Consider the following 112,368-nt stretch of genomic DNA (forward strand, 5'->3'; position numbering starts at 1 on the left):
ATCGCGTCATACGCCTTGAATTCGCCACCGAAGCGCTCTGCGCCGACCTTGGTCAGTGCAGCCGTCAGCGTCGTCTTGCCGTGGTCCACGTGACCAATCGTGCCGACGTTGACGTGCGGCTTGGTGCGTTCGAATTTACCCTTTGCCATACGTCTAAAACCCCGATGGAGTCAAATGTTGAAAAGTAAGGTGATACCCGCGGACCGCGGTGAGATGGTGCTCATGACTGGAATCGAACCAGCGACCTCTTCCTTACCAAGGAAGTGCTCTACCGACTGAGCTACATGAGCACTGCAACAGCAAAAACCACGAGAGCCAATGGAGCGGAAGGCGGGAATCGAACCCGCGTAATCAGTTTGGAAAACTGATGTTCTACCATTGAACTACTCCCGCCCTGCGCGGAACTCGTCTGGTGGAGGGAGGTGGATTCGAACCACCGAAGGCGTAAGCCAGCAGATTTACAGTCTGCCCCCGTTGGCCGCTTGGGTATCCCTCCAACAAAGAACGGCTATTGTGTGGATCAGCCTCGAAGCTGTCAACACCTTTGACTGGAAAATTGACGTTTTCTGGCGATTTTTTTCACCACTTCAGACACGTCCGTCAGATGTTTTCGGCAACCTTGGAGTCCACCAACTGTTCCATCTCCTTGGAAAGATTCATCAGCCGCATGGCCTGCTCCTGCAGCTGGCGCTCGTGGTCGTCGCGCGGCTCCCAGGTAGCCACCGGCGTGGGCTTGCCTTCGGGCGCATCGAGCGCCACGAAGACCATCACGCAGCTGGTGGCCAGGCGGTGCTCGTCTTTGCGCAGGTCGCTCGCCAGCACGTCCACAGCCATATGCATGCTGGAGCGACCCGTGTGGATCAGGCGGGCACGCACCGTGACCAGGTCGCCGATGAGGATGGGCTTCACGAACTGGATGCCACTGACCGAGGCGGTGACACAGTACGCACCGCTCCACGCCACCGCGCAGGCGTAGCCGGCCTGGTCGATCCACTTCATCACCATGCCGCCGTGCACCTTGCCGCCGAAATTGACATCGGTTGGCTGGGCCAGGAAACGGAAGTTCACTTCGTGCTGCTTGCCGGGCATGGACCGGTGACTCCAGGAACGGGATAGGCGGCAATTATGCGCCGCGGCGTGCAGTCGCACACGGCCGATCTTGCTCAGGGATGGTCGTCGACGCGGTAGATCATCGGGGCGGCGATGATTTTGCTGCGCACGCGGGCCGGATCGTGATCGATCTCGAAGCCCATATGGAGATAGATCGGAACGGCGCCCGGCGCTGCATTCAGCGTGAAAGCCCGCGTGCCGCCCCGTCGCACGCAATCGCGGCGCAGGCGCTCCCACAATTTCCTGGCGATGCCCTGCCCTTGGTATCGCGTGCCGACAAACAGCTGAAACACGTGGCTGTCGTTGCGTACGGCGGCCACGCCGGCGAGCGCGCCATCGACAAAGGCCAGATGGAAACGCTGGCCCGTCGCGATTTTCTCGCGGATAACGCTTACGCGCAGCGACTCCTCCAGCGCAATCACAGCCACCGGCGGCTGCTCCGGAGCTATCCAACGGCGCACCACGCGACGCGCCAGCCGCGCGATGGCGGGTGCATCGTCCTTGCGTGCCAGTCGCATGCGCAATGCAGTCATGGGGGCATCACAGCATGCAGTTGTCGGCCCGACAAGCACACCGCAACGGAGGCGCGGTGCGCCCCGACGACGGGCCGTACAGCAGCCAACAAGCGAGTGGAAATCCGACGATTCCTACTTCTTTGCTACGGAGTTCTATCGGACTTGTCCGATGCACGACTCGGAAATGCCCCGACATCGCAATTCCCGACTCCTGCGTACCGTCCACACCACTTAACCAAAACCTAATTGGACGGGAAGATCGGATGAACTTCAGGAAGAACCAACTCTGCGCATCGGTGCGCCTGGCGCTGGGTGCTCTCGTCATCAGCGGCTTCGGCACCGCGGCTTTTGCACAGGACGCCACCGCCAACCAGGCCAAGAGCAAGACGCTGGAAACGGTCACCGTGACCGGCTCGCTGATTCGCCGCGTGGACGTCGAGACGGCCAGCCCCGTGGTCACCATCGACCGTGCCGCCATCCAGGCCACCGGCAAGCAAACGCTGGGCGACCTGGTGCAGCAGCTGCCGGCGATGACTGGCGGCAACGTCAACCCACAGGTCAACAATGGCGGCGGATCGGGCAGCTCCAGCATCAACGTGCGCGGCCTGGGAGCGAAGCGCACACTGATCCTAGTGAACGGCCAGCGCCTGCTGAGCAAGGACCCGAACGCCATCCCGGCCGATGCCATCGAGCGCATCGAGGTGCTCCCGACTGGTGCGTCGGCAACCTATGGTTCGGACGCGATCGGCGGCGTGGTCAATTTCATCCTGCGCAAGAACTATCAGGGCGCCACCTTCACTGCGAACGTCGGCCAGTCCGATCGCAATGACGGGGCACAGAGCGGTTACACGTTCACCTTTGGCCAGACGTCCGAGAAGGGCAGCATCATGGCCGGCATCAACTACAACAAGCAGGATGGCGTCGAATCGGGCAATCGTGCGTTCTCCAAGAATGCGCTGTCCTTGAAAGGGAACCAGGCCTCTATCGGAGGCTCCCCGTCGACGCCCTACGGCAATATTCAGATCCCCGCCGGCAGCGCTGCTGCCGTGGCATTCGCCAACTGCACTTCGCGTCGTGTGTCATTGAACCCGGGTGGCAACGCCCAGGCGATGACGCCGGCCAACTACCATTGCTACACCGCCGCCGATCGATATAACTATGCAGCGGTCAATCTGATCATGACGCCGCAGGAGCGCACCGGCGGATTCCTCAGCGGCGACTACCGCCTCGGCGATCACGTCACCGCTTATCTGGACGCCGTTTACGAAAAGACGTCATCGAACTTCCAACTCGCCCCGGCAGTTTTCGGCGCCAACACGGGCTATCAGGTTGACCCCAAGAACGCCTTCAACCCGGTCCCTGGAAGTGCCTGGGGGGGCACCGGCGCCTCGTTCAAATCGCGACTTGCCTCACTTGGCTACCGCATCGCAGCGTCCGGCCGCGAGGATGCCCAGATCAATACGGGATTCCGCGGCGACTTCACTGTTTTGGAGAAGAGCTGGAACTGGGATGTCGGCTACAACTACGGCCATCAGAGCATCACGACCACGACCAGTGGCCTGGTCAACCAGACTCGGCTGTATTCAGGCCCCTCCGTGCTCAATGCCAATGGCACGGCGACCTGCCCGGCAGGCACGGACCCGGTTTCCTGCCAGTTCGACCCGTTCAATCTGTACTCGCCAGGCTCCGTTGCCGCACTCAAGCAGGCCAACACGATTGCCGTCAGCAACGACTATTCCATCCAGAAGAGTTGGCATGTCGGCGTCGGCGGCGAACTGTTCAGCCTGCCCGCAGGCGCCGTGCAACTGGCAGTGGGCTATGAGTACCGGAAGGAATACGAAAATACGGTCACCAGCCCAGAGCTTTTGCTCAACCCCGCCAGTGGCTCCTGCATCCTTGGCAGCCAATGCGTTGCCAATATGTCTGGCGGTTACAGCTCCAAGGATTTGTATGCCGAAACGCTCATACCGATTCTTTCCAATCTTCCTGCCGCGCAATCTCTAGACCTCACCATCGGCGATCGCTACACCCGCGTGAATACTTTCGGCAGCACGAACAACTTCAAGTTCGCACTGGAATGGAAGCCGATCGATGATTTGCTGGTGCGCGGCACGATGCAGCAAGTCTTTCGCGCGCCGAACCTCGGAGAACTGTTCTCCTCGTCTGCCGGCGCACCCAGCATCAAGAGCGATCCTTGCACGGGCTATCGAGGCGCCCCCGCAGGCTCGCCACTGGCGCTGGCCTGCCAGTACGTGCCGACCAATGGCAGCTTTGAGAATGTTCTGCTGGATCCAACCAATGGCGGGCAAGGTGCCGCCATTGGGGAGGGCGCCATGCTCGCAGGCTTTCCGATCAAGCCCGAAACCGGCAAGTCGTTCGACCTTGGTCTCGTCTATAGCCCGTCGTATGTCCCCGGCTTATCGACCACGCTCGACTTCTGGCACGTGTATCTGAATAACACGATTACCTCGGCAGGCCTGCAGAGCGTGCTCAATCTTTGCGCAGCAGGACAGACGGTCTTTTGCCGGTACATCAGCCGAACGCCCGCTGGTGAGAATGCGGGTCAATTGACGCAGTCCTCCATCGAGCCGGTCGCGAACCTGGGCAGCATGAGCACGGGCGGCATCGACTGGTCAGCTAACTACAAGCTGCCGCAGTTCGCGGTCGGGCAATTCAACATCGGTGTCAATGCTACCTATCTAAAGTACTTCACACAGAACACCGCCCCCGGACAACCTGGCAATGTGACGTTCAAGGATGTCGGCCATCTCCTGCCGTTCGGTTCAGCACAGCAAGCAGCTTGCCCCGGCAACTCCGGCGTCTGCCTGTTTCCGCGCTGGCGCGCACAGGGCTTTGTGGACTGGCAGAGTGGGGGCTGGAATGCACAGTGGCGCATGCGCCTTATCAGCCGCTTCCAAAACGGCGGTGCCGCAGGATCCACGAATGACACGTCACCGAACGGCGTGCCTGGCACGATCCTCAAGTACGGCGCGACGGTCTACAGCGACGTTTCGGTCGGCTACAACCTGGCCATGATCAACACCCGCCTGGATTTCGGCGTCAACAACCTGTTCGACAAGCAGCCGCCCATGCTGTACGCGAACAACACGCTCAACGCCAATACCGATCCATCCGACTTTGATCTGATGGGCCGGTACTGGTGGGCACGCGTGACGGTCAAGTTCTGATCGATAGAAAGCGCCTTGCACCGAAAGACCGCGTGAGCAATCACGCGGTCTTTTTATCGGCGGATCCAAATATTCACGCACAAAAAAAGCCGCGCAATGCGCGGCTTTTCATGGATAGATCAACCGATCAGACGTTGAACAGGAAGTGCAGCACGTCGCCGTCCTTGACGATGTAATCCTTGCCTTCCTTGCGCAGACGGCCGGCCGCCGCTGCGCCGGCTTCGCCCTTGTACTGGATGAAGTCGTCGTAGGAAACGGTCTCGGCACGGATGAAGCCGCGCTCGAAGTCGGTGTGGATCACGCCTGCTGCTTGCGGTGCGGTGAAGCCGCGCTTGATCGTCCAGGCGCGCACTTCCTTTACGCCGGCGGTGAAGTAGGTCTGCAGATTGAGCAGCTTGTAGCCGGCGCGAATGACGCGGTTGAGACCCGGCTCGTCGAGGCCCAGATCCTTGAGGAACTCGTCGCGGTCGGCGTCTTCCAGCTGCGACATCTCTTCTTCGATCGCTGCGCACACCGGCACGACTTCGGCGCCTTCAATCACGGCGCGCGCACGCACGGCGTCGAGGTGCGGATTGTTTTCGAAGCCGTCTTCGCGCACGTTGGCGATGTACATCAGCGGCTTGAGCGTAAGCAGGAACAGGTCGCGCACCAGCGCCTTTTCTTCCTCGTCCAGGCCCAGGCTGCGTGCGGACTTGCCTTCGTTGAGACCGGCGGCAAGCTTCTGCAGCACCGGCTTCTTGGCCATGGCTTCCTTGTCGTTGGCCTTGGCGGCACGCTCGGCGCGGTTCAGCGCCTTCTCGACGGAATCGAGATCGGCGAGCGCCAGCTCGGTGTCGATGGTTTCGATGTCGGCGATCGGGTCGACCTTGCCGGCCACGTGGATGATGTCGCTGTGCTCAAAGCAGCGCACCACGTGGGTGATCGCGTCCACTTCGCGGATGTGGGCCAGGAACTTGTTGCCCAGGCCTTCGCCCTTCGAAGCGCCTGCCACCAGGCCCGCGATATCGACGAACTCGACGGCGGTCGGGACCACCTTCTGGGGATTGACGATGTCCGACAGCGCATTGAGGCGCAGATCGGGCACCGGCACCACGCCGACGTTCGGCTCGATGGTGCAAAACGGGAAGTTGGCCGCCGCGATGCCCGCCTTGGTCAGTGCATTGAACAGGGTGGACTTGCCGACGTTAGGCAGGCCGACGATGCCGCATTTGATGCCCATTTTGAATTCCGTGGATTCGGCGCTGACGCGCCTGTAAATGGTGAATGGTAAAGGGAAAGAACTGATGTCGCGTAACGCATGGCGCTCAGGCGCCGCGGCGGACGATCTCAGCCTGCCGGTGTGTGGAGTTTCTGCATGGCCTTGTCGAACTGGCCGTCCACCGCCAGCGGCAGCACATCAAGCGCGCGCGAGATACCGTCGACGATGGCGTTCTCGTCCTTCTCGGAAGCACGCCCCAGAACCCAGGAAGTGACCCTGTCTTTGTGACCGGGGTGACCGATGCCAACGCGCAGGCGATGAAATTTGGCGTGGCCCAGGTGCGCAACGATGTCGCGCAGGCCATTCTGGCCGCCGTGGCCACCGTCGAACTTCAAACGCACGGTGCCGGGATCGAGATCCAGCTCGTCGTGCGCGACGAGGCACTCTTCGGGCTCGATTTTGTAATAGCGCAACGCCGAAACCACGGCGATGCCGCTTTTATTCATGAAAGTGGAGGGCTTGAGCAGCCATACCGGCTCGCCGCCGATGCGGACCTTGCAGGTCTCGCCATGCAGCTTGCCGTCGAAACCGAAGCGCTCGCCCTGCCCTGACGCCAGGGCGTCAACAAACCAGAACCCGGCGTTGTGCCGGGTTCGGAGATATTCGGCACCGGGATTGCCCAGTCCGACGATGAGTCGAAGACCCGCCATAAGATCGAACGGCCCATGCCCGCGAGGACATGGGCCGCAGCGACTTACTTCTTCGGAGCTTCCGGCGCCGGGGCGGCTTCGCCCTCGGCCGGGGTCTCGTCGACTTCTTCCTTCACCGTGTTGGCGGTGACGACGGCCGTGTCGTGGTCCGCACCCAGGTGCAGGGCAACGATTTCCACGCCCTTGGGCAGCTTCAGCTGCGACAAGTGGACGATGTCGCCCGGCTTCAGGTCGGTCAGGTCGAGTTCGATGAACTCCGGCAGATCCTTCGGCAGGCAGGAGACTTCCACTTCCGTCAGGTTGTGCGAGATCACCACACCGGAGGTCTTGGAGGCGGGCGACTTGTCCTGGTTCAGGAAGTGCACCGGCACCTTGACGCGCAGGGCAGCGTTCTCGTCGACGCGCAGGAAGTCCATGTGCAGCATCTGCAGCTTGTACGGATGCTTCTGCCAGTCACGCACCAGCACCTTCTGCACCTTGCCGTCGATGTTCAGGTCGAGCACCGAGGAGAAGAACCACTCGTGCTTGGCAGCGAGCAGGATGGTGTTGTGTTCGATCTGGATGCTCTGCGGGGCCTGGCCGGCACCGTAGACAACAGCAGGAACGACGCCGGTATGACGCAGGCGGCGGCTCGCACCTTTCCCCTCGTCATTACGGGCCGAAGCCTTGATTTCATGAGTCGTAGCCATGTGGGCATTACCTATCGGAAGTGAGCTGCCTCGCGGCAGTCATGCGACTCCCCCGCGACCAGAGGAGCCGTGAAACAGCGGCGGGCGCGTGCCCACCGCGAAAAACTCAGTCGATGTACAACGAGCTCACCGACTCGCCAAAGTGGATACGGCGAATCGTTTCCGCCAGCAGCTCGGCGACCGAGAGCTGACGGATCTTGCTGCATGCGGCGATTTCCGGCCGCAGCGGCAAGGTGTTGGTGACCACCAGCTGGTCGAGCTGGGAGTTCTCGATGTTCTTCAGCGCCGCACCCGACAACACCGGATGCACGCAGTACGCCACCACCTTGCGGGCGCCGCGCTCCTTCAGAGCCGCAGCAGCCGCACACAAGGTGCCAGCGGTGTCGACGATGTCGTCGACCAGCACGCAGGTCTTGCCGTCGACTTCACCGATGATGTTCATCACGGTGGCCACGTTCGCCTTCGGGCGACGCTTGTCGATGATGGCCAGATCGGCATCGTCCAGGCGCTTGGCCATGGCACGCGCACGCACCACGCCGCCCACATCCGGACTGACCACGATCAGGTCGTCCATGCTGTAGCTGCGCCAGATGTCCGCCAACAGCACCGGCGAGGCATAGACGTTGTCCACCGGGATGTCGAAGAAGCCCTGGATCTGGTCGGCGTGCAAATCGACCGTGAGCACGCGATCCACGCCCGAGGTGCCGATCATCTTGGCCACCATCTTTGCCGTGATCGGCACACGCGCCGAGCGCGGGCGACGATCCTGGCGGGCATAGCCGAAGTACGGAATGACCGCCGTCACACTGGCGGCCGAGGCGCGCTTGAGCGCATCCACCAGCACCAGCAGCTCGAACAGGTTCTCTGCGCTCGGCGCGCCCGTGGGCTGCAGCACGAACACTTCCTGGCGGCGGACGTTCTCTTCGATCTCCACCTGCGCTTCGCCGTCACTGAAGGTGCTGACGAGCGCCTTGCCCAGCGGCACACCCAGGCGTTGAGCCACATCCTCGGCGAGGGCGCGGTGCGCGTTGCCGGTGAAGAGCATCGGGCCGGAGATGTCGACAGTCATTTCTCTAGAACCTGTGTGAGCCATATGAATGGCTGGGGCGGAAGGATTCGAACCTTCGCATGCAGGAATCAAAATCCTGTGCCTTAACCAGCTTGGCGACGCCCCAGTAACAACTGGATTTTCTACTTGTCGTTCCCGCCGACACCGCGAAAGCGCGCCAGGGCGACATGCAACGGAGAAACGTCCTCGCCCCTGGCCACGTGGGCCGTGAAATGGGCAGGACACCGCTCCGCAATGGCTTCGGCACGTTCCACGTCGCCTGTTTCCAGGAACACGCAGGCACCGCTGCCAGAAAGCCTTGCCCGGCCGAAGCCGTCGAGCCAGTCCAGCGCCGCAGCCACACGCGGATGCCGCGCGCGGACCACGGGCGCGAAAGCGTTCTCGACCGTTTCGCCCGAAGCAAAGGATGAAATTGTGGCGGGCGGAGCATTTCGTGTCAATTCAGACGCTTGAAAAAGCGCCCCAGTGGGCACGTGTTCGTGGGGGTCGAGCACCACGTACCAGCGCGGCGGCAGGCCCAGCGGCGTCAGTTTTTCGCCGATGCCCTCGGCCCAGGCCGAGCGTCCGCGCACGAACACCGGGACGTCGGCGCCGAGCTGGCGGCCCAGCTCGGCCAGCGTGTCGTCGTCCAGGCCGGCACCCCAAAGACGGTTCAGGGCCACCAGCACGGTGGCCGCATCCGAACTGCCGCCGCCGAGGCCACCGCCCATGGGAATGCGCTTCTCTACTTCGATATCGACGCCCGCCCCTGCCGGCACCAGGGGCTGCAACAGGCGGGCGGCGCGAACCACCAGGTCGGTGTCGGCCGGCACGCCGGGGACCTCGGTCAGGCGGTGTATCTCACCGTCGCGGCGGACACGCAGGTGGATCTCGTCGCCCCAGTCGAGCAGGCGGAACACGGTCTGCAGCTCGTGGTAACCATCCGGGCGGCGGCCGACGATGCGCAGGAACAGGTTCAACTTGGCGGGCGCGGGCCAGATGGTCCAGTCGGCCGGGTCCGGCGGCGCCAGCGGTCGGCTCATGAAAACGCGCAGATCATCTGGAAAGCCGTTCTCGCGATCGCGTTCGCGGGCGAAATCGAATTCCGGGAGATTCTTGTCCATCACCTGGAAGCCGTGCTTCGCATAGAACGGCGCGTTCCACGGCACGTCGGCGAGCGTGCCCAGGTCCACGCGGTGGTAGCCGGCCATGCGCGCCCAGCTACAGGCGTGTTCGAGCAAGGCAGCGCCGATACCGCGCTGGCCGTGCGAAGGAAGCACGTCCATCTCGGCCACGCCGATGGCGTCGCCGCCCTCTTCCGCGTCCAGCCAGATAAAGCCGACTGGCTGGTCGGAACCGATCACGGCAACCCAGACCAAGCCGCGCGCAATGGCTTCCCGCAGTACCTCAGGCGGCACCGACACGTTACGGTAGGACGGCCACGCGCGGTGACCGCGGAACAGTTCGACGGCCGCGCGCTCGATGGCGCATAAGGCATCGACCTGTTCGAGCTGGGCGCGTTGGATGTGGAAGGTCATGGCGACAGCAGGCTGTTGTAGGAGCGCACCCTGTGCGCGAGCAGGGAGCCCGGGGTTACGCTCCGTCGGGTCGCGCACAGGGTGCGCTCCCACAAGGGAGCGCGATGGTTATTGGATGGTCCACGACTCAATCGACAGCCGCACCGAGCTGGTCGGGTTGCTGGCGAAGACCTTGGTGGGCAAGGCCGGTTCGCGCTTGGTGTCCCAGCCTGGGTAGGCCACGGTCCAGCCATCCTGGGTCAGGGTCTTGGGCAGGCCGTCGTCGCCGAACTTAAGCTCGGCCGGACCACTGTCGGCGCGGGTACCCAGCACCCAGGCACGCAGGTCGTGGAACGGCACCTGCCAGCCCAGCGCACTCTGCACCAGCGACTCCACGTCCGGACTGCGCTGCGGACCGCCATCGAGGCCTTCCAGCACCGCACTCACCGGCGTCACCGTCAACTTGAAGCTCTTGCTGCCCACCGGGCCCCGCACGACGAATTCGTAGTTGTCGCCGGTCTGCGTCCAGGTCAGCGTGCCGCTGCCGCCCTCTTTCTTACCGTTGACCTCGCCAGACACGCCGATCTTGCCTTGCAGGACCCAATGGTCGGTCTTCTCCAGCAGGTGCTCGCGAGCGCGCTGCTCATTGAGCAACACCGCGTAATCGGCCTGGGGTTGCGGGCGGACGGCTTCCTTATGGACGCAGGCGGCCAGCAGCAGCGGCAAGGCTGCCGCGAGGAGTCGGATCGGAAGCTTCATGGATTGAGGCGCTTGAGGGTGTTGTGGAGGTTGATGCTTTGCGGGTCGATCTTACGCACTTCGTCGAAGACGCGGCGGGCGTCTTCCTGGCGCCCCTGCTTCCACAGCACTTCGCCCAGGTGTACGCCGACGTCGGCGTCCTTGTGCGCCGTCCAGGCGCCGCGCAGCGTCGTTTCGGCCTGGTCCAGATGACCCAGCCGGTACTGCAGCCAGCCCCAGGAATCGAGGATGGCCGGGTCGTCCGGGCGCGCCGCACGCGCCTGCTCGATCAGGCGCTGTGCCTCGGGAAGGTCGCGGTTGGCATCGGCTAGCGTGTAGCCGAGTGCGTTGGTGGCGTCGGTGTCGTCAGGCTTCAGCTGCAGCAGATGTCGGAAATCGTTGACTGCCTGGTCGGTCTGGCCGGCCGAGGCGTAGGCAAGGCCGCGGCCGTACAGCAGGCCCGGATCATCCGGCGTCACCTGCAGAGCCCGGCTGAAGGCCCGCTCCGCCTGGCTGTACTGCTGTTCGTCCATATACAGCTCGGCGTCCACCTCATAGGCACGGCGCAGCATGGCCGGCTGGTCGAGATAGTCGGTCTGCATCTGCGCGAGCTGCTCGTGGGCTTCGGCACTGCGACCCAGGTCCTGCAGCAGTACGGCGCTGCGCAGATCGGCATCGAAGGCGTGATCGTCATCGTCGGCGACCTGGTCGTACCACTTCAGCGCCTCGTCCTTTTTGTCGAGCATCTCGGCCATCTGGCCCAGCAGGTAGGCACTGCCCTGGCGCACGTCGTCCGGCGAATGCTGCAGTTGGGTGTACAGGCGATTGATGGTCTTGGTGTCGTGCGCCCGTGCGGCAAACGCGGCCCGCATGGCGTAGGTGTCGGCGTCCTGCGGGCCGCTGTCGAGCATGTGCGCAGCGGCAGCGTAGTCACCGCCCTGCCCTAGCAGCGTCGCGTAGGCGAGCCGCAGGTGGGTGTTCTTAGGATCCTTGGCCAGCGCCTTGTCGAATAAGGCCTTGGCACCGTTTTTGTCGCCGTCGTGATACTTCATCTGGCCCAGCCAGGCGTAGGTCTCGGCGGTGCCGAACCGCTTCACGGCTGCCTCGGCGATGGTCAGCGCGTAGGCGTGACGGCCCAGTTTGTCACCCAGTTCGCTCATCGCGAGCCAGGCCTGCGGGTCATTGGGCAGGCGCTGCGGGGTGGCCACAGCCTCCAGCAACTGGGCGGACTGGGCGGCGTCGCGGCCGCTGACCAGCACCCGTCCGAACTGCCGCCAGGCATCCGGGTCACCGGTGTTGACCAGGATTTCCAGCTGACGGCGCGCCTCTTGCGTATCGCCCTGGCTCAACGCCAATTGAGCCCGCGCCTGAGCGAGCGGCGCCGGCTTGGCGCCCAGCGCCTGCCAGCGGGCAATGGCGGCCTGGGCGGCCTCGGTATCGCGCACGGCGATCGCCAGCGCGGCCGCCTGCTCGGCCACCTTGGGATCGAGCGACAGCTGCATGGCGCGGCTGTAGGCCGCCGAAGCCGCCTTGAGATCGGTGCGGGTGAGCGCCATCTCGCCAGCAAGCAGCTGGGCCATCAGGTCGTGATCCTCATCGGGCACCGCGACCACCAGCCGACCCAGCGGCTGCTTGTCATTGGCCAGCGAACGTCCCGACGAACCTGAGACGGTGGCGCAACCGGCCAGGACCAGCGCCGCCAGACCGCCGACCGCAAAATGCCGCAGTTGCTTGAACTTGGACCACCTGCTCAGCACACTATTCTCCGCTCATCCGTCCGTGACACGGCCGTATCCACAATGTAGAACGGTCGTCGCTAACCGCTAGTTTACGCCGGATGCCCCTCGCCTCGAATTGCCCTGAACCATGAAGCTCATCGCCTTAGGGCTCAACCACCTCACCGCGCCGGTCAATTTGCGCGAACAAGTGGCATTCGATGCGGAGGCCGCCGGAGTGGCTCTGCAGGCGCTTGCCCGTGAGCCCGGCGTGGAAGAGGCGATGATCCTCTCCACCTGCAACCGTACCGAGCTTTATGTGAGCGTCTCGGCAGGAGCCGAGGACGTTCCGCAGGCATGGCTGAGCCGACACCATCATCTGACTGCGGGCAAGCTGGACGAGTTCCTCTATCGCCATGACGAAGATGAAGCCGTGCGTCACATGTTCCGTGTGGCGACCGGGCTGGACTCGATGGTGCTGGGCGAGCCGCAGATTCTTGGCCAGGTGAAGGACGCCTACCAGCAGGCGCGCGATGCGCAGGCCCTGCGGGCGCCGATGGAGCGCCTGCTGCAGCACACGTTTGCCGTAGCCAAGCGCGTGCGCACCGATACGCGCATCGGCGCACACACGGTGTCGGTGGCTTTCACAGCCGTGCGCCTGGCCGAACAGGTGTTTACCGATCTGCGGCAGGCCTGCGTGTTGCTGATCGGCGCGGGCGACACCATCGAACTGGCGGCACGCCATCTGGTGGACAAACAGGTGCGCCGGCTCATCGTGGCGAACCGCACGCTGGAAAACGCGCAGGAACTGGCTACGCGCTATGGCGGCTATGCCATCGCACTCAGCGACCTGCCGCAACACCTGGCAGAAGCGGACATCGTGATCAGCTCCACCGCCGCACGCCAGCCGATCGTGACGCGCAGCATGGTGGAGAAGGCCGTGACGGCCCGACGCCGCAAGCCGATGTTCATGGTGGACATTGCCGTGCCGCGCGACATTGAAGCGGCGGTCGGCGAACTGGACGACGTCTTCCTCTACGGCATCGACGATCTACGCCAGGTGATCGACGACAACCGCCGCTCGCGTGAAGCCGCGGCGCGCGAAGCCGATGCCATCATCGACCTGCAAGTGGAACGTTACATGGCCTGGCGCCGCGCGCTGTCGCTGCGCAACCCGGCCGTCGACCTGCGCCAGCATGCGGAAAGCTATCGCGACGAAGTGCTGGAAAAAGCACGCGCCATGATTGCGCGCGGCAAGTCGCCCGACGAAGCGCTGGCCTATCTCGCCAACACCCTCACCAACAAGTTGCTGCACCATCCCAGCGCGAAACTGCGCGAAGCGGCACTTAGCGGTGATATGGACCTGCTGCATGCAGCCGGTCGACTGTATGGCATCACCGAAAAACCAGAAGTGAGTGAAGAGTAGCGAGAGTGAGAAAACACCAGGGCTGCCCTGCCTTCTCTCACTACTCACTCCTCTGAACTTACTTCTCCCATGACCCCATCCATTCGCCGCAAACTCGAGTCCCTCGCCGAACGCCATGAGGAAATCGGACTGCTGCTCGCGCAGCCCGACGTGCAGGTCGACAACAACCGCTTCCGCGAACTGTCGCGCGAATACGCTCAGCTTGAGCCGGTGACGAACTCGCTGCGCGAACACGACGGGGCCGAGCGCGAGCTGGGCGAAACGCGCGCCATGCTGGACGATCCCGAACTGCGCGAGATGGCCAGGGATGATATCGGCCGTCTCGAACAACGCCTGGCCGAACTCGACGACGAACTGCAGATCCTGTTGTTGCCGAAAGATCCGCGCGACGAGGCCAACCTGTTCCTCGAAGTGCGCGCCGGCACCGGCGGCGACGAGGCGGCGATCTTCGCCGGCGACTTGTTTCGCATGTATACGCGCTACGCCGAGCGTCGCCGCTGGCATGTTGAAATCTTGAGCGAGAACCACGGCGAACACGGCGGCTACAAGGAAGTCGTCGCACGCATCGAGGGCAAGGGCGCCTATTCACGACTGAAATTCGAATCGGGCACGCATCGCGTGCAACGCGTGCCGGAAACCGAATCGCAGGGGCGCATCCACACCTCGGCGGCGACGGTGGCGATCCTGCCGGAGCTGGACGACATCGACGAGATCGAGATCAGCCCATCCGACATCAAGACCGATACCTTCCGCGCCTCGGGTGCCGGTGGCCAGCACGTCAACAAGACCGACTCGGCCATTCGCATCACCCACCTGCCCACCGGCATTGTGGTGGAGTGCCAGGACGAGCGCAGCCAGCACAAGAACCGTGCGCGCGCCATGAGCCTGCTGAAAGCCCGCCTGCTGGACGACGAGCGCAGCAAGCAGGCAGCGGTGCAGGCCGAGTCGCGCCGGCTCCAGGTGGGTTCCGGCGACCGCAGCCAGCGCATCCGCACCTATAACTTCCCGCAGGGCCGCATCACCGACCATCGCATCAACCTCACGCTCTACCGTCTCCCGGAAGTGCTGCAAGGCGATATGGACGAGCTCGTGGATACGCTGACCCGCGAGAACCAGGCCGACGAATTGAAGGCGCTCACCGCCGGCTGAGCGGCCAACCCGCACGTACGGATTGGCAGCCATGCCCGCCCTGCGTTAGTTTGGCGGGATGACTGACCTCTTTACCCCCTCTTCTCAGGTGCTCGCTCAGCAGATCGTCGAACTGCTAGAGCGTGGTGCGTTCCATGATGGCGAACAGGCCGCCGCCGAGGCGTGCGGCCAGTATCCCGACGACGCCGAACTGGCGCGCCTGCATGCCGTGGCCCTGCTCCAGCTGCAGCGGCCGGCCGATGCCGTGAAAATTCTCCAGCACGCAGCCCAACTGGCGCCGCAAAGCGTGGAAGTGCAGTGCAACCTTGGCAGTGCCCGGGTCGCCAACGGCGACGCTGACGGCGCCATCGAGCACCTGCGCGCCGCCCTGCGTCAGTCGCCAGGTCATCCCGCCATCCTGCTGACCCTGGGCAACGCCCTGATGGCGGCTGCCCGTTTCCAGCATGCCCGCGAGTCCTATGCCATGGGCACTCATGGCGCGCCGGCCCATCCGGGCCTGCGCCTCAACCTCGCCGCCGCCGAGCTGGAACTGGGCAATCTCGACCAGGCCAAGACTCACACCGACGAAGCCTTGCAGTTGCATCCTCGTTTCGACGCTGCCTACGCCTTGCGTGGACGCATCCTGCAGAGCCAGGGCAGCGGCGCCGAGGCGACCAAAGCGTGGCTCACGGCCGAACGCATTTCGCCGCAGAACCCGCAGTATCCGTTCGCCGCCGGCCAAGCGATGGAGGACGGCGGCCAACTTGCTGCCGCCGCGGAGGCTTACGAGCGCGCACTGCAACTCAATCCGAACGACGGCCGCACGCTCAGCCAGTTGCTGTTCCTGCGCCGCCGCCTGTGCGACTGGCATGACCTGGACGAGCTGAGCCAGCGACTGCAGCAGGCGATCGCCGAAGAAACCGCCGCGGTCAGCCCCTTTGTCACGCTGTCCGAAGACATCGATTCCGCGCTGCAGCTGAAGGCCGCCAAGGCTTTTGCTGCCGTGGTCGAGCAGCAAGTTGCCGCGCTGCGCAAGCAGCAGGACTTCAGCCACGCCAAGCCGGCGCCCGATAGCCCGGTGCGCGTCGGTTTCGTGGCCGACGGTTTCAACGATCACGCCACCGGCTTGCTGGTCGTGGCGATGTTCGAAGCGCTCGCCAACGACGACGATCTGGATCTGCATCTGTTCGCCACCACGCGCGACGATGGCGGATCGATCCGCCGCCGCCTCGCCGCCGCGACCACCATGCACGACGTCTCGGCGCTCAATCCCGCGCAGGTGGCGCAGCGCATCCACGACACGGGCGTGGAAGTACTGGTCGACCTCAATGGTTACTCGGGGCGCGACAACGCTGAACTTTTTGCCCTGCGTCCCGCGCCCATCCAGGTGAACTGGCTGGCTTATGCGGGCAGCATGGGCGCACCATGGATGGATTACCTGGTGGCCGACAAGGTCATCGTGCCGGACGATCAGCGCGCCACGGTGAGCGAAAAACTGCTGCGCCTGCCGCGCTGCTACCAGCCCAACGACAACACGCGCGAGGTGGCGCAGCCGCCCTCGCGCGCCGAGTGCGGCTTGCCCGAACAAGGCACGGTGTTTGTCTGCTTCAACAACAGCTACAAGATCAATCCGGCTTCGTTTGCGCGCATGATGCTGGTGCTGCAGCAGGTGCCCGATAGCGTGCTGTGGCTGCTCAGCGGCGTGGATGGCGCGGACGATCGCCTGCGTGCCGCCGCCAGCGCGGCCGGCATCGCGCCGGAGCGCTTGGTGTTCCTGCCGCGCATGCCGCATCAGGATTATCTCTCGCGCTACGTCCACGCCGACCTGTTCCTCGACACGCTGCCGTACAACGCGCACACCACGGCCTCCGATGCGCTGTGGGCTGGTTGTCCCGTACTCACCTGCACCGGCCGCACGTTCGCCGGACGGGTCGCCACCAGCCTGCTTCAACAGTTGGGCTTGCCCGAGCTGGTCTGCGAGGACGAGGAAGCCTTCATCGCCATGGCCACTCAGCTGGGCAATGATCGCGAGGCGCTGCGTACGCTGCGCCAGCACCTGTCCCAGCAGCGCACGCAGAGCTCGTTGTTCGACATGCAGGGCTTTGCCGGCGACTTCCGGCGTGCCGTGCAGGCCATGAGCGCGCGCTACCGCATCGGCCGCAAGCCCGCCGACCTGGATCTGTAAGCTCGGGCGGCAGCAGGGTCCGGGCGGTTTCTTCACTCCGCCCTGTCCTTGACTACGGAAAATGCCGGAAAGCGTTACCCAAGGAGGCGCACCATGGGCAAGAAGAAGCAGACCTACCGCCACGCCATGGCCGAGCTGCAGCTGGAGCTGGCCGGCCTGCATCGCTGGTTGCGGCGTAGCGGCCACCGGCTGGTGGTGATTTTCGAAGGACGCGATGCGGCCGGCAAAGGCGGCACCATCAAGGCCGTCACCGAGTCGATGGACACGCGCGGCTATCGCATCGCCGCCTTGGCCAAGCCTACCGACGCCGAATCGTCGCAATGGTATTTCCAGCGCTATGTGGAGCATCTCCCCAGCGCCGGCGAAATCGTGCTGTTCGATCGCAGCTGGTACAACCGCGCCGTGATCGAACCGGCCATGGGCTTCTGCAGCAAGGCCCAGTACAAGGCGTTCATGGCCGCCGTGCCGGCGTTCGAAAAGCTGATCACCGACGACGGCATCATCCTGCTCAAGTACTGGCTCGCAGTGGACCAGGAGGAGCAGGAAGAACGCTTCGACGAACGCGCCAAGGATCCGCTCAAGCGCTGGAAGCTCTCGTCCACCGACCTTGCCTCGCGCGACAAGTACGAGGAAATCGGCCACCTGCGCGACCTGATGATCGAACGCACCAGCCGACCGCATGCGCCGTGGTTCGTGGTCGACTTCAATGACCAGAAGCGCGGGCGCGTCAACCTGATCCGGCACCTGCTGGAACAAGTGCCGCGCAGCGAAGAAACCATTCCCGAGCCCAAGCTGCCCAAGCTCAAAGGCAAGCCCAAGGACGAGCAGGTCACGCGCAGGGCGGAATGGGTGCCCGATTCGTTCGGCGAGTGAAGGTCAGCCTGCTGCCGCGCGTCGCATCTGGTCCAGGTCCAGTTTCTTCATGCTCATGATGGCCGCATGGACGCGCGCCACGCTGGCGGCATCGCCGCTGGTCAGCAGCTGCATCATCTCCTCGGGCACGACCTGCCAGGACAGGCCGAAGCGATCCTTGAGCCAGCCGCACTGGCCGTTCTTGTCGGCCGCGCCTGCCAGCAAGGCATCCCAGTACTGATCGATCTCTTGCTGCGAAAGGCAGTGCACGACCAGCGACACCGCCTCGTTGAAGCTAAACACGGGACCGCCGTTCAAGGCAGTGATGTTCTGCCCATCGAGCTCGAAATCCACCGTCATCACCGAGCCCTCGGCACAACCGGATGCCTCGGCGCTTGCTGCCGTGTAGCGGGTGGTCATGAGGATGCGAGAGTTGGGAAAGATCGACACGTAGAACTGCGCCGCTTCTTCGGCCTGATGATCGAACCAGAGGAATGGCGTGATGCGCTGGAATCGCGTGGACATGCGACTGTCTCCTAGGTGAAGGACGGCAAGAGGTCGGCCTTATGAGTAAGACGAATGAGCTCGGCCTGTTTCGACAGGATGGCTACTTCCCTACTCGTGATGTCGCTGCCGCGTGAACGCGGGCGCCTTGCCGGTGATTCAAGCTTTGAGCGCGCAGGCCGATAAGACGACTGCCTGAAGTCCAGGCACGCGCAGCAGGAGTGCGTCTATGCCAGGAACAGGCCGGGGGGCCGAACTGGGCAAGGGAGACAGGGCGGCCGATATCGTGTGGCCGTTCGTACTGGTTGTCGTGGCGATGATCGGATTGTGCGTGGCCAGCCTGGATATCCTCTCGGCAGCGCGCGCCTTCGTGGGCGGTGAAAGCCGCTGGTCCAAAGCCCAGAAGATCGCCGTTTCCAGCCTGCAGCACTATCTGTCCAGCAATGACGAAGCGGATTACCAGCAATTCCTGGATGCCATGGCGGTGCCACTGGGTCATCGCGCGGGACGCATGGAACTCGATCGCGCGCGGCCCGACATGACCGTCGTCGCCGCCGGCTTTCGTCGCGGCGGCACGCTTGAAGACGATATTCCCGGCATGGCCCGCCTGTACCGCTATTTCCACAATGTGGGCAGCATCCGCCGCGCCGTCGATGTATGGGTGGAAGCCGATCGCTCCATCGATGAACTGGCCGCCTTGGGTACCGATGCACATCAGCGCATCAGCGCAGGCCAACGAGACCAGGCCTGGGCCGCCACGGCCAGCGCGCAATTGCGGCGCATCGACGAACGCCTCACCCCGCTGGAATACGCCTTCTCCGAGGCGCTGGGCATCGCCTCGCGCGAGACCTCCAATCTATTGCGTGTATGGCTCTGCCTCGCCGCGGCCGTGATGGTGCTGGTGGCCACGCGGCGCGCGCGCCGTCTGCTCGATGACCGCGCGCGCGTCGCCCATGACTTGCGCGCCAGCGAAGATCGCTTCCAACTGGCAGTGGCCGGCAGCAATGACGGCCTGTGGGATTGGGATCGCACCAGCGGCCACATCTACCTCTCCCCTCGCCTGCGGCAGATGCTCGGGCTCAACATCAGCGACGACGGTGCTGCCACCTCGGTGTTCGAGTGCATCCATGCGCAGGATCGTCGCCGCGTGATGCGCGCCGTGACCGCGCACGTCTGGCGCAATCACCCGCTGAATGTGGAGTTTCGCGTACCGCAACGCTTTGGCGAGCCGCGCTGGTTTCATGCGCGTGGCGCTTCTTCCCGCGACGCGAATGGCAGCTCGCGGCGCATGGCCGGCTCCGTCACCGAAATCACCGAACGCCGCAAGGCCGATGCCATGCTGTTCGCGGCAAAGGAGCGTGCAGAGGTCACCCTGCAGTCGATCGGCGACGCGGTGATCACCACCGATGCCACTGGCTGCATCGCATTTCTCAACCCCAGTGCCGAACGCCTGACGCGCTGGAGCACTGACCGGGCGCGCGGCCTGCCAGTGGGGGCCATCTGCCATCTGATGGCGGAAACCAGTGGCGTAACCATCGCCGACCCGGTCATGCAGGTGCTTGATGGACAGCCGGCCTGCAGCCAGCAAGAAAAACTCGTCCTGATGCATGCGGGCGGAACGACTACGGCGGTTGATCTGACCGCCACGCCGATCCGCGACCGCAACGGCAATATGGACGGCGTGGTGCTGGTGATGCGCGACGTGAGCAGCGATCGCGAACATGCTGCCCAGCTGAGTTACCAGGCCAGCCATGACGTGCTCACCGGGCTGATCAACCGCCGCGAATTCGAACGCCGCCTCGCGCGCGCCATGACAGCTGCCGAAAACAACGGCCGTCCATTCACGGTGCTGTATCTGGATCTGGATCAGTTCAAGGTGGTCAACGACACTTGCAGTCATGCGGCAGGCGATGAATTGCTGCGCCAGATCGGTGCGCTTTTCATCGGCCACGTGCGCGCCACCGATGCCGTGGCGCGCCTGGGCGGCGACGAGTTTGTAGTGTTGCTGGAAGATTGCGACGCGGACGCCGCACTGAGCATGGCGGAGAGCTTGCGCGTGGCGATCGGCGACCTGCATTTCGCCTTCGGTGAGCGCAGCTTTGCCACCAGCGCGAGCATCGGCCTGGTCAGCCTGAGCGCGGACCAGCGACTGGCGCGCGAAGACATTCTTGGAGCAGCCGATGCCGCCTGCCACCTGGCCAAGGAGAAAGGCCGCAACCGCGTGCAGACCTATCATCTGGACGACGACGAAGTCGCCGTGCGCCAGACCGAGATGTGTTGGGTGAGCCGCATCCAGGCCGCACTGGCGAGCCACCGCTTTCGACTCTACGCACAGGACATCGTCGATCTGCGTCGCCATAGCCCGCATCGACACGTGGAACTGCTATTGCGCATGGTGGGCGAAGACGGCGAACTGATACCGCCGCGCGCGTTCATCCCCGCAGCCGAGCGCTACGGCCTGATGCCATCCATCGATCGCTGGGTCGTGCAATCGGCGTTCGCCGCATTGCGCGATGCCACGGATCGCGGCCTGCCCGATATTCCGTCGCAATGCGCCATCAATCTTTCGGGCACCTCGCTTTGCGAGGACGGCTTTGCCGTATTCCTGCGCCAGCAATTCATCGCCTTCGATATCGCGCCCTCATCGATCTGTTTCGAGATCACCGAAACGGCCGCCATATCCAGCCTGTCGCGCGCCACCGCTTTTATCCATGAGATGCGTGCGCTGGGCTGCTATTTCGCGCTCGATGATTTTGGCGCCGGCATGTCCTCGTTCACCTATCTCAAGCACCTGCCCGTCGATTTCGTGAAGATCGAAGGCAGCTTCGTGAAGGACATGATCGACGACCCGATCGACCACGCGATGGTCGAGGCGATTAACAATATCGGCCATGTCACCGGCAAGCAGACGATTGCCGAATGCGTAGGCACGCCCGAGCTGCTCGCCGCCGTGCACCGCCTCGGCATCGATTTTGCGCAGGGTTTCGTGCTGTCCGTGCCGCGCCCGTTCCTGCTGCAAATCGAGGCCGCGCAAACCGCGTTCAACGCATGAGCGATCAACGCGTGCGAAAACCCTCGATGTCCAGGTCCTCGCACGCCTCGCGAATCACTTCATCGACCTGCGCGCTCGACGGGCCCTGCCACAACCATCGCTCCAGCTTTTCGATGCAGGCGGGCGCGCCGATGGCGACCACTTCGACGCGGCCGTCCTGCAGATTCCTGGCATAGCCGGACAGGCCGAGCGCCATCGCCTGTTCGCGGGTGCTGGCGCGATAGAACACGCCCTGTACCCGACCTTTGACGAAGAAGCGCACGGCCGCCATGGTCATTTGCCCAGATTGATGGCTTGGCCCAGCGAGGCTTCATTGACGGTGCCGACGAAGCGCTTGGCGACCTTGCCATCCGGTCCGATCAGCCACGTCGTGGGCAGGCCGCGCGGCTCATCGAAATCCTTGAGCGGCTTGTCCATGGTGACCTGCGCCACCGGGTAGCTCACCGGATGCTTGGCGATAAACGCTTTGATGTCGGCCGGGTCGCTGTCGTCGTACGCCAGGCCAATGGCACCGACCTTGTCTTTGTGCGCGCTGACGAATCTGGAAATGTCTGGCATTTCCTTGATGCACGGCACGCACCAGGTGGCCCAGTAATTGACGATCACCCACTTGCCGCGCTGCGAGGCCAGGTCGTACGGCTTGCCATCGAGTGTGGTCACTTTGATCGACGGCTGTTCCGGCATGGCGGCGTGCGCCGCGCCCGCCATGGCCAGCAGGCCACCCATGACGGCGAGCGTTTTCAACAACTTCATTGCGATGTGTCCTTGGATAAGTTCGAGGCCGGTTGGCCCAGCGGATAAGCATGGTGCAACGATGTGTGCAGCACACCTTCCAGCGATTGCGCTGCCCCATCGAGTAGCGCCAGTAAGTGCGCGGGCAGGCGCAGATCGTTCACTTTCGCTTCCTGCGCCGGATGCAGCGGCACGCGGTAGCTGCAATGAGCATATACGCGCATCAGGTCAGTGCTGTCGAGACTGTGCGTGAGCAGCCAGCCGGCGCCCACTTCACCCTGAATCAGTTTCGCGCGCTGCAGGTCGCCGAAATAATTCACGATGGACGAGCGATGCAGGCGCGGCTCACGGGCGCGCACCGTATCGGGACTGATCTTGCGCCCTTCCCGCTGCGCCTCGATGAAATGCCCCAGTACCACCAGCAGGCCCAGGAAGGCCGCCTGCTCGGGAAGAAATTGCGAAGGCGGCAGATAATCGAAAGCAGAAACGGCCGCTGCAATCGACGCGCAAAGGATCACGATCACCCACGAGAGGTAGATCCACAGCAGAAAAATCGGCAGAGCCGCCAGCACGCCATACACCTGTTGATAGGTGTGCGCGTGGTGGATGAAGCGCGCAAAGCCCCAGCGGGCCAGTTCGAACAAGATCGCGCCCATCAGGGCGCCAATGGCCGCGTTGCGCCAATGCACGCGGCGGTTGGGCACCACCATGTAGATCAGCATCAAGGTCAGGAAGGTGACCACGAAGGGCAACGCGGCCACCACACGCGCCTTCAGATTGAGCGTGTTGGCGGCATCGCTGAGCATGGGCAGCGCGGTGGCGACCGACGCCACCGCAATGCCGCCTACGATCAGGATCGGGCCCAGCGTGAGCGCGGCCCAGTAAAGCAGCAGCCGCGACACCCAGCCGCGTTGGCGCTGCACGCGCCAGATGCGGTTCATGCGGTCTTCCACGCTGACCATCATCGACAAGGCGCTGAAGAACATCACCAGCACGCTGATGCCGGTGAGCTTGCTCGCGTTGTCGGCAAAGCCGTCCAGGTATTCCTGCACGCGCACGCCGGCGGCCGGCATGAAATTGTCGAAGGCGAAACTGATCAGCGTGCTGCGCGCGTCGGCAAAGGCAGGAAAGGCCGCAAAGATCGCCAGCGATGCCACGATCAAGGGCACCAGCGACACCAGCGTGGTGTAGGACAGTGCGCCGGCGGTCTCGAAGCACTTGTCGTCGATGAACCGCTGCCACAGGAACCGGCTGAAGCTCCGCAAGCGGTCGCGATCGAAACGCAAGGCCATGGTGACTCCTTTCAACGTCGAACGCCCTATGGTGGCGCGTTCACTCATGCAGGTGCGTGAACAAGGCGGCAACAGGGGCTTGAACGCCCGTTACACTAACCGATCGAGACACTCACGCCCAACGCCATGAGCCAAGACATCCTGGTCCTCTACTACAGCCGCTCCGGCCACACCGCCCAGCTCGCGCGACTGATCGCGCGCGGCGTGGAGGAAATCCCAGGCATGCGGGCCCGGCTACGCCAGGTGCCCCCGGTGGCGCCCGTCACCGAACTGGCGCAGCCGCCGGAACCGGAGGAAGGCGCACCGTATGTGACCCGCGAGGACCTGGCCGAATGCGCCGGCCTGGCGCTGGGCAGCCCGACCCGCTTCGGCAATATGGCCGCGCCGCTGAAATACTTCCTCGACTCCACCGGGGCGGAATGGGCCAGCGGCGTGCTCGCCGGCAAGCCTGCCGCCGTGTTCACCGCCACCAGCACCATGCATGGCGGACAGGAATCCACCCTGCTCAGCATGGCCCTGCCCCTGCTCCACCACGGCATGCTGCTGGTGGGCCTGCCGTACACCGAGCCCGCACTTACCGCGACGCAGAGCGGCGGTACACCCTACGGTGCAAGCCATGTGGCGGGGGCCAAGGGCGACAACGCCATCAGCGAACACGAACGCGAACTCGCTCGCGCGCTGGGACGCCGGCTTGCCGATGTGGCGCGTCGTCTGGGTTCGGCCGCATGACGACGCCGGTGGCTGCCAACTATCGCGTGGGGCTGGTGGCCTGGGCTGCGCTCACGGTGCTTCAGCTGGTATGGCACGGCTGGCTGTTTCCGGCGCAGAGCATGCCGCCGATGCTGGTGCTGGCCCTCACGGTGATCCCCTTGCTGCTGCCCTTGCTCGCGATTCGCGACGTGCGTCGGGCGTTGCTATGGGTGGGGATTCTCAGCCTGTTCTACTTCTGCCATGGCGTGAGCGAGGCCTGGAGTGCGCCTGGGGAGCGGTGGTTGGGGTGGTTGGAGATTTTGCTTACGTTGATGTTGATTGGGGTGTTGGGGGCGGGGGTGAAGAGGCGGCGGGCGGTGTAGGTCTGGGCCCAGGTCGGGCCGTTATTTGTAGGAGCGCACTTGTGCGCGACAAGCCGGCGGAGCGGTGCACCCATGCGTGGCGGTCGCGCACAAGTGCGCTCGTACAAGGGGGCCGCACGCTTGCGGGGTGCGGGGCGGTGATGCCGAGAAAAAATGAAGCGCGCAACCATCTCGAAAGGCGCAGCCCCCCAGCTAAAAACACTCCGCCAACCTTCGCACCCCCTCATCAATCTGCGCCAGATTCGCCCCGCCATACCCCAGCAACAGCCCGCCTCGCGACGGCGGCTCCAGATAGCACGGCGTCAACGGCCGCACCGACACGCCCTTGCTCGCCGCCTTGCGCGAAACCGCCACATCGTCCACTCCATGCGGCAACAGACCGGCAAGCTGCATGCCGGCTTCCGTGCCTATCACTTCGAGCCGCTCGCCGAGATACGTCCGGATCGCGCCGTGCACGGCTTCGCGACGCTGCATGTACAGCGTGCGCATGCTGCGGATATGCCTCGCGAAATGACCCTCGCGGATGAATTCGGTCATGGCCGATTGATAGAGCATGGAAGAGAACGTGTCGATCGCATCGCGACCGGCATGGAAATCGGCGACGAGATCTTCCGGCACCACGATGTAGCCCAGGCGCAACGCGGGAAACATCACCTTGCTGAAGGTGCCCAGATAAATGACCCGTGCATGGGTATCCGCGCCCTGCAGCGATGACAGCGGCCGGCTGCCGAAACGGTATTCGCTGTCGTAGTCATCCTCGATGATCCACGCGTCGTTGCTCGCTGCCCAGTGCAAGAGCTGCATGCGTCGCGATGCGCTCATCGCCATGCCCAGCGGGAACTGGTGCGAGGGCGAGATGTAGATCGCGCGCGCGCCGGCGCCGACGCGCGCGCCATGCGCCACGTCGATGCCTTCAGCGTCCACCGGCACCGGCACCAGATCTGCGCCGGCGGTGCGCAGTGCCTGGTGTGCACCGGGATAGCCGGGGTCTTCCATCCATACACGCTCACCCGGATCCAGCAGCACATGAGCGCAGATCTGCAGGGCCTGCTGCGAACCGGTGGTGATCAGTATCTGCGAGGCATCGCAGCGCACGGCGCGTGCCGCACCCAGGTATTCGGCGATGGCCTCGCGCAGTGGCAGGTGGCCCATCGGGTCGCCATAACTCATCGCTTCCATCGATAGATGCCGCGCATGACGACTGACCAGCTTCGACCATAAGGCCGCCGGAAATGCATCCAATGCCGGCAGGCCCACGCGGAACGCACCCATGTTGGCCAGCCAGGTGGCGTCCGGCGTACGCATCTGGGCGGCGCGCAGGGATGTGCGTCGCGAGCCTCCGTGCATGGCCGCCGGCTCGGGGCGTGCCAGCTTCACGCGTGGCACCGTCAGGTCCGAGGGAATGGCGCGCGCCACGCAGGTGCCTGCGCCGGTGAAGGTTTCGAGGAAGCCTTCCGACTGCAGCTGCTCGTACGCGCCGAGCACGGGAATGCGCGAAATGCCCAGTTCATTGGCGAGGCTGCGGGTGGATGGCACGCGCTGTCCCGGCCTCAGCTGTCCGCTGCTGATGGCTCGGCGAAACCAGTCCGACAGCTGCTGGTACATGGGCGTTTCGCTGCCGGTGTCCATGGCGACGGGAGGCAGAAATCCGGCGGGAATGCGCTGCATGGGGCCGACTCCATAGTGGTCATGTCGATCCGGCACAAAGTGGATATTTAAGCCAACCACTTGCGGGCATAGCTTGCACCCGTCCGCCCTGGCCATCAACCATGAAGAGCCACCTGCCCTCATCGCTGATCAATGCACGCTTTTTCGTGTTGTGCATGGCCCTGCTGCTATGCCTGCCGGGAGCCTGCCAGCGTGCGTATGCGCAGGACGAATCCTCGGCAGCCGAAGTGCCGCAAACTCGCGACAACGCCTGGTGGACTGGCCCGATGATGGCCAACTCGGCCGAGACGTTGCCGCCCGGGCACATGCTTTTGGAGCCTTACCTGTACGACGTCACCAGTCGCGGCATGGACAGTTTCGGCTCGCGCACCTACATCAATTATGGCGTGGCCAACAAATTCACCATGGGCATCATTCCGGTGTTCGGCTACAACCGCGTCAGCGGCGCGCCCAACAGCAGCGGCATCCAGGTGGGCGACATCACCTTGCAGGCGCAATATCGGCTGCGGCAATTCCATGAGGGCAGTTGGTTGCCGACGGTGGCCATCCAATTGCAAGAGACCTTTCCGTCCGGCAAATACGATCGTCTTGGCGATCGCCCGGCCGACGGTCTCGGCAGCGGCGCATACACCACGACCATCGGCTTGAACACGCAAACGTATTTGTGGATGCCCAATGGCCGCATCCTGCGCGTGCGTTTCAATATCTCATTCTCGTTTTCATCCAGCACTGACGTGGAAGGCGTAAGCGTCTACGGTACCGACGCAAGCTTTCGCGGCCATGCGCGCCCCGGCAACAATGCCTTTGCGAACGCCTCGTTCGAGTACAGCCTTACGCGACGTTGGGTGCTGGCGCTCGATGTGCTCTATAACCACAACAGCAGTACGCATGTAGGCGGCCAGGAGTTCGCCAACAGCGACCCTTTTCCCCCTGATACGCCGCTGGGTGCACGATCGAATCGCTACATCGGCTTCGCACCGGCCGTCGAATACAATTGGTCGCCGAACATCGGCCTCTTGCTGGGCGTGCGCATCATTCCTTCGGGCAACCGTACAACGTCGTCCGTCACGCCTGCGATCGCTCTCAACTACGTGCACTGAGGATTGATGACATGAAGCGTGTTTGCCTGATCGTAGTGTCTGCGTTGCTCACTGTTACTGCTGCCGTGGCGGCTCCGCCCACGCATCCTCTGCCCAGCTTTGTCGGGCTCGCCATCGCCGACAAGAACCGTCCCGAGGAAGACCGCGCACTGGATTCGCAGCGCAAACCTGCCGTTGTGCTCGGCTATTCCGGCATCAAGCCGGGCGATATCGTGGTCGACCTGATGCCCGGCAAGGGCTATTACACACGCCTGTTCAGTCGCATGGTCGGCAGCAAGGGCAAGGTCTACGCACTGCAACCGGCCGAGATGGACAAGATCGCTCCGAAGGGCCTGGAAAGCGTGCGCAGCTTTGCCGGCAAGGAAGGCTACGCCAATGTCACCGTGCTGGTGGAGCCGGTGAATGAACTGAAGTTGCCAGAACCGGTGGACGTGATCTGGACCTCGCAGAACTATCACGACCTGCACGATCCCTTCATGGGCACGCCGGACATGGCCAAGCTCGACAAGAGCCTGTTTGACGCCCTGAAACCCGGCGGCATCCTGATCGTGCTCGATCATGCGGCGGCCGATGGCACCGGCATCACCAAGACCAACGATCTGCATCGCATCGATCCCGCAGCCGTGAAGAGCGAACTCACCGCGGTGGGTTTCCAGTTCGACAGCGAAAGCGACGCGTTGCGCAATCCTGCCGACGATCACACCAAGGGCATCCGTGACCCGTCCGTCAAAGGCAACACGGATCGCTTCATCTACAAGTTCCGCAAACCCTGATCACTTTGTCCGGCGCACTTCACCGTCCCCCTGCTGCGTGCCTTCGGTCTTGATGAAATCGACGAAGGCACGCAGTGGCGCCGGCATATGCGCCCGGCTGGGGTAATACAGCAACGGCCCGGTGAAGGACTGGCACCACTCTTCCAGCACGGGCAGCAAGGCGCCATCGGCAAGCGCAGGCTGCAGGAACTCCTCGAACGTGTGGATGATGCCGAGGCCTGCGACCGCGGCCTCCACTTCCATCTCGATAGTGGACGCGAGCAGGCGACCATCCGGTCGTATACGGACAACCTTGCCGCGCCGCTCGAACTCCCATGCAGCGATGACGCCACTGGGAAAGCGATGGCGGATGCAGGCGTGATTCACCAGGTCCTGTGGCTTGGCGGGACGACCATGTTCGGCGAGATAAGCAGGCGACGCCGCAGCCACGAAGCGTTGCGTGCGCGGCCCGATGGGCATCGCAATCATGTCGCGTTCCACGCGCTCCTCATAGCGAATACCTGCATCGCAACCCGCCGCCAGCATGTCGACGAACGCATCGTCGGTGATCACATCGAGCGTGATGCCCGGATGCGCCTTGAGGAAACGCGTGGCAATCGGCGGCAACACATGCCGCGCCACGATCGATGGCACGTTGAGGCGCAGCGTGCCCGCAGGGCTGTCGCGATAAGCGTTGATGCTGTCGAGCGCGCCACCGATCTCTCCCACCAGCGGCGCCAGGCGATCGAGCAGCCGCTGCCCGGCTTCCGTAGGCGTGACACTGCGCGTGGTTCGGTTGAGCAGGCGCACGCCAAGACGAGCTTCCAGCCTGCGCAAGGCCGCACTCAACGCCGAGGCGGAAACATTGCCCTGCAGGGCCGCGCCGCGAAAACCGCGGGCGCGCGCCACCGCAATGAAGGCTTCGATATCAGCTAGGCCAAGCTCTTCCATTGTGCGGATTCCGGCACAGGTCGTACGGATAGGACTGGATTATCGTACACCGATCGCCCCGCCATACTTCCCGCCGAGCTATCCCTACCGCCTACCGCGGCCACCTTCTGGAGAACCCACCATGGAACATCGTCAACTTGGCGCCACCGGTCCCCGCGTATCCGCTCTTGGCCTGGGCTGCATGGGCATGTCGGGCATGTACGGGCCAGCCGACCGCGCCGAAAGCATCGCCACCATCCATGCGGCGCTCGATGCCGGCATCGACCTGCTCGACACCGGCGACTTCTACGGCATGGGCCACAACGAAATGCTGATCGGCGAAGCACTGAAGAACGTGCCGCGCGAGCGGGCGCTGATCAGCGTGAAGTTCGGCGCCTTGCGCGATCCGGCCAATGGCTGGGGCGGCAACGACACCCGCCCTGCCGCAATGAAGAATTTTCTCGCCTACACCCTCCAGCGCCTGGGCGTGGATTACATCGACGTCTATCGTCCCGCGCGCCTGGACCCCAACGTACCGATCGAAGAAACCGTTGGCGCCATCGCCGACATGGTGAAGGCAGGCTACGTGCGCCACATTGGCCTGTCCGAAGTGGGTCCGGAAACCATTCGTCGCGCCGCAGCGGTGCATCCGATCGCAGATCTGCAGATCGAGTACTCGTTGATCTCGCGCGGCATCGAGGATGGCATCCTGCAGACCTGTCGCGAGCTCGGCATCGGCATCACTGCATATGGCGTGCTGTCGCGTGGCCTGATCAGTGGGCACTGGGACAAGAACAACGCGGGCAAGGGCGATTTTCGCTCAATCAGCCCGCGCTTTCAGGCGGGCAATGTCGATCACAATCTGGCGCTGGTCGAGGCACTGCGCCGGATCGCTGAAGAAAAAAACGTGTCTGTGGCGCAGCTCGCCATTGCGTGGGTAGCTGCCCAGGGCAAGGACATCGTGCCACTGGTCGGCGCGCGCCGCCGAGATCGCTTGCAGGAGGCGCTCGGATCGCTCGAGGTTTCGCTCAGCGAGCAGGATTTGACCACGATTGAGGCTGCAGTGCCGAAGAACTCGGCTGCCGGAGAGCGCTATGCCGCGGTGCAGATGGCGCATTTGGATAGTGAGCGGGCGCATTGAGTTTGCTTCCTCTCACCTTTTGAGGCGATGGTTGCCTGTAGGAGCGCACTTGTGCGCGACCGCAGCGCTGGGGTGTACCGCTCCGCCGGCTGGTCGCGCACAAGTGCGCTCCTACAAACGAGGGAAACGTCGGGCGTTGTCGGGAGAGGGGGCAGAAGCGCGACAGCGACGCCCCAGACCTATACTCGACCCCACCGCTCCGCCGAGACCCCACCATGGGATTCCTGCAAGCCCCGCCGCAGCTCGCTCACCCGTATCGCGCCGATCCCCTGCTCCACGCCACGCTGCGCCGCGCGCTGCCGCCGGCACGCCTAGCCGCCATCGAGCCCGACCTGCAGGCACTCGGTGACTACGCCGTCATGGAATGGGAACGCACCACTCGCAGCACACGCCGCAAGCCCGTGCTCACCCAATGGGACGCCTGGGGCAACCGCGTCGATCGCATCGAACTCACCCAAGCCTGGCAGGAAGGCCCGCACATCACCACCAAGCATGCGGTGCTCGCATCCGGCCATGAGGCGCACGAGCACGCGCGGCTGGAAGAATTCGCGCGCGTCTACCTCTATCACGTCGCCAGCGAGTTCTACAGCTGCCCGCTGGCGATGACCGACGGCGCCGCCACCGCGCTCAAGGCCTCAGGCAATAAGGCGCTGATCGAACGCGCGCTGCCGCACTTGCTCAGTCGCGACGCGTCCACGTTCTGGTTGAGCGGCCAGTGGATGACCGAGAACGCCGGCGGTTCCGACGTCGGCAATACGGAGACCGTGGCCCGCCAGGATGCGTCCGGACAGTGGCGTCTCTACGGGCGCAAATGGTTCAGCTCGGCAGTAGTCGGCGAAATGGCGCTGGGGCTCGCGCGTCCCGAGGGCGCGGGCAATGGCCCCGGTGCGCTCGCGCTGTTCTACGTGGAGACCATGGATGGCGAGCGTCGCAAGCCGGAGCTCATCATCGATCGCCTGAAGGACAAGCTAGGCACGCATGAGTTGCCGACCGCAGAGATCCATCTCGATGGCCTACCGGCATGGCCGCTGGGCGAATTGGCGAACGGCGTGCGCCAGGTGGCGCCAATGCTCAATATCACGCGTACGTGGAATGCAGTGGGCGCCACCGCCAGCATGGCGCGGGCACTATCGATGGCGCGCGACTATGCGACGCGGCGCCATGCATTCGGCAAGCGGCTGATCGACCAGCCGCTGCATGCGCAAACGCTCGCGGACATGCAGGCCGAATTCGAAGGCGCGTTTGCTCTCACTTTCGAAGTGGCGCATCTGCTCGGACGCGTTGAACACGGGGCGGCGCAGCCGCACGAAGTCGCCTTGCTGCGTCTGCTCACGCCCTTGGCCAAGCTGTGGACCGGCAAGCTGGCGGTGAAGCTGTGTTCCGAAGCACTCGAATGTTTCGGCGGCGCCGGCTATATCGAGGACACCGGCCTGCCCCAGCTGCTGCGCGACGCGCAGGTCTATGCGATCTGGGAAGGCACCACCAATGTGCTGTCGCTGGACAGCTTGCGTGCACTCGCTGGCGAGAATCTCGGTTCTCTGCGCATGGCGATCGAAGGCTGGCTGGCCGACAGCATCGATGCGCACGCGCGGCAGGAAATCCATCGCGCGCTGGACGCTGCCAGTGCCTATCTGCAGGCTCGCGCCAATGAGCGGGCGTCGCTGGAAGCCGGCGCCCGTGGACTGGCCATCACCCTCGCCCGCTGCACGGCGGCGGCCCTGCTGGCCCGCCACGACACCTGGTCGGCCCCGCATGGGCATGCGCGTACGGGGGCTGCGCTGCGGCGTTTCGTGGCGCATGGATTGGCACGTTTCTCCACCGCCGACGCTACCGATACCGCTTTGTTGCTCGGTCCGCACTGAATCGCCGCCCCCCCCTGTGGGAGCGCACCCTGTGCGCGACTGAACGTGCCGGACTGAGGCGGGTTGTCGCGCACAGGGTGCGCTCCCACAGGGGCTTGAGGGCATCAGGCCGAGCCGAGAATGCGGAGATCGATCATAAGCCCTAAAATGCCGACCTCCCCACCCTGGCGACTCCCGACCATGCAGCATCTGACCATCGTCACCACCGGCGGCACCATCGACAAGATCTATTTCGACGACAAGTCGGACTACAAGATCGGCTCGCCCCAGATCGGCGACATCCTCAGCCAGCTGGGCGTGGCGTTCCAGTTCGACGTGATCCCGATCCTGCGCAAGGACAGCCTGCACATGAACGATGAGGACCGCGCGCTGGTGCGTTCCACCATCGAAGCGCAGCCGCATCGCCACGTGCTGGTGACGCATGGCACCGACACCATGGTGGAAACCGCACGCGAACTGGCCAGCATCAAGGGCAAGGTGATCGTGCTCACCGGCGCACTCAATCCCGCGCGCTTCCAGGGCTCCGATGCGGTGTTCAACATCGGCTGCGCCGTGGCCGCCGTGCAGACCCTGCCCGATGGCGTGTACATCACCATGAACGGCCGCGTGTGGGATCCGTCCAAGGTGCGCAAGAACCGCGACGCGAATCGTTTCGAAGAGAACAACGGCTGATTGCTGCGCTATCGCTGAATGACGAAAGGCCCGGTCATCGCTGACCGGGCCTTTCGCTTTTTGCTTTACTGCACGTTGAGATTCACGTCATCAAGCACGAACGAAGTCTGCTCTGACGAATCCTCGGTGCCGGTGAACTTGATCGTCACCGTCTGGCCGATGTACGCACTGAGGTCGAAGTTCGCCTGCGCATAACCCGCTGCCGCGTTGAGGTTCGAGTACGTCACCAGCGTCTTCAACAGCGTGCCGCTGCTGTTGAGCACCTGCACGGTGAGCTTGTCGTACGCCGTGGTCTTGGTGGTCTCGGCGGTATCGATGTGCAGGTAGTAGGTCAACGTAGCCGAGCTCTTGCCGCTGGGAATGGTCACCTTCTGCGACGCCGTGTCGGTGTGCGTGCTGCCGTAACCGTCCAGCCACACGAACCAGGTGCCGGCATGCGCCGTCTCGCCGCTGCAGGTGCTGTTGCTGCAGAGCGCGCCGGAGCTGATCGTCCACGGCGTGGCCGCGCCGGTTTCGAAGCCCGGATTCACGATCAGCTGCGACGGTGTACCGCCGCCCGTCACCGTCACCGACGAGGTCTTGCTCGAGGTCTTGGCGCTGACGCCATCGGTCACCGTCTCCGTCACGCTATACGTGCCGGCCGCGGCATAGGTGTGGCTCGGGCTCGCCGCCGTCGAGGTGCCGCCGTCGCCGAAGGTCCACGCATGCGAGGAAATGCTGCCGCCCGTATCGGTGGAGCTATCGGTGAAGTTGGCGACGAGGCCATTGGTGACGAAGCTGAAATTCGCCGTCGGCGTACCGCCGGTGCCACCACCGCCGCCACCGCCCCAATACTGGGTGACGTAGCTGTTGAACTTGGCGATGTCGAGCGAACCCCAGCCAGTGGCGTTGTCGTAACCGGCCTTGGCCGTGTAGCCGTTGCCGCTGTAGCCGTTGTTGCCCGAAGTGACGTCATGCAGCGGCGTGGCGTCAGTGGGGAAATGCGCGTACATGTTCTGCGTCGGCAGGCCCAGCGTGTTGTTGTTGGCCGAGAGAATGCGCGCCCAGATGCCCACGAAGATCGGCGAGGCCAGGCTGGTGCCGCCGATCTGGTAGGTCTGGCCCTGGATCACGATGTTCGCGCCGGTGGATTGGGCTGCATCGAACGCCACGTCGGGTACCTGACGCTTGGTGACCGAGGAACCCAGCGCGGTGGTCTGCCAGCTCGGTGCGGCTTCAAACAAGCTCACGCCGCCGCCGGTGGCCCACAGGCGCTTGTTGTTGTCGCCATTGTTCGGATCGACGGCCGCAAGGCCTTCGTTCCACACCGTCTCGCCCGACCACGTGGTGCCCGTGGTGCTGAGCGTGGTGCCGCCTACCGCCACCACGTTTGGCGAGCTGGCCGGCTCGCTCACGGAGTAATGGGTAAGCGAGATCTTCACCGTGCCCGCGGAGTTGGCAACATAGCCCGGCGCGCCTTCGGTGGGATCGCTGGACCACTGGTACACACCCGCATCGCCCGAAGCGATGGAGAAGGTCTGCCCCTGCGCCACCGCCTGCGCGAAGATCGCGTCGTCGGCCGACTGCGTACCGGAGCTGTTGGCCGCCGATTCGTCCTCGCCCAGCGACACGTTGATGACTTTCGCCGTGTTGTCGGTCACTGCGCGGTTGTACGCCGCGGTGATGGCCGCATCGGTGAGGCAGCTGTCGTTGGCGCAGTTGGGCGCGGAGTAGAAGATCAGCGTGTTCACGCCGCCGGAGGTACCGGTGATGGTCTGGCTGTCCAGGTTCCATTCGCCGTCGCCGTCGGGATCGTCCGCATAGGCCTGGCTGCCGGTCTTCACCACTTGCGTGTTCACCGTGCTCATGCCGGCGCCAGTAGTGAAGGTCTTCAAATCGGCGATGGTCTGGGTCATGTCACCCCAGGTGACGATACCGACCTTGGTGGTCGACGCCGTCGGCGTGCTGCCTGCGTCGTAGATCGCCGGGAAATCCTTCGGGCTATGCGAGGTCTGCACCGCTGCGGCCTGGATACCGACGTTGTTCGCGTTCGCATGCACCGGCCCGACGATGTGATGCATGGTGTGCGGCACGTTGAGGTTCTGCAGGCCGAGCACGGCATTGACGATGCCACCGAGCGCTGCCGGCACCTGTACGGCAGAGTCATTGGCGATGCGCTGCTTGCCGCCGAACGCGAAGGTGCGCATGGTGGTGCGGAAGGCCGCGTTGACCGAGGTGGCGTTGCCGTCGGCCTCGATCAGCATGTTGTTCGGCGACACCTGCACATTGTTGAAACCTGATTGGCGCAGATGCGCCAGCACTTGCGCCACCTGATCGTCGGTCGGCGCGTAGCGTGCCTTGAACTGAGCCGGCGTGAGGAAGCGATGGAACTGCGCGCTGGCGGGATCGTTCACTGCATGCAGGAACGTCTCCAGCTCATCCACATTGCGCAAGTTGAGGCTGAGCGCGACATGCACCGGCTTGCTCGCCTCCAGCGGCGACACGGTGGCCGCGTCGATAGTGGGCGAGCCGTGCATGCTCAGTGTCCAGGTGCTGTTGCTTGCCGCGGCGGTGGTGGCTGCGGTGCTGAGCCCAGACGAGCGGCTCATGGCCGCCTGCGTGCGGACGCCTACCCAAGCATCGTTGGTCGCCGCGTGGAGCGACCCTGCCATGGCCATCGACATCGCCATTGGCAGCAGTGCCTTGCGAATTGCCTTTCCCCGCAAATCGATACGAACAGTCATTCTTGTCTCCTTGACGTTTTTGAGGACGAACCGACCCGATGCGGTGCGATGCACCACATGCATGAAGGCGCCGCTGTGCGCGGCCTCAGGTCTCGTGACTGTGCTGCGATCCGATAAACGTCCGGGCCTGCTTTCCCCCTGCCATTCCATGGAACGGCATGTCCGGACGAAGACTCGCTCAACGACGCCCACCGCGCGAATGCCGGTGCCCTCGTCGCCAAAGGACCATCCGTCAACCCTCCCGCTGACGGATTAATTGACGCTAATCAAGAAAATTCGATGCGTCAATGACAGTGGCGCTTGCTTGAAAATCCGCTTTAAACAGCAATTAGCTGCGATGTGTCGACTAAATACGTTTTTTCATGCGCTTTCTTGCGCCAAACCAACAGCCACAGGAACGCAATTAAATCCAAGCCCAATTAAACACTTAAAAAAAGTGGTGATGCTGTTCTCACTATCGGCATGAACATCACATTGGCGTTCTGGCGCGAGTTATATCGATTCGAAAATTCTGGCCCGCATCAGCATGGATTTCAGACCGGAAACGGGAGTGCGAAAGATATTGCGCAAATGCCGCATCAGGCTCTACACGCCATGATGACGAAGCTAACTCCCGGCTAAATCCGGGCCACCCCCATAAGCGCGTCTTGCCGCGACGACACGCAGCAAGCCATCACGCGCTCAAGCGTCGCGGCTGCGAATGCAGCGAACGATTTCCGGTGGATCAGTGGGCCGCAGCCCTGCGCAGGATCACGTAGATCTGATCCTTTAACAGCAGCTTTTCTTTCTTAAGCTGCTCGATCGTCATGCCGCCCGCGGGCGTGACACCCAGCTCCATGTTCTTGATCTCCTGATCCAGCGAGTTGTGGCGATGGAACAGGCGGGTGAAGTGCGGGTCACGTCCCTTGAGGTCGGTGATGAGTTCGCGATATTCGGGAAACATGCCTTGGCTCCTGACAACAAGACAAACTGCAGACTGCAGTCTGGCCTCGCCACGAACGGCCGGAGCTGATCTGTATCAAACGTGTCCGGCACAAGCCATCGGCACACGACGCGACGCCGTGTGCGCAAGCAAAACAAGAGCAATCGTGCCGGCGCTACGGCGTCAGAGCATGCCCGTTTCGAGCTTGGCCGCGTCCGACATCATGGAGTGGTTCCAAGGCGGATCGAACACCAGGTCCACATCCGCTTCGGCCACGGTGGGAATGAGTTCGAGCTTGGTGCGCACGTCGTCGACCAGGATGTCGCCCATGCCGCAACCCGGCGCGGTCAGGGTCATTTTCACGTAGACCTTGCGCTGGTCGGGAGCGGGGTGTTCCACGCTCACGTCATAGACCAGGCCGAGCTCGACCACGTTGATCGGGATTTCCGGATCGAACACGGTGCGCAGCTGCTGCCACACGAGCGCTTCGACATCGGAGTCGCTGGCATCGCTGGCCAGTTCGATCGGCGGCGGCGGCTCCTTGCCCAGAGCATCGGCGTCATTGCCGGCGATGCGGAACAGATTGCCTTCCACATAGACGGTGAAGCTGCCGCCCAGCGCCTGGGTGATGTAACCGATCTGGCCGGCCGGCAGGCTGACCGTTTCTCCTTGGGGCACCATGACTGCCTGGCAGTCGCGCTCCAGGGTGAAAGGTTCGCTGCTAAGACTGAAACCGCTCATGCCGATCCTGCCAACTCTCATCATTGGGCGCGGCCTTTGCCACGCCAAGCTGCTTATTATGCCGGTTGACGACCGGTCATGCCGACGAAATCAGGTCGCGAGACCTCAATCTCAAGGGGGATGCGGCGTCAAAGGCCTTGCGGCTGGGGACAGCGAAGTGCCCACGCGCGCTATCATGAGAGTTTTACGCCCGGGAAATACCGTGTCCGCCGTCCAGTTTGCCGCTTGCCGCTCATGAAGGTGCGGGCCACCTTTTCACTGTTGTTTGCGCTGGTGAGCGCCCTGATGCTGGGCTTGGCTGCCGGCGCGGTCTGGATGGTTCCGACGCTCTACATGCGCCACCCCCTGCCCTGGTTGGCACTGCCGGCGGGCTGGCTGCTGGGCAAGGCGGTGCGCCATTGGATTCGCCCCGCCGGTGGCCATGCCGCCATCCTGGCTGCCACCGCGACCTTCGTGGCGGTCCTCTACGTCAACGTGCTGACGGCCGCGGCCCGCATTTCCGGCCTGATGGGCCTGGGCCTGGTCGACGCCATGCGCACAGCCGGCCTCGGCCTGCTGCTCCAGCTCGCCGAACTGGGTTGCACGCCCATCGACGACGTCTGGTTCCTCGCCGGCATGGGTATCGCTGCCTTCGTCGCGTTCCGCCACGACCAGCCCCCGAAGACCGGCGGCTGATCGAGTCTCAACTCTCCAGCGTCTTCAGTGCGGCGACCAGTTCGCTGGCGGCCGCCTGGCCATCGCCGTAAAGCATGCGCGCGTTGTCGGCATAGAACAGCGCGTTCTCGATGCCGGCAAAGCCCGTGCCCTTGCCGCGCTTGACCACGATCACCTGCCTGGCATCGGCCACATCGAGGATGGGCATGCCGTAGATCGGCGAGGACGGATCGGTCTTGGCCAGCGGGTTGACCACGTCGTTGGCGCCGATCACCAGCGCGACGTCGGTCTGCGGAAATTCGGGGTTGATGTCGTCCATATCGGCGATCAGGTCGTAGGGCACGCCTGCTTCCGCCAGCAACACATTCATGTGACCGGGCATGCGACCGGCCACCGGATGGATCGCGAATTTCACCTTCACGCCGCGCTCGATCAGCAGCTTGGCGAATTCCCACACCTTGTGCTGCGCCTGCGCCACGGCCATGCCGTAACCGGGCACGATCACCACGCGCTCGGCGTAGGCCATCATCACCGCCGCATCGCTGGCCTCGATCGGTTTCTGGCTGCCGGCGATCTCCTGCGCGGCACCGCCGGCTGCGCCAAAGCTGCCGAACAGCACGTTGCCGATCGAGCGATTCATCGCCTTGGCCATCAGCTGGGTGAGCAAGGTACCGGCGGCGCCGACCACGGTGCCGGCGATGATCATCGCTTCGTTCTGCAGCACGAAGCCCTCGAACGCCACGGCCAGGCCGGTAAAGGCGTTGTAGAGCGAAATCACCACCGGCATGTCCGCGCCGCCGATCGGCAGGGTCATCATCAGGCCGAACAACAGCGCCAGCCCGAAGAAGGCGACAATCAGCGGCATGCTCAGCTGGCCGCTGGCGATCATCCCGCCCAGCGCGACAGCGGCGGCCAGCACCAGCAGATTGACGACCCGCTGCCCCGGGAAGACGAAGCGGCGGTCCAACCAGCCCTGCAACTTGGCGAAGGCGATCAGCGAGCCGGAAAAGCTGACCGAGCCGATCAGGGCGCCGAGCACCGCCAACACCAGCTGGGCCGTGCCGGGGGTATCCGCCCCGCTGGCCGTGAACTGGCCGCCGTCCAGCAGGGTCACCGCATTGCCCGCGTAGCTGAACAGTTCGGCCGCACCAATGGCCGCGGCCGCGCCACCGCCCATGCCGTTGTAGAGGGCCACCATCTGCGGCATGTCGGTCATGGCCACACGCCGCCCGGACCACCAGGCCGCGGAGACGCCGATCAGCACGGCGGCGAGGATCAGCCCCCGGTTGTGCAGGTCAGGCAGGGCAAAGGTGGCCAGCACCGCCACCAGCATGCCCACCCCGGCCCATACGATGCCGCCCCGCGCCGAACGCGGCGAGCTCATGCGCTTGAGACCGAGGATGAACAGCAGGGCAGCGAGGAAGTAACAGGCCTTGATCAGAACCGGCAGCCAGGCCATTACTTCGCCTCCTTGCCAGCGCCGGGCTTGCTGGACTTGAACATCTCCAGCATGCGTTCGGTCACCACATAACCGCCGGCGGCGTTGCCGGCACCTAGGAGTACCCCGATAAATCCGATGGTCATCTCGAACGGAGTCTGGGCGTGGCCTAGCGCTATCATGGCGCCCACCAGCACAATGCCGTGGATGAAGTTGGAGCCGGACATCAACGGCGTGTGCAGAATGACCGGTACCCGGGCGATGATCTCGTATCCCGTGAAAGCGGCCAGCATAAAGACATAAAGCGCCAGGAAACCGTCGAGCATGACCCCTCCCCGCCAGGACATCGGTGTAGCCGCACTATACGGTTGCGGGTCAACGCGTGCGAGCGTCGGACGTTGATAGCAGAGGACGTACCGATGGAGTCTCACGATGGCCGAGCCGGCGAACCGGATGAGGACGGCATGAATAGTGCTGTCTCCACGCTCGACACCGATTTGTTGGCCGACGACGTTCGGGCGGCTCCCGCGTCAATGAACGCCTTCCTGGCCCAGGTGGAGCGCCGTGCCTTCCGCATGGCCGAACTGAACCTGGGACACCGCGAAGACGCCATGGACGCCGTCCAGGACGCCATGCTGAGGCTGGTCAAGCATTACAGCGAGAAACCCGCGCAGGAATGGACTCCCCTGTTCTGGGGCATCCTGCGCCGGCGCATCGTGGATCTGCAGCGTCGCCGCAAAGTGCGCTCGATCATGGTGGGCTGGCTGGGCGGCAAGGATGATGACGGCGAAGATCTGCCCGCCTGGGAACCGGCCGACACCGGCCCCGGCCCGCTGGAGCGCCTGAACGATGCACAGTCGTACGCGGATATGGCGGCAGCCGTGAAACTGCTGCCCCGGCGTCAACGCGAAGCTTTCATGCTGCGCGTGCTGGAAGGCCTGGATGTGGCGGAAACCGCCCAGGCCATGGGATGTTCGGAAGGGAGCGTTAAAACACACCTGTCGCGCGCGCTGCAACGTTTGCGCGACCAACTGGAGGCATGGCGATGAATGCGCCTGACAACCACTTCGAACGTCGCGCCCGTGAGCTGTATCGCGAGGCTTCGCGCCAGCTCGACCCGGCCGTGGCTGCCCGCCTGCGTGCCGCCCGGCGCGACGCGCTAGCCAAAGCCGATCAGTCCTCGCTGGCGCACCGACTGCTGCAGCTGCTGCTGCCGGCAGGGGCGTTCGCCGCCATCGCGTTCGTCGCCTTGTTCATGTCCTCGCCGGTGCAACGCCCCACTACCGCCAAGCCCGCCGGCGCCAGCCAGATTGTCGACGTCGACGGCGAACTGCCGCCCGATGCCGCCGCCGCGGACCCGACGCTGTACCAGAACCTGGACTTCTACGGCTGGCTGGCCAAGAACAGCGATAGCGAGGCGAGCAGGTAACCATGCGTCGATGCCGTGTTTTCATGTCGCTGTTCTTAGTCCTTGGACTCAGCGGCATCGCCACAACCACGATGGCCCAGCAGAATCCGCCGCCGCCGGGCGCGCAGGATAATGTTCCGCATGGGCCGCCGCCGGGCGGCGGGGCTTTTCCGCCCGACTTGCCGCGGGGCGATATGCCGCCTGGCCCGCCGCCTGGCACACCCCCGGGTCCGCCGCCGCAACCGCGCCCGTGGCAGAGCCTGTCGCCGGACGAGCGCAGCATCCTGGCCCCGCTGGCCGACAAGTGGAATACGTTTCCACCCGAGCGCCAGGCGCACATGCTCCAGCGCGCCCAGCAGTGGCGGTCGCTGCCGCCGGACCAGCGCGAGGCGATCCGCCAGCGCATCGACCAGTGGCAGAAGATGACGCCGGAGCAGCGCGAACAGGCCCGCGAGAACAGCAAGCGCTTCCAGCAGCTGCCGCAGCAGGAGCGCGAGCAATTGCATGCCGCCTTCCAGCGCTTCCAGCAGCTGTCGCCCGATCAGCGCGAAGAGCTGTTGCGCCAGTGGCACAGCGAAATGCGCGACCGCCCGATGGGCCCACCGCCCAAGGGACCACCTGGCGGCGGCCCCAGGCATTGATCAAAAAGCCCCGCGATGCGGGGCTTTTTCATGTGCGTTGCGTCAGCCCTGGAAGTGGGGTTCGCCGTTGCGCGTGACGCAACTCTTGGCGATCAGTTCGTCGTTGAAGTCGGGCGACAGCGCACCGCCCTGCAGCATCAGTTCGAGGAAGTTGTAGATGTTGCGCGCAATCATCTCCGAGGCGTGCAGCGGTGCGCCGGCCGGCAGGTTGAGCGGGCCGAGGATCACTACCCCGTTGTGCTCCACCCGCTCGCCCGGCCGGGTCAGCTCGCAATTGCCGCCGCCCTCCGCCGCCAGATCGACGATCAGCGCGCCGGGCTTCATGCCATCGACCATCGCGCGGGTGACGATCTTGGGTGACGGACGGCCGGGCACGGCGGCGGTGGCCACGATCACATCGACACTCTTCAGATGCTCGGCCAGCGCCTGCTGCTGCGCGGCGCGTTCCTCGGCGGTGAGCTCGCGTGCGTAACCGCCGCTGCCGGCGGCGCTCACGCCCAGCTCGATGAATTTCGCGCCGAGCGATTCCACTTGTTCGCGCGTTTCAGGCCGCACGTCATAGCCCTCAGTCTGCGCACCGAGTCGACGCGCCGTGGCGATGGCTTGCAGGCCGGCCACGCCGGCGCCGATCACCAGTACGCGCGAGGGGCGTATGGTGCCGGCGGCGGTGGTGAGCATGGGGAAGAATTTTGGAGAGGCTTCGGCCGCGATCAACATGGCGCGATAACCGGCCACGGCCGCCTGCGAGCTGAGTACGTCCATCGCCTGCGCACGCGTCGTGCGCGGCAGCAATTCCAGCGCAAAAGCCGTCAGGCGCTGCTTGCCCATGGCCACGATGCGAGCCGCCGCGCCGTAGGGACGCAGCTGGCCCACCACCACCGCGCCTTCGCGCAATCGTGCCCAGACGCTGTCGTCAGGAGGCAGCACGCAGGTGAACACGTCGGCCTGCGCCAGCACGCTGTCGGCGTCGGCAAATTCGACATCGGCATAGCTGCTGTCGGGGAAACCGGCGGCTGCGCCGGCGCCGCGTTCGAGCAGCACCCGCGCGTCCTTGCCGCGGAGTTTCTTGGCCACTTCCGGTGTAATCGCGACGCGGCGTTCGCCAGCGGCGGTTTCGCGCAATGCAGCCACGGTGATCGGCATCGTGCATCCTCTGCGGGAGTGGTTAACCTGCAGGCATCCTATCTGAAGGCCCGCAGCACCGACCACCGCCCCTTGCAGTCATTCTTCCAAGGGAGTTAACTGGCCCGCCACCGGTACGCAAACCGCGTAGGTAGGCAGTTCCGGTGGGGATCCCGCTATGGAGATCCCGATGACTGCTGTCGTTGTTCCCGATGTCCTGCTTAACCTGGCGCGCCAGGCGCGTGAAAATGCGTACGCGCCCTACTCCCGCTTCCTCGTTGGTGCCGCGCTGGTGACCCGAGACGGCCGCTTTTTCAGCGGCTGCAATGTGGAAAACGCCTCGTATGGCCTGTGCAATTGTGCCGAACGCACGGCGCTGTTCTCCGCCGTGGCCGCCGGTTGCCGACCGGGCGACTTCGCCGCCATCGCCGTGATTGGCGACACGCCTGCACCCATCAGCCCTTGCGGCGCCTGCCGCCAGGTCATGTCCGAGCTGTGCGACGAGGCCACGCCCGTGTGGCTGGGCAATCTCACCGGCGCCGTGCAGGAAACCACGGTGCAGGCGCTGCTGCCGGGGTCGTTCCGGCTGGCCAGCTGATCGAGCAGCGGTGATAAAGCAGGAGTGAGTGGAGAGGAGTGAGAAGTGAGAGAAAGCCGCCCTCTCTCACTACTCACTCCTGTTCTCTCACGCCTGCCCTCCTGCGTTAGCATCAGGGTTTGGCATCCCCGGACCTCCCCATGTCCCACGCTCTTTCCCTGCTGCAGCAGCGCCATTCGGTTCCGTCCCGCCAGTTGGGCGAACCCGGCCCTGACGCGGCCACGCTGAACACCCTGCTCGAGGCGGCCATCCGTGTGCCCGACCACGGCAAGCTCGAGCCTTTTCGCATCATCCTGCTGCAAGGCGAGGCCAAGCGCGCCTTCGGTGAGCGCATGGCCACGCTGTCGCTGCGCGTCAACCCGGACATGGCCGATTCCAAACGCGAGAAGGACCGCACGCGCTACGACTTTGCCCCGCTGGTGGCGGTAGTGGTGGCGCGGCTCGATGCGCAGAGCAAGGTGCCGGTGATCGAGCAGCAGCTTTCCGCCGGCTGCGTGGCCTATAACCTGCTGCTGGGTGCCCAGGCATTGGGCTTTGGTGCGCAGTGGCTCACCGGCTGGGCGGCCTATCACCGCGATGCGGCGGCCGTGCTTGGCCTGAAGGACAACGAAAGCGTGATCGGCTTCGTGCATATCGGCACGCCGCAGATCGATGTACCCGATCGCGAACGGCCGGTACTCGAGCAGGTGATCAGCACATGGACGCCATGAGCCGTCCAGCCGTCCATCTGGTGGATGGCAGTCTCTATGTGTTTCGCGCCTGGCATTCCATGCCGGACGAGTTCCACGATACCGACGGACACCCCGTCAATGCCGTGCATGGCTTCACCCGCTTCCTGTGCGAACTGCTGGAACGCGTCAAGCCCGAGCACCTGGCGGTGGCTTTCGACGCCTCGCTCACTACCTCGTTCCGCAACGCGATTTATCCGGCCTACAAGGCCAATCGCGAACTGCCGCCGCCGGATCTGGAGCGCCAATTCGTGCTGTGCCGCGAAGTGACCCAGGCACTGGGCATACCGATGCTGATCGACCATACCTTCGAGGCGGACGATCTTATCGGCAGCGCCTTGTGGACCCTGCGGGCCCACGGCATGCGCAGCGTGATCGTGTCGGCGGACAAGGATTTTGGCCAGCTGCTGGGCGAGTTCGACGAACAATGGGATTACGCGCGCAACCTGCGCTGGGGTCCCGCCGGCGTGCACGAACGCATGGGCGTGCATCCCCATCAGGTGGCCGACTATCTGGCGCTGTGCGGAGATGCGGTCGACAACATCCCCGGCGTGCCCGGCGTGGGCGCCAAGACTGCGGCGGCTTTGCTCGCCCATTTCGGCAGTCTCGATGCACTGCTCGATCGCGTGGACGAGGTGCCGTTTCTGCGCATACGCGGCGCTGCCAGTTGCGCGGCGAAACTGCGTGAACATGCGGAAGCCGCTCGGCTGTATCGGCGTCTCACGCGGATTGCGCTGGATGCGCCGGTGCCGACGGAGGCAGATGCCCTGCGGCGGTTGCGCGGTGAAGCTGAGGCGATGGATGCGTTGTGCGAGCGGTTGCGCTTTGGGCCGCTGACGAGGACGCGGTTGAGGGCGTTGATGAGCTAGAGGCGGCCTAGCCTATCGCTGTAGGAGCGCACTTGTGCGCGACCAACCTACGAAGGGCGGCCCTTCGGTCCGCGGTCGCGCACAAGTGCGCTCCTACAAGGGGCCGGGTCGCAGTAGCATGAGGGCATGCAAGGCGTGCCCTCCACTTTTTCATCGCAGCGCGACGAAGCCGAGTTTCGCCTGGCGGCGCATCGACCGGGCGTCGAGCTCTATCGCGCACACATCGTGCGTCATGCCTTTGACCCGCATACGCACGATGGCTTTGGGCTTGGCGCGATCGAGTCGGGAGTGGAACGCTTCCGCTATCGCGGCGCGGATCATCTCGCTCCCGCCGATTCGGTGGTGATGATGAACCCCGATGAGTTGCATACCGGCCGCGCGGAGACCCACGGCGGCTGGCACTACCGCATGGCTTATGTCGAGCCCGCGGTGGTGGCCGAGGTGATGGGAGAATCCGCCTGGTGGTTCAGCGATATCGTGCGCGAGGATTTGCCCAGCGCGCGACGCGTGACCGAGCTGCTCGATGCGCTATGGCGCACGCGCGAACCACTGGCATTCGACAGTCTGTTGTTCGAACTGCTGAGCTTGTTTCGTAGGCATGCGCGGGTGCCTCACAAGGCTGCCGATGGACGTCCTGCGCGCTTCGCGCCTGTGGTGGATTATCTGCACGAGCATCTTGCGCACAGGCTCACGCTTGACGAGCTGGCTGCCGTCGCAGGACTGAGTCCGTTCCATTTTTTACGTCAGTTCCAATCGCAGCATCACGCCACGCCGCAGCAGATGCTGATGGCGTTCCGGCTTGCCGAAGCGAAGCGGTTGTTGTCGCGTGGTGAAGCGCCTGCGCAGGTGGCGGCCGCGGTGGGATTGACCGACCAGGCGCATCTGACGCGGACGTTCGCGCGTCGTTATGGGGTGACGCCGGCGCGGTATCAGCGGGCTGTGCGTTCGTAACACGCGCTCCGCCGCCTTTGTGGGAGCGGTACTCCAAGCGCAATCTGGTACAAGACAAACCGTTTGTACGGAGCCAGGCTGCGCCCATGTTGAAAGGCACCCTCTACGCACTCGCCGCCGGCCTCATGTGGGGCCTGGTCTTCGTCAGCCCGTTGCTGCTGCCGGAATATCCGGCGGCACTTCAGTCGGTCGGCCGCTACCTCGCCTTCGGCCTGATCGCGTTGCCGCTGGCCTGGATGGATCGACGCGCGCTAGGCGTGCTCAGCCGGGCCGACTGGATCGAAGCGGTCAAGCTCGCGGCGATCGGCAACCTGCTCTATTACCTGTGCCTGGCGAGTGCGATCCAACTGGCCGGCGCGCCGCTGCCGAGCATGATCATCGGCTGCTTGCCGGTGGTGATCGCGATCACCGCCAATCTGCGCTATGGCCATCGCGATGGCCACCTGCCGTGGTTGTCGCTGGCGCCGTCGCTGGGGTTGATCGCCATCGGCATCGCCTGCGTGAACCGGGCGGAGCTCGCCACGCTTGGCCATCCTTCCGGCGCGGATTTGTGGCGCTATGCGCGCGGCGGTTTGCTCGCGGTGGGCGCGGTGGTGTGCTGGACCTGGTATCCGCTGCGCAACGCCGCCTGGTTGCGCCGTCATCCGGATCGCAGCCCGCGCGCGTGGGCCACGGCGCTGGGCCTGGCCACCTTGCCGTTGGCGGTATGCGGCTATGCCGTGCTGTGGGCAGCGATGAAGATTGCCGATTATCCATTCGCCATGCCGTTCGGTCCGCATCCGGGGCGCTTCGTCGGCCTGATGGTCGCCATCGGCTTGTTCGCCTCATGGCTGGGCGCGCTGTGCTGGAACGCTGCGAGCCAGCGCCTGCCCACGGCGATCGCCGGACAGCTGATCGTGTTCGAGACCCTGGCAGCGTTGGCCTACGCTTTCATCCTGCGCGGTCACCCGCCCGGTGCACTCACCCTGGCCGGCGTGGCCTTGCTGGTCGCGGGTGTGATGTGGGCGGTGCGCATCAAACCGTTGCCGGTGGAACTGGCGGTGGAGTGAGGGCGTGGTTGTAGCCGACCGGACGGCGCGGCAACATGCATGACTCCCCTCCAGCCGCGCGGCCAAGCCGATGAATCAGCAAGACTCCCGCATTCCCGCCGATGCCAACGCGCCGGTGGAAACCCTTCATGTCGGCAAGTGGCTCAGCCTGCGCAAGCGCGGGCGCTGGGAGTTTGCCGAGCGCAACAATCCCGGCGGCGCGGTGATCATTCTGGCGGTGACGCCGGAGGACAAGCTGCTGTTCGTGGAGCAGTACCGCGTGGCCATCCAGAAACACACCATCGAAATGCCCGCCGGCCTGGTCGGCGACCTGCACGAGCATGGCGATGAAGACGTGCTGTTGGCGGCAGGTCGCGAGCTGGAAGAAGAAACCGGCTATCGCTGCGCGCGCCTGGATTTCATTCACGAGGGGCCGTCCTCCTCGGGCATGAGTACCGAGATGATCGCCTTCGTGCGCGCCTGGGACCTCGAGAAGGTGGGCCACGGCGGCGGCGACGAGAGCGAGAACATCATTGTCCACGAGGTGCCGATGGCGCAGGCCGGTGCGTGGCTGTTTGCTCGCGCCGCCGAGGGCTATTCGATCGACCCGAAACTGTTCGCCGGCCTGTGGTTTATCGAGCACACCCCGCCCAGGCCACAAAGCTGAACGCAAACCTCAGCGGGGGCTAAAGATTTCGGCGGGGACGCCGATGTGAGTCAGGACGACCCATCCCAACCTGACCACATCATGGACCCCTTTATGAAGAATACCCTGATCGCCGCCGCCCTGTTCCTGGCCGCCCCGCTGGCCGCCCACGCCGCTTGCGCCCCCACCGATTTCGCCGTGCAGGACTTCAAGATGAAGCTGGTCGGCGCCGGTGCCGCCGCCCGCCTAAGCCTCAGCGGCTCGCTGGTGAACCATTGCGCCGAAGCTGCCGCCGCGCAGATCAGCATCGACGCCAAGGACACCTCGGGCAAGGTCATCCAGAGCAAGAAGGGCTGGCCGGCCGGCACCACCAACATCGGCCCGGGCCAGTCCGTGGAATTCGATCTGGGCCGCCTGTTCCGCTTCGACCCCGAGATGCAGCAGTACACCGTCGGCGTGGCCGACGTGCGCACCTGGTAAACCTCGTGTTGGTGTAAGCCCCCTACGCTTTACTTTGCTTTTCTTCGAGGCTCCTCCCGGGGCCTCTTTTTTTGCGCCGATGCCGCGCAAGTGTGACGCAGTTCAAGTTTTTGAGAGTTTGTCCGATATGCTGGGGAGACCCAGTCACCGCCTCATCGGAGGCCCAGGGCGCCCTCTCGGCCAAGAGGGACCTGGCACCAGGGAGAGCCATGCATCTCGACATCCCTACCCTGACTCTCGCCTGCCTCCTGATGGGTATCGGTGCGGCGGTCGGTTTTACGTCGTTGATGGCGGTATTGAACACACAGAGGGTGCTGCGTATCTGGGTGGCCAGCATCTGGATCAACACCCTCGGCGTCACGCTGATCGGGCTGCGCAACCACATCCCTGACGTCATTTCGATCGTCATCGGCAACGGCCTGCTGGTCACCGGCAACATCCTCACGCTCAAGGGCATTGCCCAACACCTGGGCCTGCCGATGCGCTGGCGCTGGCCGGGCAGTTTTGCCGTGGTCTATACCGGCGCCATCGCCTGGTTCGCCTTTGTCACGCCCAACCTGGGCGCACGCTTGCTGGCCGGCAGCCTGCAGGCGATGGCGTTCAACTTCGCCTATGCCTATCTGCTGCTGCGCTACAGCGAGCCGGACATCCGCAAGAGCTGCCGCATCGCCGGCGCCGTGCTGGTGACCAATGGCCTGTTCTACCTTGCCCGCGTTTTCGCGCCCCTGGACCCGGGCTCCAGCCAGAACCTGATGACGGCCGGCATGCCGGTGGCGGCGACCTACGTGGTCGGCATCCTGACTACGCTCGCCTCTTACTTCGCGCTGCTGCAGCTCATCACCGAACGACTGGTAGTGGACCTGCGCCGCGCAGCACGCACCGACGGCCTCACCGGGCTGCTCAACCGCAGCGCGATCGTGGCGGAGGGCCGCGCATCACTGGAACGCTGCCTGGAGCGCGGGCAGCCATTTGCTCTGCTCATATTCGATCTGGATCACTTCAAGCAGATCAATGACCGCTGGGGCCATGACGCCGGCGATGCCGTGCTGCGCCACGTGGCGCAGATGCTGCGCAAGGCGGTGCAGCGGCCCAATTACCTGGCCAGCCGCTACGGCGGCGAAGAGTTCGTGGTGGCGCTGCCGGGCGCCACCCTGGTGCAGGGACTGGAGACGGCCGAGCGCTTGCGGCTCGCACTCGCCCATTCGCACGCACGCATGGGCGAGCAGATCATCCCGGTCACCGCCAGCATCGGCGTTGCCGTCGCGCGGCAGGGCACGCGTTTCGAGCATCTGGTGCGCCAGGCGGATCAGGCGATGTATCGCACCAAGTTCGACGGCCGCAACGGCGTGAGCTTTGCGGGAGACCACGATGCGCGACTGGCCGAAGCAGGCGATTCGCGCTGCTGACCGACCGCCGCACCGTCCTTGAAAACGGATCGGCCGGCTCCCTGCTGAAAGCGAAGCCAGCCGCCCTCACCGTGTCGACAGTCGAACTTATTTCGCCGTCTTAAGCTCGACCACCAAGGCCTTGGTCGGCGTCGTGCCCGTATTCTGATTGCTGTGTGTGATCGGCTCGCTATAGATCGCCTCGCCTGCCTTGCGATCCATCTCGGTCACCTTGCCGTCGGCGCTGGTGCTCTTCGCCTTTCCGCCCGTCTCGAAGTAGACGACGTTGGCCGGGTGCGAATGCATCGGCAACGATTCCCCGGGCTTCAACCAGACTTCAATGACTCGTACCTGATCGTTGTCGATCAGCACCTTGGTGTTTTTCGGCGCAACCTTGACCATGTCCTGGGCGAATACCGATCCTGCAAAGACGCAGGCCAGCGCCAGCAATGCGCACTTCATGCCGCACGAAACGGAAGTCTTCATCACACGTCCTCCAGCAGTTCGACGAGGTCGGTAAGGCATCCGCGAGGGCGCGGAAACCCGCGTTTGGACGTCCTTTTCCATGGTGGACGGAACGTCCACCTCATGCCCCTGCATGGATCCGAATACCAGCGAATCGACATGCGCTGTCGCCACACGTCGCGATCAGGGCGTGCGCAAGTCGAGGGGGCGGAGCGACGACGTGTGCGTTGAAAACGCCGAACACGACAAGTCGGGAAGGATGCTCCCGATGTCCGTAGAAACCTACGCCCCGTCGGTGACAGCGTCAATTGAGCGGACGGCCGAGCAAGCGGTGCGCCAAGCAGTCTGCGAGCGTCATTGCCCTCACTACGCCGACGTAAGGTTCAGGCAACCCTTACACACATTCCTTGCCTCGAAGGACAACATTCTCGGCTATGCTCCTCTCGCCTCCCGGGGGGGAGGCAAAGCAGGGGAATCCAAGCTATGCATGACGAGACCATGGCCTCGGGCGTGTACTTGCCCGAGATTGACGTCGCACCACCCGCATTATCTGTAGGCAAGGGCCGCCGCCTGGAGTTTCGCGGCAACGCCAGGGACTACTTCCGCATCTGGATCGTCAACGTGGCGCTGAGCCTGGTCACGCTTGGCATCTATTCGGCCTGGGCCACCGTGCGCACGCGCCGTTACATGTATGCCAACACCGTGCTTGCCGACACGCCGTTCGAATACCTGGCCAAGCCGATACCGATCCTCAAGGGACGGTTGCTCACCGCATTGATCTTCGCGACCTACGTGCTGGGCGGGCAATTCTTCAAACCCGCACAAGTCGCCGCCGCGCTGGTCGTCGCCGTGTTCATGCCGTGGATGATCGTCAAGAGCCTGATGTTCCGCGCACGCTATTCCTCGTGGCGCGGCTTGCGCTTCTACTTCACCGACGACTACGGCGGCGCCTATAAGTGGTACCTGGGCGTGTACTTCCTGATGGGTATTCCGTTCCTGGGCTTTTTCCTCGCCTCGCTGGCGGGTCATCCCGGCTTTGGCGTGGTGCTGGTATTCGGCGGCATCGCGGTGATCGCGCCCTGGATCAAAGGCCACCAGCAGGAATGGATGGTCGAGAACCATCACTTCGGCGGCAAGTCATTCAAGTTCTCGGCCGAAGTCAGCGACTACTACGGTGTTTACATCAAGACCGCCGGCGTGGCGCTCCTATGGCTGCTGCCTACCATCGCGCTGATGGCAGGCATGTTCTTCGCCTTCAAGAGCCAGCTGGCGCTCCAGCCCAAGGCGGCGCCGCCGCTGCTCGCGATCGCCGGCATCTACGCCTGTATGGCGCCGTTCTATCTCGGCGCCTGGACGTTCATCCACACGCAGATGACCAATCTGCTCTACAACAACGCGCACCTGGGTTCGTACCGCTTCCGCTCCACGCTGGGGTACTGGGAGATGTTGGGCATCTACCTCACCAACGGCTTGGCCGTGCTTTGCACGATCGGCCTGGCGATGCCCTGGGCGCGCATACGTCTGGCGCGCTATCGAGCAGAACACCTGGACATCGTCGGCGCGGGCGAGCTCGATGATTTTGTGCGCGACGCGTTTGCCCACGGCGAGATCGGTGCCGCGGCGACTGAAATGGATAGTCTCCTGGGCATCGACATCGGCCTGTAGGCGCCGTGATCCCGGCAGTCTATTTCGATGGACGATCCACACGCGCCATACCGGTGACGGTATGGCGCGAAGACTCGCTATTGCACTGGCACACCGGCGGTCGCACGCAGAGCTGGAACGCGTCGCTGGATGCCTTCGACCCCAGTGCACGGGTGATCGGCCTGCCCTACGCGTTGCGGCTGGCGGACGGCGCATATTTGCAGATCGATCACGACCTGCTGCCGGACGACTGGTTCCCTCGCCACCACCGGCTTGAGCGCGTGGTCGACTGGCTGGAGCGCAAGTGGCCGGCGGCGATGGCGGGCGTCGTGATCATCGTGGCGGCCCTGCTCGGCCTGTTCGAATTCGGCGTGCCGTGGGCGGCCGACCGTATCGCCTCGCACCTACCAGCCACGCTGGAGCACAGCATGGGCACGCAGTCGCTGGCCGCACTGCAAGGACGCCTGCTGATGCCCACTACGCTCAAACCCGAGCAGCAGGCGCACTATCAGGCGGTGTTTCAGCACTTCGTGCAAGGCATCCACGGCCTGCCCGAGGTGCGCCTGCGCTTTTACACGGCACCGGCCATCGGCGCGAATGCGTTTGCGATGCCCGATGGCAGCGTGGTGTTCACCGATGCGCTGATGAAAGAGCTACCGGACGATCAGGCCTTCATGGCCGTCGTTGCGCATGAGCTGGGGCATCAGGCCCATCATCATCTGCTGCGCGAGGTATTGCGCAGCTCGGGCGTGTTCATCGTCGCCGGGATGCTGATGGGCGATGTTACGTCGCTCGGCGGCGTGACCGCGGGCGTGCCCATGTTTCTCATCAACGCGCACTATTCGCGCGGATTCGAGGCCGATGCCGACAGCTACGCCTTCGACGCGCTCGCGCAGCAGGGTATCGATCCGGTGGCCTTCGTGCATGCGATGCAAGCGCTGGAACGCGCGCATCCGGAGATCAAGGGCGAGGACAAGAGCATGCGCTATGCCGCCAGCCATCCGATGACGGCGGAGCGCATCGCTCACGCCGATGCAGCGTCACGGGCGTTTCAGGCGCATCGCCCCGCAGCGCGGGCGACCGGCGTGCACTGATCGCCCTGCCCACGCGCTACGCAAACGTCAGTGCAGCACGAACAGCTTGTCGAATCCGGCCACGCGCAAGGTGCCGCGCAGGCCGGTATCGGCGTTGACGATGCGGATTTCCGCGCGGTCGGCGCCCGCGTGCTCGCGCAGCAGGAGCAGCATGCCGAGGGCGGAGCTGTCCATGCTGGAGACTTCGCCCAGATCGATGACATAGCTGCGGGCAGCGCGACCGCCGAGGCAGGCATCGTGGAAGGCGCGATGCACGGTGAAGTCGAAGCGTTCGCCCAGCTGCAGGGTCACGCAGTCCAGGTCGGGGTCGTGGTGAACGGTCAGGCTCATGGCTTAGTTCCTCAAAACAATTCGATCTCGCCGGCGTCCATCGAGTTCTGCAGCGCCGGGCCGCGCGAACGCAGGCGTGCTTTCTCGCGCTGGATGGCCAGGCGGTTGCGCACGCGCTCGGCGCGTTGCGCCAGCGAGTCGGCGTCGATCGGGCTGCAGGCAAGCTCCTGGATATCGCGCGTGCATTCGGTGGTAATGTCCTGCAGCTCAACCAGGCGCTGACGGGTCTGGTTGATCAGCTGGCTCAGGATGTCCTCGAACTGCAGCGAGCGCACCGTGGTGGCCACGTCGGTGCCCAGGCCGCGGTTGATCTCGACCACCTGGTCGGCGACCTTGCTGGTGCGTGCGTCGCTCTCGGTGACGTGCGCCATCATCGCGTCGATGCCGCCCTTGGCCGACAGCGCCACGTTCAGATCCTGCGAGGCCATGGTGCCGACCAGGCCGCGCAGCTGCTCCATCGCGGTGCGGGCGCGCTCGACGTGGCTGCCGATCTGTTCGTTGAACTGGTTGGAGTGGCTGGCCAGGTTACGGATCTCACCGGCCACCACCGCGAAGCCGCGGCCCGATTCGCCGGCACGCGCCGCTTCGATGGCCGCGTTGAGCGCGAGCAGGTTGGTTTCTTCGGCGATGGTATTCACGTTCTTCAGCAGACCGAACACGGCGTCCATTTCCTTGGCCATGCCGTCGATGCGGTAGACGATGCGCAGGCTTTCGCGCGACATCTGCACGATCATGTCGACGAAATGGGCGAGCAGATCGCTGGTGCGCGCCGCGAAGTCCTGCACGGAGACGCCTTCGCTCTGGCCATCGATGATCTGGCGCAGCAGCGACTGCTGCATGCCGGTCTTGCGCGACAGGCCGTCGAAGCCGCCACCCAGTTCCGACACCGCGTCGCGCAGCAGGTCCAGTGCCTGATGCAGTTCGCGCGTGGCGTGGCCCAGTTCGTCGACCAGCGAGCTGCGCACTTCCTCCAGCGCTTCGCGCACGGGCTCATGGTGGGCCAGCGAGACTTCGATGACGGGCTCGATCGCCGGCATGGCGCGCCGCGTTTCGACAATCCACGCGGCGGTCAGCAGCACGATCACCAGCGGGCCCAGCCAGGCCGACGGCCACAGCATGGTCAGCGCCAGCGCCACCGCACTGGCGGCGAGGCCGGCCACCGGGCGCTTGTGCACAAAGGAGAAGAAAGTATCCATAAGATATCTGCCGATCAGGTGGCCGACACAGCGGCGCGGGAAACAGGTTGATGCGCCATCGCGAGCAATCGCGCGGCAATGTGTTCGAGCGGAAGCTTTTCGCTGGACGCGCCAAGCTTCCAGGCGGCGCCGGGCATGCCCCAAACCACCGAGGATTCTTCGTCCTGCACCAGGGTGCGTGCACCGCCTTGCTGCAGCTCCAGCAGACCGCGCGCGCCGTCGTCGCCCATGCCGGTGAGCAGCGCCGCGATGGCCGACTGGCCGACGCTGGCGGCCATCGAACGGAACAACACGTCCACGCTCGGCTTGTGGCGATTCACCGGCGGGCCGTTATGCAGGCGGCACACGTACTTGGCGCCATCCCACATCACCAGCAGATGCTGGCTGCCCGGCGCGATGTACGCATGGCCGGCCTGGATCGGCTGGCCGTCGCGTGCCTCGCACACGCGCATGGCGGAACACGTGTCCATGCGTGCGGCAAACGGGCCGCTGAAAGCGGCAGGAATATGTTGCGTGATGACGATCGGCGGCGCGTCCGGCGGCATGGCTTCGAGCACCACGCGAATAGCTTCGGTGCCACCGGTGGAGGCACCAATGGCGATGATCGGCATGCCACCGCGCGTTCCGGCGCTCTGCGCGCGCGGCAGCACCGCATCAGCGGTGAGGCGCGGCGGCACATCGAGCTTGCGCACGGCGGTGCGCTGACGCGGCCGCGCCAGTGCGGCCAGCTTCACCTTGGCGCAGATTTCCTGCGCGCCTTCGGCAAACGTGCTCGCCAGATCGTTGCCCGGCTTGGTGAAGAAGTCGACCGCGCCCAGTTCCAGCGCGCGCAGGGTCACTTCCGCGCCTTCCTGGGTGAGCGAGGACACCATCACCACCGGCATCGGGCGCAGGCGCATGAGGTTTTCGAGAAACGTGATGCCGTCCATGCGCGGCATTTCCACGTCCAGCGTGAGTACGTCGGGATTGAGCTGCTTGATCTTTTCGCGCGCAATCAACGGATCGGCGGCGGTACCCACCACCTCGATGCCCGGATCGCACGAAAGCATGGTCGATAGCAGCTTCCGCACAAGTGCGGAATCATCGACCACCAGGACACGTACTCTTTCCATCGCGTATTCGTCTCGCCTTCGTGGTGCGGCGCGGGTGCTTCACCCGTGTCCGCCGGCCCGTGTCGGCGCCAGATGCTTGCAGAGGCCAACCATGCTGACGCGTGCGGCGTCAGAACAGTTCCACCTCTCCCTTTATCGGATCGTTTGCCAAACGCTTGAGATACTGGCGCTCGCCATCCACCAGCACGGTGTCGGTGCGGCCACGCAGCTGGCGCACGCGCGCCTTGCCGCTGGTCGGGAAAAACTGCACGTGGCGAGGATGCACGTCGCCCAGGTCTTCCGCGGCCACTTCAAGTCGTTCCGCTTCGAGGTAACGGCGCACGAAGGCGATGTTGCGCTGGCCGATGTCGGTCATGGTGGCCAGCACGCGACCGCCGCCGAACACCTTCACCACCAGGTTCGACCGCTGCCCGCCTGCCTTGAGGATGGCGTTGATCAGCTGTTCCATCGCGTCGTTGCCGTAGCGCGCCGCGCGACCGATCGTGTCGGCCCAGCCGCCGCGCTCGCCGCCGATCGGCTCTGGCAACATGAAATGGTTCATGCCGCCAAGGCCGCGCACGCGGTCGTAAATGCAGGCGGACACGCAGGAGCCCAGCACGGTGGAGATCATTTCCTGCTGGGCGCTCACATAGAACTCGCCCGGCAATACCTTGACCGTCATGCACGACTGCGTCGGATCCCAGAAGCGGCGCAGGTGTTCAAAGCCCGGCAGCACGCGGGCCGGGTCATACCCGGCGCCCGCGGGGAGTTGGGCAGCTACGACATTCATGTACTGCGTTTCCGGTAGACCGTCCGTCCAATCAGGTCAAAGCTGTCATTGAGTCCGTACATGGACTCGGAGTGTCCGAGGAACAGGTAGCCGCCATCCGGCAACAGGCCGGCATAGCGCTGGAACAAACGCTGCTTGGTGGGCTTGTCGAAATAGATCACCACGTTGCGGCAGAAAATCGCATCGAACGGGCCTTGCATCGGCCAGTCATGCAGCAGGTTCAGCGGCAGGATGCTGACCAGCTCGCGCAGGCGCGGACTCACGCAGACGTAGTCGGCGTAGTCGCCTTCGCCGCGCAGAAACCAGCGGCGACGACGCTCCACGCTTACGCCTTCGAGGCGTTCCAGCGCATACACGCCCTTGCGCGCCGTTTCCAGCGCCTGCGGCGACAGATCGGTGGCGAGGATCTTCGCGTCCATCTGCTGCGCGCCGTATTTCTCCAGCGCTTCGGCCAGCACCATGGCGAGCGTGTACGGCTCCTCGCCGGTGGCGCAGCCGGCCGACCAGATGCGCAGGCGGCCGCCGTTTTTCTTCTCGCTGATCCAGCGCGGCAGCAGCTCGTCGGTGAGCAGATCGAAGTGATGCGACTCGCGGAAGAACGCCGTCACATTCGTGCTGATGGCGCTCGCCAGCTCGCCCAGCTCCTGCTGCGGATCGCGCCGCAGCAGGTCGCAGTACGCCTGGAAATCACGCAGTTTCAAAGCACGCAGGCGACGCAGCAAGCGGCCCTGCACCAGCTGGCGCTTGTGCTCGCCCAGCGAGATGCCGCATTGCTCGTAGACGAACGTGCGCAGGAATTCGAACTCGGCATTGCCCAGCAACGGGCCGCCCACGGCTGCGACGCCAGCCTGGTTGTCCATCGCGGCAGCCGTGTTCATGCTCAGAACTCCTTCCAGGAACCGGCGTCAGAGGCTTCAGCGCGGACCGGGGCGCGCGGCGCCGGGGCGTTGGAGCTGCGCACCGCGGCGAACACAGCTTCGGCTTCGGCCATCACCGACTGCGAGCGCGCCTTCTCGGTCGCCACTTCGGCGGTGCCATCGCCCAGCTGGAAGAAGCCGACCTGGCGAGCCAGTTCACCGGCCTGCTCCTGCATCGCACGAGCGGCGGCAGCGGCTTCTTCCACCAGCGCGGCGTTCTGCTGGGTCATCTCGTCCATCTGCAGCACGGCGTGGTTCACCTGGTCGATGCCGGCGGACTGTTCCTGCGACGCGGCGGCGATCTCGGCCACGATGTCGGTGACCTTTTTCACGCTGTCGACGATATCGGCCAGCGCCTTGCCGGACTGATCCACCAGCGACGAACCTACGCGCACCTTCTCCGCGCTGTCGTTGATGAGACCCTTGATCTCCTTGGCCGCACCCGCGCTGCGCTGCGCCAGGTTGCGCACTTCGGTGGCCACCACGGCGAAACCGCGACCCTGTTCACCGGCACGTGCGGCTTCCACCGCGGCGTTGAGTGCGAGCAGGTTGGTCTGGAAGGCGATTTCGTCGATCAGGCTGACGATGTCGGAGATCTTGCGGCTGGAATCGTTGATCTCGCGCATCGCGGAGCTGGCCTGCGCCGCCACTTCACCGCCGTGCTCGGCCTGACGGCGCGTGGCGCTGGCTAGCTGGTTGGCGTGGCTGGCGTTCTCGGCGTTCTGCTTCACGGTGGAGGTCATTTCCTCCATCGACGAGGCGGTTTCTTCCAGGCTGGACGCCTGTTCCTGCGTACGCTGGCTGAGGTCGTCGTTGCCGCGTGCGATCTGCTGCGCGGCCGAGCTCACCGAGCCTGCACCGTGGCGCACTTCGCCCACGATGGTGGAGAGGCGCTCGTCCATCGTGCGCAAAGCATCGAGCAGCTCGCCCAGTTCGTCCTTGCGGGTAGCGGCGATCTTGTGACCGAGCTTGCCGCCGGCGATGGCGTGGGCGACCTTCACTGCGAGGCCCAGCGTGTTGAGGATGGAGCGCATCAGCAACACGGCCATCAGACCGGCCACCAGCAGGCCGACGATCAAGGCGACGATGCTGACCGTGCGCACGAGGTGGTAACGGCTCACCTGCGCGTCGTAGATCTGCTTGGCATCGGCGCGCTGTGCGTCGACCAGCTTGGCCAGCACGTCCTGGCGCTGCATCATCAACGGGCGCACCTGCATTTCCAGCAGCTCGGACGAGCCGGTGTCGCCTTGCTTGAGGGCGTCGACCAGCGAATCCTTGGCGTCCTTGTAGTCGGCGTCGGTGGAGCCCCAGGCGGTGAACTGCTTCTTCACCGCATCGCTCATGGGAATCGCCTGGAACTGCTTTTTCAGCGCCTCCATTTCCGCCTGCATCTTCTCGTATTCCGCCAGCTTGGCCTTGACTTGCTCAGGCTTGCTGACCAGCGAGCTCGACTCGCCCAGCAGGATGAAGGACATCAGCGAGCGGGTGGAGATCTGCGAGATCAACTGGGCGGGCACGATCTCTTCTTCATAGATCTTGCCCATGCCGTCGTTCTGCTGCTGCATCGAACCGATGCCGATCACGGCGCCGGCGATCAGCATCAGGCCAAGCAGGCCAAGCACCGCACGCATGCGGTTCCTGACGTTGAGTTCCGGGGCTTTCAGTGCGAACTTCTTCATGTTGGTTCCAATCCTGCGTAAGTCGGTCAGGCCACGGCTTTGACATCGGAGACAGCTGGCAGCGCCGCCTCAAGCATCTGTGCGTCCTGGGGCTGCAACAGCTTGTCCACATCCAGCAGCAGCACCATGCGCTCGCCGGCGGCGGTCAACCCCTTGAGGTATTGCGTATCCACGGTGGTGCCCATGTCGGGCACCGGGCGGATGGCATCCGGCGTGACGTCGAGCACGTCGGATACGGCGTCGACCACGACGCCGAAGTTGCGGCCGGCCACGGTGATGATCACGGTGACCGTGGTGGTCCCATAAGCTTCGCGTTCCAGCCCAAAGCGCAGGCGCATGTCGATCACCGGCACGATCGCGCCGCGCAGGTTGAGCACGCCCAGCACGTAGTGCGGCGCCTGCGGAATGCGCGTCACCGGGGTCCAGCCGCGGATCTCCCGGACGGCCAGAATGTCGATGCCGTATTCCTCGTGGGCGAGGTTGACGGTGAGGTACTGTGACTGGAGCGCCTCGCTCCGGGTGTTGTCGGACATGTTCGCCTCGTGGTCGGGGCCGCGTGCGAGGCCCCCTATCGGGTTCTGGATCGGCGGTGGCGGGGGAAACTTGAGCGGAAAACGGTTCTTGGGCCGGGGCCGGCGGCGTCCTGTGGGAGCGCACCCTGTGCGCGACGGCATCCGTTCGCCGCGAGGTACGGCCAGGCCGTCGCGCACAGGGTGCGCTCCCACAGGGGTGCTGACAGTTCAGGTCGCGAGGGCCATTGGCCGGCTCATGGCAGGCAACCCCGTTGCTGACCGAGCGACTGGTTTCAGCACCGACGCCTCCGACTGCAACCGGAAGTAACGCACCCGTACCTCCAGTTCATCCGCCTGCTCCTGCATGGCGCGCGCCGCGGCGGCGGCCTCTTCGACCAAGGCCGCGTTCTGCTGGGTGACTTCGTCCATCTGCATCACGGCGCGGTTCACCTGGTCGATGCCCGAGGATTGCTCCTGCGACGCGGCGGCGATCTCGGCCACGATATCGGTCACTTGCTTCACACTGTCCACGATGCCGGCGAGCACTTCGCCCGACTCGCTCACCAGCGCGGAACCTGCCTGCACCTTTTCGACCGTTCCGCCAATCAGCGCCTTGATCTCCCGAGCGGCCGAGGCGCTGCGCTGGGCGAGATTGCGCACCTCGCCTGCCACGACCGCGAAGCCGCGGCCCTGCTCGCCGGCGCGCGCAGCCTCCACGGCGGCATTGAGCGCGAGCAGATTCGTCTGGAAGGCAATCTCGTCGATCAGCTGCACGATGTCGGTGATCTGGCGACTGGCGCCTTCGATCTCGCGCATGGCGTGGCTGGTGCGCGTCGCGACCTGGCCGCCGCGTTCGGCCTGGACGCGCGCACTGCGGGCTAGCTGATCGGCATGGCCGGCGTTGTCGGCGCTCTGGCGCACGATCGAGGTCATCTCTTCCATCGATGCGGCGGTTTCTTCCAGGCTCGACGCTTGTTCCTGCGTGCGATGCGACAGGTCGTCGTTGCCACGCGAGATCTGCTGGGCCGCGGTCGACACCACCTGCGAGCCCTGCTGCACGTCGCGTACGATCTCAACCAGCTTGCAGCGCATGCGCTGCAAGGCGTCGAGCAGGCTACCCGGGGCAAATGTCTGGGCGCCGTCGCCCGTGGCCAGGTCGCCGTCGGCAATGCGCGCCGCCATGGCGAGCGCAAATGCCGGTTCGCCACCGATGCTCTGGCGAATGCTGCGCATCGACTGCCACACCACACCGATCACCAGCAGGCCGACAAGCCCCGCTTCGAGCAGACTCACCAGCAGCGCGTGGCGGAACTGCTCGTTGATGTCGACGAAGTAAGCGCCCGTACCGATATGCATGTCCCAGGGCTGGAACCATGCGCTATAGGTGATCTTGGGCTCGATCTGCTTGTCCGGCGGCATGGGCCAGGAGTACTGCGTGATGCCCGAGCCCTGCGCGCGGTCCACGGCCGCGATCATCTGCCACAGCGGCTTGCCATCCGGGTCCTTGTCGTCGCGCACATTCTTGCCTTCCTTCTCCGGAAAGATCGGATGCAGGTGCATGACAAAGTTGGAATCGAACGCAAAGACATAGCCGGATCCCTGGCCCCAGCGCATCGTGCGGATGACTTCGAACGCCCGGCGCTGCGCTTCTTGCTCACTGAATTCGCCCGCCTTGGCGCGATCGTGAAAGCTCTGCGCGACAGCTGTGGCACTGGCGACGTGATCCTTCAACGCATGCACGCGCGCCGCCATCTGCAAGCGACGGCTGTCGATGGCGGATACCACGGTAAGCGCCATCAGGCCGGCCACCACAAAGGCGATGACCAACCACACCTTGGCCGCCAGGCTCAGGCGATCGATGAACTTCAACGGAGACTTCATGAATCTGACCTTCAGAATGAAAAGGACGGTTCTGCGATTGCCCGGATTCATTCTCTGCACTGCTCTGACGCAAGCCAGCGGCTTGCGCGCCGCGGCTTCCTGTCGCAGCTGTTGCCGATGTTGCGGGCGGCGCCCCTTGAATCCCTCGCCGCAAGCACACCCTGCCGACGATTAACCACATCGTCGGCCGTATCTGGTTTCGTCAGAACTCGGTCCATCCGGCGCTCGCCGATGCAAGCTGCGGCTTCGGCAGGGCCGCTGCAGGCTGTCGCGCAGGTACCGCGGGACGCGCCACGGCACGTGCTTCGCCCTGCAGGCGGAAGTAGCGGATCTGGCGTTCAAGCTCATCAGCTTGCTCTTGCATGGCACGCGCGGCGGCTGCGGCCTCTTCCACCAAGGCAGCATTCTGCTGGGTGACTTCGTCCATCTGCATCACGGCGCGGTTCACCTGATCGATGCCCGAGGATTGCTCCTGCGACGCGGCGGCGATCTCGGCGACGATGTCGGTGACACGCTTGACGCTGTCCACGATGCCCGAGAGCACCTGGCCGGATTCGGACACGAGCGTGGATCCCGCCTGCACCTTCTCCACCGTGTCGCCGATCAGCAGCTTGATCTGCTTCGCCGCCGACGCACTGCGCTGGGCAAGGTTGCGAACCTCGCCTGCCACGACCGCGAAACCCCGGCCCTGCTCGCCCGCACGCGCCGCCTCAACGGCCGCGTTGAGCGCGAGCAGATTGGTCTGGAAGGCGATCTCGTCAATCAACTGCACGATGTCGGTGATCTGGCGACTGGCGCCTTCGATCTCGTGCATCGCATGGCGGGTGCGCGTGGCCACTTCGCCACCGCGCTCGGCCTGCGACCGCGCGCTGCGCGCCAACTGGTCCGCATGGCCGGCGTTGTCCGCACTCTGGCGCACGATGGAGGTCATTTCCTCCATGGACGCAGCGGTTTCTTCCAGACTCGACGCCTGTTCTTGCGTGCGATGCGACAAGTCGTCGTTGCCGCGCGAGATCTGCTGCGCGGCAGTCGACACGACCTGCGAGCCTTGCTGCACCTCGCGCACGATGCCCACCAATTTGGTACGCATGCGTTCCAGTGCATCGAGCATGCTATCGGGCGAGAAGCGTAGCTCTCCGTGGCCGGCCAGGTCGCCGTCGGCGATGCGCGCCGCCATGGCCAGTGCGAATGCGGGCTCGCCGCCGATGCTACGGCGGATGCTGCGCATCGACTGCCACACCACGCCGATCACCAGGAGGCCGACCAAGGCGGCTTCCAGCAGGCTCACCATCAACGCATGGCGGAACTGCTCGTTGATATCAACGAAATAAGCGCCCGAGGCCACGTGCAAGTCCCACGGCTTGTACCAGGTGGTGTAGGTGATCTTGTGTTCGTCCCCCTTGCCGCCCGGCATCGGCCACATGTATTCGGTGGCGCCGAAACCATCCTGCTGATCGGCCTCCATCATGTGGCGATACATGAAAGTGCCCTGGCTATCTGCTTCGTCCTTGATGCTCATGCCCACGCGCTTGGGCATGATCGGATGCATGCGCATGATGAAGTTCGAATCGAACGCGAACACGTAGCCGGCGCCCTTGTTCCAGCGCAGCGCGGCAACGGCAGCCAATGCCTGCTTCTTCGCTTCCTCGTCGCTGAGCTGACCTGCGGCAACCCGCGTGTGATAGCTGTCGATCAGCGAGATAGCGGTATTCACTTCGTCGCCCAGCGCACTCACGCGCGAAGCCATCTGCAAACGCCGACTGTCCAGTGCGGACACCAGGGTGAGCGCCGCCAGGCCCGCCACCACGAAGGCAATCACCAGCCACACCTTGGCGGCCAGACTCAGTTGATCGATGTACTTCATGGGAGACTTCATGGGAGGCGGCCTTTGTTGCTACGGGCGCATTGCGATAGCCCGAATGGTTGCCCTGCACTGCTCTGACGCGGGCCGCAGGCCAGCGCGCCGCGGCTTCCTGTCGCGGCTTGGAATCAACTTGTGGCGGTTTTTCCCGTCATCCCTGCGAAAGCAGGGATGACGGGCTGTGTGGTCAGGCCGCTTTCCGGCGACCCTGCATGCGGACCAATCCTGCGATATCAACGATCAGCGCGACCGAGCCGTCGGCAAGAATGGTCGCGCCGGAGACACCCTGCACGCGCCGATAGTTGGCTTCCAGCGACTTCACCACCGCCTGTTGCTGGCCGATCAGGCCGTCGACGAACAAGCCCACGCGTGTGCCCTCGCCTTCGACCACCACCATCAGGCCTTGGTCGATGGCGTGAACCGCGCCTTCGCAAGCGAAGGCGTCGTGCAGGCGGATCACCGGCAGGTATTCGCCACGGAAGCGGAACAGCTCGCCGCCGCCCACCACGCTGCGCACTGCTTCGGCCTTCAATTGCACCGACTCTACGATGGACACCAGCGGCACGATGTAACGCTCTTCACCCACGGCCGCCGTAAGGCCGTCGATGATCGCCAGCGTCAACGGCAAAGTGATGGTGAACACGCTGCCATTGCCCTGCGTGCTGCGAATCGCCACCGTGCCGCCAAGATCCGATACGTTGCGGCGGACCACGTCCATGCCCACGCCACGCCCGGAAAGATCGGTGGTGACGGCGGCGGTGGAGAAACCCGGCTGGAAGATCAGCTCGGCCACGGCGTCGTCGCTCATGCCCTCGCTGCTGCTGATGATGCCGCGCTGGATCGCCTTGGCCACGATGGCGTCGCGATTGAGGCCGGCGCCGTCGTCGGACACTTCCACCACGATATTGCCGCCGCGATGCGAGGCCTTCAGCGTGAGCGTGCCGGTATCGCCCTTGCCTGCCGCGCGGCGCTTGTCCGGCGTTTCCAGGCCGTGGTCGATGGCATTGCGCACTAGGTGCACCATCGGGTCGCCGATCTTTTCCAGCACCGTCTTGTCCAGCTCGGTCTGTTCACCGACCAGCTCCAGCTTCACCTGCTTGCCGAGCTTCTGGCTGATATCGCGCACCATGCGCGGAAAGCGGTTGAACACGGAGGCGATCGGCAGCATGCGGATGCCCATCACGCTCTCCTGCAGCTCGCGCGTGTGGCGCGCCAGCTGGGCCAGGCCTTGTTCGAGCACGGCCAGGCGCGAGGCGTCGATGTCGCCTTCGCGGAAGGTGTCGAGCATGGACTGGGTGATCACCAGCTCGCCCACCAGGTTGATCAGTCCATCGATCTTGTCGATCGATACGCGCACCGAGCTGGATTCGGCGCTGGTTTCACGTTGCGCACGTGCTGCGCCGGCATCGGCTACGGGCGCCGCCGGTGCGGCAGCGGGTGCCGCCGCTGCGGCGACGACCTCGGCCACCACGTGCCTGGCCTCGATGCTGAGATCGCATTCGTCTTCGACCCAATCGAACACGCCCTTGATATCGGCGCGCTTGGCCGGGCCGGTGAGCTCGATGGTCCAGCCGATATGGCACTCGGTCGGTTCCAGCGTAGTGAGGGCCGGCAGTTTGTCGAACTCAGGCGTCACCTGCAGCCTGCCGAGGCCGGCCAGCTCGCGGATCAGGCGCAGCGGCTCGTTGCCGCTGGCGAGCATGCCTGCGTGCGGGCGGAAGCGAATCGTCCAGGCATCGGCCTGATCCGCATCGCGGCGCGCCTGCACCGCCGTAGCCGGCACGCCGCGTCCCATCGCAGCGGCCAGTTCATTGCGCAGCCCTTCGGCCACGGCATCGTTGAGCGGCTCGCCGGCCTGGGCGCGGGCAAACATGCCGCGCAGGCAATCCACTGTCCGCAACAGCAGTTCGATGATGGAACCATCGATGGCGCGCTTGCCGCTGCGCACTTCATCGAGCAGCGACTCGGCCTCGTGGGTGAACGAGGACATCTCCGGAAAACCGAAGGTGGCTGCGCCGCCCTTGATCGAATGCGCAGCGCGGAAGATGGTGTGCACCAGCTCGCCATCACCGCCCTCGTCCAGCGCAAGCAGCGACGACTCCATCGTGTCGAGTCCTTCCAGACTCTCTTCGATGAACACCTGTTGGAATTGCGCCAGACCGGCCTTGCTCATGGGGATCTCTACTCTTTCGGGAACGTCGCGGAGCCTCTCTTGACCGTCATCCCTGCGAAGGCAGGGATCCAGCGTCTTTCGTGCACCAACAAAGGCACTGGATTCCCGCTTTCGCGGGAATGACGGTGAGGGGCCTTAACCAAGCACGCGCTTGACGGTCGCCAGCAACTGCTCGGGATCGAACGGCTTCACCAGCCAACCGGTCGCGCCGGCGGCCTTGCCTTCCATCTTTTTGTCCGTGTGCGACTCGGTGGTCAGCATCAGGATCGGCACGCCCTTGTAAGCCGGCATCGTGCGCAGCTCGCGCACCATGCTCAGGCCGTCCATCACCGGCATGTTCACGTCCGCCAGCACCAGGTCGAAGCTGCTGCCCTTGGCCGCATCAAGCGCGAGCTGGCCGTTCTCCGCCTCGCTCACATCATGGCCGGCATTGCGCAGGGTGAAGGCCACCATGCCGCGCATCGAAGCCGAATCGTCAACTGCAAGAATCTTCGCCATCTTCCACCTCAGTTTCAGGCCGGCATCGGTGCCGGCAGTTCCAAAGCCTGTGCGAGGCCGAGCATGCCGGCCGCGTCACGCATCACTTCGCTCACACCCAGCCACGTGGGCGACTGGCCGCGCGCTGTCGCCTCGCGTCGAAATGCCACCAGCAACTGCAGCGCCGCGGTATCCACCCGCTCCACGCCCGCGCCGTCCAGCTGCGCGCCAGCGGCGTCGAATGCTTCGATCAGTTCGGCCTTCACGTCCGCCACGCTGCCGAGGCGGAAATCGGCGGGCAGCGCGATCACGCGCGCCTTCGCCTTTGCCTCACCCGTCGTCTTGCCCATGGTGTGATCCTCGCCTGCCCTGTTGGGCGTCTACGGGTGGTTTATCGGCCATGCCGTTGTTCGCTTTAGCGATCTTTGTCCCGGTCGAGCCAATTCCATCAGCGCAAAATGGCCCTCAAGTTTTCTCGAAGGCCGCCGATGCCTAGGGCACGGACGGGCGCGCATGCCGCTTCGTTCGCAAGGAGCTACGATTGATCATCCAACCCACCAGTCTCGCAGCCCTCGCTTGGGCCGGCGCTGCCTCCGGCAGTGCCGCCGAGAGCTGGCGTATCGGCACCGTGCTGTCCGCGCGTCCGCTGGGGATCAACTCGGACGGCATGATGGTGCTGCAGATCGGCGCCGTCGCCGTGGAAACCGAAGCGCCCGCCGGTCAGCAACTGCCCGCCCAATTCCAGGTGCGCGTGCTCACCCTGGGCGCGCAGCCGCAGCTTGAGCTGGTGCTGCCGCAAACCGCCCCGCCCGCGGCGCAGCTCGCCATGCGCGAACGCCTGCCCCAGCAGAATGGCTATGCGCCGTTGCTGGCCACGCTCGACGCGCTCGCCCAGCGCCCGACCTTGCGCCAGCTGCCCGCCTATCTGCGGCCGGCACTCGCCGCGCTGGAACACGTGGTGCGAACGCCCACCGAAATCACCCGCGGCGAAGGGCTGGAAGAAGCGATCAAGCGCAGCGGCCTGTTTCTGGAAGCACAGCTGGCCGAGCCCAATCTGGATATGGCCGGGCTGAGCCAGGAAGACTGGAAGGGGGCGCTGCTGCGCCTGGCCAGCCTGCTCGACGACTACCTGCCAGCGCGACGCGCAAGCAGTTCCTCCAGCGAGACGCCGCCGCCACTGCAACAACGCGGCCTGCAGGCGCAGCCGCGCGCGATGCTGCCGCTGTCCCTGCTCGATGACGATGTCGACGCCTTGCTCAGTCGCCTGCACGGCGAAGTGCATGCTGCCTTGGCACGCGTGGAAGTGGCCCAGCTCGAAGCCACCACCGCGTCCGCCTGGATGATAGAAATTCCGCTGCAGGGCGAGGACGGTCGCGACATCCTGCAAGTTCAGCTGCAGCAGAACGCCGAGGGCGGCGCTGGTTCGTCGTGGACGTTCGGCTTCGCCATCGACCTGCCCGGGCTGGGTCCGCTGCAGGGCGAACTGCAATTGCGCGACTTGCGCCTGTCGGTACGCCTGTGGGCCGAACGCGCCGACACGGTGCATCGACTCGAACAACAGTTCGGTCCGTTGCGCCAAGCCTTGTCGGCGACCGGCCTGATCCTCGACCAGCTCTCCTGCCAGCAGGGGCTGCCGCAATCGACCCATCAACACAGTGCGATTCTGCTGAGGACCATGGCATGAGCAACGCACTGCCGCCCGCGCGTCGTCGCGTCACCTTGCGTCTTTCCGGCGGTCCCAACGATGCGCATGCCACACCGGTGAGCCTTCCTCCGGAATCGCTGGAGACCTTGCTGGCGCGTGCGCGCGCGCTCGGCATTCCGCTGCATCAGGATCCGCAGATGGCTGCGCTTCTCGCCTCGCTGCGCTTGCGCAAGGAAGTGCCTGCCACGCTGTATGCCGCTGCCGCCGCCGTGTTGTCCTGCATCTACGACGCAGCGGACGCGCCACACTAAACGCACGTTTTTGCGAACGATGCGCGAGGCGTGAAAACACGACACGTCCTTCATGTTTGGTCCGCAACAGTGATCCTGCTTACACAGGATCTCCTATGTCCCGTTCCCGCAACGCCAGCGTGTCGCCATTACAGCGCCATGCAGCCCTGATCGAACGACGCAACACCAAGATGGCCCGCTCGGCGCATGCCTATGTGCGCGGCAATACGGCACAGTTCTACGCATGGCTGGACTCGCGCGCGGCGCCGCGCCTGCCGGTGGGGCCGGCGATCTGGATCTGCGGCGACTGCCATATCGGCAACATCGGCCCGGTGGCGGACGACCAGGGCAAGCTGCATATCCAGATACGCGATTTCGACCAGAGCGTGATCGGCAATCCCGCGCATGACCTGGTGCGGCTCGCACTCTCGCTCGCCATGGCAGCGCGCGGCTCCGACCTGCCCGGCATCACCACGGCCAACATGATGGAGGCGATGCTCGACGGCTACGAAGCGGCGTTTCCGGAAACCGACGATCCCGAACCGGGCATGCCCGGCACCATCAAGCTGGTGATGAAGCAAGCGGCCAAACGCAGTTGGAAGTCGCTTGCCAATGAACGCACCAACGGGGCTGGCCTGGAGCTGCCCTTGGGCAAGGAGTTCTGGCCGATCGTGGCGAAAGAGCGCAAAGCCATCCAGGCCATCTTCAAGCAGCCCGAATTGGATGCGCTCGCCAAACAATGGCGGCACCGCGACCCCACCGGCGATGTGAACGTGCTCGATGCCGCGTACTGGCGCAAAGGCTGCAGCTCGCTGGGCAAGCTGCGTTATGCCGCCTTGCTCGACGTGGATGGCGATGCGGTGGAGGGCGACGATCTTTGCCTGATCGACATCAAGGAAGCGGCCGCGTCCATCGCACCCCGCGCCAGACAGGTGCGCATGCCGCGCGATCACGCCGAGCGCGTCGTGCTCGCGGCACAGCACCTGTCGCCGGCGCTGGGCAACCGCATGCGTCCCGCACGTCTGCTGGACAAGCCGGTGTTTGTGCGCGAACTGTTGCCGCAGGATCTGAAGATCGACATTGCCCGCCTGCATCGCAAACAGGCTCGCCGCGTGGCGGCCTTTCTTGCCCACGTGGTGGGACACGCCCATTCACGCCAGATGGATGCCGCCACGCGCAAATCCTGGTGCCAGGAGTTGCAGCGCAATCATTCGCGCACGCTCGATGCGCCGTCATGGTTGTGGCAGGCCGTGACCGGTCTGCTGTCGATGCATGAACGCGATTACCTGGACCACTGCCGCCGTTACGTGGGCGGCCAGGCCTGAATCGTTCGCAGGAAGGTCAGAGTGTCACCGTCGCCGACAACATCGCCGGATTGCCCTGCAGGCGATTGGTGACGTCGAATTCGTGCAGCCAGCGCAATGAAAACTCGACCTGACCGCCCTGCCACTTCTTGAGATAGTTCACCATCGGGCCGACCGCCAGTGCGTGTCCCTTGAAGCCGCCAAGAAGATCGGCCGTCGGTCCCGTGTCGTTTTCCAACTGATAGATCCAGCCGCCGACGGCGCCCACGCCCCATCCCGTGGGAAAGCGTTTTACCAGCAAGGTATCGAGGCGATACACCGAGCCGTTCTGGTAGTTGGTCGCCTTGTCCTTGGTGTAGAAGTCCACCGCCGTGGTGGCGCTCCATTCCAGCGAGCCCTGATCGAACAAGGCGGTGTAGCCAATGGTGGGTGAGAAGGTCCAGGTGTTGAGGCTGGCATTGGCCAGGCGGCCATCCTTGTAGTCGCCGGTGGGCGCGTAGACGTAAAGCGAGAACGAGATGTGCTGCGTCTGGCTGAAATGATGGCTGGCAATCACGGGCGCGAAGAACAAATCGTACGGCCCCAGCACATGGGATGAGCGACTCGCGCTGAAACTGCCCAGCCTTGCGTTGACGTTGGCGTCGACGTACGCAAAAGGCATGGTCATCATCGAGGCAAAATTCCAGGACGAGGGCGCCGTCTTCCAGATGTACAAGCCCGTGATCGTGGCTAGCTGGAACTCCGCCTTGAGGCCGAGCGCCGAGCCGCCACCGGCGATAGGCACCTGTTTGGAAGCGCTGATCGAGCCGTCGTAGTACGCGTAGCCGTATTGCCAGGTCAGGCCGGGCGCCGGGGGAATCAGGCCCGAGTACGACGTTGCCTGCATGCCCGTGATGGAGCGCCCAACGCCCGTTTCCGTGGCATGTAGCGGCAGGGCAAACAACGCAACCAGCATGGCGCCATACAGCGCGACTCGTTTCATGACAGCTCCAGGCGTTGCGCGACGGCATGCGCGTTTCGTGCGGCAACTGAACTGCCGCACTGCCTCAGCCTCTACGGATCGCGGGAGCCGGACAAGCGAAAATCCACCTACTCGATCTAGGTAGAAATACGCAGAACGGCGTCCGGATCGCGTATCAAAAAAACGGCATCATGATCTTGCGATATACGAATGAAGCGCCTTCAGATGGTGGCGCCGCGCAGCTCGCGTTCCGCGCCGCCTTCCGGAAAGCGCGCAATCGCCTGCTGCGCCGCCTGCTCGAGTGACGTGACCACTTCGTTGAGCTCGGCATTGACTGGCGGCTCCACCTCCGTCGCCGCCAACGGCTCGGGAAAGAACACGCCCACCAGGCAGGCCTCTGGAATCCCGCGACGGGTCAGCGCGACAGCCTCATCGAAGCTCTCGCGTTCCTTGGTCGGGTGGGTGCTGACGATGTAGACCATCGACACCGCATTGGGCGTGGCTTCCGGATGCGGCTCCGCATCGAAGGCTGCGAAATCTTCCACCGAGAGATGGCGTGCATCGATACGCAGGTCGCGCAGGATGCGGGTGAGCAGTTCGGTGGCGAAGTCGCTGGCCACCGAACCGAGGCCAAGACAAAGCACCACCGAACGAGGCGCCACGGCGAGCGGCCCCTGCCAGCGGCCAAACGCATCTTCGCGATGCTGGCGCAGGCTTCGGCCGATGCTCACGCTCTCAAGCACCGAGCTGCGACGGCGCCAGCGCGCCCATTTGCTTTCATGGCTGTCCAGCGTTTCCACCACCGTCACGATGGCGCGCTTGACCGCGGTCTGCTGCTCGGTGCTGATCGCGCCGGCCGCCAGGTCGATGCGCGCCAGCTGTAGCGCGGGCAACAGCACCGAGTCGCAATACGCCGCGAAGCTTTTACGTTTCAGGAACTCGCGCGCCTCGCTGAGTATCTCGCTCGCATCGCCCGACAAGGCGCGCTGGTATACGCGTTGCGGCATGGTCAGCGCCGGCGTATCGCCGAGCAGAATATTGAGCAGGTTCAAGGCCTGCACGTGACGGCCCGCCACCACCAGGCAAAGCGTCAGCGGCGTGGACATAAGCAGTCCCACCGGCCCCCACAACCAGCTCCAGAAGATGGCGGCTACCACCACGGCGAGTGGCGACAGACCCGTCGTGTGTCCGTAGAGAAATGGCTCGATCAGCTGGGACACGATGATCTCGACCACCAGGTACAACACCACCGTCATCAACAGCAGCGACCAGCCCGGCGCCACGGCGGCCGCGAACAGGCTCACCACGGCAGCCACCAGCCACACACCGATATAGGGCACGAAGCGCATCACCGCGGTAAGCAGGCCCCACAGCAGTGCGCTGGGCACGCCGATGACGGCCAATCCCAGCCAGATCGCCAAGCCCACCCCGAAGTTGACCGAGAAGGTGGAGACAAAAAAGCGCGAGAGCCGCTCGCCTGCATCGTTGATCGCGGCCGTGGTGGCGCGCAGGTCCGCGCCGCCGGCGAGACGGATGAAGCGGTCGCGCAGGGCTTCGTGTTCCAGCAGCACAAAAATCAAGACCACCAGCACGATGCCCGCGGTTTCCACCGGCACCCACGCCGTGGACAGCACCCGGGTGATCACCGACACCGGCGCACTGGGTAGCTTGGTGGGCGTCGATGCGGGCTTGGGCGCGGCCGGCGCGTTGGTCAGATAAGGCGGCGCTGCCACACTCGCGGACGGTGCCGCACCTTGGCCGGATTCGTCGATCACCTTGCCCAGTTCGCCACTCAGGAGATCCAGGCGCCCCACCGTTTGTTCGCGCAGCGACTGTACCTTGGTGTGAATGGTGGCTTCGTACTGCGGCAGGCTGCGCGCCACGTGCACCACCTGCGTCCCCATCATCGCGGTCGTGCCAGTCACGATGACCACCAGCGCCAAGACCGCAATCATCACCGACGCGCCGTGGCCCAGGCCGATACGGCGATACAGGCGCACCCATGGCGCCATCAGCAGGCTGAGAAAGAGCGCCAGGATGATCGGCACCAACACCTCACGCCCGAAGTACAGCAGCGCCAGCACCGATGCCGCGGCGATGATGACCACCGCGCGCTGGCTCGCCGTCACGGCGGGCAAAGTGGGGTCTTGCGACGACATGGGCATCTCCTCTACACCGCGGCGTGTCCGGGACGACGACGTCGCCCCGGATAGCGCAAGGATAGCCTTGCCCGATGTCGGTTGGGTCAGGCCGCTTCTTGTTCCAGCGGCAAGCGGCACAGGCGGCGCACATCGAGCAAGGCCACGAAGCCGCCCTGCGAGGGCAACACGCCGTGCACGGGATCGTCTTCGCGCGCCATGGCGCCCGGCAGCGGCGGTGCGATGTCGGCAGCGGCGGCGTCCAGCAGGTCGCCAACCGCGTCCACGCGAATGCCGACCAGATGCGGACCGTGCGAGAGCATCACCTGGCGCACCTGGAATGGGTCGATGCGCGTTTCATCGGACAGCCCCAGGCGCCGACGCCCATCGAGCACCGGCACGATGCGGCCACGCAGGTGACGGATGCCCAGCACGTCGGACGCCGAACCCGGCACCGGCGTCAGTTCGCCATCGCGCAGCACTTCGCTCACCTGCGTCAGCGGCGCGGCATACAGCTGCCCGCCAATGCGGAAGGACAGCCAGTGCTGGGCGTTCTGTACATGTTTCATGGCGATGGCTCCCCGGTGGTGGGAATGGTGTCCGGTACTAACGACTTGCAAATCACGGGCCATGCTCCGGCGCGGCCACGTGGGCCGATCCCACGGTGATCGCGCCCGCCGCGACGTTGGGCAAACTGGCGCGTGGCGTCACTTCCGGACCGGAGTCGACGTCCTCCGGCGCGCTGCGCTGGGGCTTGGCGAGGATCACCTGGTTCACCGGCACTTCGTCGATCAACCGGGGCGCCACCACTTCCACGGTGGGCACGGGCGCGGCCGGCTTGGCGTTGGCGGCTACGACGGCGCCGGCCGTGGGTGCGGCAGAAGCCGCCGGTGCCGGCGCACCCTGCTTGTCGGCGGTGAGCTGGCCTGCGCCTGGCGCGTTATTGTCGAAGCGCTTGGGCTCGCCTTCTTCGCTGAGCACCACGATCAGCACGCGGCGATTGCGGTTCCGGCCGTCTTCCGTCGCGTTATCGGCATTGGGGTGGTATTCGCCCCAGCCCATGATGCCCAGCCGGGTCGGGTCCACGCCCTGCTCCGTGAACAGGCGGGCCACGCTCGCCGCGCGCGCGGCGGACAGTTCCCAGTTGGACGGATACAACGCGGTGTTGATCGGCCTGTCGTCGGTATAGCCCTCGATGCGCACCGTATTGGGGAACGGCTTGAGGATCGAGGCCATGCTGTTGAGCACGTCGTTGGCTTCCGGCGACAGTTTCGCCACGCCACTGGGAAACAGGATGTCGGTGCGCAGCTCCACTTCCAGCCACGACGTGGTCTTGCGCACGATCACCATCTGCTTGTCGATCAAGGGCTGCAGTGCCCGCACCACCTGGTCGCGGATCACCTCCAGATTGCGTTTCTCTTCCATCGGCGAGGCGGCGCGATTGTCCACCGCACGCACCATCTGCGGACGCCCCGGAATCGGCACGCTGACCGGGATGGTCGCGGCGCCCGGCTGGCTCCCCGGAGAGGCAATCGCGGGATCGACATTGTGCGGCTGCGCACGCGTCTGCGGCATCGGTGCGATCACGTGGCTGGAGCCGTTGAAGGCCTCGATGATGGAATTGGACATCACGCGGTACTTGCCCTCGTTCACCACCGAGACCGCGTACATCACCACGAAGAAGGCAAGCAACAGCGTCATCAAGTCGGCGTAGGGAATGGCCCAGGCCTCGTGATTGACGTGGTCTTCATGGTGTTTCTTCTTCCTAGCCACAACGCTGCGCTCCGTTACGCCAGGTAGCCCTGGAGCTTCGCTTCGATCTGGCGAGGGTTGGCACCCTCGGCGATGGAAACGAGGCCTTCGATGAGGATTTCGCGCATCTGCGTCTGCTTGTGGATCAGTGCCTTCAGGCGCGCCGACATCGGCAGCATCCACAAGTTGGCCAGCGCCACGCCGTAGATCGTCGCCACGAACGCAGCGGCAATGCCGTGGCCGAGCTTGCTCGGATCGGCCAGATTCTGCATCACCGCCATCAGGCCCATCACCGCGCCGATGATGCCCATGGTCGGCGAGAAGATGCCCGCCTGCTCGAACACCTTCGCGCCGGCCAGATCATGGTGTTCGCGCGCACCCACTTCGACTTCAAGCACGCCGCGGATGGCCTCGGGCTCGCTGCCGTCCACCAGCAACTGCAGCCCCTTGCGCACGAAGGTGTCGCTTTCTGCGTCGATCTGCGGCTCCAGGCCCAGCAGGCCCTGGCGACGCGAAATTTCGCTCCAGCCGACGATGCGGCTGATCAGGTCCGATGGCTGGTGCTGCGGCGGCTTGTACACCAGTGGGAACATCGACATCGCGTGCTTGAGCACCTTGCCGGAGTTCTGCACCAGCAGGGCCGCGATGGTGCCCATGAACACGATCACGAATGCGGCCGGATTCCACAGCGCTTCCACGCTGGAACCCTTGAGGATGGTGCCGACGATCACGACCACGAAGGCCAGGATCGTCCCGATGAGACTTACCAGATCCATGTCAGGTATTCACTCGGAGGGATGGGAGGAGTTGACCGTCGCTACCGGACAAACCGGCAAGATCCATCACCAGCGCAAGACGGCCATCGCCGGTGACGGTGGCGCCCGCCACGGCGGGCACGCCTTCGAACAGCGGGCCGAGCGGTTTCACCATGACGTCTTCGCGGCCAAGCACTTCATGCACCAGGCAACCCAGGCGCATATGGCCGATATGCAGCACCACCACGTGGCGGCCCGGCGCAGCGTCCACGCCGATCCAGCCACCGAGGTTGGCCAGGGCCAGCGCGCGGCCGCGGTGCGAAGCCACGGCGCGACCGTCCAGTTGCTGTTGCTGTCCCGCCGCCAGTTCGAACACTTCATCCACATTGCTCAGCGGCAATGCCAGCAGACGGGCGCCCACGCGCACCATCAGCACGCGCTGGATCGCCAGCGTCAGCGGCACGGCCAGCTCCAGCGTGCTGCCCTTGCCCAGCTGCGAGCGCACCGACAAGGTGCCGCCCAGTTCCACCACGCGGGTCTTCACCACGTCCATGCCCACGCCGCGACCGGAGATGTCGGAGACGGTGGCGGCCGTGCTGAAGCCGGGGCGGAAAATGATCTCGTAGCATTCGTTTTCGGTGAGCCGCGATGCCTGCGCCTCGTCCATCAGGCCCTTTTCCACCGCCTTGCGGCGCAGGACTTCCGGGTTCATGCCGCGCCCGTCGTCGGACACGGTGATCACGATGCGCTCGCCGCGTTGGCTCGCACCCAGCGTCACCTTGCCCTTGCGCGGCTTGCCGGCGCGTTCGCGTTCGTCCGGCATTTCCAGGCCGTGATCGAGCGCGTTGCGGATCAGGTGCACCATCGGATCGGCGAGTGCTTCGACCAGGCTGCGATCCAGATCGGTGCCCTCGCCTTCCTGGATCAGTTCCACTTCCTTGCCGAGCTGGCGCGAGAGATCGCGCACGATGCGCGGAAAGCGCTGGAACAAGCGGCCCACCGGCTGCATGCGCATGCCGAGTACGGCGTTCTGCAGGGCGTCGGCGACGCGGTCGAGTTCGGTGGCGGCCAGCTCGAGCGTTTCATCGCCAGTCTTGGCCGCGAGACTCAGCAGCCGGTTGCGCACCAGCACCAGTTCACCGGCGCGATGCACCAGGGCATCGAGGCGGGCGGTGTCCACGCGCACGGTGTTTTCCGGCGCAGGCGCGGCCTGCTTGGCCGGTGCAGCCGCGGGAGCCGGTGCAGGAGCAGGTGCAGGAGCTTGTGCCGGCGCATTCGCGCCCGGCAGTCCACCCTTGCCATGAAGATTGTCGAGCAGCGATTCAAACTCGTCGTCCGAAATCGTGCTTGATGTTGACGATGCGACGGGTGCACTCGTCGTCGCGCCAGGCTGGCCGCCCTTGCCATGCAGGTTGTCCAGCAGGGCTTCGAATTCGTCGTCGGAGATACTGCCCGACCCGGCTGCTGCCGCGGGCGCACCCGGTGCGCCGCTGCTGCCATAGAGGCTGTCGAGCAAAGCCTCGAATTCGGAATCGTCGATCGTGCCATCGCTTGGCGGCGGCGCTACCGGGGCGGCCACCGGTTTGGGCGCCGGTGCAGCGCCTTTGCCCGGTGTTAGCCGTTGCAGCAGGCCGGCTGGCGGCATCGCCATCGCCGTGCCGCCGGCCAGCGCAGCCATCATGTCATTGAGCAGATCCAACGCTTCCAGCAAGGCATCCATGCGGCTGGCGTCGAGCAGCAGCTGCCCGTTGCGCGCCACGTTGAGCAGATCCTCGGCGTGATGGCACAGCTGCACCATCGGCTCGATCGCGAGAAAACCCGCGCCACCCTTCACCGTGTGGAACGCGCGAAACACGGCGTTCAACAGCTCGGCGTCGCGCGGCGAGGCCTCCAGCCCGATCAGCTGATCGCCCAGGCGCTGCACCAGTTCCCCGGCTTCCACCAGGAAATCGTCGCGCAGCTCGTTGTCGAACGAGGGATCCATCGATCAGAAACCGAATTCGCTCAACAGACGATCCGCCTCGTCCTGACTGGTGACCTTGACCGGGCCGGCCGCGGCTTCGCCAGACGCCAGCGCGCCGGTGAGGCTCACCAGTTCCAGCAGCGAGTTCTCCACGCTGCCGATGAAGTTCACCACCTTCTTGATGCGCTGACCGGAAAGGTCCTGCCACGACTGGGCGACCACGAAATCGGCCAGGCCATCGCGGCAAGCATGGGCGAACGCCTGCGACTGCTTGGCCAGCACGTGCGCGACTTCGCCTTCGGTGGTGCCGTCGATCACCGCGCCGGCGTTCTCGGCCAGCGCGTCGGCCTGCGGGCGCATGCGCTCGACGAAATCGAGCGAGCGATGGGCCGCCTGCGAGCTCATTTCCAGCACGTCTTCCAGGTGCTTGCGCGCATCGGCGACGCTGCCCGGCACGCCTTCCTGGGCGAGATCGCCGCCGAGGCGGCGCACCGCATCGTGCAGGTCGCGCGCAAGCAGCCCCAAGGCGCGGAACACGCGCTGTTCGCGCTCGCGCACCAGCACATCGAGCGCCTTCTCAAAGGCAACACCATCGGCGCTGTTGAGCAAGGCATGCAGTTCGGGCGGCATCGCTTCGCCGGCCATCAAGGAAACTTGTGCGTTCATGCGGTGGCTCCGCTGGCGGCCAGGCGTTCGAAGATCTTGCTCAGCTTTTCCTGCAGTGTCGCGGCGGTGAACGGCTTGACGATGTAGCCGTTCACGCCGGCCTGGGCGGCGGCAATGATCTGGTCGCGGTTGTTCTCGGCGGTCACCATCAGCACCGGCATGCCCTTCAGCGAGGGCTCGGCGCGGATGGCGCGCAACAGGTCGATGCCCGTCATATTGGGCATGTTCCAGTCGGTCACGACCATGTCGAAGGCATTGTTGCGCAACATGGTCAGCGCGTTCTCGCCATCGTCGGCTTCCTGGATCAGGCCGTTGCTGAAGCCCAGTTCGACCAGCAAGTTGCGAACGATGCGCCGCATGGTGGAGAAGTCGTCCACCACGAGGATCTTCATATTCTTGTCCAAACGCTTTCTCCGCTGCGCGTAGATATGACTTGTGTTGAACAGGGACGAGTTGCGAGGACGCAACGACCGGACGTCGGTTCGACCCTGGTCGGCGCAGCGACCGTTCGGGCTCTCGCCCTAGTTACTCGCCCCTCGCCCCTTTACGTTTTCCTGCCTTCCTTTCCTGCCCCTCATGCCAACCGCTCATGCGCGCTCGCAAGCGCACGATGGCCTGGCCGTGGATCTGGCACACGCGCGACTCCGTCACGCCGAGCACCGCACCAATCTCCTTGAGGTTCAGTTCTTCCTCGTAGTACAGGGACATCACCAGCTGCTCGCGTTCGGGCAGGCCGCCGATGGCTTCCACCAGCGCCTCGCGCATGCCTTCATGCTCGACACTGTCCGCCGGGCTCAGGCTGTCGCCGTCGGCCACGTCGAACGCCGCGCCACCATCCGCGTCGTCCGGTGCGGAAAGGCTGAGCAGGCGTGCACTCGCCGCGTCAGCCAACACCTGGTGATATTCCTCGGCGCCCATGCCCAGTCGCCGCATTACTTCGGCGTCATCGGCATCAGAACCGGTTTCGATTTCAATCTGACGAACAACCTCCGCCATTTCGCGCACTTTTCGATGCACCGACCGTGGGGTCCAGTCGGTACGCCGCAATTCGTCGAGCATCGCGCCACGGATGCGGATACCCGCAAACGTCTCGAAGCTCGCATTCTTGCCGGTGGTGAAATTGCGCGCGGCCTCCAGCAAACCGATCATGCCGGCCTGAATCAGATCGCTCACGTCCACGCTGGGCGGCAATCGACCCATCAGGTGATAGGCGATCCTTCGCACCAAGGGAGCGTGCTGGCGAACCAGTTCGTCGGCACTCTGCCGCGTCAGCTGCAGATATTCGGAAGCCACACTCATGTCACCACCCCGTTGCTACTGCGGCCTGCCTGCTGAAAAAGGCGATGCGATCCAGGCCCAGTCGCTCGGGTTCACCCCATGTATCGACCGCACCCGCCAATTGCTTGAATGCCAATCCCGACCGGCTCGACGGCCACAGATCCACCACCGCGCTCTGGCGACGGATGGCCTGCTTGAGTCGTTCGTCATGCGGAACATGGCCCATGAATTCCAACGCCACATCGAGGAAGCGATCGCAAACTCGTGCGAGTTTCTGATGCAGCTGCCTGGCCTCGCCCAGGTTGCGCACCATGTTCGCCACCATGCGGAAGCGGCGCACGCCAAAATCGCGGCTGAGCACCTTGAGCAAGGCGTACGCATCGGTGAGCGAGGCGGGCTCGTCGCATACCACCACCACCACGTCATCCGCGGCGGCGGCGAACATCGCCACGTTGTCGGACAGTCCGGCGGCGGTATCCACCACGAGGTAGTCCGGCGGTGTCACCAGATCGTCAAACGCGCGGATCACGGCCGCATGTTCGCCCGCACCCAGCTGCGCCAGTCGGCGCGTACCGGAACCGGCCGGCACCACCTTGAGGCCGTGCGGCGCGGTCATCAGCAAGTCCTCGATCGAGCAGACGCCGTCGAGCAGGTGGCCGATGTGGCGCGTGGGCGTGAGGCCGAGAAGTACGTCGATATTGGCCAGGCTCATGTCCGCATCGAGCAGGATCACCTGGTGACCCGCGACGGCGAGCGCCATGCCCAGGTTCACCGACACCGTGGTCTTGCCCACGCCGCCCTTGCCGCCGGCCACCGCGATGGCGCGGCAACGCTTGCGCGGCGCACTGCCGCTCAGTCCATACGCCTGGTCCTGGACCGGCGCCTGTCGGCTATGTCGTTCGGTCAGCGCACGCAGCATGCCTTCCAACCCCATCGCCTGGTTCATTGCAAAGACACCGCTCATGCGCTTGCCACCGCTAGTCCGAAGCGATCCGCCATCACCACGTCATCGGCCGGCGCGGTGCCCTTGAGCACCTGCGCGGCACGGCACACCAGCACCCGGGCATCGGCTGTAGCGATGTCTTCGGGCACGCGCTGTCCATCGGTGACGTAGTCGAGCGCGAGTCGGTGACGGATCAGCACCGACAGCGCGCCGCCGAGGCTGGGTGCCTCGTCGAGTTTGGTAAGAATGCAGGCGTGCGGCTTGACCGGCAGGTAGGCGCGCACCGCCTCGTCGAGCGAGGAGGCATGCGCGTTGGCCGCCATCACCAGGCAGGCGCGCAGATCGCCGCCGTTGCCCAGCACGTCAAGCTGCTCGGCCAGGCGCGGATCGCCGCCAGCCAGGCCCGCGGTATCCACCAGCACGGTGTGGTGGCCACGCAGCAGTTCCAGTACATGGCGCAGGCTGTCGGCGTCATAGGCGGGATACACGCGCACGCCAAGCAGGCGGCCGTAGTGTTCCAGCTGCGCCGCGGCGCCGATGCGATAGTGATCGGTGCTGACCAGCGCGACCTGCGATGCGCCGTTGCGCATCACCGCACGCGCGGCGAGCTTGGCGATGGTGGTGGTCTTGCCCACGCCGGTGGGACCAACCAGCGCAGTCACGCCACGACGCTCCGAATGGTCGCGCGGGCTGATCGACAGGCTGCGGCTGAGTACACCCAGCGGCAGATAGCGCGCCTGCTCGGCGTTGATCTCGACTGGCAGTTCACCGACCAGCTGACGAGCCACATCCGGTTCGATACCCAGCCGCGTCATTTCACGCAGCACGCGGGCGCGCATCGGCTGACGGCGTTCCAGGTCGTTCCAGATCAAGCTCGACAGCTGGGTTTCCAGCAGGTCGCGCAGGCTGCCCAGTTCGGCGCGTACGCGTGCGGTGTCCTGCATGGCGCGTTCGAGCAGGGGATGGATCGAAGCGGTGACCTCACCGGCTACGTTGGTCTGCGCAGATTCCACCGGCGCGGATTTTTCCTCCAGCGCCTTGACCAGCGATGCGGCCTGGGCTGATGGCTTGCGAGCTACCGGCGCTTCGAGCGTGGGCTCCACGCGCTGTGCGGTGGTGGCACGACGCGAGAGCGACACGGTGACGCCGTCGTCCTCGCGACGATTCGCCGTCGGCAGCGGCGGCGGCATCACGTCGGCACGACGTGCCGCGAAGGAAGGCAGGTCGCTGTTCGCTGCGGGCGGTGCGCGGTTCTCCACTTCCAGCGGCGCGCCATGGCGCGCCGCTTCGCGCACCAAAGCTTCGTCGAAATCCACGGCCGCGATGATCTCGATGCCGTCGTCCATCCGGCGCGTGGACAGGATCACCGCATCCGGTCCCTGGTCCTCGCGCACTTCACGCATGGCCTGACGCATATCCGGGGCCACGAAACGCTTGATCTTCATGCCTTGCTGCTCCGCGAAACAGGAACGAGGGACGAGCGACGAACTTGCGCGGCCATGCCTCTCGGCACGTGCTGCCCATTCGCCAACGACTCGATGTTTGCGCCCTCGCTACTCATCCCTATTCCTTCTCTCGTCTGCTTGATTCAGCGACCCAATGCCTGCACCAATCGCACTCGGCGGTTGTCCGGCACCTCGTTGTAAGCCAGTACGTGCAGGTTCTGTGCCACATGGCGAGTGAAGCGTGCGAGCCACGGACGCAGCTGCGGTGCGACCAGCAAAACGGCCGGTTCGCCGCTCATTTCCTGCTTGCGCGCAGCGTCGGCGACGCCTTGTTGCAGGCGGTCGGCGAGGCCCGGTTCCACCGCAGCGCCTGCCACGCCGCCATTTGCGAGCGATCCGAGCAGGATCTGCTCCAGCTCCGGCGCCAGCGTGATAACCGGGATCTCGGTACCGAGGCCAGAAATCTCCTGGACGATCTGACGACCCAGCGCCACGCGCACGGCCGCACTGAGGGCGCCGGGATCCTGACTCTGGTTCGCGTGCTCCGCCAAGGATTCGACGATGGAACGCATATTGCGGATCGGCACCCGCTCGGCCAGCAGGTTCTGCATGACTTTGACCACCACGCCCAGCGACAGGCGCTTGGGCACCAGGTCTTCCACCAGCTTGGGCGTTGTCTGGGCGAGGCGATCGAGCAGCTGCTGCACGTCCTGGTGGCCGAGCAGTTCGTGCGCGTGGCTCTGCAGGATGTGCGACAGGTGCGTGGCCACCACGGTGGCCGGATCGACCACGGTATAGCCCAGGCTCTGCGCCGTTTCGCGCTGGCCCGGTTCGATCCACAGCGCTTCGAGGCCGAACGCCGGATCGCGCGTGGCAATGCCTTGCAGCCCTTCCTGCACGCGACCGGGATTGATTGCGAGCAGGCGATCGTTGTGCACCTCGGACTCGCCCATCGGCACGCCCATCAGGCTGATGCGATAGGTGTTGGGGCCAAGATCCAGGTTGTCGCGGATATGCACCGGCGGCACCAGGAAGCCCAGCTCCTGCGAGAGCTTGCGGCGCACCGACTTGATGCGGCCCATCAACTCGCCGCCCTGATGCGTATCCACCAGCGGAATCAGCCGATAGCCCACTTCCAGACCCAGCGGATCGACGCTGGCGACGTCTTCCCAGCCCAGTTCGAGACGTTCTGTCGGCGCGGCCGGCGGCAGCACTTCAGCGGCGGCCTTTGCCACGCGCTCGACCGCTTCGCGATCGCGCTTGATCATCAGCCAGGCCGCACCACCGCAGGTACCGCCCAGCAACAGGAACGCGATATTCGGCATGCCCGGAATCAGGCCCATTACGCCCAGCACCACGCCCGCCACGGCGAGCGCACGCGGTTGCCCGAACAGCTGGCCGATGAGCTGCTTGCCCATGTCGGTGGACTTGGACACGCGCGTCACGATCACGGCGGTGGCGATCGACAGCATCAGCGATGGAACCTGTGCCACCAGGCCGTCGCCGATGGTGAGCAGCGTGTAAGTCTTGGCAGCTTCGCCCGCCGAAAGCCCGTGCTGGAAAATGCCGACGAAGAAGCCGCCGACGATGTTGATGATCAAAATCAGAATGCCGGCGGTGGCATCGCCGCGCACGAACTTGGAGGCACCGTCCATCGAGCCGTAGAAGTCCGCTTCCTCGCGCACTTCCTGGCGACGGTCGCGCGCCTGTTCCTGGTTGAGCAGGCCGGCATTGAGATCGGCGTCGATCGCCATCTGCTTGCCGGGCATCGCATCAAGGGTGAAGCGCGCCGTCACTTCGGACACGCGGGTCGCGCCCTTGGTCACCACCACGAAGTTGATGATGGTGAGGATGGCGAACACCACCAGGCCCACCGCGAAATTGCCGCCGATGACGAACTCGCCGAACGCTTCGATCACCTTGCCCGCGGCGCCAGGGCCGTCGTGGCCATTCAGCAGCACCACGCGCGTGGAGGCGATGTTGAGCGCGAGGCGCAGCAAGGTCGCCATCAGCACCACCGTGGGGAACGCAGCGAATTCCAGCGGGCGCATCACGTAGATCACCGCCAGCAGGATCACCAGCGACAACGCGATATTGAAGCTGAACAGCATGTCCAGCAGGAACGGCGGCAGCGGCAGCATCAGCATCGCCAGCGCGGCGAGCATGATCACCGGCGCGCCGAGGCCGCGGCGTCCAAGCGTCTTGAGAGTGCCTAAGGCAGTAGCGTTTGCCATCACTGTTCCATCAGAACTTGTAGGGACCCATCAGGTCCGGATCAACATCGGGTTGCGGCGCCGACGGCGGTGCATCACCGCGCGACACTGCCTGCTTGAGCTGGAAGACATAGGCGAGCACCTGGGCCGCGGCGACGTACAGCGCCGAGGGAATCTCGCGGTCGATCTGGGTGGTGGCATACAGCGCGCGGGCCAGCGGCGGCGCTTCCACGGTGGGGATGCGGTGGCTGGAGGCGACCAGGCGGATCTGCAGCGCGAGTTCGTCCATGCCCTTGGCGATCACGCGCGGCGCGCCCATGCGGCCTTCGTCGTAGCGCAAGGCCACGGCAAAGTGCGAAGGGTTGGTGATCAGCACGTCCGCCTTCGGCAGCTCTTGCATCATGCGCTTGCGCGCCATCTGGAACTGCAGCTGGCGAATGCGGCCCTTGAGCTCGGGATTGCCGTCGCTCTCCTTCGATTCGTCCTTCAGCTCCTGGCGCGTCATGCGCAGGCGCTTGGTGTGGTCGAACTTCTGGTACAGCGCGTCGGCGCCGCCGATCAGCGCGAGGATGGAGCCAAACAACAGCGCGCCATGCCCGAGCAGACTCATGGCCTTGAACGTGCCGGCGCGAACTTCGCCGACGCCGGTGGCCATCAGGTCGTCCTGCCAGTTCTTCAGCACCATCACCAGCACGCCGCCGATCAGCAGCAGCTTGAGCAGCGACTTGGCCAGTTCCACCAGGCCACGCATGGCGAAGATGCGGCCAAGCCCCTTGATCGGATCGAGCCGCTCGAACTTGGGCTCCAGCGCCTCGGCGCTGAAATTGAGGCCGCCGAGCAACAGCGGCGCAGCGAGCGCGGCCAGCATGGTGGCGAGCGCCACCGGGGCAAACAGCGACATCGCCTCGTGCATCGCCATCGAGAGCGCGCGCCCGGGCAATTGCTCGGAGAACAACGCAGCGCGATCGTAGGTCAGCCCCAAGCCGTAGATGCGCCTCACGTGCTCCATCGCCGCCGCGCCGCCATTCATCAGCGCGGAAACGCCGGCAAGCACCACCACCGCACCCGACAGATCGCGCGATCGGGGAACGTCGCCCTTTTCGCGCGATTCGCGCAGGCGTTTTTCGGAGGGTTGTTCAGTGCGTTCCTGATCGTCGTTCTCGGCCATGGCGTATCCCTCAGCCGCCCGCCAGTTCGTGCATCAGCGTCCATGCGGTGTTCTGCAAAGACTCGAAGGCACCCGGCAAGGTGTGCAGCGACAGCCACAGCGCGACGAAACCCAGGGTGACCGTGATCGGGAAACCCACCGCGAACAAATTCATGGACGGCGCCGCACGACTGATCGCGGCAAAGCCGATATTGACCATCAGCAGCGAGGTCATCGCCGGCAGCGCCACGCGCACTGCGCCGCCGAACAGATGCGTGGCGAACGCGACCACGGCGTACAAACCCTTGGGATCGATTACCGCCTGCCCCGGCGGCAAGCTATGGAAACTGTCCGCCAGCAGCGAAATCAAACGCAGATGCCCGTTCATGGCGAGGAACAGCAGCATCACCATCAGCAGGTAGAACTGGCTGAGCACGGGCGAACTGCCGCCGCCACGCGGATCCACCGTTTCGGCAAAGCCCAGGCTCATGCTCTGCCCCACCAACTGGCCGCCCAGCGACACCGCTTCGAACGCGAGCTTCAGCACGAAACCAATCGATGCGCCCATCAGCAACTGCGCCACCATGGTGGTGATGCCGTCGGCCGTCATCGGATCAATCGTGGTCGGCGCGAGCGGCGCCAGCACCACGGTCAGCATCAACATGATGGCGAGCCGGAAACGCTGCGGAAGCACTGAGTCGCCGAACACCGGCGCAACCAGACACAGCCCGCCAACGCGAGCCATCGCCCACAACAGCGAGCCGATCAGCCCCTGCAATTGAGCGAGCTGCACGGTGGTCACTTCACCGCCCCGGGCAGGCTCTCGATCAGCTGGCGCGTGAATTGCACCAACGTGCGTAGCATCCAGGGACCGGCGATCAATGCGACCGCGGCCATGGCGACCACCTTGGGGATGAAGCTCAAGGTCATTTCGTTGATCTGCGTGGCCGCCTGCACCACACCGATGATCAGGCCCACCAGCAGTGCGGTGAGCAGCAAAGGGGCGGCGACCATCATGGCTACGTAGAGCGCGTGCTGGCCAAATTCGATGACGGATTCAGGCGTCATGGTGCGACCTGCGCAACGCGATGACCAAGACGCACCCTCACCGTCATCCCTGCGAAAGCAGGGATCCAGTGCCTTTGGCCCTGCTTCGTACGCAGCGTGAAAAGTCGCTGGATCCCTGCTTTCGCAGGGATGACGGTGAGGAGGAGGCAGGCGTGAGGAAACAAGATGCCGCTCATGTGTAAAAGCTCCCCGCCAACGTCCCCAACAGCAACGTCCACCCGTCCACCAGCACAAACAACATGATCTTGAACGGCAGCGAGATGATCGTGGGCGACACCATCATCATGCCCATCGACATCAGCACGCTGGCCACCACCAGGTCGATGATCAGGAACGGAATAAACAGCAGGAAGCCCATCTGGAACGCAGTCTTCAGCTCGCTGGTGACGAAGGCAGGCATGGCGACGCGAAACGGCACATCTTCCTTGCTGGCGTACGGCTGCTCATTGGCCAGGTGGGTGAACAGCTGCAGATCCGCATCGCGCGTCTGGTCGAGCATGAAATGCTTGAACGGTGCGGCGGCGGCGGGCACCGCCTGCTCGGCCGTCATCTGGCCGTCCATATACGGTTTCACGCCGTCGGCATAGGCGTGATTGAGCACCGGCGACATCACGAAAAGCGTGAGGAACAGCGACAGGCCCAGCAGGATCTGGTTGGACGGCGTCGAGCTCGTACCCAGCGCCTGACGCAGGAAGCTCAGCACGATCATGATGCGCGTGAACGACGTCATCATCAGCAACACGGCGGGCAACAGCGTCAGCACCGTCATCAGCGCCAGCAACTGCAGCGACAGCGTCCAGTTCTGCGCGCCGCCGGGTGCGTTCTGCACGGTAAGCACCGGAATACCGGCCGGCGACGACGGCATCTGCGGCATGGATGGCATCGCAGGCATGGCCGGCGCCGCCCACAACAGCACCGGACACATCATCAGCAAGACCAGGAGAATCCAACGGACGTGCTTCATCACTTGCGCTTCCAGCGGGCCAGCACGTCGCCGAACGGCGCGATCGGCAGTTGCGGACCGGCTTCGGGCGCAGGCGCCACGCCTTCGTAAACGTGCAGCGTGCGCATGCCGCCCTGCCCCATGCCGATCAGCAGGCGCTTGCCGTCCGCTTCGACCAGCATCAGGCGATCGCGCGCGCCCACCGCCATGGTATCCACGCAACGCATGCGACGTCCGCCTGGCGTCGTGCGTGCCTGCAGCCGGCGACTGAACCAGCCGGCCACGAAGATCAGCGCAATGATCGCGGCGAGGCTCAACACCACGCGCACCAGCTCGCCACCCACATTGATCTCGGGCGCAGCGGCAACGGGAAGGACCAGGGCCATCATCGCGCTCACCGCAACTTGCGCACGCGCTCGGCCGGACTGATCACGTCGGTGAGACGGATGCCGAAGCGGTCGTTGATCACCACTACTTCGCCGTGCGCCACCAGCGTGCCGTTGACGAACACGTCCAGCGGTTCGCCGGCGGAGCGATCGAGTTCCACCACGGAGCCCTGGTTGAGCTGCAGCAGGTTGCGGATGCTGATGCGGGTGCGGCCCACTTCCATGGCGAGCGTGACCGGTACATCGAGAATCATGTCGAGGTTGACTTCGGAGCCTTCGCCCAGCGGGGCGCTCAGCTGATCGAATTCGACGCGCTGGGTAGCGCTGGCGGCGTCATTGGGGGTCATGCGAGGTCAATCTCCAGGGTGGTTTCGGTCGATAGGCGCACTTCGCGGCGTCCCGTCTGGGCATGGAAGCGGACGGCAGTGCGGCCGTTGTGCTGGCCGTAGCGGCCGCGGAACACCGGCACGTCTTCGGCAAACACCGTGCTGAATTCCGGCAGCTGGATCGGCAGCACGTCGCCGGGACGAAGACGCAGGAATTCGCCGATGCTCAGACGCGTCTCCAGCAGCAGCGAGCTGAGCTCCACTTCCGCATCCAGCACTTCGTCCTGCAGCGTTTCGGCCCAGCGGTGATCGCGATCGACGCGGTCGCTCTGCACGCCGGCATCGAGCAAGGTACGGATCGGCTCGACCATGGCGTACGGCAAGGTCAGGTGCACTTCACCGCCGCCGCCGTCGAGTTCGATATGGAACTTCGACACCACCACGGTTTCAGTGGGGCTGACGATATTGGCGAACTGCGGGTTGATTTCTGAATTGAGGTATTCGAAGTTGAGCGGCAACACCGGCGCCCACGCTTCCACCATCGAGGCGAACAACTCGGTCAGCATGATCTGGATCACGCGGTTCTCGGTCGGCGTGAAATCGCGGCCCTCGATGCGCGCGTGGAAACGTCCGTCGCCGCCGAAGAAGTTGTCGATCACGGTGAACACCAGGCGCGGCTCCATCACCACCAGCGCGGTGCCGCGCAGCGGCTTGATGCGCACCAGGTTGAGGTTGCTGGGCACGGCCAGCGCGTGGACGTACTCGGCGAACTTCATCATCTTCACGCCGAGCACGGACACTTCGCAGGTCTTGCGCAGCACGCCGAACACGGCCGTGCGGAAGAAGCGCGCAAAGCGATCGTTGACCATCTCCAGCGTGGGCAGGCGGCCGCGCACGATGCGGTCCTGCTGGGTGAAGTCGTACGAGATCACCGCATCGGGCGGCAACGGCTCGTCATTGCCCGTTTCGACGGCGCCGCCTTCCACGCCGTCGAGCAGGGCATCGATTTCTTCCTGTGAAAGCAGGTCGCTCATCGCCGCTGTCCCGTCACTGCATCACGAAGCTGGTGAAGTACAGCGCTTCCACGCCCGGACGCCCCAGGCGCTTCTCGATGATCTTGCGCACCGCGTCCAGCGCCTGCGCCTGCAGCTTCTGCTTGCCCGCGGCGTCGCTGAGGATGGAGTAGTCCTGGCTGCTGAACAGCATCACCAGCGCATTGCGGATCACCGGATCGGCGTCCTTCGCCGCCGCCAGCGCCGCCGGGTCATGCGACATCAGGCTCACGCCCACCTGCAGGAAGCGCATGGACTGGTCGTCCTTGAAATTGACGACGAACGGCGGATCCAGCATGAGGTATTGCTCCTGCTTGGACAGCGCCACCTTCGGCTCATCACCCTCCGCACCATGCGCACCGCTGCGCGAGTTCATCACCAGGTAGCCGGTCACGCCGCCCATGGCGAGCAACGCCACGCCCATGATCAACACGAGCTTGTTCGATCCCTTCTTCGGCGCTGCGGCCGCCGCTTCTGCTTGCTCGTTCTGAGCCATGCGAAATCAATCCCTATCAAAGTTCAATCGCCGGCCACCCGCCACGGGCGGCACATGTCCGTTGTTTGCAAACGGCATGCCATCGGTGGAAGACGTTGCTGTGCCTGGGTTTGCGCGGGATCGCGACGGGATCGCGGCGCTTTCTTGACGCGTGTCGGGGATTGGGCGTGACGGGGTGGTGGCGGTGGTCGGAAGCTTGTCGCGCCCGGCGCTGGTCTGTGGGAGCGCACCCTGTGCGCGACAGCTACGCTGGGATGTACCGCTCCGTAGGTTTGTCGCGCACAGGGTGCGCTCCCACAAAAAAAAAGCCGGTCGGCACGGATCTGCGTGTTCCCTTGTAGGAGCGCACCTTGTGCGCGACCGCAGAGCTGCGACGTACCGCGCCGTGGGGCTGTCGCGCACAGGGTGCGCTCCTACAAGAGAATGCACGCCCGCCAATGGCGGGCTCGGCTCTTGACCCGGGGTCCCCGTATGACGCGGCGGGCGGGCTCCGGGGGGCCCTTTCTTTTGGTTACTTTTCTTTGGGCAAGCAAAGAAAAGTAACTCGGGCCGCGGCAGCGGCACGAAGGCCCGCGGCAGGCGATCCAGGTCGCGATATCGCGACATCCGAAGCCCATCGCCACTGGATCCCGGCCTGCGCCGGGATGACGAAGTAGAAAGGTTCCCGCGAGCACCCACCCCTCACCCCAACCCTCACCCCGCAGGGGAGAGGGAGAAGAAAAGCGGGTTACGCAAACATATCCACCAACCCCACCACCTTCATCACCGACCCCGCTACCGAAGCCAACTCCCCCACACCCTCAGCCACCCCACCCTCAGACCCGGAAGAGGAACCACCCGACGTCCCGGCCTGAGAAGAACCCTGCCCCGTATTCCCCTGCCCCACCTGTGTCTGCCCCAGGGTCAAACCATGGTGCGCCAGCATCGAATCAAGCTGGCTCAGTGTCCGCTGCACGGCATGCACGGCCTGCGGGTGCTGCGCGATGAAGGCCACATCCACGTGGTCCTGCTTCACGCTCACTTTCACATCGAGCTCGCCGAGGTCTTCGGGATGCAGGCGGATGCGTGCTTCCTTCACGTCCTGGCCGCCCAGCCAGGTGACCTGCTGGCTCAGCTCCTGTCCGAACGATGGCGATCCCACGCTCGATTGCATGCTGAGCGCATGCGGCGCCGGTGCTGTCGCGACGCTCGACGGCGTCTGCGGTTGCTGCGACATCGCCTGGGCGGTGAGATTCTTCAATGCATCGAGTGAATCATCGCCGTGATTGCCCTGGCTCGACGAGGCTGTCATGGCCTGCAAGGCAGTGCTGAATGCATCGCCCTGCACGCGCGGCGCGGCATCGGTCGTCGAAGCAGCCGCCGCGTCATCGCCGTCGTCCGCGTCCTGCGCAGACATGGAAAGGCTCTTGTCCTTGACGCCTGCCATGGCCGTTGCGAGGTCGTCGGTAGTGCCCGCCTTCGGCTGCCCCGAGGCTTGGGCAGCTCCGAGCAACGCGACGGTGGCCGGCGTCACAGCGGATGCGGTCGCTGCAGTGACTGCGTCAGTCGCATCTTCGCCATCGGCAGCCGCGGGCACCGCACTGGCAGCCGCCGAAGCCGGCACGCTCTGGCCCAGCAGGGCGAGCATCGCTGCGGTGGTGGCGGGCGTGTCAGTGGCCGACTTGTCGTCGTCCTTGTCATCCTGCTTGCTCTTGGAAGGAGACTGCGGCTGGGTCGCGGAGGCGGGCTTGGCCGCAGCGTGCCGCCCGTGCGCAGGACGGGACGCTTCGCTCTGCCGAGCCAGCTGCTGGTGCGCATGCTGCAAAGGCTTGCTGAAATCTTTGTTCGGATCATTGGACGAAGCGCTCGTCGTATCGCTGGCAGGCGCGTTCGTCGGCGGCGGCAAGTTCACCACCGCGGCAATGGACGAGGTCATACGATGATCTCCTGGAATGCGTTCATGGTGGTGCTCACGACAGTCCCCTCGCCGGCCGGCGGTACTGATTGCGTTCGTCGACCTCGGCCTGCTCGCGACGGTCTTCGCTCTTGCGTTCCTGCTCGCGGTAGCGATCGATCACGCTGCCCAGCGCCTGCTCGCGCGCGTGGGCTTCACGCCACTGGTTGCGCGCGCCGTCGAGAAAGCGGCGTTGGCGCGCCACTTCGTTGATCTGTTGCGCGATCACCTGGTCGATGCGCTCCACGAACTGGCGTCGATTGAGCAAGGCGCTCACGCTCACCCCGCCCTGCGCCTCGGCGTATTCGGCGCGGTATTTCTGCAGTTCTTCGAGCTGCTGCTCGGCCTTGGCAAGCTTTTGCTGCTGCTCGGCCAGGCGCTGCATGGCCGTTTCCTGGCGGTCGTGTGCCAGGTCGGCGGCCGGTTGCAGACGGTTTGCGCGGGATGTCACGGCGTGCCTCCAGCGGTAAGCATTTCAAGAGCGCCAATGGCGTCATTGAGCGTGGTCGGCGCATCCACTTCCTGCTGCAGGAAGTCGCGCAGCCTCGGCCACATGGCGATGGCGTGATCCACCTGCGGGTCGGAACCCTTCTGGTAGGCGCCCACGGTGATCAGATCGCGCTGCTGGCGATACGCCGAATAGACCTGGCGAAAACGCTGGGCGGAGCGCAGGTGCTCGCGCTTCACCACGGCCGGCATCACGCGGCTGATCGATGCTTCGATATCGATGGCGGGATAGTGGCCGGCTTCAGCCAGATCGCGCGACAGCACGATATGGCCGTCGAGAATGGCGCGCGAGGCATCCGCGATGGGATCGTGGCGATAGTCGTCGCCTTCGGTCAGCACGGTGTAGAAGGCGGTGATGGAACCACGCCCTTCGGCATCGTTGCCCGCACGCTCGACCAGTGCCGGCAGCATGGCAAACACCGACGGCGGATAACCCTTGGTGGCCGGCGGCTCGCCGATCGCCAGCGCGATCTCGCGCTGTGCCTGGGCGTAGCGCGTGATTGAATCCATCAGCAGCAGCACACGCTGGCCGCGATCGCGGAACCACTCGGCAATGGCGGTGGCGTATTGCGCGCCGCGCAGTCGCTTGAGCGGCGGCGCGTCGGCCGGCGCAGCGACGATCACGGCGCGGGCGCGCCCCTCGGCGCCCAATGTGTGTTCGACGAATTCCTTCACTTCGCGGCCGCGCTCGCCGATCAGGCCCACCACGACCACGTCGGCGTCGGTATAGCGCGTCATCATGCCCAGCAGCGTCGACTTGCCGACGCCGGAACCGGCGAACAGGCCAAGGCGCTGTCCGCGGCCCACGGTGAGCAGTGAATTGATCGCGCGCACGCCGGTATCGAGCGGCGTATCGATGGGCTTGCGCGCCATCGGGTTGATCGGTTCGTTCTTGAGCAACGCGTGCTCGTCGACATCAAGCGGACCCAGGCCATCGAGCGGCACACCGTCGGCGCCGATCACGCGGCCCAGCAAGGCCATGCCCACCGGCAGGCCGCTGGTGTGCGCGCATGGCCGCACGCGTGCGTTCGGCAGCACGCCATGCATCTCGGCGACCGGCATCAGCAACAAGCGTTCGTCGGCGAAGCCGACCACTTCGGTTTCCAGTTCACTGCCATCGGCCGTGGTGACCAGGCAGCGTGCACCCAGCGGCGCCTCGCAGCCTTCCGCTTCCAAGGTGAGGCCGACCACGCGGCGCAGGCGCCCTTCCACGGTCAGCGTGCGCGCGCCGATGGCGCGTTGACGACGACGGGCCAGTCGCTCCTGCCACAAGGCGGCCCGCGACGGGCTGGGCGCGTTCATCCACGCACCTCGTCGGCATCTTCATCGATGCCTTCGGCTTCGGCGCCGAGCACGGCGTCCACCACGGCGGCGAGGCGTGTTTCAACACGGGCGTCGAGACGTGAGCGCTCGCTTTCCAGCAGGCAATCGCCGCGCTGCAGGCTGTTGTCAGGCAGCAACTGCCAGTGCGATTCCACCATCTCAAGCGAACGCAGCAAGGCGAGATCGTCCGGATGCAGGCGAACGCGCAGGTTGCCGCTGGCCGAAGGCAGCGCCAGCGCCGCCTGGCGCACGGCTTCCACCACCAGGTCGGGCGCGGTGCGCAACTCGTGCGCCAGCACCTGGCGCGCCACCGTCATGGCCAGCCGGGTCAGTTCCAGTTCCACCAGTTCGTCCATGCTGCGCAGTGGACGCGCTGCCGATTCCAGCAAGGCGTCCAGTCGCTGCATGCGCTCCTGCAGCACCTGCTGCGCCTCGGCCATGCCCTGGGCAAGTCCGGCGGCATGGCCTTCTTCACGTGCCTGCTGCTCGATCGACTCCAGGTCGCGCACAGTGGGCTGCTGCACCGGCTCGGGCGCCGGCTCGATCGCCACCGGCTCGCCCACCTCGGGCGGCAGCCAGCGTTCGAAGGGCAGCAGCTTGTCGCGGTTCATCACGGCATTCATGCGACCAGCTCGTCACCGGTGCCGGAGAGATTGATGGCGCCGGAATCGGCCAGCTTGCGCGCGATGGCGAGCACTTCCTTCTGCGCCGAATCCACTTCGCTGAGGCGAACCGGGCCGGAGACCTCCAGATCGTCGCGCAGCATGTCGGCCGCGCGCTTGGACATATTGGCGAAGATCTTTTCGCGCACGCCGGGTTCGGCGCCCTTGAGCGCGGTGACCAGGCGAGCGGTCGGCACTTCGCGCAACAGCGTCTGCATGCTGCGGTCGTCGAGGTCGCCGAGGTCTTCGAACACGAACATCAGTTCTTCGATGCGTCCGCTCAAACCCGAATCGTGGGTACGGATGGCCGCCATCAGTTCGTTTTCGCGACTGGTTTCCATCGCGTTGAGGATATTTGCCGCCGCCTTGAGGCCGCCGACGCTGGCGGATTTGAGCTTCTTGGTGTTGCCGCCGGCGAACTGGCGCTCCATGATTTCGTCCAGCTCGTTCAACGCATGCGGCTGCACGCCGTCGAGCGTGGCAATACGCATCACCGCATCGCTGCGCACGCGCGGCGCCAGATAGCCGATCACTTCGGCCGCCTGATCCGGTTCCAGATGCGCCAGCACCAGCGCGATGATCTGCGGATGTTCCTGGCCGATCATCTCGGCGATGGCGCGGCTCTCCATCCACTTGAGCGACTCCAGCCCCTTGCTGGAGCGACCGAGCAGGATGCGATCGATCAGGCCGCCCGCCTTGTTCTCGCCCAGTGCATTGACCAGGATCTTGCGGATGTATTCCTCGGTGCCGACGCCCAGCGAAGTGTGCCGACCCATGTCTTCATTGAGACGGGCGAGCACCATTTCCACTTGCTCGCGGGTGACGTTGGTGAGGCTGGCCATGGCCGAACCCACCGCCTGCACGTCGCGTGCGCTCAGATGCCGGAGCACCTCGGCCGCGTCCTGTTCGCCCAGCGTGAGCAGCAGGATGGCGGCACGCTGCGCGCCGCCGATTGGCGTTTCTGCTTTCATGATGCGTTCTGCCCGCTGACTTGTTTCACCGTCGCCTGCCGCTGACCAGCCAGCGGCGACTTGCGATGTCGACGCTGATCCTGCGGACGTCGTGCGAATTCGCGCTTAGCCGCCATCTTCGCCCACCCAGCTCTTGACCACCTGCGCCACCTGCTTGGGGTTTTCGCCGACCATGCGACGCGCCAGACCGATGCGCTGCTCGTACGCCAGCTGCGGCGGCACGCCGAGCTTGAGCACGTCGTCGCCGTCGTCCTTGTCGTCCACACGCACCGAAATGGTCGGTGTGTCCATGGGCATGGCGCCGGCCAAAGCAAGCTCGCGACTGGTGGACGGCGCGCGCGACAGACCGCGCAGGAGCGGACGCAGCAGCCCGAACGCCACCACCAGCGCCACAAGGATGCCGGCCGCCTGCTTGATCAGGTCGAGCATGCCCGGGCGCTCCCAGAACGGCTGTGCCGGCGTGGCTACGTCGTTGCTCGGGTCCTGGTGGAAGGCCTGGTTGATCACGCTGACGCTGTCGCCGCGCGCTTCGTTGTAACCCACGGCGTTGCGTGCAAGCGTGGTGAGGTGTTCCAGTTCCTGCGGGGTGAACGGGACGCTCTTGCTGCCGCCCTTGTCGCCCGTCACCAACTTGTTGTCGACCACCACGGCCACGGTGAGCCGCGCGAGGCGTCCCGCCGGATCGCTGACGTGGCTGATGGTGCGATCCAGTTCGTAGTTGCGCGTGGCGCTGCTGGAATTTTGGCTGGGGCCGCTGCTCTGCGCCGTTGCGGCCGTCTTGCCTGCCGCGTTCTTGCCTGCGGCAGGCTTCGCGGCAGTCGGCTGTGCCACGGTATTCGGCGGCTGGTTGCTCAGCGCGCCGGGAATCGAAGCGTCGTTCGCTTCGCCGGTGTGCTGTTCGCTGTTGGTCTGCTCGCTGCGCAGCGCGGGATGTTCGTGGTCGAAGGTCTCCGTCGCCTTCTCGGTCTCGCTGAAATCGAGATCCGCGTAGACCTGCGCGCGCACCTTGCCCGGACCGACCAGTGGCGTCAGCAACTCTTCGATGCGCTGCGCATACGTGTTCTCGATGCGCGTGGCCAGGCGCAGACGCGTATCGCCAATGGCGCTGGCGCTGCCCGCATCGGTGGTGGTGAGCAGCTGGCCCGCCTGATCGACCACCGACACCTGCTTGGGATCGAGATTGGGGACGCTCGACGCCACTAGGTGGACGATCGCTGCCACCTGGCTCGCGTCGAGCTGGCGACCGGCATACAGCGTCACCAGCACCGAAGCGCTCGCTTCCTTGTTGTCGCGAATGAAGGCCGACGGCTTGGGCAGCGCCAGGTGCACGCGCGCTGCACGCACCGACTGCAGGCCCGCGATGGTGCTGCCCAGATCGGTTTCCAGCATCTGCTGGTAGCGCGTGCGCTCGGCCAGATCGCTCATGCCAAACGGTGAATCGGCGCCCGGTGCTGCAGCAGTGGCGGAACTGCCCTGCGGCAGGCCCTGCGCGGCAAGCTTGAGGCGAATGGCCGCCAGATCGGACGCGGGCACCATGATGGAGTTGCCATCGGCACCCAAGGTGTAGGGCGTATTGGAGGCCTGCAGCGCCTGCGTGACGGCGGCGGCGTCCTTTTGTTCCAGGCCCGCATAGAGCAAGCCGTAGTTGGGGCCGCGCGACCACAGCACCACGGCCACGCCGAGGGCAACGGCGCCGGCCACGCCCACCAGTAGCAACAACTGTCGTGTTGCCGGGGTGCGCGCAAGCTGCTTGAGGTCCAGGCGAGAACCGGGGCTTTCGTCGGTGGTCGCGAGGGCGTTATCGGCCATGAAGACTGCTCTTGCTTGGGGGACGCAGAAACGTCGTCAATGGACCGGTCAGACCGGCATGTTCATGATGTTGTTGTAAGCGTCGACCAGCTTGTTTCTCACCTGGGTCAACGTGTTCAACGACAGATCGGCCTTGTTGATGGCCACCATGGTGCGACCGAGATCGGCACCATCATCGCCACGCTCGAAACTTGCCGCCTGCATGCCGGCGTCGGTCTGCGCGTCGGCCACCGACGAAATCGATTTCTTCAGCAGGCTGGCGAAATCGGTCTGCCCTGGAGCGGCAGCGGTGAACGACTGCTCCGCCGGTTGGGTCTGCAAAGAGAGCTGGCGCATCTGCGACAGCAGGTTGTTGACGTCGATCTGACTCATGACGGAATTCCAACGCGTAAAGAGTTATCGAGGGTGTTACTGCACGACGTGTGCCACGAAGCCAGAAGTGAGGCGGGAGGAGTGAGAAGTGAGAGAAAGCGTGACGCAGTTCCGCTTTCGGGAAGTGAGTGAAGCGGAGTGCGTAGCGTGAGATGGGCAACGCGTGCCCTCTCTCACTTCTCACTCCTCCCGACTCACTCCTGCTTTTACGCCTGCAAACTCGGCTGCAGACCGTACTTGCGCAGCTTTTCCACCAAGGTCGTGCGCTGCATGCGCAGCAGCTTTGCCGCGTGGGCCACCACGCCGCCGGTGACGTCAAGCGCTTGACGGATGAGACCGACCTCGATGTCGGCGAGGTGATCCTTAAGATCCAGGCCGCCCTCGGGCAGCATCACCAGTGAATCGCTGGCCACCACGGCCATCGGCTCGGGCAGCACGGTGGAGTGCCCGGTCATCAGCGACAGCAGCGCTGCGCCACGTACTTCTTCCATGATCTGCTGGCCGCGATATTTTTCCGGCAGGTCGCTGACGCGAACTTCGCTGTGCGGATAGAGAATGGAAAGACGCTCGACCAGGTTGTAGAGCTCGCGCACGTTGCCAGGCCATGCATAGTTATGCAGCGCATGCATGGCGCCTGCGCTGAAGCGCACGCTGCCCAGGCCACGACGCGACAGGCGCTGGTTGAATTCACCTACCAGTTCCGACAGGTCATCCAGGTGCTCGCGCAGCGCGGGCATTTCCAGCGGAAACACGCTCAGGCGGTAATAGAGGTCTTCGCGGAACTGGCCGTCGGCGATGGCAGCTTCCAGGTTCCGATGCGTCGCGGCGATGATGCGCACGTCGCAACGCTGGGTGCGATTGCTGCCCACGCGCTCGAACACGCGCTCCTGCAGCACGCGCAGCAGCTTCACCTGCATCGGCAGGCTCATGTCGCCGATTTCGTCCAGGAACAGCGTGCCGCCTTCGGCCAGTTCGAAGCGGCCCTTGCGGGTGCTGATGGCGCCGGTGAAGGCGCCCTTCTCGTGGCCGAACAGTTCGCTTTCCAGCAATTCGGCGGGAATCGCGCCGCAGTTGATCGCCACGAACGGCTTGTCGCGACGCGAGGAACACTCATGAATGCTGCGCGCGACCATTTCCTTGCCGGTACCCGATTCGCCCAGCACCAAGACACTGGAATCGAACGGAGCTACCTGGCGAACTAATGCATTGACACGAGCCATCGGACCGGAGCTGCCCACCAGCTTCAACTCCGTTCGACGCGGCGCCTGCGCCTGCGGGCCGCGCAGGGTCTGCGACAACTGGTCGTAGCGCAGCGGGAATTCGATGATGCCAACACGATTGTTGTCGGCCGTAGCGTCATTGCCCAGGCGCGGCAGCCATTCGGAATCGGCGGCCATCAACACCATCGCCTGATTGGAAGCGGTACCCAGCCGCGCGAACTGGCGTTCGGCTTCGGCTTCGTCGCAAACATTGCCCACATACACGGCACGCCATGCGTGCGTCGCTTCGTCCACCATTTCGCACTCTTCGCCACGCTGCGGGCGATAGCCGAGAAATTCCAGCGCCGAAACGACCGACTCCGCCCTGCGGTGATCCGATTCGATCACCAGTACGTCGAACTTGCCCATGTGATGTTCTCGTGCGTGCTGCTTCATTGGTGTCCCCTTGGATTGCACCTGCTCGCGTGACGGCAATCCGTCGTCGTCCGCGAGTAGGAATGAGCAAGAAGAAGGCCAGCCAATCACGTTTTTTCGACGCGGCGTGGGAGTTCACGCCTGCCGGTGAGCGTCACCTGATGTAAACGTTGCCAAGAAACTACGCATCGGTACGCCACAGACCACTGAAATCGCTAAAAAAAAATCCCGAGGCGCAATGCTCGGGATGGTGACCCTGTGCGACACCCTTTCGAGATGTGCGTCAAAGAACGTTCGTGTCGGGTTTCCGTAGCGTGATAGCGGTCACATTAGGATTGTGAACCGGGTCCGCGCGTTATGTCGCGGTCGCTCGACGCTCTGCCACTTTACGTCGGTGATGGCGGAACACGAGTCGCTCAATCGCGTCACATGTCGCCTCATCCATCGATTCGAAGGCGATAAAAATGTGATCTGCATCACGCTCTTGCACGACGTGAGCCGTGAGTTCCAGCGGCAAGGCCAGGCATCCGTCGAAGTGCAGCCGCACCAGGGCGTGTTCTTGCGCAGCCGGCCACAAGGTCTTGGGCAGCAACGCGCCAATCGCGTTGAAGCTGACAAGTACGCGCGGCGGCAACTGGGCATCGCGCTGTAGCAACTGGTCCAGCATCGCCATCAGCACGTTGAGCTTGCTGTCCAGACGCTGCATGTCCTGACCAAGCTGGCTCTCTTCGTCCAGGGCCTCGCTGCGGCGCTCGTTGAACACGGCCAGCGTGCCAAGCACGCTGAGATTGCGATCGCGCATCGCCATGCGCTGCAGCTCGCCCAGCGGTTCAGTCAACGCCGCACAGCTCACGTGCAGGCCGTCGTCATAGGCCACACGCTCGGAAAACTGCTGCCAGGATGCGTCTTGCATGAGTCCCTCGTTGCGCTGGGGCCGGTGAACGTCGCGGCCGTGCGGGATTATGCGCGCATCCGGCCGGGTGGCACCGGGCTTATTCGACGCCGGCGCGCAGATAGGCGCTGAGTGCGCGATGGCGATGTTGATGCTGGCCCAGGTCGTCGCCCAGGCGATCGCGCTGCTGGCGGGCCAGTTCGCGGACTTCTTCGGTGTGGGCCAGCAGGGTCTTGAGTACCGGCAGCGACTGGGCTTCGGTCATCGGCAAGCGGGCGATCTGCTCGCTGCGCTCGGTTTCCAGCGTGGCCACGGCGTTCCAATCGCCTTCACGGGCGGCCGCCAGCATGCGTTCGCTGAGCTCAAGCACCACCGCGTGCGTCGCGTTGTCCATGTTCATGCCGCCGCGCTGGGCTGGCTGCCCTGCTTTGCCAGGAAATCGTTGCGGATCTGACGCCAGGCATCGCGCACGGGGGTGAGCAGGTCCACCACTTCGTCAATCGCGCGCTCGTCATTGTTGAGCTGCGCGTGCAGCAGGCGACGACTCACATAGTCGTAAAGCGCATCAAGCCGCCCGGCCAACGCGCCGCCCTGCGAGTGGTCAAGGCTGCCGCGCAATTCAGTGACGATCGCGTGGGCGCGACTGAAGTGCATGCCCTTGGCCGGCACGTCGCCACGACGGATCGCGCCGCGCGCCTGGTTGATACGGTCGATCACGCCATCGAACAGCATATTGGTCAGCTGGTGACGGTCGGCGCCTTCCACGCTGCCGCGCGCGCTGGTTTCCTGATAGAGCGCGCTGGCATTGCGCATATAGCCGTAGGTCATGGTCGTCCCCGGTTTTAGTTCTTGGAGCTGGAATTAGTCAGCTGCGCAAGCGCCGTGGTGAGATACGTGCTGGTGTTGTTGAGCGAGGACATCAGCGTATCGAGCGCGGTGTACTGCTGCTGCAACTGCGTCTGGTAGGTGGCCATGCGGTTGTCCAGTGCGGTCTGCTGCGTGCCCAGCTGGGTCAACGTATCGTTGAGGCTGTCCATGCGCGTGCTGATGATGCCGCCGCTCTGCGTGTACGAATTGATCGCCGTATTGAGCGTGGTGCCGTAACCGTTGGGACCGGTGAGCAAGTCCTTCACGGCCGACGGATTGCTCTGGAAGGCCGCGGAAAGCTTGTCGGTATCCAGGCTCATGGTGCCGTCGGCATTGCGCGTGATGCCAACATTGGCCAGCGTACCGATGCCGTTGCCCTTGACCGAGTTGCTCAACACCGAAGCAATCTGGCGCTGCACCGAGGTGAGCGTGTTGTCGCCCAGCAGCACGCCGGGAGGGTTGGCGCCAGTCGTGTCGAAGCTCGACAGCGACGTTACAGTTTTCGCGTAGCTGTTGTACGCGTCGACCAGCCCCTGGATCGCGTTGGTGGCGGCGGTGTTGTCCTGCGCCACGGTCAGCGTGTTGGTGCCGGTGCCGGTGAGGTTGACCGTCACACCGTCCATCATGCCGCTGACGGAGTTGGTGGGACTGGTGACGGCGATGCCGTCCAGGGTGAGCTTGGCGTCCTGCGCCTCGTTACCGCCCGGTGTGTTGAGCGTATTGGCGAGACTGGTGAGTCCGCTGCTGCTGGTGGCGTTCGCGCTGACGGTGAACGCGTTGGCCACGCCCGTCTTGCTCGAGCTCAGCATCAGCTGCTGGCCGTTCGTACCGTTGACGATGGTGGCCGTCACACCCGGATTGGATGAGGAATTATTGATCGCGGTGGCGATGGCCGACAGCGAATCGGTGGCCGACACAGCCAGGTTCATGGTGGTCGAACCCACCGTGATGTTGAGCGTGCCAGCGCCGACCGGCGTACCCGAAGTCACCGGGCTGCTGGCACGCTTCTGCGCCGTGGCAAGCTGGCTCACGGCGATGGTGTAGGTGCCCGGATGCGCACTCGACATCGTCGTTGCGGTGCCGATGCTGCTACTGCTGCCCTGCGCGGTCAGCGTCGCGTTGTAGCTGCTGAACGTGCTGGCGGCGCTGAGCGTCGCCAGCGCGGTCTGGATGCCGCCCAGCGCCGAATTCAACGACGACAGGCCGCCCAGCAGGCTGTTCGTCTGGTTGGTGCGCGTGGTGATCTGCTGTTGCGATGCGGCCTTGCGCGCATTCACCAGCGCCGTGACGATCGAACTGACGTCCAGCCCCGAACCGATGCCCGCCGCGCTGAGCGTGCCGCCGCCGGACGACGAACCGCTCGACGAGGATGAGCTGCTGGAGCCACTGGTGGCCGACGTGAGCTGGTTGAGCAGCGCGCTGAGGCTGCTACCGCTGGTGCTGCTAGTCGTGGTCATCGCACTACCTTGTCCGTTTCCCGAAGTGGTTCCGCCGTGGCGGAAGTTTTCGAGCCCCCGGCAAAGCCCTCACGCATGAAGGCTTTGCCGGAAGCTCCCGAAACACCGGGCGGGCTGCGCGAGGCAACCCGCCTGGTGGTAGATCCGGCCGCGGTGGATGCGACTCGGGAGGAGTCGCATCCGGGCCTGCGTCCGTTACTGCAACAGCTTGAGAACCTGCTGCGGGTTGGAGTTGGCCTGGGCCAGCACCGAGATACCCGCCTGCTGAAGCACCTGCGCCTTGCTGAGGTTGGCCGTCTCGGCCGCGAAGTCCGCGTCCTGGATGGTCGACTGCGAAGCCTGCAGGTTGGTGGTCTGAGCGGCCACCGTGGAGATGGTCGACTGGAAGCGGTTCTGCACCGCACCCAGCTGGGCAGCGAAATCGCTGACCGTCTTCAGGGCGACGTCGACGCGGGAGATCAGGTCGTTGGCCGAATCCACCGTGCCCACGCTGCCGGAGGCGAGCGAGCCACCGGTCGCAGCCGAGGTGCCCTGGGTGTAGGTCGCACCGGCATTCGCGTCCGTAGCGGACGCGCCGACGATCTGACCCTTGGTGTCGCCAACCGTCAGCGCACCGGCGGAGTAGAAGTTGATGCCGTTGCCGGCACCGTTCACTGCCGCGCTGACGCCCGTGATGCCGGCCGCATTGATGGCGTCGGACACGTCCTGCAGGCTCTTGGCGCTGCTCAGGTCGATGGCCGTGCCATTGATGGTCAGGCCTTCCTTCGACAGGTCGCCCGTCTTGGCCACGACAGCGGTCGAAGCACCGGTGCCGGCAGCGGCGGTCGACGCCGGCAGGCCGAGCGCGGTAGCACCCGCGCCGGTGAAGGTCAGGGCGGCGGCGCCACCGTTGTTGATCGCCAGTTCGCCGGTGGTGCTGTTGACCGACGCCACCGTGCTGCCAGCCGCCGCGTTGATGGCGGCAGCCAGGTCACCGGCGCTGTGGTACGTACCAGCAGCAACGGCCACGTTGGTGGTGCCACCGTCGGTGGAGACATTCAGCGCGCCAGCGGCGAGCGTATAGCCCTTGAACGCGGCACTGATGTCGCCCGAGTTCACTTCAGCCACCTGGCCCATGGCGCTCGACTTCACGCTGGTGCCCAGGCTCACCGAGATGGTCTGGCCGACGTCGGCACCGATCTGGAAGCTCTTCGTCTTCATCGAGCCGTCCAGCACGTTCGAACCGTTGAACGTGGTCTGGTTGGCGATACGGGTGATTTCAGCCAGGCGCTGCTGCACTTCCTGGTCGATCGAGGCGCGGTCCGAATCGGTGTAGGTACCGTTGGCCGACTGCACCGCGAGGTCGCGGATCGCCTGCAGGTTGGCGGTGACCTGGTCAAGAGCCGAACCTGCGGTCTGCGCCAGGTTGATGGCGTCCGACGCGTTTGCGCTGGCCTGGCCGAGACCGCCGATCTGCGTGGTGTAGCGCTGCGAGATGGCGAAGCCGGCGGCGTTGTCGGCGGCGCTGTTGATCTTCAGACCCGACGACAGACGCTGCGTGGCGGTGGACAGCGCGCTCTGCGACTTGGTCAGGTTGTTCTGCGCATTCAGCGACGAGATATTGGTATTGATAACGAGAGACATGGATTTCTCCTACGTAACCGGTGACCGGTTGAATTGGCTGTATTCGTGCCGGCGATCAGGTTCCGCGTGGGATGCCATCCGCCTCAGTGAACTTTTCGGCTCGTCTTGCGATTACTTGAGCCGTGTTCGATGCCAATTCGTGATGGAGCGCACTGGATCGGGCCTTGCCCGCCTTCCTGCCGTCCCACCAACCACTCAACGTTGCGTAGCCCTCCTCTCGTTCTTGCGATGCATGCCTTGCGCGCAGCTTGCTGCGATCACTTCAGGTAATTGAACAGGCTCATCGACTTCACCTGCGCAAACATCTGCTGCGATGCCTGCAGCGCGGTCTGCTGCAGCGACAGATTGCTGATGGCGGTATACGCATCGGCGCCCTGCACGTCCGACAGCGCGCTCTGGTAGGTGACGTTGAGATCCTGATAGGCACCCTGCTGCTGTTGCAGCGTGTCCAGGCGTCCACCGATGGAGACCTGCACCGAGCTGATCGACGACTGCGTCTGGTCGATCGATTCGATCTGGCGGCTCATCACGTTGGTGAGCTGCGTATCGGTAGTGCTGCCGCTCTGCAGCGCATTGATCATGTTGGTGAGCGTGCTGAAGATGTCCTGCTGGCCACCGGAGGTCACCGACACCGTGTCGCCGGCGGCAGGCGTGCCGCTCATCGCCATGGTCATGCCGTTGAAGCTGATCGAGCCGCCATCGGTATACGTGCCGGTGACCGGGTTGCCGCTGCTGTCGAGCACGGCATTGCCGTTGGCATCGGTGGCCGACCACGTGCCGCCGGTACCGAAGGTGATGGTGTAGCCGCCGCCGCTGCCGGATGCGGCGCTATTCCACGCGTTGAGATCGGTAACGCTGTTGCTGCCCACCACCAGCGTGCCGGTGTTGGCGCTGCCTGCACTGGCCTCGAACGTGCCATTGCCCATCGGAATCGTCATGAACAGGCCCGAGCCCGGATCACTGCTGGCAACTTGCAGGCCCGCACCCACGGCCGAACGCTGCTGCGCATCGTTGCCGCTGTAACTCACCACGCCATTGGCATCCATCTGGAACGGCGTCTTGGTGGTGCTGGTGCCGCCAAACAGCGCGTTGCCGTTGCTGTCGGTGGTATTGGCCAGCTGCAAAAGTTGATCGCGCATCTGGCTGAGCTGGCTGGCGATGCTGTTGCGATCGCTCGCCGACAAGGTGCCGTTGACCGCCTGCAAGGCCAGCGTGCGTGCACTGTCGAGCACGTCGTTGACCGAGCTGAGCGTGCTCGCTTCGGTGTTCAGTCGGGTGTTCGCCGTATCGATGGTGCTCGAATACTGCGCGTTCGCCGCGATCACATGATTGAGGCTCACCACCTGGCCGGCGCCGGCCGGATCGTCGGACGCCACGTTGATGCGCTTGCTGGTGTCGACCTGGTTCTGGGTCGCCGCCAGCGCACTCTGCTGGCTGAGCATGGTGCTGAGCGACTGCTGATACATCCAGCTCGTTGAAAGGCGCATGGAAGATTATCCCTGGATCGCGGTAAGCAAGCTGCTGAAGATGGTTTGCGCGGTGGAAATCACCTGCGCGGAGGCCTGATAGGCCTGCTGGTACTTGACCATGTTGGACGCCTCTTCATCGAGGTTCACGCCCGAAACGCTTTGCTGCGCGGACATGGCCTGATTGAACAGACTGGTCTGCGTGGTGAGATTGCTTCCTGCCTGGCTGCCCACCGTACCGATGTTGGTGGTCAGCGTGCCGTACGCATCGATCACCGACTGCGTGCCGCCAGCCAGTACGCCCTTGTCCGCCAGGCCAGCCAGCGCCAGCGCGTTGCTGGTGTCGTTGAGGCCGTTGGTGTTCGCACCGATGCTGAAGCTGTCGTTGGCCGCCGGTGTGCCCGACGGAGTCACGCTCCAGCCATTGGCGCTGATGGTCTGCCCCGGCGCGTAGCTGCCGCTGGCCAGCACGTTGCCCGACCCGTCGGTCACCTGATAGCTGCCGGCCGTCGGAAAACTGACGGTGGCGCCGCTGAGCAGGGCGGCATTGGTGGGATCGGTTACCGTCACCGAACCGATGGCGCCGTTGCCGGTATTGGCTTTGGCCGCCGTCGCGTTCAACGCGGCCGCCGCGGCAATGCCGTTGGGATCGGTCATGGTGAGCGCGAGGCCAGTGGATGCCTGACGCGTCGGCTGCAGCTGGAAGGTATCGCCCGCCTGCGCCGTGCCGGACAGCGTGAGCGTCATGCCATCGGCGGAATACGTGCCATCGGGATTGGCGGTCATCGGCACGTTCTGGCCGGCGGTGGTGGCCATGCTCCAGTTGCTGCCGTCGTAGCTCAGCACATAGTCCGAACCGGTGAGCTGCGACACGTCGCTGATGCTCGCCGACACGCTGCCCGTGCCCTTGTTGAGATTGCTGGGCAGCACGGCCGGCGACGGCACGCTGAACATCGGCCCGCCCTGCTTGCCGTATTGATCCAGACCCTTGGACTGCTGCGTGTTGACGCTGGTGGACAGCGCCACGGCCGCCTGGCCGAGCTGGTTCTGCACGCTGTCGAGCACGTTGCCGCGGTAATCGAGCAGCGCACCCAGCGAACCGCCGCTCAACTTGCTGCTGACCACGGTGCCGGTGCTGTCGAGCACTTCGGTGCGCGAGGCGTCGTACTGATTGTTGCCGGTCTTGAGCGCAAACGACTTGTCGCCGCTGACCAGCGCCGCGCCGCTCGAGGTATACACGCTGACGGTGCCGTCGCTCTGCGTATAGGCAGATACGCCCAGATAACCCGACAGCGTCTGCACCAGGTTGTCGCGCTGGTCGAGCAAGTCATTGGGAACATTGTTGCCTGCCGCATGGATCTGCGCGTTCACGCTGGCGATATTGGCCGAGACGTTATTGATGCTGTCGACCGTGGTTGAAATCTGCGCGTTCACCTGGGTCTGCTGCGCCGCCAGCTGCTGGCCCAGCGTATTGAATACGGTGACGGCCTGGCCCGCACTGCCCAGCAACGACTGGCGGCTCGAGGCCACGCCCGGCGTATTGGCCACCGTGCTGAACGACCCATAGAAATTATCCAGCGCCGTCTGCAGGTTGCCGCTGGCCGCGAGCGAGCTGTTGAGCGTGGTGGCCAGGCTGCTGTATGTGGTCGCGCGCTGCAGATTGGAATTGGACGTCCATAGCGCCGTGGTGAGGAAGTCGCTGTAAGCGCGCTGCACCGCCTGCACATTGACGCCGCTGCCGATGGTGTAGTTGCCGCCGGCCTGCGAGATGGCCTCGGTCTGCAGCACCGTCTGACGGCTATAGCCGGTCGTGTTGACGTTGCTGATGTTGTTGCCCACGGTGGACAACGCCACCTGTGCGGCGTTCAGCCCTGAGGTACCAATGCTGAGAAGGTTAGACATGTGTCATTCCGGGGCAATCACTGGGAGGGGTTCGGCGCGAGGCCGACTTTCTTGAGGGCGGCTTGCCCGATGGCGTCGAGTGCGTCACGCATCTGGGGACTATTGGCGATGGCCACGATTTTTTGCGCATACGACGGATCGGTCGCATAACCGCCGCTGGCCAGTCCGCGGGCGAAACCCACCACGTCTTCGCCATGGTTGAGCGCCTTGGCATAGCGCGGGTTGTCGGCAATCAGCTGGGCGTAGTCATCGAACGACTGGCCCGGGTTGTCGTAGGAGCGGAACTGCGCGCGGCGATGCACCGCCACGCCGTCTTCGAATTCCAGCGTGGGCACGCTGACTTTTTCACCGCCCCAGCTCTGCCCGGCCTTCATGCCGAACAAGTTGTTGCTGGTATTGCCGTTGGAATGCGCGGGCATATGCTGGCCCCACTGCGTCTCCAGCGCGGCCTGCGCCAGCACCGCCCGGACCGATACGCCAAGTTTATCTGCAGCCTTTTGCGCATACGGCGCCAACTGGCGCACGAAATCTTCCGCATCGGCCGGCATCAGCTTGAGCACTTTCTCGCCCACCTGTCGCGCCGAACCGGCAATGTCGCTCAGGCGCTTCTGCCAGCTGTCGTCCAGGCCTGCCGCGCCGGCCGTCTTGCTGCCATTGGCGTCGCCGGCCGTGCCATCCGCCTTGCCACCCAGCGCGCCGCCGAGCTGGCGCACCAGCATCTGCGCAATGCCGATGCCATTGCCGCCCTGCGACAGCTGCACCGACAGCTGCTGATCGAACATGTCGCGCCACTGGTTGCCGGCATCGCTGTCGAACAAGCCATCACCGCTGCTCGCGTCGCGCATCGACTTGAGCATCATCTGGGTAAAGATCGACTCGAACTGTTTGGCTACCGCCGGCAGCGCCGCCTTGGCGTCGCTCTGCGCGCTCTGGCGCAGCGCGGCGAACCCGGACAAATCGGTCCAGGTATTGAGACTGCTGGCAGCGTCGCCGGAGATCGCCATCAGATCACCACCAACTCCGCATGCAGCGCACCTGCCTGCTTGAGCGCCTGCAGGATGGAGATCAGATCGCTGGGCGAGGCGCCCACCTGGTTAACCGCGCGCACGATGGTGTCGAGATTCGTGCCCGGGCCGAACTTGAACATATGGCCGCCGTCTTCGCTGACCTGCACGTCACTTTGCGGCACCACGACCGTCTGCCCGCCTTTGCTGAAGGGCGCCGGTTGCGATACCTGCGGATTCTCCGAAATCGTCACCTGGATGGAACCGTGCGCCACGGCGGCTGGCGTCACGCGCACTTCCTGCCCGATCACGACCGTGCCGGTTCGCGAGTTGACCACCACGCGCGCCGGTGCATCGCCCGGCGTCACTTCGATGGCCTGGATCGCGCCCAGCCACGCCACGCGCTGGGCAGGATCGAGCGGGCCACGCACGCTTACCGATCCGCCATCGAGCGCACTGGCGGTGCCGACGCCGTAGGTGCGGTTCACCGCTTCAGCCACGCGCGTCGCCGTAGTGAAGTCGGCGGTGTTGAGATTGAGCACCAGGTCGCCACCGTTGGAGAACGCCGAGGCCACAGCACGCTCCACCGTCGCGCCATTAGGCACGCGACCGCTCGCGGAAATGTTCACCTGCACACTGGAACCACTCTTGCCTTGCGCACTGATGCCGCCGACCACCACGCTGCCCTGCGCCATCGCATAGACATTGCCGTCGGCACCGCGCAGCGGCGTCATCAGCAACTCGCCACCGCGAATGCTCTTGGCGTTGCCGATCGACGCCACCGTGATATCGATCACCTGCCCCGGCTTGGCGAATGGCGGCAGCTGCGCGGTGACCGTGACGGCTGCTGCATTCTTCAGCTGCGGACGCACATTGGCCGGCACCGTGATACCGAACTGCACCAGCATATTTTCCAGACTCTGCGTGGTGAACGGTGCCTGCGTCGTCTGGTCGCCGCTGCCGTCCAGGCCCACCACCAGGCCGTAACCGATCAACTGGTTGCTTCGCACGCCGGCCACTTGCGTAAGGTCGCGAATCTTGTCCGCATGCAAGGGCTGGTTCACCGAGAGGCAGGCGCACAGAACGATGGCCGTGCTGCTTAGCGCGGAGGCTACGCGTTGGCGGATGCGAAAGAGTGAAACGTGCGGGAGCAAGCGCTGGATGTTCATCAGTACGGCATCCACTTGGAACTGAAGAAGCGCGACAGCCAGCCCTGCGTATTCGCATCGGCCAGCGAACCCTTGCCGGTGTAGGCGATCTGCGCGGCGGCCACGCGCGTGGACGGCACGCTGTTGTCCTGCAGGATGTCTTGCGGGCGCACGATGCCGGAAATGCGGATCAGCTCTTGGCCCTGGTTGATGGTGAGCATCTTCTCGCCGCGCACCAGCAAGTTGCCGTTGGAAAGGCGCTGCGCCACGGTCACCGTGATGGAGCCGGTCAGCTGGTTGCTCTGGCTGCTGTCGCCGCTGCCGTCGAAGCTGCGGTCGCCGTTGGTGGTGGTGTTGGCCACCTTGCCGCCGATGCTCAGGCCCTGGCCGAGAATGGTCGGCGCATCGATGCTGGCGGTGTCCTTTTTGCTGGTGCTGGTGCTGGCCTTCTTCGACGCCTGCGTGCTCTCCACCAGCGAGATGGTAAGGATGTCGCCCACGCGATGTGCGCGCGCATCGTTGAACAACTCCATGCCTTGCTCGGCGTGGTAGATCGAGCCATCGGTCGGCGGCGCCGTGGGCTGTTCCGCCGGCATGGTGGCCGCCCACTGGTGATCGTCGCGCGGCTGCGGCATGACACAGCCGACCAGCGCGGCGAGAGCCACCACGACACTGATCCGATTGAGGAAGCGGAAGGACAGCATGACGGTTCTCACATCTTGTCGGTCAGGTCTTGCAGCATCTGGTCGGTGCTGCTGATCGCCTTGGAATTCATTTCGTAGGTGCGCTGGGTTTCGATCATGTTGACCATCTCGGCCACCACGTTGACGTTGGACGATTCCAGCGACCCCTGCAGCAGCGAACCCATGCCGTTGAGGGCCGGCTGGCCGGTCTGCGGCGCGCCGCTCGAGGCGGTTTCGACATAAAGGTTCTGGCCCAGCGGCTGCAGGCCGGCAGGATTGATGAAGTCGGCCAGCTGCAGCGTGCCCAGCGTCTGCGGCGTCGCGGAAGACGTCGTGGTGGCCGAGACCGTGCCGTCCGTGCCGATGCTGATGTTCTGCACGCCCGGCGGCATGGTGATGGCCGGTTCCAGCGGATAGCCGTCCGCCGTCACCAGCTGGCCATTGGGATCGGTATGCAGTGCACCGTCGCGCGTATACGCCACGCTGCCATCGGGCATGCTCACCTGCAGGAAGCCGCGCCCCTGGATGGCTACATCCATCGAGCCGCCGGTCTGGGTCAGGTTGCCTTCGGTGAACAGCTTTTCGTTGCCCACCACTTTCACGCCGGTGCCCAGCATCAGGCCCGACGGATTGAGCGTCTGCTCGGTGGTCTGCGAACCTGGCTGGCCCTTGTTCTGGTACATCAGGTCCTGGAACGCCGCACGCGAACTCTTGAACGCGGTGGTGTTGGCGTTGGCCAGGTTGTTGGAGATCACGTCCATGCGCGTCTGCTGCGCGTCCAGGCCGGTCTTGGCAATCCACAGGGAAGAAAACATCAGTTACTCCGTGTAAGTCAGCGGGCTTAGTTGGCCTGCAGCAGCTTGATGCTGGAATCGGCGTTGTCCTCGGAGGTCTTGATGGACTTCACCTGCATGTCGTACTGGCGCGAAAGCGCGATCATCTTCACCAGCTCAGCCGACGCATTGACGTTGCTGCCTTCGAGCTCGCCAGAGGCGATGGTGATGTTTTCGTCGGCGGCAGCCGTGCTGCCGTCGCTCATATGCATCAGGCCGTCGCCGGCCTGCGTCATCTGCGCGACATCGGGATTGACCAGCTTGATGCGATCGATCTGCGACACCGAGTTCGGTCCCTGCCCCTGCGGCACCGTTGAAATCGTGCCGTCCGAACCCACGCTGATATCCGTGGACGGCGGGATGGTGATGGGCCCGGAACTGCCCATCACCGGATTGCCACGCGAATCAGTCAGCCCGCCATCGGCGGTGAGCTGAAGATCACCCGCACGCGTATAGCCTTCCGAACCGTCTGGCGCCTGCACCGCGATGAAACCCGGACCACGCACCGAAATATCCAGCGAACGCCCCGTGTTGACCGGCGAACCTTGCGCGCTGCTCTGGCCAATGCCATGCGTCACCGCGTTGATGCGCGCCGGCGTGCCATCGCCAAGCACCGGCACGCTCTGGAACGCGGACAGCTGGCTCTTGAAGCCGACCGTGGACGCGTTGGCCAGGTTGTGGCTCACCGCGTCCTGGGCGCGCATGATCTGCGTCGCCCCGGTCATCGCTACGTAGACGGAACGGTCCATGGCGGTCTATTAACGCGACACGGCGTTGAACAAGGACGACGCCAGCGTGTTGTCGGTCGACAGCACCTGCGCGTTGGCCTGGTAGTTGCGCTGCGCCTGGATCATGTCGACCAGCTGCGCGGTGGTGTCGGCCGTGTTGGAGCTTTCCAGCTCGCCCGACTCGATGGTGCCGAACTCGCCCGAGTTCGCCGTACCCATCGTGGCGGGGCCCGAATCGGTGCTCGCCACCCAGGTGGTATTGCCCAGCTGACGCAGGCCCTGCACGTTGGCGAAGTTGGCGATGGCCACCTGGCCGATCTGCGTGCTCTGGTTGTTCGAATAGGTCGCCGTGATCACGCCCTTTTCGTCGATGTCCAGACCCGACAAGGTGCCCGCTTCGAAACCGTTCTGGATGATGGGGGCGGCCGAGTAGTCCGTACCGAACTGGGTGATGTTGGTCACGTTGAGCGACAGCGTGAGCGGCGAGGAACCATTGGCGAGATTGACCGGGTTGAAGGCCAGCGTGCCGGTGGTCGGCGTGGTGAGCTTGCCCGTGCTGTCGAACGTCATCGGCTGCGTGCCGGCGCTCTGGCCGTCCACGTAGAGATTGGCGTTCCAGGTATTGGTGCCGGTCTTCACGTAGTAGATCGTGGCCTGGTGCGAGCCGCCCTGCGAGTCGTACACGGTGACCGGCGCCGCGTTGTTGTAGCTGGTCGAATCGGTGGTGCTGAACGGATTGGTCGGCGCGGTGGCGCTGGCCGGTAGGTTCGACGACAAGGTGATCGACGAGGTTGCCGTGGCGCTGCTCTGCGCGGTCTGCCAGCTGAAGTCGGACAGCGTGCTCATGTCGAAGCCGCCATTGCCGTTGGGCGGGTAGATCTGCAGGCGCGAGCCGTCCGGCGAGGTGATGAAGCCGTTGGAGTTCTTGATGAAATCGCCGGCGCGCGTGTACTGCACGCCGCTGCCGTTGTTCACCGCGAAAAAGCCGTTGCCGTTGATGGCCAGGTCCAGGCTGTTGCCGGTGGTCTGCAGGTCGCCCTGGTTGAACTGCTGCGCCACATCCTGCAGCGTGACGCCGCTGCCGACCGCGGTGGAATTGAGGTTGAGGCCGGTCACCGCGAAGATGTCCGCGAACTCGGCACGCGAACCCTTGAAGCCGGTGGTGTTGGCGTTGGCGATGTTGTTGGCGATGACGTTGAGATCGGACTGGGCAGCATTGATGCCGCTGAGCGCCGTGTTGAGTGCCATGTTCTATTCCTCGAGTGAGTGGACGCGTGTAGCGTCAGAGAATCTGTGCCACCTGGCTAAGCGGCACGCCGCCCACGCCCGTTACCTGCAAGTACGTGCCCAGCGTGCTGCCGCCGTAACCCACGCCCGTCACCGTGCCGGATACATAGGTGTCCAACGAGGTGCTGGCGCTGCCCGAGCCACTGCCCGCCTGCAGCGTGTAGGTGCCCTTGGCCACGGCATTGCCGCTGTCGTCCTTGCCGTCCCAGCTGAACTGCGCAAGGCCCGCGCTTTGGGCGCCGAGCGCGATCGTGCGTACCACGTTGCCGCTGCCGTCGAGCACCTGGACCGTAGGGCTGCTCGCGGCGGTCACGTTGATGGCGCCCTTTACCGCATCGGTGCCGTCATAGGTGACCGAGCTGGCCGGCACCAGCACGTCGCGGTTCACCAGGTTGGCCGAGCTGAGCACCTGCGAGGTCTGCATGTTCGACGTCACATTGCTGCTCATCGTCTGCAGGTCGGTATCCAGCTGCTGGGTGGCAGACAACTGGCTGAACTGCGCCATCTGCGAGACGAACTGCGAGTTGTCGACCGGATTGGTCGGATCTTGCGCCTGCAGCTGCGCCGTCATCAACTTGAGGAAATCGGCCTGCGTCATCGTGCTCGACAGCGCCGAGTTCACGTTCGACGAGCTGCTCGAACTGGAACTGCTTGAGTTGTTCGTATTGGTATTGCTGGTGCCGCTGGGAATCGTGGACATGGGGTTTCCTGCCGGCTTACTTGCCGAGGTCGAGTGTCTTGAGCATCAGCTGCTTGGTGGTATTCATCGCCTCGACGTTGTTCTGGTACGAGCGCGATGCCGTGATCATGTTCACCAGCTCATCGATGGGATTGACGTTGCTGCCATAGACGTAGCCCGTGTCATCCGCCATCGGATTGCCCGGCTCGTAACGCGCCTGCACGTCGGCCTGGCTTTCGGTCACGCCCTTCACCTGCACGCCCACGGAGCTGTCCGCATCGGCGCTCTTGGCACCGCCCATCGCCTTCTGCACAGCGGAGAACAACGGCTCCTTCGCGCGATAGGCGCCTTCGGGCGTGCTCGACACGCTGTCGGCATTGGCCAGGTTGGACGCCACGGTGTTGAGCCGCAGCGACTGCGCCGCCATGCCCGAACCGGAGACATCAAAGATCTTGAACAAGGACATCAGCTCTGGCCTCCGGTGATGGCCGTGCGCAGCATGTGGATCTGCGCCGTGATGAAGGACAGGCTCGCCTGGTAGTGCACACCGTTGGCGGCGAAATTCGCCTGCTCCAC

General features: G+C 64.6%; 109 protein-coding genes and 4 tRNA genes (1 of these 113 only partly in view). 30 read left to right on the forward strand and 83 right to left on the reverse strand.

Annotated elements, in window-relative coordinates; all coding sequences use genetic code 11:
• The 6 genes from AC1DMY_RS12585 to AC1DMY_RS12610 form a co-directional block, all read right to left on the reverse strand.
• The coding region (locus tag AC1DMY_RS12585) for a GTP-binding protein (RefSeq protein WP_240732659.1) at positions 1-149 on the reverse strand (149 nt) is incomplete at its 3' end.
• 65 nt (positions 150-214) lie between these two features.
• Positions 215-290 (reverse strand) — tRNA-Thr (locus tag AC1DMY_RS12590).
• Between the two features lie 29 nt (positions 291-319).
• Positions 320-393, reverse strand: a tRNA-Gly gene (locus AC1DMY_RS12595).
• Positions 394-410: 17 nt separating this feature from the next.
• A tRNA-Tyr gene (locus tag AC1DMY_RS12600) sits at positions 411-496 on the reverse strand.
• Between the two features lie 104 nt (positions 497-600).
• A complete protein-coding gene (locus AC1DMY_RS12605; RefSeq protein WP_477165298.1) occupies positions 601-1,089 on the reverse strand; it encodes an acyl-CoA thioesterase in 489 nt (162 codons plus the stop codon).
• Positions 1,090-1,163: 74 nt separating this feature from the next.
• The gene (locus AC1DMY_RS12610) at positions 1,164-1,643 is read right to left on the reverse strand and encodes a GNAT family N-acetyltransferase (protein ID WP_477165299.1); all 480 of its coding nucleotides are present in this window, start codon (positions 1,641-1,643) and stop codon (positions 1,164-1,166) included.
• 14 nt (positions 1,644-1,657) lie between these two features.
• Between AC1DMY_RS12610 and AC1DMY_RS12615 the strand changes: the two genes are divergently transcribed.
• Positions 1,658-4,813: a TonB-dependent receptor plug domain-containing protein gene (locus tag AC1DMY_RS12615; RefSeq protein ID WP_477165300.1), complete on the forward strand. Its 3,156-nt coding sequence runs from the start codon at positions 1,658-1,660 to the stop codon at positions 4,811-4,813.
• 127 nt (positions 4,814-4,940) lie between these two features.
• Here AC1DMY_RS12615 and ychF read toward each other — a convergent pair whose 3' ends face one another.
• From ychF to AC1DMY_RS12655, 8 genes are all read right to left on the reverse strand, one after another.
• Entirely contained in the window at positions 4,941-6,032 is a 1,092-nt protein-coding gene (ychF, locus tag AC1DMY_RS12620) for a redox-regulated ATPase YchF (RefSeq protein WP_477165301.1), read from the reverse strand.
• A 107-nt stretch (positions 6,033-6,139) separates the two neighbouring features.
• Positions 6,140-6,721: an aminoacyl-tRNA hydrolase gene (gene pth, locus AC1DMY_RS12625; RefSeq protein ID WP_477165302.1), complete on the reverse strand. Its 582-nt coding sequence runs from the start codon at positions 6,719-6,721 to the stop codon at positions 6,140-6,142.
• A gap of 44 nt (positions 6,722-6,765) precedes the next feature.
• Complete coding sequence (locus AC1DMY_RS12630; protein ID WP_441605567.1) at positions 6,766-7,410, reverse strand: 50S ribosomal protein L25/general stress protein Ctc; 645 nt, start codon at positions 7,408-7,410, stop codon at positions 6,766-6,768.
• Positions 7,411-7,516: 106 nt separating this feature from the next.
• Complete coding sequence (locus tag AC1DMY_RS12635) at positions 7,517-8,455, reverse strand: ribose-phosphate diphosphokinase (RefSeq protein ID WP_477165557.1); 939 nt, start codon at positions 8,453-8,455, stop codon at positions 7,517-7,519.
• A 53-nt stretch (positions 8,456-8,508) separates the two neighbouring features.
• Positions 8,509-8,585: transfer RNA gene (locus AC1DMY_RS12640), tRNA-Gln, on the reverse strand.
• Positions 8,586-8,601: 16 nt separating this feature from the next.
• On the reverse strand, positions 8,602-9,996 hold the full coding sequence (gene ispE, locus AC1DMY_RS12645) for a 4-(cytidine 5'-diphospho)-2-C-methyl-D-erythritol kinase (protein ID WP_477165303.1): 1,395 nt from the start codon (positions 9,994-9,996) through the stop codon (positions 8,602-8,604).
• A gap of 108 nt (positions 9,997-10,104) precedes the next feature.
• Positions 10,105-10,734, reverse strand: a complete 630-nt coding sequence (gene lolB, locus AC1DMY_RS12650) for a lipoprotein insertase outer membrane protein LolB (RefSeq protein WP_477165304.1) — start codon at positions 10,732-10,734, stop codon at positions 10,105-10,107.
• Positions 10,731-12,470 (reverse strand): tetratricopeptide repeat protein, encoded by a 1,740-nt coding sequence (locus AC1DMY_RS12655; RefSeq protein WP_477165305.1) that lies wholly within the window; start codon positions 12,468-12,470, stop codon positions 10,731-10,733. Before AC1DMY_RS12655 ends, lolB begins: the two co-directional genes overlap by 4 nt.
• Before the next feature lie 109 nt (positions 12,471-12,579).
• Here AC1DMY_RS12655 and hemA point away from each other — a divergent pair, with 109 nt between their 5' ends.
• The 4 genes from hemA (at position 12,580) to ppk2 (ending at position 18,040) form a co-directional block, all read left to right on the forward strand.
• Positions 12,580-13,854: a glutamyl-tRNA reductase gene (gene hemA, locus AC1DMY_RS12660; RefSeq protein WP_477165306.1), complete on the forward strand. Its 1,275-nt coding sequence runs from the start codon at positions 12,580-12,582 to the stop codon at positions 13,852-13,854.
• Positions 13,855-13,923: 69 nt separating this feature from the next.
• Positions 13,924-15,003, forward strand: a complete 1,080-nt coding sequence (prfA, locus tag AC1DMY_RS12665) for a peptide chain release factor 1 (protein ID WP_477165307.1) — start codon at positions 13,924-13,926, stop codon at positions 15,001-15,003.
• A 58-nt stretch (positions 15,004-15,061) separates the two neighbouring features.
• A complete protein-coding gene (locus AC1DMY_RS12670) occupies positions 15,062-17,167 on the forward strand; it encodes an O-linked N-acetylglucosamine transferase, SPINDLY family protein (protein ID WP_477165308.1) in 2,106 nt (701 codons plus the stop codon).
• 93 nt (positions 17,168-17,260) lie between these two features.
• Entirely contained in the window at positions 17,261-18,040 is a 780-nt protein-coding gene (ppk2, locus tag AC1DMY_RS12675; protein WP_477165309.1) for a polyphosphate kinase 2, read from the forward strand.
• 3 nt (positions 18,041-18,043) lie between these two features.
• Here ppk2 and AC1DMY_RS12680 read toward each other — a convergent pair whose 3' ends face one another.
• A complete protein-coding gene (locus AC1DMY_RS12680) occupies positions 18,044-18,544 on the reverse strand; it encodes a VOC family protein (RefSeq protein ID WP_477165310.1) in 501 nt (166 codons plus the stop codon).
• A gap of 208 nt (positions 18,545-18,752) precedes the next feature.
• On the opposite strand from AC1DMY_RS12680, the gene AC1DMY_RS12685 reads away from it, so the two are divergent.
• Entirely contained in the window at positions 18,753-21,575 is a 2,823-nt protein-coding gene (locus tag AC1DMY_RS12685; protein WP_477165311.1) for an EAL domain-containing protein, read from the forward strand.
• Between the two features lie 4 nt (positions 21,576-21,579).
• Here AC1DMY_RS12685 and AC1DMY_RS12690 read toward each other — a convergent pair whose 3' ends face one another.
• Genes AC1DMY_RS12690 through AC1DMY_RS12700 form a run of 3 tightly spaced genes read right to left on the reverse strand, consistent with a single transcriptional unit; the run spans position 21,580 to position 23,599 of the window.
• Positions 21,580-21,846: an acylphosphatase gene (locus AC1DMY_RS12690; protein WP_477165312.1), complete on the reverse strand. Its 267-nt coding sequence runs from the start codon at positions 21,844-21,846 to the stop codon at positions 21,580-21,582.
• 2 nt (positions 21,847-21,848) lie between these two features.
• The gene (locus AC1DMY_RS12695; RefSeq protein ID WP_477165313.1) at positions 21,849-22,328 is read right to left on the reverse strand and encodes a TlpA family protein disulfide reductase; all 480 of its coding nucleotides are present in this window, start codon (positions 22,326-22,328) and stop codon (positions 21,849-21,851) included.
• Entirely contained in the window at positions 22,325-23,599 is a 1,275-nt protein-coding gene (locus tag AC1DMY_RS12700; RefSeq protein WP_477165314.1) for a YihY family inner membrane protein, read from the reverse strand. Before AC1DMY_RS12700 ends, AC1DMY_RS12695 begins: the two co-directional genes overlap by 4 nt.
• A 126-nt stretch (positions 23,600-23,725) precedes the next feature.
• Here AC1DMY_RS12700 and wrbA point away from each other — a divergent pair, with 126 nt between their 5' ends.
• Together wrbA and AC1DMY_RS12710 are read left to right on the forward strand one after the other, a co-directional pair.
• Positions 23,726-24,328, forward strand: a complete 603-nt coding sequence (gene wrbA / locus AC1DMY_RS12705) for an NAD(P)H:quinone oxidoreductase (RefSeq protein ID WP_477165315.1) — start codon at positions 23,726-23,728, stop codon at positions 24,326-24,328.
• Positions 24,325-24,672 carry a DUF2069 domain-containing protein gene (locus AC1DMY_RS12710; protein WP_477165316.1) on the forward strand — a complete coding sequence of 116 codons (348 nt, stop codon included), beginning with the start codon at positions 24,325-24,327 and terminating at the stop codon, positions 24,670-24,672. The genes wrbA and AC1DMY_RS12710 overlap by 4 nt, the downstream gene beginning before the upstream one ends.
• A gap of 192 nt (positions 24,673-24,864) precedes the next feature.
• Here the strand turns inward: AC1DMY_RS12710 and pdxR are convergent, their stop codons facing one another.
• Complete coding sequence (gene pdxR / locus AC1DMY_RS12715; RefSeq protein WP_477165317.1) at positions 24,865-26,340, reverse strand: MocR-like pyridoxine biosynthesis transcription factor PdxR; 1,476 nt, start codon at positions 26,338-26,340, stop codon at positions 24,865-24,867.
• A 101-nt stretch (positions 26,341-26,441) separates the two neighbouring features.
• Here pdxR and AC1DMY_RS12720 point away from each other — a divergent pair, with 101 nt between their 5' ends.
• A complete protein-coding gene (locus tag AC1DMY_RS12720) occupies positions 26,442-27,440 on the forward strand; it encodes a transporter (protein ID WP_477165318.1) in 999 nt (332 codons plus the stop codon).
• A gap of 11 nt (positions 27,441-27,451) precedes the next feature.
• Complete coding sequence (locus AC1DMY_RS12725; RefSeq protein ID WP_477165319.1) at positions 27,452-28,213, forward strand: class I SAM-dependent methyltransferase; 762 nt, start codon at positions 27,452-27,454, stop codon at positions 28,211-28,213.
• Here the strand turns inward: AC1DMY_RS12725 and AC1DMY_RS12730 are convergent, their stop codons facing one another.
• The gene (locus tag AC1DMY_RS12730; protein ID WP_477165558.1) at positions 28,214-29,119 is read right to left on the reverse strand and encodes a LysR family transcriptional regulator; all 906 of its coding nucleotides are present in this window, start codon (positions 29,117-29,119) and stop codon (positions 28,214-28,216) included.
• Positions 29,120-29,264: 145 nt separating this feature from the next.
• Between AC1DMY_RS12730 and AC1DMY_RS12735 the strand changes: the two genes are divergently transcribed.
• From AC1DMY_RS12735 to AC1DMY_RS12745, 3 genes are all read left to right on the forward strand, one after another.
• Entirely contained in the window at positions 29,265-30,263 is a 999-nt protein-coding gene (locus AC1DMY_RS12735; RefSeq protein WP_477165320.1) for an aldo/keto reductase, read from the forward strand.
• 215 nt (positions 30,264-30,478) lie between these two features.
• Complete coding sequence (locus AC1DMY_RS12740; protein ID WP_477165321.1) at positions 30,479-32,125, forward strand: acyl-CoA dehydrogenase family protein; 1,647 nt, start codon at positions 30,479-30,481, stop codon at positions 32,123-32,125.
• 180 nt (positions 32,126-32,305) lie between these two features.
• The gene (locus AC1DMY_RS12745; protein ID WP_477165322.1) at positions 32,306-32,797 is read left to right on the forward strand and encodes an asparaginase domain-containing protein; all 492 of its coding nucleotides are present in this window, start codon (positions 32,306-32,308) and stop codon (positions 32,795-32,797) included.
• A gap of 65 nt (positions 32,798-32,862) precedes the next feature.
• Here the strand turns inward: AC1DMY_RS12745 and AC1DMY_RS12750 are convergent, their stop codons facing one another.
• The 3 genes from AC1DMY_RS12750 to sufT form a co-directional block, all read right to left on the reverse strand.
• On the reverse strand, positions 32,863-35,520 hold the full coding sequence (locus tag AC1DMY_RS12750) for a protease pro-enzyme activation domain-containing protein (protein WP_477165323.1): 2,658 nt from the start codon (positions 35,518-35,520) through the stop codon (positions 32,863-32,865).
• A 724-nt stretch (positions 35,521-36,244) separates the two neighbouring features.
• The gene (locus tag AC1DMY_RS12755; RefSeq protein ID WP_477165324.1) at positions 36,245-36,463 is read right to left on the reverse strand and encodes an HP1242/YdcH family protein; all 219 of its coding nucleotides are present in this window, start codon (positions 36,461-36,463) and stop codon (positions 36,245-36,247) included.
• A 162-nt stretch (positions 36,464-36,625) separates the two neighbouring features.
• A complete protein-coding gene (gene sufT, locus AC1DMY_RS12760; RefSeq protein WP_046973058.1) occupies positions 36,626-37,183 on the reverse strand; it encodes a putative Fe-S cluster assembly protein SufT in 558 nt (185 codons plus the stop codon).
• A gap of 234 nt (positions 37,184-37,417) precedes the next feature.
• On the opposite strand from sufT, the gene AC1DMY_RS12765 reads away from it, so the two are divergent.
• The gene (locus AC1DMY_RS12765; RefSeq protein ID WP_477165325.1) at positions 37,418-37,858 is read left to right on the forward strand and encodes a hypothetical protein; all 441 of its coding nucleotides are present in this window, start codon (positions 37,418-37,420) and stop codon (positions 37,856-37,858) included.
• A gap of 7 nt (positions 37,859-37,865) precedes the next feature.
• On the opposite strand, the gene AC1DMY_RS12770 is transcribed toward AC1DMY_RS12765, so the two are convergent.
• Together AC1DMY_RS12770 and AC1DMY_RS12775 are read right to left on the reverse strand one after the other, a co-directional pair.
• The gene (locus tag AC1DMY_RS12770) at positions 37,866-39,296 is read right to left on the reverse strand and encodes an NAD(P)(+) transhydrogenase (Re/Si-specific) subunit beta (RefSeq protein WP_477165326.1); all 1,431 of its coding nucleotides are present in this window, start codon (positions 39,294-39,296) and stop codon (positions 37,866-37,868) included.
• Positions 39,296-39,601 carry an NAD(P) transhydrogenase subunit alpha part 2 gene (locus AC1DMY_RS12775; protein ID WP_477165327.1) on the reverse strand — a complete coding sequence of 102 codons (306 nt, stop codon included), beginning with the start codon at positions 39,599-39,601 and terminating at the stop codon, positions 39,296-39,298. Before AC1DMY_RS12775 ends, AC1DMY_RS12770 begins: the two co-directional genes overlap by 1 nt.
• 138 nt (positions 39,602-39,739) lie before the next feature.
• Here AC1DMY_RS12775 and AC1DMY_RS12780 point away from each other — a divergent pair, with 138 nt between their 5' ends.
• From AC1DMY_RS12780 to AC1DMY_RS12790, 3 genes are read left to right on the forward strand one after another with little or no spacing between them, the layout of a single operon-like run.
• A complete protein-coding gene (locus tag AC1DMY_RS12780; RefSeq protein ID WP_477165328.1) occupies positions 39,740-40,324 on the forward strand; it encodes an RNA polymerase sigma factor in 585 nt (194 codons plus the stop codon).
• Positions 40,321-40,704, forward strand: coding sequence for a hypothetical protein (locus tag AC1DMY_RS12785; protein ID WP_477165329.1), 384 nt, complete (start codon positions 40,321-40,323; stop codon positions 40,702-40,704). The genes AC1DMY_RS12780 and AC1DMY_RS12785 overlap by 4 nt, the downstream gene beginning before the upstream one ends.
• A 23-nt stretch (positions 40,705-40,727) precedes the next feature.
• Entirely contained in the window at positions 40,728-41,324 is a 597-nt protein-coding gene (locus AC1DMY_RS12790; protein ID WP_477165330.1) for a DUF3106 domain-containing protein, read from the forward strand.
• Between the two features lie 42 nt (positions 41,325-41,366).
• Here the strand turns inward: AC1DMY_RS12790 and AC1DMY_RS12795 are convergent, their stop codons facing one another.
• Positions 41,367-42,467 (reverse strand): NAD(P) transhydrogenase subunit alpha, encoded by a 1,101-nt coding sequence (locus AC1DMY_RS12795; RefSeq protein WP_477165331.1) that lies wholly within the window; start codon positions 42,465-42,467, stop codon positions 41,367-41,369.
• Between the two features lie 169 nt (positions 42,468-42,636).
• Here AC1DMY_RS12795 and cdd point away from each other — a divergent pair, with 169 nt between their 5' ends.
• From cdd to AC1DMY_RS12835, 8 genes are all read left to right on the forward strand, one after another.
• Positions 42,637-43,044, forward strand: a complete 408-nt coding sequence (gene cdd, locus AC1DMY_RS12800; RefSeq protein WP_477165332.1) for a cytidine deaminase — start codon at positions 42,637-42,639, stop codon at positions 43,042-43,044.
• Positions 43,045-43,184: 140 nt separating this feature from the next.
• Complete coding sequence (locus AC1DMY_RS12805; protein WP_477165333.1) at positions 43,185-43,754, forward strand: nitroreductase family protein; 570 nt, start codon at positions 43,185-43,187, stop codon at positions 43,752-43,754.
• The gene (locus AC1DMY_RS12810; RefSeq protein ID WP_477165334.1) at positions 43,742-44,641 is read left to right on the forward strand and encodes a 5'-3' exonuclease; all 900 of its coding nucleotides are present in this window, start codon (positions 43,742-43,744) and stop codon (positions 44,639-44,641) included. The genes AC1DMY_RS12805 and AC1DMY_RS12810 overlap by 13 nt, the downstream gene beginning before the upstream one ends.
• Positions 44,642-44,767: 126 nt before the next feature.
• Positions 44,768-45,592 (forward strand): AraC family ligand binding domain-containing protein, encoded by an 825-nt coding sequence (locus AC1DMY_RS12815; protein ID WP_477165335.1) that lies wholly within the window; start codon positions 44,768-44,770, stop codon positions 45,590-45,592.
• A gap of 86 nt (positions 45,593-45,678) precedes the next feature.
• Entirely contained in the window at positions 45,679-46,641 is a 963-nt protein-coding gene (locus tag AC1DMY_RS12820) for a DMT family transporter (protein ID WP_477165336.1), read from the forward strand.
• Between the two features lie 70 nt (positions 46,642-46,711).
• Positions 46,712-47,287, forward strand: coding sequence for an NUDIX hydrolase (locus tag AC1DMY_RS12825; protein WP_477165337.1), 576 nt, complete (start codon positions 46,712-46,714; stop codon positions 47,285-47,287).
• Between the two features lie 93 nt (positions 47,288-47,380).
• Positions 47,381-47,746, forward strand: coding sequence for a hypothetical protein (locus AC1DMY_RS12830; RefSeq protein WP_477165338.1), 366 nt, complete (start codon positions 47,381-47,383; stop codon positions 47,744-47,746).
• Between the two features lie 209 nt (positions 47,747-47,955).
• On the forward strand, positions 47,956-49,152 hold the full coding sequence (locus AC1DMY_RS12835) for a GGDEF domain-containing protein (RefSeq protein ID WP_477165339.1): 1,197 nt from the start codon (positions 47,956-47,958) through the stop codon (positions 49,150-49,152).
• A gap of 87 nt (positions 49,153-49,239) precedes the next feature.
• Here the strand turns inward: AC1DMY_RS12835 and AC1DMY_RS12840 are convergent, their stop codons facing one another.
• Complete coding sequence (locus tag AC1DMY_RS12840; RefSeq protein ID WP_477165559.1) at positions 49,240-49,617, reverse strand: cupin domain-containing protein; 378 nt, start codon at positions 49,615-49,617, stop codon at positions 49,240-49,242.
• Positions 49,618-50,079: 462 nt separating this feature from the next.
• Here AC1DMY_RS12840 and AC1DMY_RS12845 point away from each other — a divergent pair, with 462 nt between their 5' ends.
• Positions 50,080-51,261: a YjgN family protein gene (locus AC1DMY_RS12845; protein ID WP_477165340.1), complete on the forward strand. Its 1,182-nt coding sequence runs from the start codon at positions 50,080-50,082 to the stop codon at positions 51,259-51,261.
• Between the two features lie 5 nt (positions 51,262-51,266).
• Positions 51,267-52,334: a M48 family metallopeptidase gene (locus AC1DMY_RS12850; RefSeq protein WP_477165341.1), complete on the forward strand. Its 1,068-nt coding sequence runs from the start codon at positions 51,267-51,269 to the stop codon at positions 52,332-52,334.
• A gap of 27 nt (positions 52,335-52,361) precedes the next feature.
• Here AC1DMY_RS12850 and AC1DMY_RS12855 read toward each other — a convergent pair whose 3' ends face one another.
• The 12 genes from AC1DMY_RS12855 to AC1DMY_RS12910 form a co-directional block, all read right to left on the reverse strand.
• Positions 52,362-52,664, reverse strand: a complete 303-nt coding sequence (locus AC1DMY_RS12855) for an STAS domain-containing protein (protein WP_199728084.1) — start codon at positions 52,662-52,664, stop codon at positions 52,362-52,364.
• A gap of 11 nt (positions 52,665-52,675) precedes the next feature.
• On the reverse strand, positions 52,676-53,860 hold the full coding sequence (locus tag AC1DMY_RS12860; RefSeq protein WP_477165342.1) for a methyl-accepting chemotaxis protein: 1,185 nt from the start codon (positions 53,858-53,860) through the stop codon (positions 52,676-52,678).
• Positions 53,861-53,874: 14 nt separating this feature from the next.
• On the reverse strand, positions 53,875-54,972 hold the full coding sequence (locus AC1DMY_RS12865) for a protein-glutamate methylesterase/protein-glutamine glutaminase (protein WP_477165343.1): 1,098 nt from the start codon (positions 54,970-54,972) through the stop codon (positions 53,875-53,877).
• Between the two features lie 109 nt (positions 54,973-55,081).
• Complete coding sequence (gene cheD / locus AC1DMY_RS12870; RefSeq protein WP_477165344.1) at positions 55,082-55,741, reverse strand: chemoreceptor glutamine deamidase CheD; 660 nt, start codon at positions 55,739-55,741, stop codon at positions 55,082-55,084.
• On the reverse strand, positions 55,738-56,619 hold the full coding sequence (locus tag AC1DMY_RS12875; protein ID WP_477165345.1) for a CheR family methyltransferase: 882 nt from the start codon (positions 56,617-56,619) through the stop codon (positions 55,738-55,740). Before AC1DMY_RS12875 ends, cheD begins: the two co-directional genes overlap by 4 nt.
• Before the next feature lie 2 nt (positions 56,620-56,621).
• Positions 56,622-58,337, reverse strand: coding sequence for a methyl-accepting chemotaxis protein (locus tag AC1DMY_RS12880; RefSeq protein WP_477165346.1), 1,716 nt, complete (start codon positions 58,335-58,337; stop codon positions 56,622-56,624).
• Positions 58,338-58,363: 26 nt separating this feature from the next.
• Complete coding sequence (locus tag AC1DMY_RS12885) at positions 58,364-58,870, reverse strand: chemotaxis protein CheW (protein WP_441602951.1); 507 nt, start codon at positions 58,868-58,870, stop codon at positions 58,364-58,366.
• Positions 58,871-59,077: 207 nt separating this feature from the next.
• Complete coding sequence (locus tag AC1DMY_RS12890; RefSeq protein ID WP_477165347.1) at positions 59,078-60,730, reverse strand: methyl-accepting chemotaxis protein; 1,653 nt, start codon at positions 60,728-60,730, stop codon at positions 59,078-59,080.
• 202 nt (positions 60,731-60,932) lie between these two features.
• Positions 60,933-62,606 carry a methyl-accepting chemotaxis protein gene (locus tag AC1DMY_RS12895; RefSeq protein WP_477165348.1) on the reverse strand — a complete coding sequence of 558 codons (1,674 nt, stop codon included), beginning with the start codon at positions 62,604-62,606 and terminating at the stop codon, positions 60,933-60,935.
• A gap of 172 nt (positions 62,607-62,778) precedes the next feature.
• A complete protein-coding gene (locus tag AC1DMY_RS12900; RefSeq protein WP_477165349.1) occupies positions 62,779-64,764 on the reverse strand; it encodes a chemotaxis protein CheA in 1,986 nt (661 codons plus the stop codon).
• Between the two features lie 135 nt (positions 64,765-64,899).
• Positions 64,900-65,262: a response regulator gene (locus tag AC1DMY_RS12905; protein ID WP_046973083.1), complete on the reverse strand. Its 363-nt coding sequence runs from the start codon at positions 65,260-65,262 to the stop codon at positions 64,900-64,902.
• A 14-nt stretch (positions 65,263-65,276) separates the two neighbouring features.
• Positions 65,277-65,591, reverse strand: a complete 315-nt coding sequence (locus AC1DMY_RS12910; RefSeq protein ID WP_477165350.1) for an STAS domain-containing protein — start codon at positions 65,589-65,591, stop codon at positions 65,277-65,279.
• Between the two features lie 191 nt (positions 65,592-65,782).
• Between AC1DMY_RS12910 and fliK the strand changes: the two genes are divergently transcribed.
• From fliK to AC1DMY_RS12925, 3 genes are all read left to right on the forward strand, one after another.
• Entirely contained in the window at positions 65,783-66,925 is a 1,143-nt protein-coding gene (gene fliK / locus AC1DMY_RS12915; protein WP_477165351.1) for a flagellar hook-length control protein FliK, read from the forward strand.
• A complete protein-coding gene (locus AC1DMY_RS12920; protein ID WP_477165352.1) occupies positions 66,922-67,197 on the forward strand; it encodes an EscU/YscU/HrcU family type III secretion system export apparatus switch protein in 276 nt (91 codons plus the stop codon). The genes fliK and AC1DMY_RS12920 overlap by 4 nt, the downstream gene beginning before the upstream one ends.
• 95 nt (positions 67,198-67,292) lie before the next feature.
• The gene (locus AC1DMY_RS12925; RefSeq protein ID WP_477165353.1) at positions 67,293-68,501 is read left to right on the forward strand and encodes a DUF2252 family protein; all 1,209 of its coding nucleotides are present in this window, start codon (positions 67,293-67,295) and stop codon (positions 68,499-68,501) included.
• A 16-nt stretch (positions 68,502-68,517) separates the two neighbouring features.
• On the opposite strand, the gene AC1DMY_RS12930 is transcribed toward AC1DMY_RS12925, so the two are convergent.
• From AC1DMY_RS12930 to flgB, 44 genes are all read right to left on the reverse strand, one after another.
• Positions 68,518-69,462 carry a SphA family protein gene (locus AC1DMY_RS12930; RefSeq protein WP_477165354.1) on the reverse strand — a complete coding sequence of 315 codons (945 nt, stop codon included), beginning with the start codon at positions 69,460-69,462 and terminating at the stop codon, positions 68,518-68,520.
• A 200-nt stretch (positions 69,463-69,662) separates the two neighbouring features.
• Positions 69,663-71,600 carry an AI-2E family transporter gene (locus AC1DMY_RS12935; protein WP_477165355.1) on the reverse strand — a complete coding sequence of 646 codons (1,938 nt, stop codon included), beginning with the start codon at positions 71,598-71,600 and terminating at the stop codon, positions 69,663-69,665.
• An 86-nt stretch (positions 71,601-71,686) separates the two neighbouring features.
• Entirely contained in the window at positions 71,687-72,148 is a 462-nt protein-coding gene (locus AC1DMY_RS12940; protein ID WP_477165356.1) for a chemotaxis protein CheW, read from the reverse strand.
• Positions 72,149-72,200: 52 nt separating this feature from the next.
• Complete coding sequence (gene motD, locus AC1DMY_RS12945) at positions 72,201-73,352, reverse strand: flagellar motor protein MotD (protein ID WP_477165357.1); 1,152 nt, start codon at positions 73,350-73,352, stop codon at positions 72,201-72,203.
• A 14-nt stretch (positions 73,353-73,366) separates the two neighbouring features.
• Positions 73,367-74,107 carry a flagellar motor protein gene (locus AC1DMY_RS12950; protein WP_046973092.1) on the reverse strand — a complete coding sequence of 247 codons (741 nt, stop codon included), beginning with the start codon at positions 74,105-74,107 and terminating at the stop codon, positions 73,367-73,369.
• Between the two features lies 1 nt (position 74,108).
• Positions 74,109-76,070 (reverse strand): chemotaxis protein CheA, encoded by a 1,962-nt coding sequence (locus tag AC1DMY_RS12955; protein WP_477165358.1) that lies wholly within the window; start codon positions 76,068-76,070, stop codon positions 74,109-74,111.
• A 3-nt stretch (positions 76,071-76,073) separates the two neighbouring features.
• A complete protein-coding gene (locus AC1DMY_RS12960) occupies positions 76,074-76,715 on the reverse strand; it encodes a protein phosphatase CheZ (protein ID WP_477165359.1) in 642 nt (213 codons plus the stop codon).
• Positions 76,712-77,119, reverse strand: a complete 408-nt coding sequence (gene cheY / locus AC1DMY_RS12965) for a chemotaxis response regulator CheY (protein ID WP_121882234.1) — start codon at positions 77,117-77,119, stop codon at positions 76,712-76,714. Before cheY ends, AC1DMY_RS12960 begins: the two co-directional genes overlap by 4 nt.
• 121 nt (positions 77,120-77,240) lie before the next feature.
• Positions 77,241-78,014, reverse strand: a complete 774-nt coding sequence (locus AC1DMY_RS12970) for an RNA polymerase sigma factor FliA (RefSeq protein WP_441602966.1) — start codon at positions 78,012-78,014, stop codon at positions 77,241-77,243.
• A 1-nt stretch (position 78,015) separates the two neighbouring features.
• Positions 78,016-78,957: a nucleotide-binding protein gene (locus AC1DMY_RS12975; protein ID WP_477165360.1), complete on the reverse strand. Its 942-nt coding sequence runs from the start codon at positions 78,955-78,957 to the stop codon at positions 78,016-78,018.
• Positions 78,954-80,381, reverse strand: a complete 1,428-nt coding sequence (gene flhF / locus AC1DMY_RS12980; protein ID WP_477165361.1) for a flagellar biosynthesis protein FlhF — start codon at positions 80,379-80,381, stop codon at positions 78,954-78,956. The genes AC1DMY_RS12975 and flhF overlap by 4 nt, the downstream gene beginning before the upstream one ends.
• Before the next feature lie 143 nt (positions 80,382-80,524).
• Positions 80,525-82,615 (reverse strand): flagellar biosynthesis protein FlhA, encoded by a 2,091-nt coding sequence (gene flhA / locus AC1DMY_RS12985; protein ID WP_477165362.1) that lies wholly within the window; start codon positions 82,613-82,615, stop codon positions 80,525-80,527.
• Between the two features lie 10 nt (positions 82,616-82,625).
• Complete coding sequence (gene flhB, locus AC1DMY_RS12990; protein ID WP_477165363.1) at positions 82,626-83,762, reverse strand: flagellar biosynthesis protein FlhB; 1,137 nt, start codon at positions 83,760-83,762, stop codon at positions 82,626-82,628.
• Between the two features lie 10 nt (positions 83,763-83,772).
• The gene (fliR, locus tag AC1DMY_RS12995; RefSeq protein ID WP_477165364.1) at positions 83,773-84,543 is read right to left on the reverse strand and encodes a flagellar biosynthetic protein FliR; all 771 of its coding nucleotides are present in this window, start codon (positions 84,541-84,543) and stop codon (positions 83,773-83,775) included.
• Positions 84,540-84,809 carry a flagellar biosynthesis protein FliQ gene (gene fliQ / locus AC1DMY_RS13000; RefSeq protein ID WP_046973101.1) on the reverse strand — a complete coding sequence of 90 codons (270 nt, stop codon included), beginning with the start codon at positions 84,807-84,809 and terminating at the stop codon, positions 84,540-84,542. Before fliQ ends, fliR begins: the two co-directional genes overlap by 4 nt.
• A 172-nt stretch (positions 84,810-84,981) precedes the next feature.
• Positions 84,982-85,773, reverse strand: coding sequence for a flagellar type III secretion system pore protein FliP (gene fliP / locus AC1DMY_RS13005; protein WP_477165365.1), 792 nt, complete (start codon positions 85,771-85,773; stop codon positions 84,982-84,984).
• Positions 85,773-86,141, reverse strand: coding sequence for a flagellar biosynthetic protein FliO (gene fliO / locus AC1DMY_RS13010; RefSeq protein WP_477165366.1), 369 nt, complete (start codon positions 86,139-86,141; stop codon positions 85,773-85,775). The genes fliP and fliO overlap by 1 nt, the downstream gene beginning before the upstream one ends.
• Positions 86,142-86,146: 5 nt before the next feature.
• Positions 86,147-86,485 carry a flagellar motor switch protein FliN gene (gene fliN, locus AC1DMY_RS13015; RefSeq protein ID WP_441602974.1) on the reverse strand — a complete coding sequence of 113 codons (339 nt, stop codon included), beginning with the start codon at positions 86,483-86,485 and terminating at the stop codon, positions 86,147-86,149.
• Entirely contained in the window at positions 86,482-87,498 is a 1,017-nt protein-coding gene (gene fliM, locus AC1DMY_RS13020; RefSeq protein WP_441602975.1) for a flagellar motor switch protein FliM, read from the reverse strand. Before fliM ends, fliN begins: the two co-directional genes overlap by 4 nt.
• A 13-nt stretch (positions 87,499-87,511) precedes the next feature.
• A complete protein-coding gene (locus AC1DMY_RS13025; RefSeq protein WP_477165367.1) occupies positions 87,512-88,012 on the reverse strand; it encodes a flagellar basal body-associated FliL family protein in 501 nt (166 codons plus the stop codon).
• Positions 88,013-88,739: 727 nt separating this feature from the next.
• Entirely contained in the window at positions 88,740-89,927 is a 1,188-nt protein-coding gene (locus AC1DMY_RS13030; RefSeq protein WP_477165368.1) for a flagellar hook-length control protein FliK, read from the reverse strand.
• A 34-nt stretch (positions 89,928-89,961) separates the two neighbouring features.
• Positions 89,962-90,396 carry a flagellar export protein FliJ gene (fliJ, locus tag AC1DMY_RS13035; RefSeq protein WP_477165369.1) on the reverse strand — a complete coding sequence of 145 codons (435 nt, stop codon included), beginning with the start codon at positions 90,394-90,396 and terminating at the stop codon, positions 89,962-89,964.
• Complete coding sequence (gene fliI, locus AC1DMY_RS13040; RefSeq protein WP_477165370.1) at positions 90,393-91,754, reverse strand: flagellar protein export ATPase FliI; 1,362 nt, start codon at positions 91,752-91,754, stop codon at positions 90,393-90,395. The genes fliJ and fliI overlap by 4 nt, the downstream gene beginning before the upstream one ends.
• Complete coding sequence (locus AC1DMY_RS13045; RefSeq protein ID WP_477165371.1) at positions 91,751-92,398, reverse strand: flagellar assembly protein FliH; 648 nt, start codon at positions 92,396-92,398, stop codon at positions 91,751-91,753. The genes fliI and AC1DMY_RS13045 overlap by 4 nt, the downstream gene beginning before the upstream one ends.
• A complete protein-coding gene (fliG, locus tag AC1DMY_RS13050) occupies positions 92,395-93,390 on the reverse strand; it encodes a flagellar motor switch protein FliG (protein ID WP_441603154.1) in 996 nt (331 codons plus the stop codon). The genes AC1DMY_RS13045 and fliG overlap by 4 nt, the downstream gene beginning before the upstream one ends.
• Positions 93,391-93,513: 123 nt before the next feature.
• The gene (gene fliF / locus AC1DMY_RS13055) at positions 93,514-95,217 is read right to left on the reverse strand and encodes a flagellar basal-body MS-ring/collar protein FliF (RefSeq protein ID WP_477165372.1); all 1,704 of its coding nucleotides are present in this window, start codon (positions 95,215-95,217) and stop codon (positions 93,514-93,516) included.
• A gap of 48 nt (positions 95,218-95,265) precedes the next feature.
• Positions 95,266-95,589 (reverse strand): flagellar hook-basal body complex protein FliE, encoded by a 324-nt coding sequence (gene fliE, locus AC1DMY_RS13060; RefSeq protein WP_477165373.1) that lies wholly within the window; start codon positions 95,587-95,589, stop codon positions 95,266-95,268.
• Between the two features lie 206 nt (positions 95,590-95,795).
• Positions 95,796-97,217: a sigma-54 dependent transcriptional regulator gene (locus AC1DMY_RS13065; RefSeq protein ID WP_477165374.1), complete on the reverse strand. Its 1,422-nt coding sequence runs from the start codon at positions 97,215-97,217 to the stop codon at positions 95,796-95,798.
• 361 nt (positions 97,218-97,578) lie between these two features.
• The gene (locus AC1DMY_RS13070) at positions 97,579-98,136 is read right to left on the reverse strand and encodes a PilZ domain-containing protein (RefSeq protein WP_477165375.1); all 558 of its coding nucleotides are present in this window, start codon (positions 98,134-98,136) and stop codon (positions 97,579-97,581) included.
• A gap of 79 nt (positions 98,137-98,215) precedes the next feature.
• On the reverse strand, positions 98,216-98,509 hold the full coding sequence (locus tag AC1DMY_RS13075; RefSeq protein ID WP_477165376.1) for a flagellar protein FliT: 294 nt from the start codon (positions 98,507-98,509) through the stop codon (positions 98,216-98,218).
• Between the two features lie 2 nt (positions 98,510-98,511).
• Complete coding sequence (gene fliS, locus AC1DMY_RS13080) at positions 98,512-98,943, reverse strand: flagellar export chaperone FliS (protein ID WP_477165377.1); 432 nt, start codon at positions 98,941-98,943, stop codon at positions 98,512-98,514.
• Between the two features lie 14 nt (positions 98,944-98,957).
• A complete protein-coding gene (gene fliD, locus AC1DMY_RS13085) occupies positions 98,958-100,439 on the reverse strand; it encodes a flagellar filament capping protein FliD (protein ID WP_477165378.1) in 1,482 nt (493 codons plus the stop codon).
• A 195-nt stretch (positions 100,440-100,634) separates the two neighbouring features.
• The gene (locus AC1DMY_RS13090; protein WP_477165379.1) at positions 100,635-102,062 is read right to left on the reverse strand and encodes a flagellin N-terminal helical domain-containing protein; all 1,428 of its coding nucleotides are present in this window, start codon (positions 102,060-102,062) and stop codon (positions 100,635-100,637) included.
• A gap of 257 nt (positions 102,063-102,319) precedes the next feature.
• Complete coding sequence (gene flgL / locus AC1DMY_RS13095) at positions 102,320-103,549, reverse strand: flagellar hook-associated protein FlgL (protein WP_477165380.1); 1,230 nt, start codon at positions 103,547-103,549, stop codon at positions 102,320-102,322.
• Between the two features lie 6 nt (positions 103,550-103,555).
• Positions 103,556-105,430: a flagellar hook-associated protein FlgK gene (gene flgK, locus AC1DMY_RS13100; protein WP_477165381.1), complete on the reverse strand. Its 1,875-nt coding sequence runs from the start codon at positions 105,428-105,430 to the stop codon at positions 103,556-103,558.
• A 17-nt stretch (positions 105,431-105,447) separates the two neighbouring features.
• The gene (flgJ, locus tag AC1DMY_RS13105; protein WP_477165382.1) at positions 105,448-106,434 is read right to left on the reverse strand and encodes a flagellar assembly peptidoglycan hydrolase FlgJ; all 987 of its coding nucleotides are present in this window, start codon (positions 106,432-106,434) and stop codon (positions 105,448-105,450) included.
• Positions 106,434-107,603 carry a flagellar basal body P-ring protein FlgI gene (locus AC1DMY_RS13110; RefSeq protein ID WP_477165383.1) on the reverse strand — a complete coding sequence of 390 codons (1,170 nt, stop codon included), beginning with the start codon at positions 107,601-107,603 and terminating at the stop codon, positions 106,434-106,436. The genes flgJ and AC1DMY_RS13110 overlap by 1 nt, the downstream gene beginning before the upstream one ends.
• Positions 107,603-108,286 (reverse strand): flagellar basal body L-ring protein FlgH, encoded by a 684-nt coding sequence (gene flgH, locus AC1DMY_RS13115; protein ID WP_477165384.1) that lies wholly within the window; start codon positions 108,284-108,286, stop codon positions 107,603-107,605. The genes AC1DMY_RS13110 and flgH overlap by 1 nt, the downstream gene beginning before the upstream one ends.
• A gap of 8 nt (positions 108,287-108,294) precedes the next feature.
• Positions 108,295-109,080: a flagellar basal-body rod protein FlgG gene (gene flgG, locus AC1DMY_RS13120; RefSeq protein ID WP_477165385.1), complete on the reverse strand. Its 786-nt coding sequence runs from the start codon at positions 109,078-109,080 to the stop codon at positions 108,295-108,297.
• Positions 109,081-109,106: 26 nt separating this feature from the next.
• Positions 109,107-109,847 (reverse strand): flagellar basal-body rod protein FlgF, encoded by a 741-nt coding sequence (flgF, locus tag AC1DMY_RS13125; protein WP_477165386.1) that lies wholly within the window; start codon positions 109,845-109,847, stop codon positions 109,107-109,109.
• Between the two features lie 9 nt (positions 109,848-109,856).
• Positions 109,857-111,074, reverse strand: coding sequence for a flagellar hook protein FlgE (gene flgE / locus AC1DMY_RS13130; protein ID WP_477165387.1), 1,218 nt, complete (start codon positions 111,072-111,074; stop codon positions 109,857-109,859).
• A 34-nt stretch (positions 111,075-111,108) separates the two neighbouring features.
• Positions 111,109-111,813: a flagellar hook assembly protein FlgD gene (locus AC1DMY_RS13135; RefSeq protein WP_477165388.1), complete on the reverse strand. Its 705-nt coding sequence runs from the start codon at positions 111,811-111,813 to the stop codon at positions 111,109-111,111.
• Positions 111,814-111,829: 16 nt separating this feature from the next.
• The gene (flgC, locus tag AC1DMY_RS13140) at positions 111,830-112,258 is read right to left on the reverse strand and encodes a flagellar basal body rod protein FlgC (protein ID WP_477165389.1); all 429 of its coding nucleotides are present in this window, start codon (positions 112,256-112,258) and stop codon (positions 111,830-111,832) included.
• Positions 112,258-112,368, reverse strand: partial view of a flagellar basal body rod protein FlgB gene (gene flgB / locus AC1DMY_RS13145; protein WP_441602997.1) — the end only. Its footprint extends 291 nt past the window's final position; only the last 111 of its 402 coding nucleotides appear in the window; its start codon lies off the right edge, out of view — the gene reads right to left on this strand; the stop codon is at positions 112,258-112,260. The genes flgC and flgB overlap by 1 nt, the downstream gene beginning before the upstream one ends.

The organism is Dyella sp. 01L423, from assembly GCF_056399945.1.

What these genes read in the sequence shown, in the direction of transcription:
- AC1DMY_RS12845 (WP_477165340.1), top strand. Translation starts at nt 50,080, where the DNA reads ATGCATGACGAGACCATGGCCTCGGGCGTGTACTTGCCCGAGATTGAC.
- AC1DMY_RS12775 (WP_477165327.1), bottom strand. Translation starts at nt 39,601, where the DNA reads ATGCTCGACGGTTTCCTGGCGCTTTATGTCTTTATGCTGGCCGCTTTC.
- fliI (WP_477165370.1), bottom strand. Translation starts at nt 91,754, where the DNA reads ATGAACGCGCCCAGCCCGTCGCGGGCCGCCTTGTGGCAGGAGCGACTG.
- AC1DMY_RS12895 (WP_477165348.1), bottom strand. Translation starts at nt 62,606, where the DNA reads ATGAAGTCTCCCATGAAGTACATCGATCAACTGAGTCTGGCCGCCAAG.
- flhB (WP_477165363.1), bottom strand. Translation starts at nt 83,762, where the DNA reads ATGGCCGAGAACGACGATCAGGAACGCACTGAACAACCCTCCGAAAAA.
- AC1DMY_RS12865 (WP_477165343.1), bottom strand. Translation starts at nt 54,972, where the DNA reads ATGGAAAGAGTACGTGTCCTGGTGGTCGATGATTCCGCACTTGTGCGG.
- AC1DMY_RS12790 (WP_477165330.1), top strand. Translation starts at nt 40,728, where the DNA reads ATGTCGCTGTTCTTAGTCCTTGGACTCAGCGGCATCGCCACAACCACG.
- pdxR (WP_477165317.1), bottom strand. Translation starts at nt 26,340, where the DNA reads ATGCAGCGCATTCCCGCCGGATTTCTGCCTCCCGTCGCCATGGACACC.
- AC1DMY_RS12780 (WP_477165328.1), top strand. Translation starts at nt 39,740, where the DNA reads ATGAATAGTGCTGTCTCCACGCTCGACACCGATTTGTTGGCCGACGAC.
- AC1DMY_RS12615 (WP_477165300.1), top strand. Translation starts at nt 1,658, where the DNA reads ATGCAGTTGTCGGCCCGACAAGCACACCGCAACGGAGGCGCGGTGCGC.
- AC1DMY_RS12635 (WP_477165557.1), bottom strand. Translation starts at nt 8,455, where the DNA reads ATGCTCTTCACCGGCAACGCGCACCGCGCCCTCGCCGAGGATGTGGCT.
- AC1DMY_RS13090 (WP_477165379.1), bottom strand. Translation starts at nt 102,062, where the DNA reads ATGTCTCTCGTTATCAATACCAATATCTCGTCGCTGAATGCGCAGAAC.
- AC1DMY_RS13025 (WP_477165367.1), bottom strand. Translation starts at nt 88,012, where the DNA reads ATGGCTCAGAACGAGCAAGCAGAAGCGGCGGCCGCAGCGCCGAAGAAG.
- AC1DMY_RS12680 (WP_477165310.1), bottom strand. Translation starts at nt 18,544, where the DNA reads ATGTCCACGCGATTCCAGCGCATCACGCCATTCCTCTGGTTCGATCAT.
- fliE (WP_477165373.1), bottom strand. Translation starts at nt 95,589, where the DNA reads ATGAGTCAGATCGACGTCAACAACCTGCTGTCGCAGATGCGCCAGCTC.
- AC1DMY_RS12875 (WP_477165345.1), bottom strand. Translation starts at nt 56,619, where the DNA reads ATGAACACGGCTGCCGCGATGGACAACCAGGCTGGCGTCGCAGCCGTG.
- AC1DMY_RS12745 (WP_477165322.1), top strand. Translation starts at nt 32,306, where the DNA reads ATGCAGCATCTGACCATCGTCACCACCGGCGGCACCATCGACAAGATC.
- AC1DMY_RS12670 (WP_477165308.1), top strand. Translation starts at nt 15,062, where the DNA reads ATGACTGACCTCTTTACCCCCTCTTCTCAGGTGCTCGCTCAGCAGATC.
- fliS (WP_477165377.1), bottom strand. Translation starts at nt 98,943, where the DNA reads ATGACCTACGGCTATATGCGCAATGCCAGCGCGCTCTATCAGGAAACC.
- AC1DMY_RS13135 (WP_477165388.1), bottom strand. Translation starts at nt 111,813, where the DNA reads ATGTCCACGATTCCCAGCGGCACCAGCAATACCAATACGAACAACTCA.
- ppk2 (WP_477165309.1), top strand. Translation starts at nt 17,261, where the DNA reads ATGGGCAAGAAGAAGCAGACCTACCGCCACGCCATGGCCGAGCTGCAG.
- AC1DMY_RS12750 (WP_477165323.1), bottom strand. Translation starts at nt 35,520, where the DNA reads ATGACTGTTCGTATCGATTTGCGGGGAAAGGCAATTCGCAAGGCACTG.
- AC1DMY_RS12855 (WP_199728084.1), bottom strand. Translation starts at nt 52,664, where the DNA reads ATGAGCCTGACCGTTCACCACGACCCCGACCTGGACTGCGTGACCCTG.
- flgK (WP_477165381.1), bottom strand. Translation starts at nt 105,430, where the DNA reads ATGTCTAACCTTCTCAGCATTGGTACCTCAGGGCTGAACGCCGCACAG.
- AC1DMY_RS12755 (WP_477165324.1), bottom strand. Translation starts at nt 36,463, where the DNA reads ATGTTTCCCGAATATCGCGAACTCATCACCGACCTCAAGGGACGTGAC.
- AC1DMY_RS12930 (WP_477165354.1), bottom strand. Translation starts at nt 69,462, where the DNA reads ATGAAACGAGTCGCGCTGTATGGCGCCATGCTGGTTGCGTTGTTTGCC.
- AC1DMY_RS12815 (WP_477165335.1), top strand. Translation starts at nt 44,768, where the DNA reads ATGCAAGGCGTGCCCTCCACTTTTTCATCGCAGCGCGACGAAGCCGAG.
- AC1DMY_RS12970 (WP_441602966.1), bottom strand. Translation starts at nt 78,014, where the DNA reads ATGAGTGTGGCTTCCGAATATCTGCAGCTGACGCGGCAGAGTGCCGAC.
- ispE (WP_477165303.1), bottom strand. Translation starts at nt 9,996, where the DNA reads ATGACCTTCCACATCCAACGCGCCCAGCTCGAACAGGTCGATGCCTTA.
- flgJ (WP_477165382.1), bottom strand. Translation starts at nt 106,434, where the DNA reads ATGGCGATCTCCGGCGACGCTGCCAGCAGTCTCAATACCTGGACCGAT.
- AC1DMY_RS13110 (WP_477165383.1), bottom strand. Translation starts at nt 107,603, where the DNA reads ATGAACATCCAGCGCTTGCTCCCGCACGTTTCACTCTTTCGCATCCGC.
- AC1DMY_RS12900 (WP_477165349.1), bottom strand. Translation starts at nt 64,764, where the DNA reads ATGAGCAAGGCCGGTCTGGCGCAATTCCAACAGGTGTTCATCGAAGAG.
- AC1DMY_RS12890 (WP_477165347.1), bottom strand. Translation starts at nt 60,730, where the DNA reads ATGAAGTCTCCGTTGAAGTTCATCGATCGCCTGAGCCTGGCGGCCAAG.
- AC1DMY_RS12710 (WP_477165316.1), top strand. Translation starts at nt 24,325, where the DNA reads ATGACGACGCCGGTGGCTGCCAACTATCGCGTGGGGCTGGTGGCCTGG.
- fliN (WP_441602974.1), bottom strand. Translation starts at nt 86,485, where the DNA reads ATGACCCCCAATGACGCCGCCAGCGCTACCCAGCGCGTCGAATTCGAT.
- AC1DMY_RS12820 (WP_477165336.1), top strand. Translation starts at nt 45,679, where the DNA reads ATGTTGAAAGGCACCCTCTACGCACTCGCCGCCGGCCTCATGTGGGGC.
- AC1DMY_RS13045 (WP_477165371.1), bottom strand. Translation starts at nt 92,398, where the DNA reads ATGAATGCCGTGATGAACCGCGACAAGCTGCTGCCCTTCGAACGCTGG.
- AC1DMY_RS13065 (WP_477165374.1), bottom strand. Translation starts at nt 97,217, where the DNA reads ATGGGCAAGTTCGACGTACTGGTGATCGAATCGGATCACCGCAGGGCG.
- AC1DMY_RS12960 (WP_477165359.1), bottom strand. Translation starts at nt 76,715, where the DNA reads ATGAACGCACAAGTTTCCTTGATGGCCGGCGAAGCGATGCCGCCCGAA.
- AC1DMY_RS12795 (WP_477165331.1), bottom strand. Translation starts at nt 42,467, where the DNA reads ATGCCGATCACCGTGGCTGCATTGCGCGAAACCGCCGCTGGCGAACGC.
- AC1DMY_RS12950 (WP_046973092.1), bottom strand. Translation starts at nt 74,107, where the DNA reads ATGGATCTGGTAAGTCTCATCGGGACGATCCTGGCCTTCGTGGTCGTG.
- AC1DMY_RS12975 (WP_477165360.1), bottom strand. Translation starts at nt 78,957, where the DNA reads ATGAGCGGTGTCTTTGCAATGAACCAGGCGATGGGGTTGGAAGGCATG.
- fliO (WP_477165366.1), bottom strand. Translation starts at nt 86,141, where the DNA reads ATGATGGCCCTGGTCCTTCCCGTTGCCGCTGCGCCCGAGATCAATGTG.
- pth (WP_477165302.1), bottom strand. Translation starts at nt 6,721, where the DNA reads ATGGCGGGTCTTCGACTCATCGTCGGACTGGGCAATCCCGGTGCCGAA.
- AC1DMY_RS12835 (WP_477165339.1), top strand. Translation starts at nt 47,956, where the DNA reads ATGCATCTCGACATCCCTACCCTGACTCTCGCCTGCCTCCTGATGGGT.
- AC1DMY_RS12765 (WP_477165325.1), top strand. Translation starts at nt 37,418, where the DNA reads ATGAAGGTGCGGGCCACCTTTTCACTGTTGTTTGCGCTGGTGAGCGCC.
- AC1DMY_RS12885 (WP_441602951.1), bottom strand. Translation starts at nt 58,870, where the DNA reads ATGTCCGACAACACCCGGAGCGAGGCGCTCCAGTCACAGTACCTCACC.
- AC1DMY_RS12955 (WP_477165358.1), bottom strand. Translation starts at nt 76,070, where the DNA reads ATGGATCCCTCGTTCGACAACGAGCTGCGCGACGATTTCCTGGTGGAA.
- fliP (WP_477165365.1), bottom strand. Translation starts at nt 85,773, where the DNA reads ATGAAGCACGTCCGTTGGATTCTCCTGGTCTTGCTGATGATGTGTCCG.
- AC1DMY_RS13070 (WP_477165375.1), bottom strand. Translation starts at nt 98,136, where the DNA reads ATGCAAGACGCATCCTGGCAGCAGTTTTCCGAGCGTGTGGCCTATGAC.
- AC1DMY_RS12785 (WP_477165329.1), top strand. Translation starts at nt 40,321, where the DNA reads ATGAATGCGCCTGACAACCACTTCGAACGTCGCGCCCGTGAGCTGTAT.
- AC1DMY_RS12910 (WP_477165350.1), bottom strand. Translation starts at nt 65,591, where the DNA reads ATGGGCAAGACGACGGGTGAGGCAAAGGCGAAGGCGCGCGTGATCGCG.
- AC1DMY_RS12610 (WP_477165299.1), bottom strand. Translation starts at nt 1,643, where the DNA reads ATGACTGCATTGCGCATGCGACTGGCACGCAAGGACGATGCACCCGCC.
- fliD (WP_477165378.1), bottom strand. Translation starts at nt 100,439, where the DNA reads ATGACCACGACTAGCAGCACCAGCGGTAGCAGCCTCAGCGCGCTGCTC.
- AC1DMY_RS12740 (WP_477165321.1), top strand. Translation starts at nt 30,479, where the DNA reads ATGGGATTCCTGCAAGCCCCGCCGCAGCTCGCTCACCCGTATCGCGCC.
- AC1DMY_RS12880 (WP_477165346.1), bottom strand. Translation starts at nt 58,337, where the DNA reads ATGAAGAAGTTCGCACTGAAAGCCCCGGAACTCAACGTCAGGAACCGC.
- AC1DMY_RS12935 (WP_477165355.1), bottom strand. Translation starts at nt 71,600, where the DNA reads ATGTCGTCGCAAGACCCCACTTTGCCCGCCGTGACGGCGAGCCAGCGC.
- flgH (WP_477165384.1), bottom strand. Translation starts at nt 108,286, where the DNA reads ATGCTGTCCTTCCGCTTCCTCAATCGGATCAGTGTCGTGGTGGCTCTC.
- fliF (WP_477165372.1), bottom strand. Translation starts at nt 95,217, where the DNA reads ATGGCCGATAACGCCCTCGCGACCACCGACGAAAGCCCCGGTTCTCGC.
- flhA (WP_477165362.1), bottom strand. Translation starts at nt 82,615, where the DNA reads ATGGCAAACGCTACTGCCTTAGGCACTCTCAAGACGCTTGGACGCCGC.
- AC1DMY_RS12825 (WP_477165337.1), top strand. Translation starts at nt 46,712, where the DNA reads ATGAATCAGCAAGACTCCCGCATTCCCGCCGATGCCAACGCGCCGGTG.
- AC1DMY_RS12805 (WP_477165333.1), top strand. Translation starts at nt 43,185, where the DNA reads ATGTCCCACGCTCTTTCCCTGCTGCAGCAGCGCCATTCGGTTCCGTCC.
- AC1DMY_RS12690 (WP_477165312.1), bottom strand. Translation starts at nt 21,846, where the DNA reads ATGGCGGCCGTGCGCTTCTTCGTCAAAGGTCGGGTACAGGGCGTGTTC.
- flgL (WP_477165380.1), bottom strand. Translation starts at nt 103,549, where the DNA reads ATGCGCCTTTCAACGAGCTGGATGTATCAGCAGTCGCTCAGCACCATG.
- AC1DMY_RS12630 (WP_441605567.1), bottom strand. Translation starts at nt 7,410, where the DNA reads ATGGCTACGACTCATGAAATCAAGGCTTCGGCCCGTAATGACGAGGGG.
- flgE (WP_477165387.1), bottom strand. Translation starts at nt 111,074, where the DNA reads ATGGCACTCAACACGGCGCTCAGCGGCATCAATGCTGCCCAGTCCGAT.
- prfA (WP_477165307.1), top strand. Translation starts at nt 13,924, where the DNA reads ATGACCCCATCCATTCGCCGCAAACTCGAGTCCCTCGCCGAACGCCAT.
- lolB (WP_477165304.1), bottom strand. Translation starts at nt 10,734, where the DNA reads ATGAAGCTTCCGATCCGACTCCTCGCGGCAGCCTTGCCGCTGCTGCTG.
- flgG (WP_477165385.1), bottom strand. Translation starts at nt 109,080, where the DNA reads ATGTTTTCTTCCCTGTGGATTGCCAAGACCGGCCTGGACGCGCAGCAG.
- AC1DMY_RS12920 (WP_477165352.1), top strand. Translation starts at nt 66,922, where the DNA reads ATGAGCAACGCACTGCCGCCCGCGCGTCGTCGCGTCACCTTGCGTCTT.
- wrbA (WP_477165315.1), top strand. Translation starts at nt 23,726, where the DNA reads ATGAGCCAAGACATCCTGGTCCTCTACTACAGCCGCTCCGGCCACACC.
- AC1DMY_RS12925 (WP_477165353.1), top strand. Translation starts at nt 67,293, where the DNA reads ATGTCCCGTTCCCGCAACGCCAGCGTGTCGCCATTACAGCGCCATGCA.
- AC1DMY_RS12605 (WP_477165298.1), bottom strand. Translation starts at nt 1,089, where the DNA reads ATGCCCGGCAAGCAGCACGAAGTGAACTTCCGTTTCCTGGCCCAGCCA.
- AC1DMY_RS12770 (WP_477165326.1), bottom strand. Translation starts at nt 39,296, where the DNA reads ATGGCCTGGCTGCCGGTTCTGATCAAGGCCTGTTACTTCCTCGCTGCC.
- AC1DMY_RS12860 (WP_477165342.1), bottom strand. Translation starts at nt 53,860, where the DNA reads ATGGATACTTTCTTCTCCTTTGTGCACAAGCGCCCGGTGGCCGGCCTC.
- AC1DMY_RS12695 (WP_477165313.1), bottom strand. Translation starts at nt 22,328, where the DNA reads ATGAAGTTGTTGAAAACGCTCGCCGTCATGGGTGGCCTGCTGGCCATG.
- AC1DMY_RS12830 (WP_477165338.1), top strand. Translation starts at nt 47,381, where the DNA reads ATGAAGAATACCCTGATCGCCGCCGCCCTGTTCCTGGCCGCCCCGCTG.
- AC1DMY_RS13030 (WP_477165368.1), bottom strand. Translation starts at nt 89,927, where the DNA reads ATGACCTCGTCCATTGCCGCGGTGGTGAACTTGCCGCCGCCGACGAAC.
- AC1DMY_RS13075 (WP_477165376.1), bottom strand. Translation starts at nt 98,509, where the DNA reads ATGGACAACGCGACGCACGCGGTGGTGCTTGAGCTCAGCGAACGCATG.
- fliM (WP_441602975.1), bottom strand. Translation starts at nt 87,498, where the DNA reads ATGAGCGACCTGCTTTCACAGGAAGAAATCGATGCCCTGCTCGACGGC.
- AC1DMY_RS12905 (WP_046973083.1), bottom strand. Translation starts at nt 65,262, where the DNA reads ATGGCGAAGATTCTTGCAGTTGACGATTCGGCTTCGATGCGCGGCATG.
- AC1DMY_RS12735 (WP_477165320.1), top strand. Translation starts at nt 29,265, where the DNA reads ATGGAACATCGTCAACTTGGCGCCACCGGTCCCCGCGTATCCGCTCTT.
- AC1DMY_RS12840 (WP_477165559.1), bottom strand. Translation starts at nt 49,617, where the DNA reads ATGAAGACTTCCGTTTCGTGCGGCATGAAGTGCGCATTGCTGGCGCTG.
- ychF (WP_477165301.1), bottom strand. Translation starts at nt 6,032, where the DNA reads ATGGGCATCAAATGCGGCATCGTCGGCCTGCCTAACGTCGGCAAGTCC.
- AC1DMY_RS12725 (WP_477165319.1), top strand. Translation starts at nt 27,452, where the DNA reads ATGAAGCGTGTTTGCCTGATCGTAGTGTCTGCGTTGCTCACTGTTACT.
- AC1DMY_RS12720 (WP_477165318.1), top strand. Translation starts at nt 26,442, where the DNA reads ATGAAGAGCCACCTGCCCTCATCGCTGATCAATGCACGCTTTTTCGTG.
- AC1DMY_RS12685 (WP_477165311.1), top strand. Translation starts at nt 18,753, where the DNA reads ATGCCAGGAACAGGCCGGGGGGCCGAACTGGGCAAGGGAGACAGGGCG.
- cheD (WP_477165344.1), bottom strand. Translation starts at nt 55,741, where the DNA reads ATGAATGTCGTAGCTGCCCAACTCCCCGCGGGCGCCGGGTATGACCCG.
- fliQ (WP_046973101.1), bottom strand. Translation starts at nt 84,809, where the DNA reads ATGACGCCTGAATCCGTCATCGAATTTGGCCAGCACGCGCTCTACGTA.
- cdd (WP_477165332.1), top strand. Translation starts at nt 42,637, where the DNA reads ATGACTGCTGTCGTTGTTCCCGATGTCCTGCTTAACCTGGCGCGCCAG.
- sufT (WP_046973058.1), bottom strand. Translation starts at nt 37,183, where the DNA reads ATGAGCGGTTTCAGTCTTAGCAGCGAACCTTTCACCCTGGAGCGCGAC.
- flgF (WP_477165386.1), bottom strand. Translation starts at nt 109,847, where the DNA reads ATGGACCGTTCCGTCTACGTAGCGATGACCGGGGCGACGCAGATCATG.
- AC1DMY_RS12700 (WP_477165314.1), bottom strand. Translation starts at nt 23,599, where the DNA reads ATGGCCTTGCGTTTCGATCGCGACCGCTTGCGGAGCTTCAGCCGGTTC.
- flhF (WP_477165361.1), bottom strand. Translation starts at nt 80,381, where the DNA reads ATGAAGATCAAGCGTTTCGTGGCCCCGGATATGCGTCAGGCCATGCGT.
- flgC (WP_477165389.1), bottom strand. Translation starts at nt 112,258, where the DNA reads ATGTCCTTGTTCAAGATCTTTGATGTCTCCGGTTCGGGCATGGCGGCG.
- hemA (WP_477165306.1), top strand. Translation starts at nt 12,580, where the DNA reads ATGAAGCTCATCGCCTTAGGGCTCAACCACCTCACCGCGCCGGTCAAT.
- AC1DMY_RS12940 (WP_477165356.1), bottom strand. Translation starts at nt 72,148, where the DNA reads ATGAAACATGTACAGAACGCCCAGCACTGGCTGTCCTTCCGCATTGGC.
- AC1DMY_RS12810 (WP_477165334.1), top strand. Translation starts at nt 43,742, where the DNA reads ATGGACGCCATGAGCCGTCCAGCCGTCCATCTGGTGGATGGCAGTCTC.